98 protein-coding genes, 1 tRNA gene, 3 rRNA genes and 5 pseudogenes (1 of these 107 cut by a window edge) are annotated in these 115,343 nt (G+C 34.6%); 26 read left to right on the top strand and 81 right to left on the bottom strand.

Translation table 11 applies throughout. The annotated features are described in order from the left end of the window. From trpS to rnt, 22 genes are all read right to left on the bottom strand, one after another. Window positions 1-557, bottom strand: the 5' portion of a protein-coding gene (trpS, locus tag KGI96_RS01095; RefSeq protein ID WP_211599210.1) for a tryptophan--tRNA ligase. 478 nt of this gene lie to the left of the window's left edge; the window shows 557 of its 1,035 coding nt (coding positions 1-557); its start codon is at window positions 555-557; its stop codon lies beyond the left edge, outside the window. A gap of 38 nt (window positions 558-595) precedes the next feature. Next, complete coding sequence (locus KGI96_RS01090) at window positions 596-1,264, bottom strand: phosphoglycolate phosphatase (protein WP_211599211.1); 669 nt, start codon at window positions 1,262-1,264, stop codon at window positions 596-598. Between the two features lie 149 nt (window positions 1,265-1,413). Continuing rightward, window positions 1,414-2,169: a DUF3800 domain-containing protein gene (locus KGI96_RS01085; RefSeq protein ID WP_213156582.1), complete on the bottom strand. Its 756-nt coding sequence runs from the start codon at window positions 2,167-2,169 to the stop codon at window positions 1,414-1,416. A gap of 712 nt (window positions 2,170-2,881) precedes the next feature. Beyond that, on the bottom strand, window positions 2,882-3,199 hold the full coding sequence (locus KGI96_RS01080; protein WP_211599212.1) for a nucleotidyltransferase domain-containing protein: 318 nt from the start codon (window positions 3,197-3,199) through the stop codon (window positions 2,882-2,884). After that, complete coding sequence (locus KGI96_RS01075; RefSeq protein WP_211599213.1) at window positions 3,199-3,603, bottom strand: nucleotidyltransferase substrate binding protein; 405 nt, start codon at window positions 3,601-3,603, stop codon at window positions 3,199-3,201. The genes KGI96_RS01080 and KGI96_RS01075 overlap by 1 nt, the downstream gene beginning before the upstream one ends. Window positions 3,604-3,991: 388 nt before the next feature. Continuing rightward, on the bottom strand, window positions 3,992-4,867 hold the full coding sequence (locus KGI96_RS01070) for a DNA adenine methylase (protein WP_211599214.1): 876 nt from the start codon (window positions 4,865-4,867) through the stop codon (window positions 3,992-3,994). Between the two features lie 3 nt (window positions 4,868-4,870). Further along, the gene (locus tag KGI96_RS01065; RefSeq protein WP_211599215.1) at window positions 4,871-6,445 is read right to left on the bottom strand and encodes an ATP-dependent nuclease; all 1,575 of its coding nucleotides are present in this window, start codon (window positions 6,443-6,445) and stop codon (window positions 4,871-4,873) included. After that, on the bottom strand, window positions 6,442-7,758 hold the full coding sequence (locus KGI96_RS01060; RefSeq protein ID WP_211599216.1) for a hypothetical protein: 1,317 nt from the start codon (window positions 7,756-7,758) through the stop codon (window positions 6,442-6,444). The genes KGI96_RS01065 and KGI96_RS01060 overlap by 4 nt, the downstream gene beginning before the upstream one ends. A gap of 91 nt (window positions 7,759-7,849) precedes the next feature. After that, window positions 7,850-8,062 (bottom strand): ORF6N domain-containing protein, encoded by a 213-nt coding sequence (locus KGI96_RS11225; RefSeq protein WP_370685835.1) that lies wholly within the window; start codon window positions 8,060-8,062, stop codon window positions 7,850-7,852. 107 nt (window positions 8,063-8,169) lie between these two features. Then, the gene (locus KGI96_RS01055; RefSeq protein ID WP_211599217.1) at window positions 8,170-8,475 is read right to left on the bottom strand and encodes a nucleotidyltransferase family protein; all 306 of its coding nucleotides are present in this window, start codon (window positions 8,473-8,475) and stop codon (window positions 8,170-8,172) included. Continuing rightward, a complete protein-coding gene (locus KGI96_RS01050) occupies window positions 8,453-8,893 on the bottom strand; it encodes a nucleotidyltransferase substrate binding protein (RefSeq protein ID WP_211599218.1) in 441 nt (146 codons plus the stop codon). Before KGI96_RS01050 ends, KGI96_RS01055 begins: the two co-directional genes overlap by 23 nt. Before the next feature lie 4 nt (window positions 8,894-8,897). After that, complete coding sequence (locus tag KGI96_RS01045; protein ID WP_229577189.1) at window positions 8,898-10,058, bottom strand: exopolysaccharide biosynthesis polyprenyl glycosylphosphotransferase; 1,161 nt, start codon at window positions 10,056-10,058, stop codon at window positions 8,898-8,900. Window positions 10,059-10,157: 99 nt separating this feature from the next. After that, entirely contained in the window at window positions 10,158-10,982 is an 825-nt protein-coding gene (locus KGI96_RS01040; protein WP_211599219.1) for a glycosyltransferase, read from the bottom strand. A 5-nt stretch (window positions 10,983-10,987) separates the two neighbouring features. After that, window positions 10,988-12,112 carry a hypothetical protein gene (locus KGI96_RS01035; RefSeq protein WP_211599220.1) on the bottom strand — a complete coding sequence of 375 codons (1,125 nt, stop codon included), beginning with the start codon at window positions 12,110-12,112 and terminating at the stop codon, window positions 10,988-10,990. 2 nt (window positions 12,113-12,114) lie between these two features. Further along, entirely contained in the window at window positions 12,115-13,176 is a 1,062-nt protein-coding gene (locus KGI96_RS01030; protein ID WP_267873274.1) for a glycosyltransferase family 2 protein, read from the bottom strand. 2 nt (window positions 13,177-13,178) lie between these two features. Next, a complete protein-coding gene (locus KGI96_RS01025; RefSeq protein ID WP_211599222.1) occupies window positions 13,179-14,150 on the bottom strand; it encodes a glycosyltransferase family 52 in 972 nt (323 codons plus the stop codon). Next, window positions 14,147-15,358, bottom strand: coding sequence for an oligosaccharide flippase family protein (locus tag KGI96_RS01020; protein ID WP_211599223.1), 1,212 nt, complete (start codon window positions 15,356-15,358; stop codon window positions 14,147-14,149). Before KGI96_RS01020 ends, KGI96_RS01025 begins: the two co-directional genes overlap by 4 nt. Before the next feature lie 5 nt (window positions 15,359-15,363). Beyond that, on the bottom strand, window positions 15,364-16,026 hold the full coding sequence (locus KGI96_RS01015; RefSeq protein ID WP_211599224.1) for an acylneuraminate cytidylyltransferase family protein: 663 nt from the start codon (window positions 16,024-16,026) through the stop codon (window positions 15,364-15,366). Between the two features lie 18 nt (window positions 16,027-16,044). Then, the gene (rfbB, locus tag KGI96_RS01010; protein WP_211599225.1) at window positions 16,045-17,076 is read right to left on the bottom strand and encodes a dTDP-glucose 4,6-dehydratase; all 1,032 of its coding nucleotides are present in this window, start codon (window positions 17,074-17,076) and stop codon (window positions 16,045-16,047) included. A 65-nt stretch (window positions 17,077-17,141) separates the two neighbouring features. Continuing rightward, window positions 17,142-17,450, bottom strand: coding sequence for a hypothetical protein (locus KGI96_RS01005; protein ID WP_211599226.1), 309 nt, complete (start codon window positions 17,448-17,450; stop codon window positions 17,142-17,144). 83 nt (window positions 17,451-17,533) lie between these two features. Next, window positions 17,534-18,295 carry a hypothetical protein gene (locus tag KGI96_RS01000; protein WP_211599227.1) on the bottom strand — a complete coding sequence of 254 codons (762 nt, stop codon included), beginning with the start codon at window positions 18,293-18,295 and terminating at the stop codon, window positions 17,534-17,536. A gap of 157 nt (window positions 18,296-18,452) precedes the next feature. Then, window positions 18,453-19,127 carry a ribonuclease T gene (gene rnt, locus KGI96_RS00995; RefSeq protein ID WP_211599228.1) on the bottom strand — a complete coding sequence of 225 codons (675 nt, stop codon included), beginning with the start codon at window positions 19,125-19,127 and terminating at the stop codon, window positions 18,453-18,455. A gap of 200 nt (window positions 19,128-19,327) precedes the next feature. Here rnt and lepA point away from each other — a divergent pair, with 200 nt between their 5' ends. The 3 genes from lepA to hemA all read left to right on the top strand — a co-directional run bounded on the left by lepA (window position 19,328) and on the right by hemA (window position 23,165). Further along, window positions 19,328-21,121 (top strand): translation elongation factor 4, encoded by a 1,794-nt coding sequence (gene lepA, locus KGI96_RS00990; RefSeq protein WP_213156581.1) that lies wholly within the window; start codon window positions 19,328-19,330, stop codon window positions 21,119-21,121. Between the two features lie 191 nt (window positions 21,122-21,312). Then, complete coding sequence (locus KGI96_RS00985; protein WP_211599229.1) at window positions 21,313-21,756, top strand: NfeD family protein; 444 nt, start codon at window positions 21,313-21,315, stop codon at window positions 21,754-21,756. Between the two features lie 95 nt (window positions 21,757-21,851). Beyond that, the gene (hemA, locus tag KGI96_RS00980) at window positions 21,852-23,165 is read left to right on the top strand and encodes a glutamyl-tRNA reductase (protein ID WP_211599230.1); all 1,314 of its coding nucleotides are present in this window, start codon (window positions 21,852-21,854) and stop codon (window positions 23,163-23,165) included. Between the two features lie 92 nt (window positions 23,166-23,257). On the opposite strand, the gene KGI96_RS00975 is transcribed toward hemA, so the two are convergent. Then, a complete protein-coding gene (locus tag KGI96_RS00975) occupies window positions 23,258-24,640 on the bottom strand; it encodes a Na+/H+ antiporter family protein (RefSeq protein WP_211599231.1) in 1,383 nt (460 codons plus the stop codon). Window positions 24,641-24,806: 166 nt separating this feature from the next. Here KGI96_RS00975 and KGI96_RS00970 point away from each other — a divergent pair, with 166 nt between their 5' ends. Next, complete coding sequence (locus tag KGI96_RS00970) at window positions 24,807-25,913, top strand: ISAs1 family transposase (RefSeq protein WP_213156511.1); 1,107 nt, start codon at window positions 24,807-24,809, stop codon at window positions 25,911-25,913. A 226-nt stretch (window positions 25,914-26,139) separates the two neighbouring features. Here KGI96_RS00970 and KGI96_RS00965 read toward each other — a convergent pair whose 3' ends face one another. From KGI96_RS00965 to proB, 5 genes and pseudogenes are all read right to left on the bottom strand, one after another. Beyond that, a complete protein-coding gene (locus tag KGI96_RS00965) occupies window positions 26,140-26,676 on the bottom strand; it encodes a PM1805 family lipoprotein (RefSeq protein WP_211599385.1) in 537 nt (178 codons plus the stop codon). A gap of 60 nt (window positions 26,677-26,736) precedes the next feature. Next, window positions 26,737-27,951, bottom strand: coding sequence for an FAD-dependent monooxygenase (locus tag KGI96_RS00960; RefSeq protein ID WP_211599386.1), 1,215 nt, complete (start codon window positions 27,949-27,951; stop codon window positions 26,737-26,739). Between the two features lie 86 nt (window positions 27,952-28,037). Next, the gene (locus tag KGI96_RS00955) at window positions 28,038-28,820 is read right to left on the bottom strand and encodes an MOSC domain-containing protein (protein ID WP_211599387.1); all 783 of its coding nucleotides are present in this window, start codon (window positions 28,818-28,820) and stop codon (window positions 28,038-28,040) included. Window positions 28,821-28,905: 85 nt separating this feature from the next. Beyond that, a pseudogene (proA, locus tag KGI96_RS00950) lies at window positions 28,906-30,168 on the bottom strand (glutamate-5-semialdehyde dehydrogenase). Window positions 30,169-30,181: 13 nt separating this feature from the next. Further along, window positions 30,182-31,294: a glutamate 5-kinase gene (gene proB, locus KGI96_RS00945; protein WP_211599388.1), complete on the bottom strand. Its 1,113-nt coding sequence runs from the start codon at window positions 31,292-31,294 to the stop codon at window positions 30,182-30,184. Window positions 31,295-31,884: 590 nt separating this feature from the next. Between proB and glyA the strand changes: the two genes are divergently transcribed. Then, the gene (gene glyA / locus KGI96_RS00940) at window positions 31,885-33,147 is read left to right on the top strand and encodes a serine hydroxymethyltransferase (protein ID WP_211599389.1); all 1,263 of its coding nucleotides are present in this window, start codon (window positions 31,885-31,887) and stop codon (window positions 33,145-33,147) included. A 65-nt stretch (window positions 33,148-33,212) separates the two neighbouring features. Here glyA and thrS read toward each other — a convergent pair whose 3' ends face one another. Further along, window positions 33,213-35,144, bottom strand: coding sequence for a threonine--tRNA ligase (gene thrS / locus KGI96_RS00935; RefSeq protein WP_211599390.1), 1,932 nt, complete (start codon window positions 35,142-35,144; stop codon window positions 33,213-33,215). Between the two features lie 208 nt (window positions 35,145-35,352). On the opposite strand from thrS, the gene KGI96_RS00930 reads away from it, so the two are divergent. After that, entirely contained in the window at window positions 35,353-35,622 is a 270-nt protein-coding gene (locus KGI96_RS00930) for a GrxA family glutaredoxin (protein ID WP_211599391.1), read from the top strand. 56 nt (window positions 35,623-35,678) lie between these two features. On the opposite strand, the gene KGI96_RS00925 is transcribed toward KGI96_RS00930, so the two are convergent. The 23 genes from KGI96_RS00925 to ybfE all read right to left on the bottom strand — a co-directional run bounded on the left by KGI96_RS00925 (window position 35,679) and on the right by ybfE (window position 60,182). Continuing rightward, on the bottom strand, window positions 35,679-36,206 hold the full coding sequence (locus KGI96_RS00925; RefSeq protein WP_211599392.1) for a DUF1523 family protein: 528 nt from the start codon (window positions 36,204-36,206) through the stop codon (window positions 35,679-35,681). A 32-nt stretch (window positions 36,207-36,238) separates the two neighbouring features. Next, a complete protein-coding gene (locus KGI96_RS00920) occupies window positions 36,239-37,021 on the bottom strand; it encodes a TatD family hydrolase (protein ID WP_211599393.1) in 783 nt (260 codons plus the stop codon). A gap of 208 nt (window positions 37,022-37,229) precedes the next feature. Beyond that, window positions 37,230-37,345: ribosomal RNA gene (rrf, locus tag KGI96_RS00915) — 5S ribosomal RNA — on the bottom strand. 161 nt (window positions 37,346-37,506) lie between these two features. Continuing rightward, a 23S ribosomal RNA gene (locus tag KGI96_RS00910) occupies window positions 37,507-40,520 on the bottom strand. 266 nt (window positions 40,521-40,786) lie between these two features. After that, window positions 40,787-40,862 (bottom strand) — tRNA-Glu (locus KGI96_RS00905). A gap of 86 nt (window positions 40,863-40,948) precedes the next feature. Further along, window positions 40,949-42,489 (bottom strand): 16S ribosomal RNA (locus KGI96_RS00900). The 16S, 23S and 5S rRNA genes sit together here with 1 tRNA gene alongside, the layout of an rRNA operon. Before the next feature lie 372 nt (window positions 42,490-42,861). Further along, complete coding sequence (gene ribF / locus KGI96_RS00895; RefSeq protein WP_211597768.1) at window positions 42,862-43,839, bottom strand: bifunctional riboflavin kinase/FAD synthetase; 978 nt, start codon at window positions 43,837-43,839, stop codon at window positions 42,862-42,864. 12 nt (window positions 43,840-43,851) lie between these two features. Continuing rightward, complete coding sequence (gene ruvX / locus KGI96_RS00890; RefSeq protein ID WP_115315608.1) at window positions 43,852-44,265, bottom strand: Holliday junction resolvase RuvX; 414 nt, start codon at window positions 44,263-44,265, stop codon at window positions 43,852-43,854. Continuing rightward, window positions 44,265-44,825: a YqgE/AlgH family protein gene (locus tag KGI96_RS00885; RefSeq protein WP_211597767.1), complete on the bottom strand. Its 561-nt coding sequence runs from the start codon at window positions 44,823-44,825 to the stop codon at window positions 44,265-44,267. Before KGI96_RS00885 ends, ruvX begins: the two co-directional genes overlap by 1 nt. Further along, on the bottom strand, window positions 44,822-45,559 hold the full coding sequence (gene rsmE, locus KGI96_RS00880) for a 16S rRNA (uracil(1498)-N(3))-methyltransferase (RefSeq protein ID WP_211597766.1): 738 nt from the start codon (window positions 45,557-45,559) through the stop codon (window positions 44,822-44,824). The genes KGI96_RS00885 and rsmE overlap by 4 nt, the downstream gene beginning before the upstream one ends. After that, window positions 45,556-46,956: an RNA/DNA-binding domain-containing protein gene (locus tag KGI96_RS00875; RefSeq protein WP_211597765.1), complete on the bottom strand. Its 1,401-nt coding sequence runs from the start codon at window positions 46,954-46,956 to the stop codon at window positions 45,556-45,558. Before KGI96_RS00875 ends, rsmE begins: the two co-directional genes overlap by 4 nt. Window positions 46,957-46,965: 9 nt before the next feature. After that, window positions 46,966-47,805, bottom strand: coding sequence for a GIY-YIG nuclease family protein (locus KGI96_RS00870; RefSeq protein WP_211597764.1), 840 nt, complete (start codon window positions 47,803-47,805; stop codon window positions 46,966-46,968). 14 nt (window positions 47,806-47,819) lie between these two features. Continuing rightward, the gene (locus KGI96_RS00865) at window positions 47,820-48,446 is read right to left on the bottom strand and encodes a DUF3841 domain-containing protein (RefSeq protein ID WP_211597763.1); all 627 of its coding nucleotides are present in this window, start codon (window positions 48,444-48,446) and stop codon (window positions 47,820-47,822) included. A gap of 164 nt (window positions 48,447-48,610) precedes the next feature. Beyond that, entirely contained in the window at window positions 48,611-49,642 is a 1,032-nt protein-coding gene (locus tag KGI96_RS00860) for a Kiwa anti-phage protein KwaB-like domain-containing protein (protein WP_211597762.1), read from the bottom strand. Beyond that, entirely contained in the window at window positions 49,639-50,250 is a 612-nt protein-coding gene (locus KGI96_RS00855; RefSeq protein ID WP_211597761.1) for a KwaA family protein, read from the bottom strand. Before KGI96_RS00855 ends, KGI96_RS00860 begins: the two co-directional genes overlap by 4 nt. A 285-nt stretch (window positions 50,251-50,535) precedes the next feature. Further along, entirely contained in the window at window positions 50,536-51,597 is a 1,062-nt protein-coding gene (locus KGI96_RS00850; protein WP_211597760.1) for a PDDEXK nuclease domain-containing protein, read from the bottom strand. A gap of 47 nt (window positions 51,598-51,644) precedes the next feature. Next, window positions 51,645-52,727 (bottom strand): phospho-N-acetylmuramoyl-pentapeptide-transferase, encoded by a 1,083-nt coding sequence (gene mraY / locus KGI96_RS00845; protein WP_211597759.1) that lies wholly within the window; start codon window positions 52,725-52,727, stop codon window positions 51,645-51,647. Next, window positions 52,721-54,133 (bottom strand): UDP-N-acetylmuramoyl-tripeptide--D-alanyl-D-alanine ligase, encoded by a 1,413-nt coding sequence (gene murF / locus KGI96_RS00840; protein ID WP_211597758.1) that lies wholly within the window; start codon window positions 54,131-54,133, stop codon window positions 52,721-52,723. The genes mraY and murF overlap by 7 nt, the downstream gene beginning before the upstream one ends. A gap of 44 nt (window positions 54,134-54,177) precedes the next feature. Then, on the bottom strand, window positions 54,178-56,028 hold the full coding sequence (locus KGI96_RS00835; protein WP_211597757.1) for an ABC transporter ATP-binding protein: 1,851 nt from the start codon (window positions 56,026-56,028) through the stop codon (window positions 54,178-54,180). Window positions 56,029-56,118: 90 nt separating this feature from the next. After that, window positions 56,119-58,764 carry a PqiB family protein gene (locus KGI96_RS00830; RefSeq protein ID WP_211597756.1) on the bottom strand — a complete coding sequence of 882 codons (2,646 nt, stop codon included), beginning with the start codon at window positions 58,762-58,764 and terminating at the stop codon, window positions 56,119-56,121. Window positions 58,765-58,869: 105 nt separating this feature from the next. After that, complete coding sequence (gene fur / locus KGI96_RS00825) at window positions 58,870-59,322, bottom strand: ferric iron uptake transcriptional regulator (protein WP_211597755.1); 453 nt, start codon at window positions 59,320-59,322, stop codon at window positions 58,870-58,872. Window positions 59,323-59,345: 23 nt separating this feature from the next. Continuing rightward, on the bottom strand, window positions 59,346-59,870 hold the full coding sequence (gene fldA, locus KGI96_RS00820) for a flavodoxin FldA (protein ID WP_211597754.1): 525 nt from the start codon (window positions 59,868-59,870) through the stop codon (window positions 59,346-59,348). 27 nt (window positions 59,871-59,897) lie between these two features. Next, window positions 59,898-60,182 carry a LexA regulated protein gene (ybfE, locus tag KGI96_RS00815; protein WP_211597753.1) on the bottom strand — a complete coding sequence of 95 codons (285 nt, stop codon included), beginning with the start codon at window positions 60,180-60,182 and terminating at the stop codon, window positions 59,898-59,900. 367 nt (window positions 60,183-60,549) lie between these two features. Between ybfE and KGI96_RS00810 the strand changes: the two genes are divergently transcribed. The 3 genes from KGI96_RS00810 to KGI96_RS00800 all read left to right on the top strand — a co-directional run bounded on the left by KGI96_RS00810 (window position 60,550) and on the right by KGI96_RS00800 (window position 65,793). Further along, window positions 60,550-65,019 (top strand): ESPR-type extended signal peptide-containing protein, encoded by a 4,470-nt coding sequence (locus KGI96_RS00810; protein WP_213156509.1) that lies wholly within the window; start codon window positions 60,550-60,552, stop codon window positions 65,017-65,019. 126 nt (window positions 65,020-65,145) lie between these two features. Next, complete coding sequence (locus KGI96_RS00805) at window positions 65,146-65,349, top strand: hypothetical protein (RefSeq protein WP_211597751.1); 204 nt, start codon at window positions 65,146-65,148, stop codon at window positions 65,347-65,349. A gap of 99 nt (window positions 65,350-65,448) precedes the next feature. Next, on the top strand, window positions 65,449-65,793 hold the full coding sequence (locus KGI96_RS00800) for a YadA C-terminal domain-containing protein (protein WP_211597750.1): 345 nt from the start codon (window positions 65,449-65,451) through the stop codon (window positions 65,791-65,793). A 194-nt stretch (window positions 65,794-65,987) separates the two neighbouring features. On the opposite strand, the gene KGI96_RS00795 is transcribed toward KGI96_RS00800, so the two are convergent. Together KGI96_RS00795 and KGI96_RS00790 are read right to left on the bottom strand one after the other, a co-directional pair. Then, window positions 65,988-66,716 (bottom strand): 3'-5' exonuclease, encoded by a 729-nt coding sequence (locus KGI96_RS00795; RefSeq protein ID WP_211597749.1) that lies wholly within the window; start codon window positions 66,714-66,716, stop codon window positions 65,988-65,990. Window positions 66,717-66,724: 8 nt separating this feature from the next. Further along, window positions 66,725-68,608 (bottom strand): DUF294 nucleotidyltransferase-like domain-containing protein, encoded by a 1,884-nt coding sequence (locus tag KGI96_RS00790; protein WP_211597748.1) that lies wholly within the window; start codon window positions 68,606-68,608, stop codon window positions 66,725-66,727. Window positions 68,609-68,814: 206 nt separating this feature from the next. Between KGI96_RS00790 and truA the strand changes: the two genes are divergently transcribed. Together truA and KGI96_RS00780 are read left to right on the top strand one after the other, a co-directional pair. Further along, window positions 68,815-69,594 (top strand): tRNA pseudouridine(38-40) synthase TruA, encoded by a 780-nt coding sequence (truA, locus tag KGI96_RS00785; RefSeq protein WP_211597747.1) that lies wholly within the window; start codon window positions 68,815-68,817, stop codon window positions 69,592-69,594. A gap of 59 nt (window positions 69,595-69,653) precedes the next feature. Further along, window positions 69,654-69,914, top strand: a pseudogene (locus KGI96_RS00780) (hypothetical protein); the annotation flags it as partial. Between the two features lie 69 nt (window positions 69,915-69,983). Here the strand turns inward: KGI96_RS00780 and iscX are convergent. The 11 genes and pseudogenes from iscX to hpf all read right to left on the bottom strand — a co-directional run bounded on the left by iscX (window position 69,984) and on the right by hpf (window position 77,404). Further along, on the bottom strand, window positions 69,984-70,187 hold the full coding sequence (gene iscX / locus KGI96_RS00775) for a Fe-S cluster assembly protein IscX (RefSeq protein WP_211597745.1): 204 nt from the start codon (window positions 70,185-70,187) through the stop codon (window positions 69,984-69,986). A gap of 9 nt (window positions 70,188-70,196) precedes the next feature. Further along, a complete protein-coding gene (gene fdx, locus KGI96_RS00770; protein ID WP_211597744.1) occupies window positions 70,197-70,538 on the bottom strand; it encodes an ISC system 2Fe-2S type ferredoxin in 342 nt (113 codons plus the stop codon). Between the two features lie 15 nt (window positions 70,539-70,553). Next, window positions 70,554-72,407 carry a Fe-S protein assembly chaperone HscA gene (gene hscA / locus KGI96_RS00765; RefSeq protein ID WP_211597743.1) on the bottom strand — a complete coding sequence of 618 codons (1,854 nt, stop codon included), beginning with the start codon at window positions 72,405-72,407 and terminating at the stop codon, window positions 70,554-70,556. 64 nt (window positions 72,408-72,471) lie between these two features. Beyond that, window positions 72,472-73,149 (bottom strand): annotated as a pseudogene (locus tag KGI96_RS00760) (DUF2625 family protein). Window positions 73,150-73,451: 302 nt separating this feature from the next. After that, complete coding sequence (locus KGI96_RS00755; RefSeq protein ID WP_213156507.1) at window positions 73,452-73,787, bottom strand: transposase; 336 nt, start codon at window positions 73,785-73,787, stop codon at window positions 73,452-73,454. Between the two features lie 54 nt (window positions 73,788-73,841). Beyond that, window positions 73,842-74,363, bottom strand: coding sequence for a Fe-S protein assembly co-chaperone HscB (hscB, locus tag KGI96_RS00750; protein WP_211597741.1), 522 nt, complete (start codon window positions 74,361-74,363; stop codon window positions 73,842-73,844). A gap of 14 nt (window positions 74,364-74,377) precedes the next feature. After that, on the bottom strand, window positions 74,378-74,701 hold the full coding sequence (gene iscA, locus KGI96_RS00745) for an iron-sulfur cluster assembly protein IscA (RefSeq protein ID WP_211597740.1): 324 nt from the start codon (window positions 74,699-74,701) through the stop codon (window positions 74,378-74,380). 118 nt (window positions 74,702-74,819) lie between these two features. After that, on the bottom strand, window positions 74,820-75,200 hold the full coding sequence (iscU, locus tag KGI96_RS00740) for a Fe-S cluster assembly scaffold IscU (protein WP_211597739.1): 381 nt from the start codon (window positions 75,198-75,200) through the stop codon (window positions 74,820-74,822). Window positions 75,201-75,230: 30 nt separating this feature from the next. After that, window positions 75,231-76,445 (bottom strand): IscS subfamily cysteine desulfurase, encoded by a 1,215-nt coding sequence (locus KGI96_RS00735; RefSeq protein WP_211597738.1) that lies wholly within the window; start codon window positions 76,443-76,445, stop codon window positions 75,231-75,233. Window positions 76,446-76,493: 48 nt separating this feature from the next. Continuing rightward, complete coding sequence (locus tag KGI96_RS00730; RefSeq protein ID WP_211597737.1) at window positions 76,494-76,910, bottom strand: Rrf2 family transcriptional regulator; 417 nt, start codon at window positions 76,908-76,910, stop codon at window positions 76,494-76,496. Between the two features lie 173 nt (window positions 76,911-77,083). Beyond that, window positions 77,084-77,404: a ribosome hibernation-promoting factor, HPF/YfiA family gene (hpf, locus tag KGI96_RS00725; protein ID WP_211597736.1), complete on the bottom strand. Its 321-nt coding sequence runs from the start codon at window positions 77,402-77,404 to the stop codon at window positions 77,084-77,086. Window positions 77,405-77,721: 317 nt separating this feature from the next. Here hpf and glgP point away from each other — a divergent pair, with 317 nt between their 5' ends. The 5 genes from glgP to fbpC all read left to right on the top strand — a co-directional run bounded on the left by glgP (window position 77,722) and on the right by fbpC (window position 85,694). Further along, window positions 77,722-80,121 (top strand): glycogen/starch/alpha-glucan family phosphorylase, encoded by a 2,400-nt coding sequence (gene glgP / locus KGI96_RS00720; protein ID WP_213156505.1) that lies wholly within the window; start codon window positions 77,722-77,724, stop codon window positions 80,119-80,121. 238 nt (window positions 80,122-80,359) lie between these two features. Continuing rightward, window positions 80,360-81,397, top strand: coding sequence for an ABC transporter substrate-binding protein (locus KGI96_RS00715; protein ID WP_211597734.1), 1,038 nt, complete (start codon window positions 80,360-80,362; stop codon window positions 81,395-81,397). A 15-nt stretch (window positions 81,398-81,412) separates the two neighbouring features. Continuing rightward, window positions 81,413-82,450 carry an ABC transporter substrate-binding protein gene (locus tag KGI96_RS00710; protein WP_211597733.1) on the top strand — a complete coding sequence of 346 codons (1,038 nt, stop codon included), beginning with the start codon at window positions 81,413-81,415 and terminating at the stop codon, window positions 82,448-82,450. Between the two features lie 87 nt (window positions 82,451-82,537). Then, window positions 82,538-84,619 carry an ABC transporter permease gene (locus tag KGI96_RS00705; protein ID WP_211597732.1) on the top strand — a complete coding sequence of 694 codons (2,082 nt, stop codon included), beginning with the start codon at window positions 82,538-82,540 and terminating at the stop codon, window positions 84,617-84,619. A 16-nt stretch (window positions 84,620-84,635) separates the two neighbouring features. After that, window positions 84,636-85,694 (top strand): ferric ABC transporter ATP-binding protein, encoded by a 1,059-nt coding sequence (gene fbpC, locus KGI96_RS00700; protein ID WP_211597731.1) that lies wholly within the window; start codon window positions 84,636-84,638, stop codon window positions 85,692-85,694. A 312-nt stretch (window positions 85,695-86,006) separates the two neighbouring features. Here the strand turns inward: fbpC and cysS are convergent, their stop codons facing one another. The 12 genes from cysS to KGI96_RS00640 form a co-directional block, all read right to left on the bottom strand. Then, the gene (gene cysS, locus KGI96_RS00695; RefSeq protein ID WP_211597730.1) at window positions 86,007-87,401 is read right to left on the bottom strand and encodes a cysteine--tRNA ligase; all 1,395 of its coding nucleotides are present in this window, start codon (window positions 87,399-87,401) and stop codon (window positions 86,007-86,009) included. 124 nt (window positions 87,402-87,525) lie between these two features. Next, the gene (gene truC / locus KGI96_RS00690; RefSeq protein WP_211597729.1) at window positions 87,526-88,239 is read right to left on the bottom strand and encodes a tRNA pseudouridine(65) synthase TruC; all 714 of its coding nucleotides are present in this window, start codon (window positions 88,237-88,239) and stop codon (window positions 87,526-87,528) included. After that, entirely contained in the window at window positions 88,239-88,550 is a 312-nt protein-coding gene (locus KGI96_RS00685; protein WP_211597728.1) for a YqcC family protein, read from the bottom strand. Before KGI96_RS00685 ends, truC begins: the two co-directional genes overlap by 1 nt. Before the next feature lie 94 nt (window positions 88,551-88,644). Then, window positions 88,645-89,640: a 23S rRNA pseudouridine(2605) synthase RluB gene (gene rluB, locus KGI96_RS00680; RefSeq protein WP_370685834.1), complete on the bottom strand. Its 996-nt coding sequence runs from the start codon at window positions 89,638-89,640 to the stop codon at window positions 88,645-88,647. Window positions 89,641-89,648: 8 nt separating this feature from the next. Continuing rightward, window positions 89,649-90,269 carry an L-threonylcarbamoyladenylate synthase gene (locus KGI96_RS00675; protein WP_211597726.1) on the bottom strand — a complete coding sequence of 207 codons (621 nt, stop codon included), beginning with the start codon at window positions 90,267-90,269 and terminating at the stop codon, window positions 89,649-89,651. Between the two features lie 17 nt (window positions 90,270-90,286). Beyond that, window positions 90,287-91,735, bottom strand: a complete 1,449-nt coding sequence (gene thiI / locus KGI96_RS00670) for a tRNA uracil 4-sulfurtransferase ThiI (RefSeq protein WP_211597725.1) — start codon at window positions 91,733-91,735, stop codon at window positions 90,287-90,289. Window positions 91,736-91,850: 115 nt separating this feature from the next. Beyond that, entirely contained in the window at window positions 91,851-92,804 is a 954-nt protein-coding gene (locus KGI96_RS00665) for an ABC transporter permease (RefSeq protein ID WP_090921299.1), read from the bottom strand. Window positions 92,805-92,868: 64 nt separating this feature from the next. Then, window positions 92,869-94,377: a sugar ABC transporter ATP-binding protein gene (locus tag KGI96_RS00660; RefSeq protein ID WP_211597724.1), complete on the bottom strand. Its 1,509-nt coding sequence runs from the start codon at window positions 94,375-94,377 to the stop codon at window positions 92,869-92,871. Window positions 94,378-94,445: 68 nt separating this feature from the next. Continuing rightward, window positions 94,446-95,381, bottom strand: coding sequence for a sugar ABC transporter substrate-binding protein (locus tag KGI96_RS00655; RefSeq protein WP_211597723.1), 936 nt, complete (start codon window positions 95,379-95,381; stop codon window positions 94,446-94,448). Window positions 95,382-95,458: 77 nt separating this feature from the next. Further along, window positions 95,459-96,394: a sugar ABC transporter substrate-binding protein gene (locus KGI96_RS00650; RefSeq protein WP_211597722.1), complete on the bottom strand. Its 936-nt coding sequence runs from the start codon at window positions 96,392-96,394 to the stop codon at window positions 95,459-95,461. Window positions 96,395-96,657: 263 nt separating this feature from the next. Next, on the bottom strand, window positions 96,658-97,488 hold the full coding sequence (locus KGI96_RS00645) for a MurR/RpiR family transcriptional regulator (RefSeq protein ID WP_211597721.1): 831 nt from the start codon (window positions 97,486-97,488) through the stop codon (window positions 96,658-96,660). A gap of 120 nt (window positions 97,489-97,608) precedes the next feature. Further along, entirely contained in the window at window positions 97,609-99,117 is a 1,509-nt protein-coding gene (locus KGI96_RS00640; protein WP_211597773.1) for a CoA-acylating methylmalonate-semialdehyde dehydrogenase, read from the bottom strand. 209 nt (window positions 99,118-99,326) lie between these two features. On the opposite strand from KGI96_RS00640, the pseudogene iolB reads away from it, so the two are divergent. Beyond that, window positions 99,327-100,167, top strand: a pseudogene (iolB, locus tag KGI96_RS00635) (5-deoxy-glucuronate isomerase). A 471-nt stretch (window positions 100,168-100,638) separates the two neighbouring features. On the opposite strand, the gene KGI96_RS00630 reads toward iolB, so the two are convergent. Continuing rightward, window positions 100,639-102,546: a bifunctional 5-dehydro-2-deoxygluconokinase/5-dehydro-2-deoxyphosphogluconate aldolase gene (locus KGI96_RS00630; RefSeq protein WP_211597772.1), complete on the bottom strand. Its 1,908-nt coding sequence runs from the start codon at window positions 102,544-102,546 to the stop codon at window positions 100,639-100,641. A gap of 229 nt (window positions 102,547-102,775) precedes the next feature. On the opposite strand from KGI96_RS00630, the gene iolD reads away from it, so the two are divergent. The 4 genes from iolD to KGI96_RS00610 all read left to right on the top strand — a co-directional run bounded on the left by iolD (window position 102,776) and on the right by KGI96_RS00610 (window position 107,974). Then, entirely contained in the window at window positions 102,776-104,716 is a 1,941-nt protein-coding gene (gene iolD / locus KGI96_RS00625; RefSeq protein ID WP_211597720.1) for a 3D-(3,5/4)-trihydroxycyclohexane-1,2-dione acylhydrolase (decyclizing), read from the top strand. 69 nt (window positions 104,717-104,785) lie between these two features. Then, window positions 104,786-105,682: a myo-inosose-2 dehydratase gene (gene iolE, locus KGI96_RS00620; RefSeq protein WP_211597719.1), complete on the top strand. Its 897-nt coding sequence runs from the start codon at window positions 104,786-104,788 to the stop codon at window positions 105,680-105,682. A gap of 38 nt (window positions 105,683-105,720) precedes the next feature. Then, entirely contained in the window at window positions 105,721-106,707 is a 987-nt protein-coding gene (gene iolG, locus KGI96_RS00615) for an inositol 2-dehydrogenase (RefSeq protein ID WP_211597718.1), read from the top strand. A gap of 136 nt (window positions 106,708-106,843) precedes the next feature. Beyond that, a complete protein-coding gene (locus KGI96_RS00610) occupies window positions 106,844-107,974 on the top strand; it encodes a Gfo/Idh/MocA family protein (protein ID WP_211597717.1) in 1,131 nt (376 codons plus the stop codon). 138 nt (window positions 107,975-108,112) lie between these two features. Here KGI96_RS00610 and KGI96_RS00605 read toward each other — a convergent pair whose 3' ends face one another. The 3 genes from KGI96_RS00605 to KGI96_RS00595 form a co-directional block, all read right to left on the bottom strand. Next, window positions 108,113-109,459, bottom strand: coding sequence for a PTS sugar transporter subunit IIC (locus tag KGI96_RS00605; protein ID WP_211597716.1), 1,347 nt, complete (start codon window positions 109,457-109,459; stop codon window positions 108,113-108,115). Between the two features lie 2 nt (window positions 109,460-109,461). Beyond that, complete coding sequence (locus KGI96_RS00600; protein ID WP_211597715.1) at window positions 109,462-110,790, bottom strand: alpha-L-fucosidase; 1,329 nt, start codon at window positions 110,788-110,790, stop codon at window positions 109,462-109,464. Between the two features lie 260 nt (window positions 110,791-111,050). Next, the gene (locus KGI96_RS00595; protein WP_211597714.1) at window positions 111,051-111,287 is read right to left on the bottom strand and encodes a hypothetical protein; all 237 of its coding nucleotides are present in this window, start codon (window positions 111,285-111,287) and stop codon (window positions 111,051-111,053) included. A gap of 430 nt (window positions 111,288-111,717) precedes the next feature. Between KGI96_RS00595 and sodC the strand changes: the two genes are divergently transcribed. From sodC to KGI96_RS00575, 5 genes and pseudogenes are all read left to right on the top strand, one after another. Next, on the top strand, window positions 111,718-112,281 hold the full coding sequence (sodC, locus tag KGI96_RS00590) for a superoxide dismutase [Cu-Zn] SodC (RefSeq protein ID WP_370685833.1): 564 nt from the start codon (window positions 111,718-111,720) through the stop codon (window positions 112,279-112,281). A 138-nt stretch (window positions 112,282-112,419) separates the two neighbouring features. Next, complete coding sequence (gene sbcB, locus KGI96_RS00585) at window positions 112,420-113,961, top strand: exodeoxyribonuclease I (RefSeq protein WP_211597712.1); 1,542 nt, start codon at window positions 112,420-112,422, stop codon at window positions 113,959-113,961. Between the two features lie 42 nt (window positions 113,962-114,003). Continuing rightward, window positions 114,004-114,549, top strand: coding sequence for a tetratricopeptide repeat protein (locus tag KGI96_RS00580; RefSeq protein ID WP_211597711.1), 546 nt, complete (start codon window positions 114,004-114,006; stop codon window positions 114,547-114,549). Window positions 114,550-114,573: 24 nt separating this feature from the next. Beyond that, window positions 114,574-114,738 (top strand): annotated as a pseudogene (locus KGI96_RS11170) (hypothetical protein); the annotation flags it as partial. Window positions 114,739-114,783: 45 nt separating this feature from the next. Next, complete coding sequence (locus KGI96_RS00575; RefSeq protein WP_267873288.1) at window positions 114,784-115,335, top strand: tetratricopeptide repeat protein; 552 nt, start codon at window positions 114,784-114,786, stop codon at window positions 115,333-115,335. Window positions 115,336-115,343: the final 8 nt, after the last annotated feature.

Raw genomic sequence — 115,343 nt, 5'->3', positions numbered from 1 at the left:
ACTTCAAAAATCCCTTTAGTGACATTACCCTCTGCATCTTTTTCACCATAAATCGCATTAAACCGCTCAGCAATATCACGGGTAATTTCTAAATGCTGACGCTGATCATCGCCTACAGGCACTTGATTTGCTTGATATAACAAAATATCTGATGCCATTAAAATAGGATAAGTAAACAACCCAACATTCACATTTTCTTCATAACGTGCGGATTTATCTTTAAATTGCGTCATTCGGTTCATTTCACCAAAGTAAGTGTAACAATTTAACGTCCAGGCTAATTGGGTATGCTCTGGCACGTGAGATTGAATAAAAATGGTGCTTTTTTCAGGATCGATCCCACAAGCAAGATAAAGTGCTAACACATCTAAGGTTGCTTTACGCAAGGCTTCTGGATCTTGGCGAACCGTAATCGCGTGTAGATCTACAATACAATATAGACAGTCATAGTCATCTTGCATTTTCACCCACTGACGTAACGCCCCCAAATAATTTCCTAATGTAAGCTCACCTGATGGTTGAACACCACTAAATACGACTGGTTTTTTTGTTGTCATTTTAATTTCCTATTTCTTCCTGTTAATTCTAGCTATGATTATACAATGTTTAAAATTTCTGCAAAGTCTTCACACACATAATCTGGCTTCGATTCACTAATTGGTATATTGTAATTGTAACCGTAAGTTAAGCCAACACTTTTACACCCAGCAGCTTTTGCCGCCAAAATATCATTTTTAGAATCCCCCACAAATAACACTTCATTTGGATAGCATCCAAATTTACCGAATAAATAAAACAATGGTGCTGGGTGTGGTTTAACTAAAGGTAGCGATTGTCCACCTAAGGTTTCTGAAAATAGATGATCTATTCCAAACGCCTTTAATACAGGTTGTACGTGCTTAGTTGGTTTATTGGTTACCACGGCTAAAATATAGCCTTTCTTATGCAAGGCTTCTAAGATAGATTTTACATTATCAAACAACACGCTTTTATTACACACATTTTCACCATAAAAATAATCAAAACGTTGTTTAAGTTGTGCGATTTGATCAGCATTAAATTGCTCAGCCTTGCCCGACCATTCTAAGCCTTTTTGAAATAACACATCCGCCCCTTTACCGATCCACGTAAGCACAGTATCCTCTGGTGCTGGAGGCAACCCTACTTCTGCAAAAGCAGAATTTAATGATAAGGTTAAATCTGGCAGACTATTCACTAATGTACCGTCTAAATCAAATCCGATAAGTTTAAATGTGTTGTTCATTTTGTTTATCCTTTTTATTTTTAATATAAATTTTAAAAAATATTGTCATTATTATCGCTTTTGCTATAATGAAGTCGTAAATGGATTGGGAGTTCCTAGTCGGCGTTATAGTCTTGGTGGTTTCATCGAGACTTTTCGCTTTTTTTATACTAAGGAAAATGCTTTAATCCCTTTTGATCAAACCCTTTACCCACATTTTCTCGTCCTCCAGAGCAATAAAACTTATTTTTCAAAATATCCATAGCTTGATTAGGCTGAGTTGAATCCAAAATATAGCGTCTTATTGGTCTTGCAACAAGATCAGCAAGTTGTAATCCAATTGAATTTGTTTGTTTAGAAGCTATTCTAACTCTAAAAGGTAATACTTGATTAAATTTATTTTCACCATTACAAATTCGCAAGAACTCAATTTCTAATGCTTGATCTTCTTTTTTACCCCTACTTTCCACCACAACAAAAGTAATTTTATCCTGCTGATTTTTCTCTTTCACAAACTCATAAAGTGTTTCTAAACAATGTTTTAATGAAAAGTGATAGGGGTGCATTTCTCGTTGCTGTTGCTGAATTTTATTCTTTTCTATCACACAAGATGCCAAAATAAAATTACTATTTTTCATTATTCCTGATAGAGAATTAAGAAAAATATTTTTTTCTTCCCTTGACTTAAACAATGTAAAATTGCCTTTTTCTTTACGAATGTCGTGTTCATGGAAAATAACAAGGTCATGTCCAAAATAATCAAACTTTAATTTTTGGATTGAAGTAACTACATTCTTTCTGTAATGATCTTTATAAAAAATACAAAATGCCAGAACAAAAATAGGATAATTTCCATCTATTGAACTCAGACTATGATCTCCACTCTCATCAACATACACAATAAAATCACTAAATTCATTCATAATTTACTCCATATTACTCAACTAAAACCAACTCTCACTAACACCTCTTCGTAACCTACTGACTCTAAAAAAATTTAAACAGTTTAAATCACAAACGAAATAAACATTACTCCATATATAAAAGAGTTTTTAAAAATGCACCTTTTTATGGGTAATCATTTAATCTTTTTCTAAGATACAGTAATTAATACTAAGAAGGATTTTTCCTAAAGTTGGAAGATATTATATACTAAATTAAATTGAAATCAGTACTGGACATTTACATAAATAGTTATTTGGTTCGTAGGGGTGGCATTAGCAAACGTTAGTTTACGTATATCCACCCGTTGCTTGATATAAAATAATCTAAAAGATAGCGGTCAAATAAAATGAATAATTTGCAAAATATGTTATCCCGTGCATTTGGGAGCATATACGTAAACTACGTTTACTAATACTCCCCGACAAAATCATAGTACTAATTTAAGTTTAATTTACTATATTTGCAAAAATTTGTGATCATCTTACCGCTATTAACTGGCTTTATAAATAAAAGAGTGGATTGACTGTTGAATATTTGGGAGCACTGAAACGATGGGGATTTATCAATATTATTAGATACTACTTAATTTATTTCTCTTGTTATTACTCTGTACCAAAACAAGCTTATTTTTATAACTTGTAATTGTTTCATAATCATTTTCCTTATTTGGATATTTACAACATGCTATTCTAATTAGACTCCCCTACTATAAAACAATACGCCTTTTTGCTCTATATGTTCTTTTAATAAAGGATTTTCTATATTATTTATATCTACAACATCGACCATATAAGGAATAGATATTTCTTCATTCAACGTACCATATAAGGCTGTAACAGTGTCAAAATTAATATTTTGACCTGAGATTGCTAAATCTATATCAGAACCTTTTTTGTAATTTCCTAATGCACGAGAACCAAAAATCCAAGCTTGTTCTATTTCAGGAAATAACTTAAGAGCATCACAAAGTAATACATAACTATGCTCATACAATCCAAACTGATTATTCATCAACGAAACTCTTTTAATTGAATATATAATTTTTCAATCTGTTCAAAATATTGATTAACAATACTTTCAAAAACTTGCTTAAAATAATCTTCATTATAAGTATGAGCCATTAGATTTCGTTTATCTAACATTGTGATCCATAATTCTCCATTATCTAATAAATTCATTTTAAAAGCCTGTTTAAGTACTTGACGAGGCGAAGTAGTAATTTCTCCTTCTGACTCCAAATAATCTTTTAGCGTTTTCCAAGCCAACTCAAAAGTATATTCAAATCGCTGAATTAAGCCTTCTTTTGAGAGATCGTCCAGTTCATCTGCTCGGCTTACTGCTTTTTGTAATTGTAAAAAGGCTTTCTCAAAATTTTCTAAGCGTTGTTTAAATCGTGTATTTTTCAGGTTTTCCATTTTATATCCTTGCCTTGAAATTTAGTGCATATCACTTTGTATAATAATAGGAATATTGTTAGTTAATTAATACTCAATCAAATTTATAACAAACTTCCATACTATAATCGATATTTCTTCTTAATTATTTTCTCAGCTGTAAAAATTACTTTTCTAAATTCATTAGCATAACGAAGTTGTCGATTTTTTTCTAGAACATTTATGAAAGCTACTCCATAATTTTTTGTGTTTTTAATCTTTTTTCCTTTTGGAAAGGTCCATCGTCTTCCAGACATTTTCACCAATAACCTTGATTCTATTCTTTTCTATTTTATAAATAAAAGCTACTGATTTTTGGATAACTCTGATATAACAAAATACAAATAGTATAAATATTTTTATATGAGTCTTAAATATATTTTTGTATTGGATCTAAATCTATTTTTACAATTTTATTACTAAAAAATAAGATTTCTTTTCCTTTTCTCGATTTATTAATTGAATGAGTTAAAGTAAATTCTACTTTCTTTTCTACCCAACTATATAGTTCGTTGATTCTTTCAGTATTATCATAAGAAATAATCCAATAACAATCATCTATATTCTTTATTTCATCTGCAACTTTAACATGGTCAATATCTAAGTAAGAATTTAAATATAGTCCTGGACCATGTACATAGTATGGAGGATCAAAATAAAAAATATAATTTGAGGTATTTTCTTGTTTATTAACTTTCTTTATTAACTCAATTGCATCTAAATTTTCTAATATAATACGCTCCCTAAATTGTGCTATTAATCTAATCCTTTTTATTAAATCAATCTTATTAAAACGACAATCTATTTTATAATTACCCTTTTGTTCAAGCCCACCAATAACCCCAGCATTTATAATACCAGAACGATTAGTTCTATTTAGAAAAAAAGTCGAGAAACCTAATTCTAAAACTTGTTTCTTAGCACTGAGTGATATCTGATCTTTTTTCTTTTGAACATCTTTTGCTTTATTCCAGTTTGAAATAGTAATATCTGTTTTCTCAATTAAATTACAAAAATCTTCAGTATAATGAACGACACAATACCAAAAAGCATAAATTGCTTTATCAAAATCATTAATAGTAATTTTTTTTACTCTATTTTGAAAAAGCAGATACAAAGCAACTGAAGCTCCCCCAGCATAAGGTTCTATGTAATGGCCATCAATATTATTATCAACACAAATTTTAGCAATAAATTCTGCTAATCTTTTTTTCCCGCCAGGATATCTTAAAGGAGAGTAAAACATATCCTAAAACCTTTTGAATAATTCATCAAATTCATTTAAGAAATTATCTACAATTTCTTTATTTCGCTTTTTCCAAGGATTTAATACTTTATTTGCATATTTACCCCATTTAGGTAAATGATAATTAAACCATTGTTTTGCTTTATCTCTCTCATTTTGTATTTCATCATTAGAATAATCTTGAAAACAATACTGTTTCGTAAAAGTTTCGTCTATATTTTTCCACAAGGAATCAGTATCAGATAAATCATATAAGAACTGTGCTATAATCTGCTCTGGAGAATGTTCACCGGGTAAACATACAATATTTTTTATCTTATCCCTTTTAATTTTTCTCAATTGTTTTTTTTCTACATCACCGTCTAGTACAATGATAGAATTTGGAAATTGAAAATAAGGTACTTTACTTGATAACTCAATTAAATTATTACAACCCAGTTTTACCTTACTATTAAAATTGAGTAGCCGTGTACGTTTATTTCCTAGTAAATATTTTACAAATAATACTCCTTCAGCATCCTCAGCAAACACCTCAACTTTATTTACTTCTGATATTTGATTTGTTAGAGACACCTTTAAATGGCTTTCTATAAACTTATAATCTGCATTATTATTGGCAATAATATTTTTATCTTGTCTTTGTAAATAAACTAAATTTATCTGTCCTTTCCTATTTATATCATTTTTCAATTTTGAAACTTCTTCTAAAAGAGTCAAAGAGTGTGTTGTAAAAATAATTTGAATATTAAATTTAGATGCAAAATTATTAAGTGCATTTAATAATTTTACTTGAGAGCCAGGATAAAATGTTGTATCAATTTCATCCACTGCTAAAATCCCACCTTTATAATTATCTTGATACTTATCTTTCAAACGCTTAAAAGAAAGTACTGCAAGTAATATTTTACCAATATTATCTTGTCCTGCAGAATTCAATTGCCAATCATAATATTTAGTATTTGCTGCTAAAGTTTGTTTATGTGGACTCTCCAAAGGAGTTGCATCAGTTATTTTATTATCATCTCCAACTAAAATTAAAATTTTATTATGCCACTTTTCATAAAACCTCTTTTCCTGATCTGTTAAAACAATAGATCTATCACTTTGTAATTGATTATCCTCTCCAATAGGTAAAAGTCTTTTTAAACTTAAATAAATAACGGGCAATTGAACATATCCAGAACCTTTTTTAGCATCTTTTTTACCCGTTTCCTTATTTACTTTCCATATGCGAAGAGATTTTTCTTTACCTTTTTCTATTCTTTCAATAGTTCCTGCTGTATAATCTGTACCATTATCAAAAAATAATGTCCATTGGTGATTACCTACTCTGTCAAATACTTCAGAAAATTTAAACTTTTCTGAAAAATCTGATCTAAAACTTTCGCCAGACAAGGGCTTTTCTCCATACATTGGATTATTTTTATCAGTAATAGTAAAAGGTTGCGTTAATAACCCCAACAATGTGGTTTTTTGAGTTCCATTCTGCCCTGCTATAACAGTTATTTGAGAACCTAACTTAAATTCTACTTTCTGAAACCCCCTAAACTTTTTAATAAATAGTTTGGTTATTTTCATAATGTATTATCCCTTTTGAAATAAAACTCCAATATATCTCCAACAATATAAGATAATTGTAATATATCTTGCTTAGATGTTGGTAGAGTTCCGTGAGCCCACTTACCTAATGGAGCTTCAAAATTAGTACCACTTTCTAACCAACCTTGACTGAGTGATAAAAAATTTAATTTTTCTATATCATTTAAGCATTTAAAATCCTTTTTTGCTACCGAAATAAAATCTTTCCACAACTGATCTTTATTCGCTTTTTCAGCATCCTTTTTAAAATATTCTCTTCCTGCTACATCTAGGATCAACCGTAAAGACATCCCAAAAACAGGTAATGTTTTAAACAAATTCTGATCATTATTTTTTACTTTATCATACAAACAACAAATACCTGAATATAAATCATTAATAGCACTACTCCTTAATACTAACGTTCTTCCAAATAAAATATCTCTTTTATGCGGATTCGAAACTGGCGTTTTTCTTGATATTTGTCTTACATAAGAGTTTTCATTTTTAGGATAATTACTTATATTTTGAGATTTTTTAGGATTAAACTCTTCTATTTTTATTGTTGTATTCTTTTCAAGAATACTTTTCAAAACACCTTTCTTACTAGGTCGATTATTTCTTGTTGAAACGATATTCTTAGCAATTAACTCCACAACTTTATTAAGTATATCATTTGATGTTTGTAAGTCATATGAAGAGAGTATCTGCCCTTTATTAATATAAAAACCGATACTCCTTAGATTCTCCTCACTAAAAACCTCATCTTTTACAAATCTCTGATTTAGCTTACTATTAGTACTTATAATCCCTGTATTTTCTTCAATAATTAAAAAATTACTTTTTGCTTTACCTCTATGCTTATATAGGAAATAATCCCTATCTAATGCTTTCCAAGTACCATTCTCAACATGTTTTCTTTCTATATTTATTAAAGCAGTATACTTATCACAAACATTACAAGGAATATTTTTCAATTCTTTAAGTTCTAAAGGTTCGTCTTCAAAGAAAAGTCCACCACCAAGTGATTGATACAATTCCTTATTCTGCAAGTATTTTAAAACAGCAATTCTTCTATTACCATCATAAACAATATACTTTCCATTATGCTCAACTACTGTTGGTAATTCACTAAAATCATAATACTTACCCATTTTATTCACTAATTTAGGCAATTCCCATTTTAGATTTTTATCTTCAACTGCTTTTTTAATAATCTCATAATCAGAAAAGGATGTATCTACAGGATCCCGAGGGTTTTCAGTCCATAGATATAGTTTATCAATAGGTATCGTAATAATTTGTTGTTTCATATTTTTATTATCCTTCAATAAATCAAATTAAGTAGTAAATATGAATTTTAGTGCTTTCCTAAACCTTAATTAATTTCAAGTGGCAAGGTTTTTAGGATTTTTGCAACTTTTCTCTATTGTTCAACAAATACACTTCATAAGTGTATTTACCATCCTCAGCTAAAACATCAGAACCAATAGAGGAATGTTTAAGAAAATGGAACCAGTAGAAATTTTTCACCAGTTCTTTTTTGTCTTCTTTTGAAATAATGATAACATAATCAGAGGGGAATTTATCAGGATTATTTTTAACCGCTTTATTAATATCTCGAATGTTTTGCTACACCATCATATGCAACATAACTATCTTTATTACTCAATTTTACTATAAAACAAGACTGCTTTCATTCTATATACTCTTGATAATAAATATTAAATAATCATTAACCGTTCATTTTTCCTTGCTATATTTTGTCGAAAACTCTCAGGAATGGCATACCAATCCATTACTTGGACAAGAATAGGAATATTAGACTCTTGCAATCTATTTTTAAAATTTACAAACATCTCACTGTCTATAGCACATTGCTTTTGAGAAATAATAACAAGATCGAGATCACTACCATCATGTGCATCGCCATTGACTCTACTACCAAAAGCTAAAATCTCACAGGGTTCAGTAATCGTATTACGAGCAATTTCTATAATTGCCTGTTTATGCTTGTTTTGTATTTTCACTTTCTATCACTGCAATTACTTTTTTTGTATCATCGATAAAATTTGGTATCATCACCAATGTCTTATTTGCAAAACTGACACCATAATCATGAGCAGTACTGTTTCGATTATCTCTATACTCCAACCACCTCTCAACTTCATCAGATGTTAATAAGCCGTGATTAGCCGCATAACGAAAAATATCTTTGAAATATAAAGTATCTACTGCTCTTGAACTATGAAAATACGGTTTTAGAACTTTTTTCATTAATTTTCCTACTTGTTCAAGCACAATTTCAAATTCCTTTACTGTGGCTGAACGGAAAATTTCATATTCAATATCTTCTTCATTATATTTCAAAAAACCTTGATATGCTTTTTCTAAAGCTTCATTGCAACGTTTTAAATAGGTTGTATCTATGTTTATAATTTTTGTCATATAATTACCTAGCCCCAAACCCCGTCAACATAGTTTGAATTGTTTTAAACAAAATTACTAAATCCATTGAGAATGAGAAGTTTTTAATATAGTAAAAATCGTGTTCTAATTTTATTCTCGTATCATCTGTATCAGCTGCATAACCTTGAACTACCTGAGCCCAACCAGAAATACCCGGTTTAACGATATAACGATAATTATAAAATGGAATCTCTTTATTAAATTCTTCTACAAATTTCTTCTGTTCTGGTCTTGGACCAATCAAACTCATCTCACCTTTTAACACATTGAAAAACTGTGGTAGTTCATCAATACGAGTTTTGCGAATAAATTTACCAATACGTGTTACACGCATATCATTTGCTTGTGCAAACTGAGAACCGTCCTTTTCTGAATCCTTACACATACTACGAAATTTATATACTGTAAAAGGAATTCCTCCTTGTCCTATTCTCTCCTGTAAAAAGAACATTCCACCACGACTCTCAATCATTATAAGTAATCCAGTAATAATCATCACAGGTAAAACAATTGGTAAACTACATAAAATTAGAGACGTTTCTAATATTCTTTTAATGGTTTGATAACTTTTAGAGGGCAATAATGCACCTAATTCATTTTCATACATATGATCAATCTTCACTCGACCAGTTAACCTCTCTAATAAACGACTACTGTGATAAACAGGAATATGCTTTAACGTACAATCAGCTAAAAACTGTTGCCATTCATCAGATAAATCAGCTCGCAAATCAGCCATTACGATACTCACATCTTGTTTTGTAAGCGGTTGGGTTTTCTCTAATTTTTTCCAAGTAACATAAGGTATTTTCGGTAATTCTGTTATTCTTCTCGTTGGTATATACGCAATAATTTTTTGTTTATTTATTCTATTTATATAATCAAATAAAATAAGTAAAGAAAGAGATACGATGCTAGAAAATATCAAATACCATACGGAATAATCAAATCTAAAAATAAATATGATTGCAGCAACTAAGACAAACCAAAACCCAAAAATAGGAACAATATAACGGAAAGTTAATATTCCTATATGAGAGGTAAAACGGCGAATACTCCAAAATGAAGATACGTACACAATTCCCATCATAATTACACTATTTATTGAGTTATTATTCCAACTATGCCAATTAGTTCCCCACATTAATATTGCTATAAGGTAAACAGAAATTGTTAGCCCAAATATAAATTGGATGAAAATATTTCTCAGTATTTTTGTTATTAGTTTTTTCATAGTTATTCTCTAATTACTTACTCTCAATATTTTTTCATAAATAAAAACTCGTAGTTCATTAGGCATAATCCTAACAGGAGTTCGAATTATACAATTTTTCAGAAACTCAAAGAATGATAAAAATCCTATTTTATAGAACTTATATTGTGATTTAATTTCACTAATAGCATATTTAAAGCCTCCACGACGTTTAAACATATCATTACCAGCTCGCATATATAAAATCGTATCAGGTAAATTGGCAACTATTGCTCCATTATGTATCATTCTTACCCAAAGAGCATAATCCTCATAAAGATGATCATCTTGATATCCCCCCACTTTTTCAACCGCACTTTTTCTATAAATCACTAACGGATGATTAAAAGGACTACGTTTTTTGGCAAATTTAACTATTTCATTATGAATTAAAGGTAATTTACGAGAAGATTTAATATTTCCTATCTCTTTTTCAAATTCATCCAATTGCCCACCTAAAATATCTGTTTTAGGATTTTCCTGTAAGAATTTAATTTGCTTTTCAAATCTATTTGGTGTACAAATATCATCTGAATCCATTCTTGCAATGAACTCGTAAGAACAATATTTTATGCCTTCATTTAATGCCTTTCCTAGCCCAATATTATTTTCAAGCGGTATGATTTTTAGAATATTTTGCAATTTTTCTTTCCATCCATCAATCGCTTGATACAATTCATCAGTTAACTCACCATCTTCAACCAAAACTATTTCACTTGGTTTTAAGCTCTGGTTATCCCAAACACTTTCCATTGCTTGATTAAAGTATTTAGAATTTTCCTTGTAGTATATTGAGATTAATACTGAAAATTTCATTATTGCTAACCTAACCTAACCTTGTAACAAAAAAAATAAAAGATAAAAACAAAAGAAAAATACACATCAAAAAATAAAGATAAAATACAAAATATAATCCACATTATACCCTCTTGAATTTTATATTTTTTAATCGATTCATATAAAAAGATATAAAATAATACAACAGCAAAAATACCATGATCAAAAAGAAATTGAAAATAAAAATTATGGAAAACCCTGTTCGAATACTCCAGACTTCTCCCCGAACCATGCCCCCAAAATAACGAGTCTACATTTTTTAAAATGTCAATATACCCCCCACTCATGGCTTCTAATCTAAATAAAATAGAATTTATTTTCAAAGAAATCACATTTTCTTTGTAATCAGTTAAAACAAAACCTCTACCTAAATTATTAATATAAAAATCAATTGCAACAACAGATATTATTACAAGCAAAAAAGGAAGATATTTAGAAAAAAATAATTTAAATTTTAAGTTATGAAAACATAAATAAATCATAAATGAACCTAGAATACTCCAAGATTGACTTAACAATATGAAAATGAAAAGAAATGCTTTCTCTTTATAATTGATAGTAGGAAGAAATGTGTACATTATAAAACAATATAGCGCAAAGTAATTTGAATCTTGCATTATGCCTGTAAATCTCGCAATCTGAAAATTACCATAATCCGTATAAAGTCCTATTAAATATCCTATTGGTAAAATTAATATATTAATACGGATAAATTGTCTAATAAAAATGAAAACCCCTACTTCTGAATCTCTTTTATTGAATTTAAAAGATGCTAAAAAAATAAAGAAAATCAATAAAAATTTTAAACTTTTACCTATCGCTTGTATTAAAATCCCGCCCAATATTAAATTAGAAAAAATTAACGGAATAGTTAATAACAAGATAAAGCATAGTAATATCAAACGTTTCTCTTGAAAAACAAGCTTATGTTCAAAAAAAGCAATAAATATTGCTATAAATAATAATATTATATCAATCCTATAATTGCTTAACACTGTACCAAAACAAATGAAGCTTATTAGTAAAAAAGAAAACGAAAAACTTAACTTATTGATATAACAACCTAACATTAAAAATAATAGGCAAAAAGAAATAATAATTTCTAACATGATTATTTTCTCATAAAGATGAATTTATGTATAAAAAATTTATGTATAAGATTGATAAATCTTATAATATATTTATTACCAAGAATTAAGCATAAACACTTTAAAAAAATAATGTTTTTCATTAAAGGAAATAATAGTCTCCAAAGTCCATTAGGATTAGGGTATCTTTTAGGTCTATCCTTAGGTAATAACATATACTTACTAGCAAAATCTAAATATTCTTTCTTTTTTTTATACAATAAAGTAGAATTTAAAATTGAATTCACTAACATACACTCAAAATAACTTAAATATTTTCTAACTTCCACAGAGTACTGATTTTTATTGTTAGATAAAAGGTATCTCTCTTTTGTTAAATTAATAATCTCAATCCAGCTTTTAATTGATTTTATATACCTTTTCTCATTTTTTGTTGAAGTAATACTACCGCTTCTTCCAGTTATATAATAATAAAGTCCCTCTTGTTGATTGTAATGCGAGCAACTTGAACAATTTTCTAGTAAATGTAAAATTGAATCATGATCTTCATGAATAATTCCTCTAATAAAAGAAATGTTATTATTTAACCAAATACTTCTTTTAGATATAAAACACCATGCAGAAAAATTGAGGTTGAAGTCTCTTATAAAGGACACGTTATCTACTCTATTTTGGGGTTTATTAATGAAATTATACAAATATTTTGATGAATTATTTACTTCATATATTGGAAAATCTATATAATCAATATCCTCATCAAAAGAAAACTTAAGTAAATTTCCTAAACAGTTTTCTTTTATATAATCATCACTATCAATAAACCAAATATATTTTCCATCTGCTTTATCTAGACCAAAATTTCTAGCATCACTTAACCCACCATTTTCTTTATGAAACACTCTGACATTCCTACTATTTTGACAAATTTCATCTGCAATGAGACCGCTATTATCAGTAGAACCATCATTAACTAAAATAATTTCATACTCATCATGAGAAACATCTTGATTCAATAATGATTTCACACAACGAGCCAAATACTCCTCAACATTATATATTGGAACTATAAACGACAATTTTTTCATAATTATATAATTTCTATCTTAATATTAAATTTTTCAAGAACATTATAGGCATTGTTCCATATCTCTGGTAATTCGTGGTGTCTCAACGATACAACTTCAATATTGGGTAAATTAATAACATTTAGAACTGCACCACTAAAGAAGGTATATATAATATATTTATTTCTAGGATTATTTTTTATTAATTTAATAATATAATCTTCAAATATTAACGAAGTATTAATATTTTTAATACCATCTACTTTATAATTTTCTCTTGGGTGTGGAAAAAAATAATCGGCTTTACAATATTTTAAAGCAAGCTTTATTAAGTTAATATTCTTTTTTATTATATTTTTATCTGAAATATTACTATTCTCAAAAATAGGCTGACCTAAAAATATTTTTACTATATTACTTGTTTCACCATTATTTTTTTTCCATACAGTATTTTCTGGCAATAAACTGATAAAACTTGTATTTATAATAATATTTGGTAAATCCTTATAAATGGTATAATGAATTTTTGAGAATTCTTTTATATTCTCTTTATAAAAACCACCAACTAAAATAGATAATATTATCCTTTTAAGGAAGCCATGCTCTCTTTTTGTGAAAAGGAAACTAGTATTATCTATGTTTGCTAAACCATCATCAAAAGTATTAATTTCTTTAAACCTTAAGGTACTCAATAAACCCAACAATGGTAAAAAATGAATATTTGCTAAAAATATTTTATTTATATTAGGTAAAATGATTCCCTTTAATTTGAATTTAATTATGAAAAAAAATATCAATAACTTATTATTAAAGGATGGTTGCTCAATAAATTCTAATTTTATACATTTTTCTTTTAATCTATTAGCATAATAATAATATTTTGAATTTTCCTTCTGACCTAAAACTATGGCATAAAATTTATCCTCAGAATGCAACTCTATAATTTTCTCAGCAATAAGCATTTGCAGAGGTGTCATACATATAATCAAATTCATTCTACTTCTTTTCTTACTTTTTTCGTTATTAAATAAAGCACTGGCAAAACACCCAAAGCCCCCACAATACTCGCATAAGGAATATATTTCACTTCTGTATTTATTAGAATTATTAAAGCAATCAAATAAAGTACCGTTGAAAAAACAGAACAAAATGCGATAAGTTTTGTTTTTCCATAAAAAAACAGATAATTTACCATAAATAGATAAGGAATTATAAATAATGTTGAAATGGTAAACAATGTAAAATAATATTTTACACCTATAAATTTATCTCCTAATACCCATAGAAATAGATCTTCTGGAATCAAACATAAGATAAAAAAAGCAAAAGGAATTATCAAAAAAGATATAAAAGTAAATTTATAGATATTTGTTAATGTTAATTTATTATTTTTTAACGCCTCAAAATAGTAAGGTATTACTGCCTTATTAACTGCTAAAACCAAAGTTGAAACAACAAGCGCCAAATTAGCTCCCATCGCATAAATACCTAATTCACCTTCAGAGTATTTATGATAAATAAAAAATCTATCTAACTGTCCTTTTATAAAAAAACTTCCATGATGAAAAATCAAAGGCAGACCAAACCCCATAAAATAATAAAAAGCAATTTTATATTGCTTAAAACTAAATTTTTTTACTATATTTATTTTATTTTTATATAAAATGTAGGCAAGGCAAAACACTATTATATTCCCTAGTAATATAGCTAAAAATCGTTTTTCAACGAGTTCAGTTTCATAAAGCTCAAACAATAATACTGTAACAATAACAGGTATTACTGCAAATAAAAATTGTACAATCGTATAGGATAATGCTTGCTTTTGACACTGTCTAACACTTAATTGAACACCCATAAAAATTTGGAATATAACAGCTAAACTAATATACATTAAAGCTTCTGAGTGTAATAACCAACAAATTATAAAAATAATACATCCCATAACTGTTGCATAAGCATAACCAGTATTCACCACTAAATTTATGGAACGCTTGCCGTAGACATAGAAATATCGAGCGACAGCCCCATCTTGGCTTAACCCTATAATAAGTGCGAATAATACCATATAAGTTTGATAATAAGATAACAACCCATAGCCTTCAACCCCTAGTTTTCCAGATAAATAAGGGATGAGCAAAAAAGGCATTAACTTACTTGCTATTTCACCTATTATATAAATAGCACTATCTTTTAAAATTTTCATTAATTTTAGTCTAACAACAACTCTGCAATTCTCAAATCCTTAATAGAATCAATATCAATTGAACGTTCTTCTGGCATTAAATAAAATCCTTGTGGTGCAGCAAAAAAACCATTTTCTTTTATAAGCGCTTCAATATCATTAATATAAATAGCTCCATTAGGACGATAAATTTTAGGAAGAGACTGACGAGGTGCTTCAAAATCAGAAACTTTAGTAATAGGAATAACTTTATTCCCATCTAAAGAAAACGATTTGTAAGGATGATGTTCACATTCACAAGCAGAGACTACTGATTTAAAAACACCAGTATTAAATAAACTCATTGCATTTTTAATATCTAACTCATTACGTAGTGGACTCGTTGGTTGTAAATGGGTAATGACCCCTGAGGTTAACTTTTTACAACGTAATATATGCGTTATAACACCTATGGTTTTCGTTCTATCTTCTGCTAGTTCAACTGGTCTTTTCATAGGTTTTGCACCATAACGCTCACCTTCAGCTAAAATTTCTTCCCCATCAGAAGATATAATAATTTCATCAAAACATTCACTTTTAACTGCCGCTAGGACTGCTCTTCCAACCAAAGAAATCCCACCAATTTTTTGAAGATTCTTGGCTTTTATTCCTTTAGAGCCAGCTCTTGCTGGAATTACTGCTATATTCATATTTTTCTCCAATGTTTATCACAAAATACTCTGTTTATTATTTTTTCTATTCTTTAAATACCACTCAACTGTCTTACGAATCCCTGTCTCAAAGGTCTCTTGTGGTTTCCATCCCAATTCTCGTTGAATTTTAGTTGCATCAATCGCATAACGCACATCATGTCCTGGTCTGTCTTTGACAAAAGTAATTAGATCAGCATATTTTTCCACGCCCTGCGGTTTTTGTGGTACTAGATCTTCTAAGATAGAGCAAATTGTTTTTACCACATCAATATTCGCTTTTTCGTTATGACCACCAATATTATAGGTTTCACCAACTTTTCCTTCGGTTACTACTATATACAATGCTCTTGCGTGATCTTCTACGAATAACCAATCTCTGATTTGTTGTCCATTACCATAAACAGGTAATGGCTTTCCATCAAGAGCATTTAAAATCATTAAAGGGATCAGTTTTTCAGGAAAATGGTAAGGACCATAGTTATTTGAGCAGTTGGTTACAATAACAGGTAAACCATAAGTACGGTACCAAGCACGAACTAAATGATCGCTTGATGCTTTTGATGCTGAATAAGGGCTACTTGGGGCATAAGGTGTGGTTTCTGTAAATAAATCATCTGTACCTTCCAAATCGCCATACACTTCATCCGTTGAAATGTGATGAAAACGGAAGTTTTGCTTTTTAGTCTCATCTAATTCTTGCCAATACTGACGAGCGACTTCTAACAGAGTGTAAGTACCCACAATATTTGTTTCTATAAAAGCAGAAGGTCCATCAATTGAACGATCTACGTGACTTTCAGCCGCTAAATGCATAACCAAATCAGGCTGATATTTTGCAAAAACTTGCTTCAATGTAACCGCATCACAAATATCAACTTGTTCAAAATGATATCTTTCGCTTTCAGATACACTATCAAGAGATTCTAAATTTCCTGCATAAGTTAATTTATCTACATTGATGACACTATCATCCGTACTCTCAATAATATGACGAATAACTGCTGATCCAATGAATCCTGCACCACCTGTTATTAATATTTTTTTCATTTTATTATCCTACTAATACGATTTTATATCTAAGTCTTTTAAATCTAAGAATACGTAAATTAAATCTAACATTGTAAATCTACAAATTCTTTCTTATAAAACTCTATATCCTGAGTTATTATTTCGTCATAAAAATTATTCAAATGTTTATTTTCTTCATCTAAACTAAATTTAGTTAAATTAGCTACAAAATGAGAGTAATCAAAATATTTTGGTTTACCAGAAGATTTATATACAACACAAAAAATAAATTTGTTATCTTTTGGTTTTTCAAAGTTTTTTAATAACTCTTTTAAAATTATTGTTCCTGATTTAAATTTAGATTTAATATTATCAACATTAATATTCTTAACTTTAGGATTTTTAAACTCCACAAAATAGAGAGAGCCTTTGTATTTCTTTTAAGTTTTCTTGTGTTCGATTTTTAACATTTTTTTGTAAGCATCTAACATTTAAACTAATTTTTTTCACCATTATCAATCAATTTATTTCTAATATACAAATAAATTGACTCTAAAATGTTCTTATAATACAAAATATCGTTTAACGCCTGAACCATTTCATAAGGTTCATCATCATATTGATGAGCGATCCTATTTCTTTTTTCTCTTAATGCAAGCCACTCATTCTTATCTTCTAAAAAATGTAATTTCTCTAACCGATTTAATATATCTAAAAAGGGAAGTGGTTCAATATTTGGTTCATAGATAGCTAAAATAGATTTAAATATTTTTTGTCCTAATGTGTCCTGTAATTTTGAAAAACGGTAGAGATATTGGTCAATATTTCGCACTTCATTTTTATTCAAAGTTGTATATTTACTTACACTTAAAGGAATAATATCCTTTATATCTTCATAAGCCTCATTTATTCTCAACAGGTGCTTGTCACATTCATTAAGGTATTTTCGTAATTTTATTTGTCCAATATCTAGTTCCATTCCTTTCATAGCCTCTCTCTCAATTACTCTATTTCTATCTGAAGCAATAATAAGATCAATTTTTTGCTCACCGATCTCATTTTGTAAAGCAATCAGAAATTTACTTTTTAAAGAAAAAGGATTTTCACTATTTTCTTCTGGGATTAAATATAAATCTATATCCCCCCCTTTTACCTGGTCATCTAAACGACTTCCAAAAAGAAAAATTTTACTTTCAAAACCAAAATATTTATTTTTTAGTGCGATAATACACTGTACTTCATTAAGCGTTAGCCTCATTCAAATTTTTACCTATTATGATACTTTTTATGTATTCTATTCCAAACTATTCTAATTCAAAATTACTACATTAGTTTGATTATACTACGGCGAACTAACATACAACAAGCTCTATTTTCAATCACATACTGCTTACAAAACACCACATTTATTTAACTTAACTCGTTTGTATCACTGGAAAACCACCTAACTCTTTAAATTTATTCACCATTTTACAAAACAATTCAGCGGTAATTTCAGTATCGTATAATGCACCGTGCGCTTGTTTGTTATCAAAAGGGATTTCAGCCATTTGGCAGGCTTTCACTAACACAGTTTGCCCATAAACAAAGCCTGCAAGAGTTGCGGTGTCAAACATTGCGAACGGATGGAAAGGATCACGTTTTGCACCAATACGTTTTACTGCTTGTTGCAGGAACTGTTGATCAAAAGTGGCATTATGTGCCACGATTATCGCTCGCTGACAACCTTGCTCTTTCATTGCTTTGCGTACCATTTTGAACATTTCGGGAATAGCGACAACCTCAGCGATTGCTCCACGATTTTCATCTTCTAAATTTATCCCATTTATTTTCAAAGACTCAGGGTTAATATTTGCACCTTCAAAAGGTTTGATGTGAAAATGGCATTTTTGATCAGCGATTAAATACCCTTTTTCATCCATTTTTACGGTAATTGCAGCCAACTCCAATAATGCGTCTGTTTGTGCATTCAAACCAGAGGTTTCCACATCAATCACTACAGGTAAATATCCTCTAAAGCGATTTTTTAATAAATTGTAATCTATTGTTTCTGTTTGTTTTTCTGATGGTTGTTCTGTTTTTTCTGACATTATTATTTGTGTTTAAATTAAAATTCAAACACATTATAGCAAATATTGTACAGAAAAAATTGCAAAAAATTTGTTAAATGTGACCGCTTTCCTTTTCAATTTATGTTGCTTTCAGGTAAAATTCATCGGTTATACTTTTATCAACTGATTTACAGGAAAATATTCCTTATAAAAAATAGAAACGGAAATATAAAATGGAAATGAAAAATATTCGTAACTTTTCGATTATTGCCCATATTGATCACGGCAAGTCGACACTTTCTGATCGCTTAATTCAAACTTGTGGTGGTTTAACAGAGCGTGAAATGGAATCTCAAGTGCTAGATTCAATGGATTTAGAACGTGAGCGTGGTATTACCATTAAAGCTCAAAGTGTTACCTTAAATTATAAAGCAAAAAATGGTGAAACTTATCAACTTAACTTTATTGATACTCCTGGACACGTGGATTTCTCTTATGAAGTATCTCGCTCACTGTCTGCCTGTGAAGGTGCATTATTAGTCGTAGATGCAGGGCAAGGCGTGGAAGCACAAACTTTGGCAAACTGTTACACTGCAATGGAAATGGATTTAGAGGTTGTTCCTGTTTTAAATAAAATTGACTTACCTGCTGCTGAACCTGAACGTGTCGCAGAAGAAATTGAAGATATTGTAGGTATTGAAGCGATTGAAGCTGTTCGTTGTTCTGCAAAAACAGGTCTGGGCATTGAGGATGTTTTAGAAGAAATCGTGACTAAAATGCCAGCACCAAAAGGTGATCAAGATGCAAAATTGCAAGCCTTAATTATTGATTCTTGGTTTGATAATTACTTAGGAATTGTATCATTGGTACGTATTAAAAATGGTACGTTACGTAAAAATGATAAAATCAAAATGATGAGTACAGGGATTAATTATAATATTGACCGCTTGGGCATTTTTACACCAAAAAAAACAGATACTGATGTACTACATTGTGGTGAAGTTGGCTGGGTTGTTTGTGGAATTAAGGATATTTTAGGAGCCCCTGTGGGTGATACCATTACCCATCAACACAATGCAGCAACGGATATTTTACCCGGTTTTCAAAAAGTCAAACCTCAGGTTTATGCGGGTTTATTCCCAATTAGCTCTGATGATTATGAATCATTCCGTGACGCATTGGGTAAACTAAGCTTAAATGATGCTTCATTATTATACGAACCAGAAACCTCTTCGGCTTTAGGCTTTGGCTTCCGTTGTGGTTTCCTTGGCTTATTGCATATGGAGATTATTCAGGAACGGTTAGAGCGTGAATATGATTTAGATTTAATTACCACTGCTCCAACTGTAGTTTATGAAGTAGCACTGAATAATGGTAATGTGGAATATGTAGATAGCCCTGCAAAATTACCACCATTAAATAATATTGCAGAAATTCGTGAGCCAATTGCTGAATGTCATATTCTTGTGCCACAGGAATATTTAGGTAACGTAATTACCCTTTGTATTGAGAAACGTGGTGTACAAACCAATATGGTTTATCACGGAAATCAAGTTGCGTTAACCTATGAAATTCCAATGGGTGAAGTGGTATTAGATTTCTTCGATAGGATTAAATCAACCTCACGTGGCTATGCTTCGTTAGATTATAACTTTAAACATTTCCAAGCTGATGATATGGTGCGTGTGGATGTAATGATTAATGGAGAACGTGTTGATGCTCTTGCTCTCATTATTCATAAAACTAATGCAGCTTTCCGTGGTCGTGAATTAGTTCAAAAAATGAAAGATTTTATTCCTCGTCAGCAATTTGACATTGCTATTCAGGCGGCGATTGGTAACCAAATTATTGCTCGTTCAACGGTTAAACAATTACGTAAAAACGTATTGGCAAAATGTTATGGTGGTGACGTCAGCCGTAAGAAGAAATTATTACAAAAGCAGAAAGATGGTAAAAAACGGATGAAATCTGTGGGTAATGTTGAATTACCACAAGAGGCATTCCTTGCCATCTTACACGTCGGTAAGGATTAGTTTTTAATCTAAAAATAAGCGGTGACATTTTGTTTGAAATTTGCAAATTTTGATTACGATGTCACCGCTATATTTTGTTTTTTCAGTGAGAAATAATTGATATTTCTTAGTAGATCGGTTATTTTTATCACAAAATATAGTATTGCATATTTTTATAAAATTGTGATATTTAGGAAATTAAGGAGAAATAAATGGAATGGTTTACTGCTTGGAATAGTTGGTTAATTGCGGGTTTTGTATTACTTATTTTAGAGGTGTTTTTATCTGGCGTATTCTTTATGTGGTGGGGTTTTGCCGCAATGATTATGGCAGGAATAGTCGCTGTTTTTAACATTTCCATTTCGTGGCAATTTGCAATTTTTGCTGTGTTAGCCTCTATTTTTAGTTTTCTTTGGTGGCGTTATCAACAAAGAAAAAATTTAGAACCCGATGAGGCTTCTTTTCTAAATCAGCGAGATCACGCAATGCTTGGTAAACAAGGGCGTGTGGTTGAAATTTTAGATAGTGGTGCTGTTCGTGCTAAATTTGCCGATACCACTTGGAAGGTTGAAGGTATGCAATTAAACGTCAATGATTTGGTTAAGGTGGTTGATGTGGAAGGAATAACGTTAAAAGTAGAAAAACTTTCTGACTAAAAAAACGACAAAGTTGCAACAAATTTCAGATTGTTTAAAATGTCTCTCTTGCCTCTCTGGTTTGAGAGATTTTTATTTTTTTATAGTGGGTTAAAATGACAATTCTTGTTGTGGGTATCAATCATAAAACTGCCTCAGTAAAATTACGTGAGAAAATTGCTTTTGTGGATGAGCATCTTGCTGTTGCTTTAACACAAATTTCACAACAAAAATTAGCAGAAAGTGCTGTTATTTTATCCACTTGTAATCGTACAGAAATTTATTTTCATCATTCAAAAATTCCTCCTCAGTCTAATAATCCTGCAAATATTCAATGGTGTAATCATTGTGTCACTTGGTTATCTAAATTTCATCATCTTGATCTAGTTGAATTACAGCAATCTATCTATTTTAAGCAAAACTTTGATGCTGCAGAACATTTAATGTCTGTTGCTTGTGGCTTAGACTCTCTGGTTTTAGGTGAACCTCAAATTTTAGGACAAGTGAAAAAAGCATATCAACAAAGTGAGCAATTTTATTTAACACAAAAAATGACTTTTTCAATTAAGTTATCTCGTTTATTTCAGAAAACATTTAGTACCGCAAAACGAGTTCGTTCAGAAACGGATATTGGTGGTAGTGCTGTTTCTGTTGCCTACGCCGCCTGTGGGTTAGCTCGTCAAATTTTTGATGATTTTTCAAAAATTCATTTTTTAATGGTGGGCGCGGGGGAAACCATTGAGTTAGTCTGTCGTTATCTTGTACAACATAATGCGAAAAATTTGATGGTTGCTAATCGTACAAAAGCACGAGCTGAACAGTTACAAGAAAAAATAGGTGAAATGGAAATTTTATCTTTAGATCAGTTACAAATAGGATTAAATAAAGCCGATATTGTGATTAGCTCAACAGGAGCCAGTGAGCCTCTTATTTCTAAGGAGATGATTACGCAGGCTCAACAATCTCGCTATTTTGCTCCTTTGTTATTAATTGATATTGCCGTTCCTTGTGATATTGAAGAGGGCGTTGATAAGTTAGAGGGTGTATATGCCTATAATGTGGATGATTTAGAGGCGATTATCAATCAAAATTTAGCCCAACGTCAACTTGCAGCAGAGCAAGCTAAAAATATTGTTTACCAAGAGTGTCGAGCTTTCTTTGAATGGCTAAAGCAATTGCAATCTAGGGATTTAATCAAATCTTATCGCCAAAATGCGGAACAAATACGTTTACAATTATTAGAAAAAGCACAATATTCTCTTGCCCAAGGGGAAGATCCTCAAAAAGTGTTGACTGAGCTAAGCTATAAATTAACTAATCAATTATTACATTGTCCAACCGCCACTTTGCAAGATATGGCAAAATCAGATAATGTGAAAGGGTTACAATGTTTTTCAAGGAATTTAAGGTTAGATAAACCTTGTAAATAAATGACAGATAATATAGAAATAAAAAAGCACCTATTTTGGTGCTTTTAATGTACTTAAAATTGGAACCCACTTTCTAGGTGTCATATTTTTACTTACAAAATCATCGCAGCAATCCAGCCAAATGCTAACAATGGAATATTAAAGTGTAAAAAGGTAGGAACCACAGAATCCCAAATATGGTCGTGTTTACCATCCGCATTTAGACCTGATGTTGGACCTAAGGTTGAATCTGATGCTGGAGAACCCGCATCACCAAGTGCCGCAGCAACGCCTACAATAGAAACAGTTGCGAGTGGAGAAAATCCAAAGGATAAACAAAGTGGCACATAAATGGACGCAATAATAGGTACTGTTGAGAAAGATGAACCAATCCCCATTGTAATGAAGAGACCCACTAACAACATTAAAAATGCGGCTAAGCCTTTGTTATCTGCTCCAATAGTATTACTTAATGCCGTCACTAACTCAGGAACACCACCGGTTGAATTTACAACATTGGCAAAGCCTGAGGCAGCAATCATCACAAATCCGATCATCGCCATTAAACGTAAACCTTGCTGGAAAATATCATTACTCTCTTTTAGTTTAAAGATACCGCCAAGTGCAAAAATAATTAAACCTGCAAGTCCGCCCATAATTGTTGAGCCGGTTATAAGTTGTACGGCACAAGTAATAACCATGGCGGTAATACTCACGCCAATATGGAAAGGTTTCACTCTTGCTACTCGCTCTTCAATACTTTCAGCGGTTGGTTCAGGAGCATCTTCTATATAAGTACGTGGTTTACGATAGCTTACAAAAAAGGCAAATAACAAACCTAAAATCATACCTAGAACAGGAATTAACATTGCTTTTGATACTTCTATTACAGAAGTGGTTATTCCCAAATCTGCTCCTGCCATATTAATATTCTTAACCAATACGCTTTGAATAAAGATTTGACCAAATCCAGCAGGAATTAACATATAAGTTGCTGTTAGACCAAAAGTTAATGCACAAGCCACTGCTCGACGATCCATTTTCAGTTGATTCATCACACTAAGTAATGGTGGCACAACAATTGGAATAAAGGCGATATGGATTGGGATAATATTTTGTGATGACATAGAAAATGCCACTAACACAAATAGTAGAATATATTTAAACCAAAATACTGAACGACCAGAAGGTTGCTTTCCAAAATGTTGAATGATTTTATAAGAAAGTAAATCTGTGACACCAGATTTAGAAAGTGCAACGGCAAAAGCACCTAAGACGGCATAATTCATTGCAGTTTCAGCACCTCCACCTAGACCACTAGAGAAACTACTGATAGTTTTAGATACGGCATCTGAAAACGCGATACCATCAACACCATAATTTCCGATAATACCGCAAATTAAGGCTGAAATAATAAGTGCAATTATTACATTTATTCGCAATAAGCTTAAAACAAGCAATGCAATAATTGAGATAACAACTTCATTTGATAACATTGTATTTGACCTCTTTTTTATTAGAATTAAATTAATACTGTAATGAAAAAATTACAATTGTCTAGTATTTTTTAAGCAACATTAAAAAATAAGCAGGGCAAGATCGCACTTTTCTTAAAAATATGATCTAATAGCACCTATTATTCAATAACAAATAGGTGTAAAAATGAATATATTATCAGCTTTTAAAGATTTGGAAGACCCTCGCAAAGATATAAACAAAAAACATGACTTCTTAGATGTTATTTTTCTTGTCGTAAGTGCGGTAATATCAGGTGCAGAAGGATGGAGTGAAATTCATCAGTTTGGTAAATTGAATATAAAATGGTTACGAAAATACCGAGATTTTAAAAATGGTATTCCTGTTGATGATACGATTGCTCGTATTGTAAGACGGATAAATCCTGAGAAATTAAATTATATTTTTATTAATTTTATCAATGAGATACGAAAGTCACAAGGTAAAGAGTGTATTGCAATAGATGGTAAAACATTAAAAAACAGTTCACATTTAGAGCCTCATAATGCGCTACATAGTATTACGGCTTGGAGCTGTTCAAGAGGATTAATTTTAGCTCAAAATAAGTCCAAAGGTAAGAAAAATGAGAATGAAAGCATTCTAGAAATGATAGATATTTTAGAGCTAAATCAAGCCGTCATTACGGTAGATGCGATGAATACGCAAAAGAAAATAGCGAAGAAAATCATAGAAAAGAAGAGTGATTATGTGATGCCATTGAAAAATAATCATAAGAAATTTAGAAACGAAATAGAAAGTTATTTTCATAAAGTAGTGCGAGAAAAATCAATAAAAATAGATAAATTTCAAGAAGTTAACTGTGAAAGAAGTCGAATAGATCAACGGTATTATTCAAAATTACCAATAAGTGATTGGCTTTTGGAATCTCAAGGTTGGACAGGAATTAAAAGCCTTATTCAAGTTCATAGGATAAGAGAAGACAATGGCAAGAAAAGTGAAGAAAAAGTATTTTATATCAGTAGCTTAGATGTTCCTTGCGAAGACTTTGCGAAATATATTAGGGGTCATTGGGAAGTTGAAAATAAAGCGCATTGGGTACTTGATGTTGTTTTTAAAGAAGATGATAGTACGATTTATTTGGGGGATGGCGTTGAAAATATGGCAATAATTAAGCGTTTAGGGCTTAATTTAGCACGACTACATCCAACTAAAAATAGTATGAAAAGCAAGCTGAAATCAGCTGGCTGGTCTGATGAAATGAGGTCTGAGCTTATTTTTGGTGTGTGTGATTAATTTATAGACAAAGTACGCGGTTGCCCTGAAAAAATAAGAAGTATTTAATTCTTAATTTTTTATTCTGCGAGTAATACCCGTGGTTTAAAGAGAGGAGATTTATCAATCGTTATTCAAATTAGTGAACATTAAGAAACTGTACTTTTTTAATACTTGAATTTAATATCGGAGTAAAAAAAGAGCAAATTTAAAAACTAAATTTGCTCTTTTTATCTAAACGGTTCTTTTACTTTTTATCATCTATTGATGTATCTTGAAGAAAACCAAATTTTACTGCTAATTTGGTTTGGATTGTTTGAAGAGCTTGAGCATTGGTAATTAATGAATTTTTTTCCATAATTAATGCGTTTTTCTCTTCCTCACTTTGAATCTGTTGTGCTTTTTTAGTAAAATCAATGGTTTGCTGTAATACAGATACCATCTTATCACGTAAGCCTTTTACTTCTGTATCTTGAAGATTAAGATTACTATATTTTTTTATTGTATCTTCAATTAAAACAAAGAACTTTCCAGAGGCTACATTAAGGGCTGCCTTATCTTTGTTTGCTGCCGCTTGCATAACTTCCTTCTGAACGGTCTCTAATGCAGGATTAAATGCTTGATCTAAATCCATCAGTTGTTTAAATTCTTCCTTTGGTTCAACAACAGAAACCATTACATCCTGTTTGGTATCATTTGAAGTTTTTGTACTATTTATTTTCTCACAGCCTATCAAAAAAATAGACAATAAAGCAATAAGACCAACTTTCTTAACATTATTCATTTAACATTCCTTAGTTAAAGTTAAAAATCAAATTAATCAATACGTAGATTGATTATCGCATTATATCTTAGAGATAGATGGTAGTCCAACAGCTTGTATTATTAATGTACTTTTTACTAAAGGTAATTGATTGGTTAAACTGAGCCCAACTCCTCGTAGCAATTTTTTAACGGGATTATCCCCTGAAAAAGTCTCTTTTAAAACGCCCATCGCACCTAAAAGTTTCACTGCTTCCACCTTTCTTTTTCTTTCATACTCTCGCAAATGACGATATTCACCAATATCTACATTTTTTTCTAAATTAGTTTTAATCTGGGTTGCCATTTCCATTGCATCAGCAAAACCTAAATTAACGCCAAGACCTGCCAGAGGATGAATAGTATGTGCTGCGTCACCTACTAACGCAATTCTATTTTGTGCAAAATCACGGCAATAACGAGCGGTAAGCGGGTAGATCCCTCTAGGATTTTGCAAATCTGTCACTAGTTCACACAAACCTAACTTATTATCAAATGCAATTGTTAAGGCTTTATTAAACGCTATAACATCACAGTTTAATAAGGTTTTGGCTTTTTCTGGAGGAAGTGACCATACAATAGAACAATGATATTCATCATTCAAAGGAAGAAAAGCAAGAATGCTATCAGGTGAGAAAATTTGCCACGCTTTTTGTTGGTGGGGTTGTTGTGTTTTTACATTACAAACTAAAGCAGTATGTTGATAATCTTTTGAAATTAAAGGCATATTCATTTGTGAACGAACCCAAGAATTTGCACCATCAGCACCAATCACCAATTTAGACGTCAACATTTCATTATTATCTAAAGTTAAAAATGCACCAGTTTCATTAATGGAGAGAGTTTGTGGTTGAGCTAAGATAATTTCTACATTTGGTTGCTTGCTCACTTGTTGCCACAATGCATTTTGAATATGCTGATTTTCAATAATAAAGCCGAGCTGCTCTAAACCCAAAGATTTAATTTCATTTGCGGTATTATCAAATTCAATTTTAGCAAAGCTGTCTTTTTCCCAAATGTGCATTTTAGAATAAGAGGATTTTTTATTCTCTGAAATAAACTGCCATACCCCTAATTTTTCTAGCATTGTCTGACTTGCAAAATTAATGGCACTGACTCGATGAGTCAATAAATTAGGATCAAAAAAAGGTGTGGAACGTTCAATAATCGTGATTTGACAATTCGTATTTTCTAACAATGCAGCTACTGCCAACCCCACCATTCCACCGCCAATAATGGTAATATCGGTACTTTTCATTACTTTATTCCTATCTAAATAAATTAGGTGTAGTTTAACAAGCAATAGCTTAAAGCGGAATAAATTTAGATCAATTATTTGCTATTTTATTCATATTGTATGCTGTCACCAACTTTTAGTATGCCTAATTTAGAACCATAACCACAAACGCCAAACATCGGCTTTTTATCAATAATCCGATATTGTTTAAGATAATGATCTACTGCCCTCTCTTTCTCTAGTGTTTGAGGATTAATACTTGGAATAGCACAGCGTTCACAAAGCTTTGTAATGGTTAATTCAATTTGTTTTGTATGTATTTTCTGCCAACTATCTTCTATAAAAGCAGTTAATTGTTCATCAGGTGTACTTTTGCCAATCACAATATTAGGACGAAAACGTTGTACATCAATGTGAAAATCAGCGAGTGACTGTTGAGCGTGTTCTAATGAAGATTCTGTTAATAAATGCACTGCTTGACCATCTTGAAAAAGAATATTCTTCCGTGTATTAAAAGTATCCTCTGGACGAGTGGCAAATAAACGAACAGGACGCCCAATAATCTCACTTAGGAAAATGGCAACATCATCGCCTTGATCAAATGCAGGCACGTCTCGTCGCCACACTGTTGTATTCACTTTGTTAATATATTGTTTTTCAAATATCACTGAACGATGGTTAAAATAAAGTTTAACTTTTGTTTGATCAACTAACTCCACGTCAATATGAGCCAAGATTTTGTCACTTCGTTGGGTAACAAATTTACCTGTTTCATCAACAATCATCATTTCACGATCATAACGCAAGCCACTTTTTAACAAATCAATGGAAGAGACTGAAATACCTTTACAAGATTTTATGGGATAAATCCATAATTGAGTAATAACCATATTTTCCTCATTTAATAAAAATTATTTTAGTGAGCGGTCACATTTTTTTAAAAATTTGTAAATAACAAAAACTATTTACTCACATTTAAGATCTGCTCACATAATCACTCGAACAGACCCATTTGTAAGTTGTCAAAGCATCTAACCCCATTGGTCCTCTCGCGTGCAGTTTTTGAGTGCTTACGGCGACTTCTTCCCCTAATCCAAATTGAGCACCATCAGTAAAACGTGTACTGGTATTCACATAAACACAAGCAGAGTCTACTTGACGAATAAATAAATCTGCTAATTGAGGGTTTTGAGTTAAAATTCCATCTGAGTGTTGACTCCCATATTCACGAATATGAGTAATCGCTTGTTCAAAATTTTCCACCACAACAATATTTAAATCAGTAGAAAGCCATTCTTGACGTAGTTTTTCATCATTGGTTGCTTGAATTTCAATCCCCGCTTTTTCTAATATTTTATAAGCGGTAGGATCGCAATGAAATTTTGCAAATTTTTGTTGTAATCGTACCGCTAGTTTTGGTAAAAATTGTTCTGCAATAGAATGTTGTACTAATAATGTTTCTAAGGTATTACAAGTACTTGGACGTTGTGTTTTTGCATTTTCAATAACAGGAATGGATTTTTCCAAATTTGCCGTTTCTTCTACAAATAAATGACAAACCCCGATACCTCCAATAATCACAGGGATGGTTGAATGCTGTTTACATAGTTCTTGTAATTTTGCCCCACCACGAGGGATTATCATATCCACATATTGATCAAGTTTAAGTAAATCTAGTACTAATTGGCGATCGGTATCAGTAATGAGTTGCACGGAGTTTTCAGGCAATTCTGCCTTTTTTAATGCCTTTTGAATGACCTCAACTAATACTATATTGGAATGCTGCGTTTCACTGCCACCACGTAAAATAACTGCATTTCCTGTTTTTAAACACAGTGTTGCAATATCAATTGTTACATTAGGTCGTGCTTCATAAATAGCACCCACTACGCCAAGTGGTACACAAACACGTTTGATTTCTAAACCACTGTCTAAGCGACCACTATCTAAAATTTGACCAACAGGATCAGCTAATGAAATTATATTGCGTACGTCATTAGCAATAGCAATTAAACGTTCTTCTGTCAGGAGCAAGCGGTCAATTAAGGCATCACTTAACCCATTTTGTTTGGCTTTTTGTATATCAAGCGTATTAGCTTTTAATATAGAAGCGGTATGATCTTCTAAACTTTTTGCAATAATCTCAAGAGCATTATTTTTTTGTTGCTGTGAAAATTGAGCAAGTTAAAAAGAAGCTTGTTTAGCTCGCTTTCCTATTTCAATCAGTTTTGTTGTCATTTTATATCCTCATTTATAGAAGTACCATATCGTTGCTATGAATAGCCACTGCACCATATTGATAACCTAAAATACTTTCAATATATTGTGATTTTTTACCTTTAATTAAATCCAGTGCTTCACTGTTATAACGCACCATACCTCTTGCAACAGGTTGGTCTTGTGTATTTTTTATTAAAACAACTTCACCTCGTGAAAATCGTCCATTAACAGAAATAAGGCCCGCGGGAAGCATAGATTTATGTTGTTTTAAAGCATTCTCTGCGCCATCATCAACTTGTAATGCCCCCATTATGGGAGCTGCAAATAACCACTGTTTACGGCTTTCAAGTAAATCATTTGCAACTGTAAATTTTGTCCCAATATCTATACCATTAGCCAAGTTAATAATCACATTTTTATCACTACCAGATGCAATAATGGTTTCAATCCCTGAACGAGTGGCAATATCCGCAGCCGTAATTTTAGTACTCATTCCTCCTGTCCCCAATCCTGATACACTTCCCCCCGCAATTGCTTTAATTTCATCCGTAATCTGATTTACCACAGATAATAATTTTGCATTTGGATTCGTTCGAGGATCACTATCAAATAACCCTTGTTGATCAGTTAAAAGATAAAGTTGTTCAGCTTGTGCAAGAATAGCAGTCAGCGCAGATAAATTATCATTATCTCCAATTTTAATTTCTGCCGTTGCAACTGCATCATTTTCATTAATAATTGGAATAATGTGGTTATCCAGCATTGCATTTAGAGTATCTCTTGCATTTAAAAAGCGTTCACGATCTTCTATGTCTGCACGACTTAATAAAACTTGTCCAATTTTTATATTATAAATATCAAATAATTTTTCCCAAGTTTGAATAAGTTGGCTCTGTCCAACTGCAGCAAGTAATTGCTTTGACGCAATAGTGGATGGGAGTTCAGGATTTCCTAGATAATGTCGCCCTGCTGCTATTGCTCCTGATGTAACAATGACTATTCTCACACCCTGTTTATGCAGTTCTGTACATTGACGAACAATCTCCAACATTTGAGGACGATTTAAGTTTAATGATCCTTGAGTTAAAACACTCGTACCAAATTTTATAACAATAGTTTTTGAAGAAATTTTTTTATATACCATCTAGTCCTCATTCAATAAAGTTAAAACTACTCTTTTCTCTTGGCTCATATTGTACACTATTACTGATATTTAGTGTGTCTAACTTAATACTATAACGTCAAACCTAAACAATAATTTTAAAAAATATTCATTGATTCTATATTTTAACTGTTTAAAATATAGATAGTATTTAATACTATATTGATCTTCTAATCTAATAAAAAAATAACCTAATTAGGGAGTAACCAAGTGAAAAAATTAATGTTTTTATTAATAGTAATCGGCGGATTTATGCTTACAGCTTGTGATAAAAAAGATGACTGTTTAGACGCTGGAAATAGCTATAACGAAACGACACAACAATGTGAGAAATAATTAAGTGACATCATCTTTATTCTAAATGAATGAAAATGATGTCAACTCTGGTATATTTTTGATTTAATATAACCGCTAAATAGTATATAAAATTTCTCTCTATGTGAAATAAGCCTACATAATCATCCCTTCAAACATCACTCTTTTTTTACTAGAAAAAACTACCCATCCAATTTAAAAATGCGTACAATAAGAGCTATATTGATCCTGCCCATCTTACTATAAAGGAGAACGAAATGTTAAGCCGAAATATGAATATTGCTGATTATGATCCTGTTTTATGGCAAGCTATTTTAGATGAAAATTGTCGTCAAGAAGAACACATCGAACTTATTGCTTCTGAAAACTATACCAGCCCACGCGTAATGGAAGCGCAAGGTTGCCAATTTACCAATAAATATGCCGAAGGCTATCCGGGTAAGCGTTATTATGGTGGTTGTGAATTTGCTGATATTGCGGAACAGCTTGCGATTGATCGAGCCAAAGCATTATTTGAGGCTGAATATGCCAATGTTCAACCTCATTCAGGTTCTCAAGCTAATGCTGCTGTCTATATGGCATTATTACAACCTGGTGATACGATTTTAGGAATGAGCCTTGATCACGGCGGACACTTAACTCACGGAGCAAAAGTGAGCTTCTCTGGTAAAATTTATAATGCTGTACAATATGGTATTACTGCTGATGGTGTGATGGATTATGAAGATATCCGTCATCAAGCTATTGAATGTAAACCAAAAATGATTGTAGCAGGTTTCTCTGCTTATTCTCAAATTGTTGATTGGGAAAAAATGCGTGAAATTGCCGATGAAGTGGGGGCTTACTTATTTGTCGATATGGCTCACGTTGCAGGATTAATTGCAGCAGGTGTTTATCCTAACCCTGTTCCTTATGCTCACGTGGTCACTACAACGACGCACAAAACCTTAGCTGGTCCTCGTGGTGGTTTAATTCTTTCAGGTTTAAAAGATGAAGAGTTACATAAAAAATTGAACTCTGCTGTATTCCCTGCCAATCAAGGTGGTCCATTAATTCACGTAATTGCAGCAAAAGCAGTTTGCTTTAAAGAAGCAATGGAAGATGATTTTAAAGTTTATCAAAAAGAAGTAGTAAAAAATGCTAAAGCAATGGTGAAAATCTTCCAGCAACGTGGTTATGACATTGTCTCAAACGGAACAGAAAACCATTTATTCTTAGTGAATTTAATCAAAAAAGGCATTACAGGAAAAGCAGCAGATGCCGCATTAGGCGCTGCAAATATTACTGTGAACAAAAACTCTGTTCCAAACGACCCACAAAGTCCATTTGTGACATCTGGTCTTCGTATTGGTACCCCTGCCGTCACCCGTAGAGGTTTTAAAGAACAAGATGTGGTTGAATTAGCGGGCTGGATTTGTGATGTGTTAGATGCTGTTGGTAAAGACAATGAGCAAGCAGTAATTGAGAGTACAAAACAAAAAGTATTAGCTATTTGTAAAAAATTACCTGTTTATGCTTAAACATCGTTAATAAAAAAGAGGTAGCCTATATAATATAAGCTACCTCTTTTTATTACGCTATATTTTTACTCTTCTTCAAATAATTTTAGATCTCGATGACGTACTTTTGTTTTCAACATTTGAACGAATTCGTCAACACCAATTGAACCTAAATCTTTCCCTTTACGAGTACGCACTGCGACTTTACCTTCAGCAATTTCTTTATCACCACACACCAGCATATAAGGTACACGGCGTAAGGTATGTTCACGAATTTTAAAACCAATTTTTTCGTTGCGTAAATCAGCTTTTACTCGTAAACCAGCGTCAGACAATTTCTTCACAACATCATTGACATAACCAGATTGGCTATCAGTAATATTTAATACTACCGCTTGCGTTGGAGCTAACCACGCAGGGAAAAAGCCTGCATACTCTTCGGTAATAATACCAATAAAACGCTCCAATGAACCTAAAATAGCACGGTGGATCATCACTGGTGTTTTACGATCATTATCTTCTGCTACATAAGACGCATTTAAGCGATTTGGTAAGGCAAAATCAAGTTGGATTGTTCCACATTGCCACTCACGATCTAAACAATCGTGCAAAGTAAATTCAATTTTAGGACCATAAAAAGCCCCTTCGCCTTCTTGAATTTCATACGCTAAACCATTCGCTTTTAATGCTGCAGCAAGCCCTGCTTCTGCACTGTCCCACATTTCATCACTACCGATACGGCTTTCAGGGCGTGTCGAAAGTTTTACTTCAATATCATTAAAACCAAAAGTACTGTAAATATCATAAACCATTTTAATACAACTGGTTACTTCACTTTCCACTTGATCTTCAGTACAGAAAATATGAGCATCATCTTGAGTAAAACCACGTACACGCATTAAGCCGTGCAATGAGCCTGATGGTTCATTACGATGACAAGATCCAAATTCAGCCATACGAAGTGGTAAATCACGGTAGGATTTTAAGCCTTGATTAAAAATTTGTACGTGACCGGGACAGTTCATTGGTTTCACACAATATTCACGGTTTTCTGATGAAGTAGTAAACATTAATTCACCATAATTTTGCCAGTGACCAGTACGTTCCCAAAGAACACGATCCATCATAAACGGACCTTTTACCTCTTGATAATCATACTCTTTTAATTTAGTACGCACAAAAGTTTCTAATTCACGGAAAATCGTCCAACCGTCATTATGCCAGAACACCATACCTGGTGCTTCTTCTTGCATATGGTATAAATCTAACGCTTTCCCAATTTTACGGTGATCACGCTTCGCCGCCTCTTCTAAGCGTTTTAAATAAGCATTTAATTGTTTTTTATCTCCCCACGCTGTCCCATAAATACGTTGTAACATTTTATTGTCACTGTTTCCACGCCAGTATGCTCCTGCCACTTTTTGTAATTTAAAGTGTTGGCAAAAACGCATATTCGGCACGTGAGGACCACGACACATATCAATATATTCTTGATGATGATACAACGCTGGCGTATCACATTTATCAATATTTTCGGTTAAAATTTCTAATTTATAAGATTCACCACGTGCATCAAAAGCATCATAAGCATCTTGCCAACTACCCACTTTTTTAATCACTTCATAATTTGTTTTAGCAAGCTCTAACATTCTTTTTTCAATTTTTTCTAAATCTTCAATGGTTAAAGAATGATCTAAATCTATATCATAGTAAAAACCATTATCGATCGTAGGGCCAATCGCCATTTTTGCATTTGGATACAGTTGCTTTATAGCGTGTCCTAAAAGATGAGCACAAGAGTGACGAATAATCTCTAAACCATCTTCATCTTTTACGGTAATAATTTCTAATTTACTGTCTTGTTCAATCATATCGCACGCATCAACACGGACACCATTTACACGACCAGCAATAGTCGCTTTAGCAAGACCTGAACCGATACTTTGAGCAACCTCCAAAACAGAAACTGCTTGTTCAAATTGACGTGTTGAGCCATCTGGCAAAGTAATAATTGGCATAATTTTTTTCCTTTACAGTGGTCGCCCATACAAAAGGCAACTTGTTATTAATAAAATAAAAAAGGCAGATTTCCCTCTGCCCCACAAATTCTTGCTTATTGTCACCTTTACAACAGGTAAATAAGCGGTAAGATTTTATCATAAATTTGCAAATTCTCAAATTAGATGCGATGATTTAGTTTTAATTGTATTTATAGGAAATGTACTTATGTTTATTGAAATTTACGGACGTTTAAACTGTCCTTATTGTACTCGTGCTATCGCACTAGCTAGAAAAATGAAAGTAACATTAGATGATGTTAATTTCAAATTTATTGATATGGAAACAAATAATATTTCAAAATCTGATTTAGAGCCAAAAGTGGGCAAACCTGTCAGAACGGTACCACAAATTTTTATTGATGATAAATATGTTGGTGGCTGTGCCGAATTTCAAACTTTAGTGAAACAAATGTTGAAAACAATTAATCTTAATTAGAAATGATAAAAATAGTCACCGTTTGAATTGTGACTATTTCTTGTTTGTTCTTTTAATTATTTTTCGCTATCAAACCAACCTCTTATCATTTGTACTGATACAAAGAAAGTAAGCAGCAACAATATATATAAAATATAACTAAATATTGGACGAGACACTTTTTCAGCTTCTGCTAATGGTTTAATGGAAATAATATTTCTAAATTCACTTAACATATTAATTCTCCAACCATAATATTTTACTTGTACAAGCTGTTTATCATTTGCATAAGCTTGTGCTTTAGCCTGTACATCAGCAGAATTAAATTTGAAGTAAAAAGGCAGTCCCCAACCCGTATCTTCATTACGATAAACCATAATTTTTTTGGTATCAGGATTTTCTGTAAAAATAAAATAGGCATCTCGAATTTGTCCATCAGCAGGATTTGATTTGCTAATTGGACCATCTTTATCGACACGTTTTGCTTCCATTCCCGTCACAATGGTTTCCTCATAACTAGGAAAAGCATAGTTTATACTACCGACTAACACAATATGTAAAGATAGTGTCACTAAAATAAAGAAATATTTAAATATTGTTCTCATAATTTATCCTCATTAAATATTAAAACAGGCGGTTAGATTTTAAATAATTTTTGCACATTTTCTGTGGTAATGCCAGCAAGTTCTGCTACTGAAATACCTTTTAATGTTGCAATGTACTCACAAACTTCTCGAACATAAGCAGGTTGATTAGGTTTTCCTCGATAAGGAATCGGGGCAAGATAGGGAGAATCCGTTTCAATAAGCAGACGATCTAGAGGTAATTTTCTCACTACATCTCGCAATTCTTCAGCATTTTTAAAGGTAATAATACCTGAAATTGAAATATAAAAGCCGATATCTAATGCTCGTTTTGCCATTGCATAATCTTCCGTAAAACAATGCAATACACCACCACATTTTTCAGCATAGTGATTCTCTAACAAACTCATTGTATCTTCACGTGCAGAACGAGTATGAATAATCAAGGGTTTTGATAACTGATTGGCAACATCAATATGTTGTTCAAAAATAGATAACTGTAAATGACGAGTTTCTGGTGTGTAATGATAGTCTAAGCCCGTTTCACCAATTGCCACCACTTTGGGATCACTAGCAAGTTGTATTAATCTTTGTATCTCGAAAGGTTCATCATCAATATTCAGGGGATGCATTCCACAAGATAACGACACATCATCACGATGAGAAGTTAAGGCTTTCATCTCTTCAAAATCACTCAATGTTGTGCATACTGAAATCACGTGTTGCACGCCACATTTTCTCGCATTTTCAAGTACCTCATCAACATCTTTATGACGAGTTTCATAATCTAGTGAATTTAAATGGCAGTGGGAGTCTATAATAAATACGTCACTCATATTCTTTTTTCTAATTTAATTTTAAATAATACTAAGAATTTTAGCACAATTATAATTGTTAAGATATGGATTATATAACTGCTTATTTTTAATAGTTTCGTAGTTAAAATTATTTAACAAAATTGATAAGATGTTGTTATTTCTCACTGCCTTTTAAATACAAAAAAGCCGTAACTATTTCTAGCTACGGCTCTTTCTTCTTATAAAACCCTGATGGTGTCCTACTCTCACATAGGGAGACCCTACACTACCATCGGCGTTACAACTTTTCACTTCTGAGTTCGGTATGGAATCAGGTGGTTCCGCTGCACTATGGCCATCAGGAATATTCTTTTCTGTTAATGTCACTTCTACATAACACTAACTCTATATTCTCTAAATTAAAAACAAGCTTCTACTTTAACTTTCTTAAACTTCAAACTCCAACCTTACAGTCTTCTGTCTTCCGTCCTCTGTCTTCTGAAACAAAAACACTTGAGTGTTGTATGGTTAAGTCTCTCGGGCAATTAGTACAGGTTAGCTCAACGTCTCACAACGCTTACACACCCTGCCTATCTACGTCTTAGTCTCAAACAACCCTTACAATCTTATAGATTGGGAGAACTCATCTCAAGGCTAGTTTCGTGCTTAGATGCTTTCAGCACTTATCTATTCCGCATGTAGCTACCCAGCAATGCTTCTGGCGAAACAACTGGAACACCAGTGATGCGTCCACTCCGGTCCTCTCGTACTAGGAGCAGCCCCTTTCAATTCTCCAACGCCCACGGCAGATAGGGACCGAACTGTCTCACGACGTTCTAAACCCAGCTCGCGTACCACTTTAAATGGCGAACAGCCATACCCTTGGGACCTACTTCAGCCCCAGGATGTGATGAGCCGACATCGAGGTGCCAAACACCGCCGTCGATATGAACTCTTGGGCGGTATCAGCCTGTTATCCCCGGAGTACCTTTTATCCGTTGAGCGATGGCCCTTCCATTCAGAACCACCGGATCACTATGACCTACTTTCGTACCTGCTCGACATGTCCGTCTCGCAGTCAAGCTTGCTTATACCATTGTACTAACCTCACGATGTCCGACCGTGATTAGCAAACCTTCGTACTCCTCCGTTACTCTTTGGGAGGAGACCGCCCCAGTCAAACTACCCACCAGACACTGTCCGAACACCCGTTTCGGGTGCTTCGTTAGAACATCAAACGTTAAAGGGTGGTATTTCAAGGTTGACTCCATAACAACTGGCGTTGCTACTTCTAAGTCTCCCACCTATCCTACACATTAAAATTCAAGGTTCAGTGTCAAGCTATAGTAAAGGTTCACGGGGTCTTTCCGTCTAGCCGCGGGTACACCGCATCTTCACGGCGATTTCAATTTCACTGAGTCTCGGGTGGAGACAGCCTGGCCATCATTATGCCATTCGTGCAGGTCGGAACTTACCCGACAAGGAATTTCGCTACCTTAGGACCGTTATAGTTACGGCCGCCGTTTACTGGGGCTTCTATCAGAAGCTTCTCTTTCGATTACATCATCAATTAACCTTCCAGCACCGGGCAGGCATCACACCCTATACGTCCACTTTCGTGTTTGCAGAGTGCTGTGTTTTTAATAAACAGTTGCAGCCAGCTGGTATCTTCGACCGGTTCAACCTTCACCCGTAAAGGGCTACAATCTACGCCGGCGCACCTTCTCCCGAAGTTACGGTGCTATTTTGCCTAGTTCCTTCACCCGAGTTCTCTCAAGCGCCTGAGTATTCTCTACCTGATCACCTGTGTCGGTTTACAGTACGATTTATAATAACCTATGCTTAGTGGCTTTTCCTGGAAGCGTGGTATCAGTTACTTCATCTCCTTAGAGATTCGTCATCACTTCTCGGTGTTATACAGAATTCCGGATTTGCCTAGAATTCCCACCTACCGGCTTAAACAGGGATATCCAATACCCTGATAACCTAACCTTCTCCGTCCCCACATCGCAGTTATTACAAGTACGGGAATATTAACCCGTTTCCCATCGACTACGCTTTTCAGCCTTGCCTTAGGGGTCGACTCACCCTGCCCCGATTAACGTTGGACAGGAAACCTTGATCTTCCGGCGAACGAGTTTTTCACTCGTTTTATCGTTACTTATGTCAGCATTCGCACTTCTGATACGTCCAGCAAACCTCTCGATTCACCTTCATCCGCTTACAGAACGCTCCCCTACCCAACAGGCGTATCACAAATATTCCTCAATCCTTACTTTATTCCAACTCGACGTATGGAACGCTTGGACGTCTTTCACTTCGTGAAAGCCGTCAATCGTAAATTATAAGGCGTATTTGTGATACGCCTGATGCCGCAGCTTCGGTGCTATATTTGAGCCCCGTTACATCTTCCGCGCAGGCCGACTCGACTAGTGAGCTATTACGCTTTCTTTAAATGGTGGCTGCTTCTAAGCCAACATCCTAGCTGTCTAAGCCTTCCCACTTCGTTTCCCACTTAATATAGACTTTGGGACCTTAGCTGGCGGTCTGGGTTGTTTCCCTCTTCACGACGAACGTTAGCACCCGCCGTGTGTCTCCTGAGTATCACTCTTTGGTATTCGGAGTTTGCATCGGGTTGGTAAGCCGGGATGGCCCCCTAGCCGAAACAGTGCTCTACCCCCAAAGGTGTCCGCTCAAGGCTCTACCTAAATAGATTTCGGGGAGAACCAGCTATCTCCCGGTTTGATTGGCCTTTCACCCCCAGCCACAAGTCATCCGCTAATTTTTCAACATTAGTCGGTTCGGTCCTCCAGTTAGTGTTACCCAACCTTCAACCTGCCCATGGCTAGATCACCGGGTTTCGGGTCTATACCTTGCAACTAAACGCCCAGTTAAGACTCGGTTTCCCTACGGCTCCCCTATTCGGTTAACCTTGCTACAAAATATAAGTCGCTGACCCATTATACAAAAGGTACGCAGTCACAACTCGAAGTTGCTCCTACTGCTTGTACGTACACGGTTTCAGGTTCTATTTCACTCCCCTCGCAGGGGTTCTTTTTACCTTTCCTTCACAGTACTTGTTCACTATCGGTCAATCAGGAGTATTTAGCCTTGGAGGATGGTCCCCCCATCTTCAAACAGGATATCACGTGTCCCGCCCTACTTATCGTTAGCTTAGTTCCACAATTGTATTTTCAGATACGGGATTATCACCCTCTTTGATTGAGTTTCCCAACTCATTCTCTTAATACTAATGCTAAAACTAACTGGCTCTTCCACTTTCGCTCGCCGCTACTCACAGAATCTCGGTTGATTTCTTTTCCTCGGGGTACTTAGATGTTTCAGTTCTCCCGGTTCGCTTCAATGACCTATGTATTCAGTCATTGATAATAGGTTCTTCACCTATTGGGTTTCCCCATTCGGAAATCTTGGAATTATCACGTTTCTTATCAACTCTTCCAAGCTTATCGCAGATTAGCACGTCCTTCTTCGCCTCTGATTGCCAAGGCATCCACCGTGTACGCTTAGTCACTTAACCATACAACCTCAAGTATTCTTAAAATAAATCAAAGAAAACCTAACGTTGTTACATTAAACAACTCAAGTTCGTATGTTGCTTTTGTTCAACATACTATTTTTTAGTTTCTTACTCAGACTTCTTCTCAAAAAACAGCCACTTTAACAAATTACAGTTTTAATTCCTGTCATCTGTCTTCCATACTCTGTCTTCTGAACTTGAAAGTCTTCAGTTTTCAGCTTGTTTCCAATTTTTTAAAGAACAATAAGATAATAAATATCTTTAAATGGCGTCCCCAGGGGGATTCGAACCCCCGTTACCGCCGTGAAAGGGCGATGTCCTAGGCCTCTAGACGATGGGGACAACATTTAGAGATACTCTTATCTCTCTTTTGTCTCTTATTTCTCTATCAAACAATCTGTGTGAGCACTCATTGTCGCTTATTCAGGTAAGGAGGTGATCCAACCGCAGGTTCCCCTACGGTTACCTTGTTACGACTTCACCCCAGTCATGAATCATACCGTGGTAAACGCCCTCCCGAAGGTTAAGCTATCTACTTCTGGTACAACCCACTCCCATGGTGTGACGGGCGGTGTGTACAAGGCCCGGGAACGTATTCACCGCGACATTCTGATTCGCGATTACTAGCGATTCCGACTTCATGGAGTCGAGTTGCAGACTCCAATCCGGACTTAGACGTACTTTCTGAGATTCGCTTACCATCGCTGGTTCGCCGCCCTCTGTATACGCCATTGTAGCACGTGTGTAGCCCTACTCGTAAGGGCCATGATGACTTGACGTCGTCCCCACCTTCCTCCAGTTTATCACTGGCAGTCTCCTTTGAGTTCTCAGCATTACCTGCTAGCAACAAAGGATAAGGGTTGCGCTCGTTGCGGGACTTAACCCAACATTTCACAACACGAGCTGACGACAGCCATGCAGCACCTGTCTCATAGTTCCCGAAGGCACAAGACTATCTCTAGTCTCTTCTATGGATGTCAAGAGTAGGTAAGGTTCTTCGCGTTGCATCGAATTAAACCACATGCTCCACCGCTTGTGCGGGCCCCCGTCAATTCATTTGAGTTTTAACCTTGCGGCCGTACTCCCCAGGCGGTCAATTTATCGCGTTAGCTACGGGCGCCAGGCTTAAAGCCCAACCCCCAAATTGACATCGTTTACAGCGTGGACTACCAGGGTATCTAATCCTGTTTGCTACCCACGCTTTCGCACCTCAGCGTCAGTCTCTCTCCAAGGGGCTGCCTTCGCCTTCGGTATTCCTCCACATCTCTACGCATTTCACCGCTACACGTGGAATTCTACCCCTCCCTAGAGGACTCTAGTCGCCCAGTCTCAAATGCAATTCCCAAGTTAAGCTCGGGGCTTTCACATCTGACTTAGACAACCGCCTGCGTGCCCTTTACGCCCAGTTATTCCGATTAACGCTCGCACCCTCCGTATTACCGCGGCTGCTGGCACGGAGTTAGCCGGTGCTTCTTCTGCGACTAACGTCAATGTTTGCACCTATTAGATACAAACCCTTCCTCATCGCTGAAAGAACTTTACAACCCGAAAGCCTTCTTCATTCACGCGGCATGGCTGCATCAGGGTTTCCCCCATTGTGCAATATTCCCCACTGCTGCCTCCCGTAGGAGTCTGGACCGTGTCTCAGTTCCAGTGTGGCTGGTCATCCTCTCAAACCAGCTAGAGATCGTCAGCTTGGTGAGCCTTTACCTCACCAACTACCTAATCTCACTTGGGCTCATCTCGTGGTATATGGTCCGAAGATCCCATACTTTAATCTTTCGATATTACGCGGTATTAGCTACAGTTTCCCGTAGTTATCCCCCTCCACAAGGCAGATTCCCAAGCATTACTCACCCGTCCGCCACTCGTCAGCAAGAAAGCAAGCTTTCTCCTGTTACCGTTCGACTTGCATGTGTTAAGCCTGCCGCCAGCGTTCAATCTGAGCCATGATCAAACTCTTCAATTAAAAGTTTAATCGCTCAATAAACTGACATAGAATTTTTATTAAATAAATTTTCAGTGACACTTATTAAGACTTCTTTATTTCAAATATTTTTTTCAAATAAGTCAATCAACAAGTGCCCACACAGATTGTCTGATAAATTGTTAAAGAGCAAAAAAACAACGACGCACCTAGCAAAATCTTTCACAACAGTGCGTCATTGTGTGTGGCGTATTATAGAGATTTTTAAAGGTGACGCAAGTACTTTTTGGAAAAATATTTAATTTTTTTGCTATCCGATGTTTTTTAATTCAATTTGAATGTTTTTTGTAAATTTTTATTAAAATGTGACCGCTTATTTTTGACAATAATCACAATAAAACGTATTAAATTACTCTATAATTTTAAATTTAATGAATCAAATATCTTTTTTACTTGCTTTACATCTTTCTGAATTTGTTTTTTAAGATTCCCGAAACTAGAAAATTTTACTTCTGAACGAATTTTTTTGAGAAAAATAACCTCCATACTTTTACCATAAATGGATTGGTTAAAATCAAAAATATGGACTTCTAATAATGCCGTTGTTCCATTGATTGTAGGGCGATTACCGACATTTGCAATGCCTTGTAATTGTTGCCCATTTAAGTTGACCTTAACGGCATACACACCGTGAATCGGTACAACAAAACGATCGAGCATTATATTTGCGGTGGGAAAATTGATGGTTCGCCCTAATTTTTTACCGTGAACCACTCGTCCACGAATGGAATAAGGCTTGCCGAGTAACTGCTCTGCAAGGTGCAAATTATCCTTATGTAACGCCTCACGGATAAGGGTACTGCTCACTCGTTGCTCTTCAAAACAGTTGCTCTGACTATCTTCAACAATAAAATTAAAGGTTTTACCTGCCTGTTGCAATGTCTCAAAATTACCCTGTCTTGCTTGACCAAAACGGAAATCATCGCCAATACTTAAATATTTTACCTTTAATTTTTCTACCAAAAGCTGTGAAATAAAATCTTGGGGCTGTAATGAGGCAAAATTTTCATTAAAACGTAAACAAAGGACAAAATCGATCTGTTGCTGTTTTAAATAATGCAATTTATCTCGCAAACGCATTAAACGAGCAGGGGCAGAAGCGGTAATATTTTGATCAGATTTTGCAAATTTTTGTGCAAAAAATTCACGTGGGTGGGGTTCAAATAACATCACAACGGAAGGTACATTTAACTGTTTGGCTTGTTGCTTTAAGCGTTGTAAAATATGTTGATGTCCGATATGCACACCGTCAAAATTACCAATAGTTAATACACAACCCTTTGATAATTCTAAATTTTTATTAAGATTATAAAGTCCTCGAATCAGTCGCATTTTTGTCTTCTTCTAATTATTTTCAAACCAACTTTCTAAAATCAAACACGCTGAAATAGAATCCACTTTGCCTTTGGTTAAGGCTTTATAACCGCCTCGTGCAAAAATTTCTTCTTTTGCGGCAACGGTGGTTAAGCGTTCATCTTGCAATTCAACGGGTAAATTGAAACGTCCATTTAAACGGTTCGCAAATTTTTTGGCACGTTGCGTTAAAGGTTGCTCTGTGCCGTCCATATTCAAAGGCAATCCAACCACTAATAAATCAGGTTTCCATTCTTTTAACACTTGTTCGATTTGTTGCCAATTTGGTATGCCGTCTTGGGCTTTGAATGCCGGTAAACCTTGTGCCGTGCCAGTAATACTCTGCCCTACCGCACAGCCAATACTTTTGGTGCCAAAATCAAAGGCGATGATTGTCTGCCCCATTATGCTCGCCCCGCTTTTGCTAAAATGCCCTCAATACCGAGTAAACCTTTCGCCTCGCTCCAACGATCCATATAACCTGTTTCAAACAAGATTTTTTCATCAGCCGGAGTCACAAGCCAATAATTTTTTGCAATTTCGTGTTCTAATTGCTCCGCTTGCCACGTTGCACAGCCTAAACAAACGAGAAAATGCTCAGGCGATTTCGGTGTACCGAGTACATCTAAAACATCGCCAGACGTCGTAAGGTAAATGTTCGGCGTGATTTCTTGGCTATTCATAAAATCTTGTTGCGTTTTGGTATGCAAAATAAAACCACGATCCGTTTTAACAGGTCCACCACTTAACACAATTTGATCTTTGGTATAATCACGTTGATTTGCCATCATAAAATCCATTTTAGCGAGTAATTCCATTACCGATAAATCCGTTGGTACGCTAACAACCAGCCCCATCGCACCTTCATCGGTATGCTCACAAAGATAAATTACGGTACGAGAAAAATAGTCATCGTCCATATCCGGTGTCGCAATTAAAAAATGATTTTTGAAATGTGTCGTCATTCGCTGAGATCCCCAAAGCAAAGTTGCAATGCGGTAATTGCAGCTAATGACGCGGTTTCCGTCCTTAGCACTCGCTTACCTAATAACACTTCGCTAAATCCTTGCTGTTCGGTCATCGCAATTTCGTCCGCCGACAAGCCCCCTTCCGAACCAATCAATAGACGAACTCCTTCTTTTGGCACGTTGGTTAATTGCTTAATGCCTTGCTTGGCACGAGGATGTAGATTTAATTTCAACATTTCATCTTGTTCTTGACACCAATCTGTCAGCTTCATTATCGGACGAATTTCAGGAATAGTGTTACGTCCACACTGCTCACAGGCTGCAATCACAATTTTTTGCCACTGCTGTAATTTCTTACCTTGACGATCGCTATCAAGTTTAACTCCACAACGCTCCGACCAAAGTGGTGTAATCACATTTACTCCTAATTCAACGGATTTTTGAATAGTAAATTCCATACGATCGCCACGAGAAATCACTTGCCCCAAATGGATCGGCAAATGAGATTCACGATTATCAAAAGTTTGCGATAAAATCTCAACCTCAACACGTTTTTTAGTGCTTCCCGTAATCACTGCCTCAAAAATATGGTTCGAGCCATCAAACAAAATCAGCTCCTGACCCACATTCATACGCAATACACGCCCAACGTGGTTCGCAGCGTCTTCACTCAAACTACATTCTTTTTTCCCTGCTAATGGTTCAGGGTGATAAATTCTTGGTTTTCTCATTTTTGTTTTATTTCTTCTAATTGTTTTTTCAATTTTATACCAAACTCTGTTAATCGGTATTTTTGTTTACTACTCTTTGGCTTATCTGGAATGGTTAATTCTATTAAACCTTTTTCTAATGCGGGTTGTAAAAATTCAGAACGAAAATATTCTCTATGGCTAATTTCTACAAATTGCATTATTTCAGAACGTGTATATTCTTGTTCTTGCATTACAGAAACAAGCTTTTCAACTTGCTCGGTAACTTGCTCGGTAACTTGCTCGGTAACTTGCTCGGTAACTTGCTCGGTAACTTGTGGGGTATCAATAACCTCTTCATCAAAAGGAAATGACATTCGCAAAAAATTATCCATAAATCTAAAACACGATTTATCATAAATTTCTAAAATTCGTGGGATCCCTGAACCTAATTGCTCTACAAGTTCAAGATCTTTGAAAACTCGCATTAGTTCTTTATTTCTTGGAATAGAAAGCCCTTCAAAAAAATCTTGTTCAGTTAAATTATTCGGTAATGAACCCGCAGATGTTACTGTAATTCTATCACTAAATATCTCAATTGTAGGTGCAATTTCCATTGTGTAATCATTATGAACCATTGCATTAATAATTGCCTCACGCAATGCGACTTCATTCCACAAACGATTTTCAATCCGTTCTTTAGCTGTAATCTTAGTTAATGTTTTATTCTCTAAATTCACTTTATCTAAAACACTTTTTGTCGCTTTTATCAATGAACAATAACCATATTCATTACTTTCTATCAAATCTACTTTAGTGGTACCTTTATATTTAGCTACTTTAATTGAAATATTATTTTCATCAGCCAACAAATATCCTGCATAATTTAACTCACCTTGTGGTGTTAGTAATTCTAAATTTTCAAGAAATTTTTTATTTAAATTCTTTTTCTTGGCTTGATAATAAATATGTAGTTGCTCAAAACTCAAATTTTGGCGATTAGATCGTATTTTACCGATAGAATTTTGTGTTCTAGATGAAAACAATTGATCTATTTGTTTTTGTTGCATCGGTTCACTGGCTGTACCCACACGTATAAAACAACCTTTTTCACTCATTCCATATTTTTTATGGTAATAAGGTTTTTCACTACCACTTGCAACAATGATCTTAATAATAGATTTTTGCTCTCTTTCTTCTGCCACAACATCAAACAATCCCATTGCCGATGGGCGAATATTATTTTTAATACGTTCTTTAATTTTAAGCATATCACCATCAATATCAGCAACACCAACCGTGCCCCCACTTTTATCAATACCGATATAAATAACCCCACCTTCTCTATAGTTTAAAAAAGCAATCACTTCTTTTTCTATATTAAGATCTTGGGTTAATTTTTCTTTATATTCTATGCGGTTTGTTTCTGTTGATTTCATAAATTCAGGTTATCTTCTATAAATCTCATCTAGGGTTTTACCCTCATTGTTTTTCCACTCAACCCAACCATTGCTACTAGCCCCGATACAAAAAGTTGCTGCTGCACTTGGGCTAGTGAAAGTATAATCTATTTTTAACGTCCATTCTTGTGCTGTTTTATCTACAATTTGATCAATTAACTGATGACGTTTTTCCAATAAATTTTTATTTTTAAATGCTGGTGTTTCTTTTTGAGAAATAATACTTCCCTTAATAACAGTAAAACCATTTTCATCATAAAAGCCTTTTGAACGACTATTTCTAGCGGTATAAAAATAATCAATATTTGCAATTTTTTGATTATGTTGTTCTGCCGTTTTAAAAAGTGGATAATTTAAAAATTCAGTAATAAATCTGACATCAATAAAAAAATCATTCAACGTATCTTTAACGTGGCGTTGCAGTTTAGGTTCTTTTGGATTTTGTTTATTTTCATTAAGGGTATAGGTACCATTTTCTTTGGCGTATTGCAAAGCCAAATATTCCAAATACAAAACTTCTGCTTTATTAAGAATAGTTTGACTAATAAAAACAAGGGCTTTATTCCAAAAATCTTTTTTCTGATTATGATCAATAACACGAGAAAGAAAATCATCAGTTTGCCCAATATAGGCTTGTGGTTCAGCAGTATCACTCTCTCCAATTAAAATATACAAACTCGGAGAGCCTACTAACTCTTCAATTTCTTGGGCTTTTTTCAATTCTGCTCGTGGTATCACAAAACCCATAATGGTTTTATTGCTGATTTGTACGCTCTGAATACCTTTAGGTGTATCTTCCAAAAAGTGTGTGATTATTGTTTTGCCCATTTTTTGTTCCATATTTATCTAGCAGTAAACTCCTCAACTTTAATAATTTCACTTAGATATAAACTCCAAAAAGTGGCTTGAATACTTTTCTCGTTAAAAGATTTTAACGAATATTCCTGATAATAATCCATATCAAAAATTTTTTGCCAACTGTCTTCGACTTTCTTTCGTATTTCTGCTGGATACTTTTCTTTATCAACAAAATTTACTTGATGCTTTTCTAATAAAGACCAAAAATAATTATCGTCTGTTTCTGTATCTGATATATACCAATAATTCAATACATAATGCCACAATTCAAAATCTGAAAATAAAACTTTATCTTTTGCTTTCTTAAACTCAATTCTAACCGCTTTTGTACCCTTAGATAATAATCCAGAATGCCGCAAATCAGGTTTCTTTTTATTAGAATTCTCATAATGATACCACGCCCAAATAGGGATTATATTCTCTAATGGCTTGGGATTTATTCGCTCTTCCATTTGTACCATTAACCAATCATAAGCATTTCTAAAATTAGGATAATTATCCATATATAATTCAGATAAATGCGGCTTTGCAAATATAATTTTATTTTTCAATAAAGATTCATACCATTCTATTGGTTGAAGTGTCCACAGTGTTACAAAATCACCATTCATTAGTTCTTTTATATTTCTTAAAATTCTCAGGTTGTTCTAAACGCGGTAAGATTTTTTATTAAAATTTACAAAACACATCGAATATTAACATGTCATCATTTTTGTGTGAAAAATTCTATTATTATTTATTCTAATTCGGTTTTTGTAATTTTTTTCATATTGGTTTAGTTAGCCTTTCGCACTGTTAATTGTTTACCAGAATATGTTCCATATGATTTTCCTGATATTTCCCCTGTTTTATAAAAATCAGATAGAATTTTTAAGACATTTTCAATATCCTTATTATTTATTATTTGTATTTGATTATTTTCAATTTTTATCTCTATTCCATATTTTTCAGCAACTTCTTTGGCTTTATTTATATCAATATCTTTATGATTACCTATCTTACGAATTCGAACTAATTTTTTGTGAATTGCAGGTGTTTTTTCTATCTCTTCTTTAACTAACTCTAATCCTTTGATTACCCCTGAATCCTCTAATTCTTTAACTACAACTTTAGATTCTTCTTTATATTCTTCTTGTAAGCCTATAATTTGCTCAAAATATCCTTTATGTAGAATATAAAATTCACCATCGTAATATAAACAATCTATCTGTTTATCCAAGTTTATAGTTTCCCCTTTCAATATTTCTAGTTTTTTACTCTTGGTATTGAAATGAGTTCTTATTATTTTAGATAATGCTTTCACGTTTTCTTTTTCATCAATAGCAACCTTACTTGGTTGAACTTTTCTAAATGCATAAACAACTTTTTTATTAGAGGGCTCTATATTCTCAAAACCTATACAATATGCCCATATTTCTTCATTAGAAACAATAAGTTCTTCAATACTTGATATTCTTGATAGCTCACTTTTATTATCTAGTTGATTATTTACAACATCAGAAAATGATAATACTTTATTTTTCATTGAGTAAGACATAATACATTGAGTATCATCAGAAATAACATCATACTCTGTCATTTCATAACCTTTTTTAAGAACATAAGAAATTTTTTCTTGTGATAACTCATGCAAATGCTCTCTGATCTCACTATCAATATCTATTTGATAAGTTTTAAATAGATATTTATCTAGCATTTTACTAGATTTTTTAACATCCTTTTTTAGATATCTAGTAATAAATAAAAGCTTAATATCTTTTGTCTTAGTACTTTCAATTTCATCAAACAATTCTACTAATTTATTCATCTATTTTTCCTTAATTGTGCAAAAAACAACTTATACCCAATTTGATATATTTTTATTATATCTTCTTCTAATAACTCTTTTTCTCTACTAATAATTAAACCATTCCTAACTTTTCCACTAGGTAGTATATATTCCAAAGAAAAAATAGAAAACTTAAAACTTAGTAGAGGGTTTATCAAAAGTAAGCTAGAGTTAGTGTAAATTTTATATGTAATCCACATTAAACAGATAAACGCCATTAACTCATACCAATCATTAAAATCTTGAAATAAAAAAGGTACTATATAGGTTGCTATATATCCTATAGATTCACTATTTTTATTATCAATACTGCTGACAAGAACATTATCCCCGTTATCCATTGTTCTTTCAATATTCTTAAATAGAAAGTAAACACCAATTATTCCTATAAAACATATAGCAATTAAAATTGTTGAAAAAAGAAAATTATTACAAAAAGTAACTATACTACTGTAAGATAGTCCTCCCCAATTTAAGTAAATACTATTTACTTTTATTTGCTTTATAGAAATCAATACAAATAAAGGTGTATATGATGTAATAAATAAAACAAACTTTGCTGATTGATGTAAATTATTTACTCGCATAATTTCCCCATCGCTATCAACAACTATTTTAATTTTACCAATTGTTGATTTTGTTTTGTATTAAAATTAACTATATTATCAATATGTAATCATTTTTATGTAGATTTAATATTCTCAGATTATTTCAAAATGCTACTGTTATACTTAAAACAGCAGAACCCAAATCTAGTGCATAAAATCTAACCTTATTAAAGGATAAAATAAATAATGTCCAATATAGTCTTGCTTTAACCCCGTATAAAATATTGTATCTACTGACCAAGTTTATTCCGTATTTGTACAGCTTTAGTTTAGTTGTTCATTAAGCTCCGCCTCTATCTGCTCAATACTAGGAATTGCTGACTGATAATCTTTCGGCAATACATCAATAAGGTCATATTTACTCACACCAAGTGGCTTATTAATATCTTTAAGGGCATATTCCACAATAATATCTTTTTTTGATTTACAAATTAAAATACCGATTGTTGCATTGTCTTGTTCGGTTTTGAGTTCATTGTCTATCGCTGTGGTATAAAAACTTAATTTCCCTGCAAATTCTGGCTTAAAATCTACTGCTTTAAGCTCAATAACTACATAACAACGCAACTTTAAATGATAAAACAGCAGGTCTATTCTAAATTCTTCGCCACCTACATTTAATTTATATTGCTTACCCACAAAGGCAAAACCATTGCCAAGTTCGAGTAAAAATTTAGTGATATTCTCACACAAAGCGGCTTCTAATTCTTTCTCTTGATAATTATCGGTAATAGTAAGAAAATCAAAATTGTAGGGATCTTTGGTAATCTGTTTTGCTAAATCAGACTGTATCGGTGGTAGCGTTGTATCAAAATTCGTAATCGCCTTGCCTGAACGCTGATACAAATTACTTTCTATTTGATGAATGAGAACTGCTCGACTAATGCCATTCTCCAAAGTGTTGGTTACATAAAACAAAGCCTCATCACTGTTTTTACACTTTTGAATAATAGCAATATTATGCCCCCAAGGGATTTGAGTTAATTGCGAAACAACTTGTTTCCCAATTTCATTATCTAATTTGGCAACAAGTTGTTGCCAAAATTCAACCCATTGTTTTATCGCCCTTAAATTACGATATGAAAAACCTTTTACATCAGGAAATTCTGCTGATAAATCTTTACTTAATTGCTCTAAAAAACCACTTCCCCAAGCAAAATCTTTTTGTTTTTGAATTATATCCTTGCCCATTTGCCAATAAAATTCAAGCAAGGTTGTGTTTACTTTAATATGTGCTTTTATTTGGGCTTTATGAAAATCTTGCTTTAAATCTTGTAACCAAATTTTATATTGGGTATTTACAACATTATTATTTTTCGTATCCATTATTCATTCTCCCTTATAAAAGCATAATCAATAAATTTTCAAACAACCTATCTCAACTTCAACGTCACTAACCCCACCAATACCAACATCAGCGTAATAATCCAAAATCGCATAATTACACGTGGTTCTGGCCAGCCTTTTAGTTCGAAGTGGTGATGAATAGGTGCCATTCTGAAAATGCGTTTTCCACGTAATTTAAATGACCCAACTTGTAAAAGAACAGAAAGGGTTTCTACGACAAACACACCGCCCATAATAACAAGTAACAATTCTTGGCGAACTAAAATGGCGATAACGCCCAATGCTCCGCCTAATGAAAGTGAGCCGACATCTCCCATAAAGACTAATGCGGGGTAGGTGTTGTACCATAGGAAACCAAGTCCTGCTCCGACAATGGCGGTACAAACAACCGCTAATTCACCACTAAATTTGATAAATGGAATGTGTAAGTATTGTGCGAAGTTGATATTCCCTGTCGCCCACGCAATCAAGCCAAATGCGGCTGCAACCATAATAGTTGGGACGATGGCTAGACCGTCTAAACCGTCGGTTAGATTTACTGCATTACTCGTACCCACAATCACAAAATAGCCTAAAACGATGTAGAAAATCCCTAACTGTGGCATAAATTCTTTAAAGAATGGTACGACTAATTGTGTTGCGGCAGTGTCTTTGCCGATAGCGTACATACCAAAAATAGCGACTAATGCGATGACTGAAAGCCAAAAATATTTCCAGCGAGCGATTAAGCCGTCAGTGCTTTGACGTGTGATTTTCCAGTAATCGTCCACAAAACCAACTACGCCATAACCAAAGAGAACGAACATCACAAACCACACATAAGGGTTGGCTAAATTTGCCCATAACAAGGTGCTTACGCCAATCGCAAACAGAATGATAATTCCACCCATTGTCGGTGTACCACGTTTTTTATAGTGGCTTTCTGGCCCTTCATTACGTACTTCTTGCCCAAATTTTAAGATTTGTAAACGACGAATAACTTTTGGTCCAATCCATAAACCAATCCCCATTGCGGTTAATAACGCCATAATGGCACGAAATGTGATGTATGAAACCACGTGAAAAGCGGTGTTATATTGCACTAAATATTCTGCAAGCCAAACTAACATTGTTTATCCTTATTCTTTAATTGTTCAACTAAAAGAGCGATAAGCTCTTCCATTTTTTGACTACGAGAGCCTTTTGCCAATAATACAAGCGGTTGCTTTTGTTGTGATTTTTGCAAAATTATTGGCATTAAAAAGTCACAAATTGTTTGTTTTTCAGTAAAATGATGAGCAGGGTTATTGCTAATTACTGCACTCTCTTTACCAAATGAAACCACTAAATCAAGCTTTGCCTCTTTCACAAAATCAGCGACTTGTTGGTGACATTGTTTACTTTCACTGCCTAATTCACCCATATCCGCCACGGCTAAAATCCTAAATGCAGGATAATTTTTTAATACTGAAATAGCAGATTTTAATGAACCCACATTGGCATTATAAGTATCATCAATCAATAATAAATTTTCATTTATTTCAATAGGATACAAACGCCCTTTTACTTTTGAATGTTGTTCAAGCCCTGATTTGATAGCCTTTAAATCTGCCCCAACAGCCATTGCTAAAGAGGCAGCAGCTAATGCATTGCTAATATTATGTTCGCCCAAATAAGATGAATGAATTTCAATTTCGCCTTGTGGTGTGCCTAAAATAAAATTTGCACCACTTAAGGTTAATTGAATATTTTTTGCATAAAAATCTGCTGACTGATCATTAGCTGAGAAAGTTTGTGTCTTTCTATTTATGATCCTTTGTTGCCATAGATTTCGCCATTGTGGATAATCTAAATTAACAATCGCAGTGCCATCATCTGCTAAACCTTGATAAATTTCACTTTTTGCTTCTGCAACACCTTCAAGGGAACCAAATCCCTCTAAATGAGCCGCTGTTACATTATTAATTAAACAGGCATCTGGTTTCACCAAATCAACAGTATAAGCAATTTCACCTAAATGATTAGCCCCCAATTCAACGATAGCAAATTTATGCTTTTCATTTAAACGTAACAAGGTTAAAGGCACACCTAAATCGTTATTTAAATTACCAAAGGTAAACAAAACTTCATCAGAACAAGCGGTCACATTTTGCAAAATTTTTGCAACCATTTCTTTAACCGTTGTTTTACCAGATGATCCAGTAATCGCTACTGTTTTAGGATTAATTTTTGCTTTTAACCACTTCCCTAACTTTCCTAATGCCAAAGCAGTATCCTCAACGATCAGTTGAGGAACATTCACGTCCATTTCTCGCTCAACCACAACGGCTACACAACCCTGTTTAACAGCTTGTGATAAATAGTTATGTGCATCAAAATTTTCACCTTTTAATGCAAAAAATAGTCCCTTTGCAATCGCTTGACGAGTATCAGTACTTATATTCTCAATAAAAAGGTTGTCCACACTAATATTTTTATCACCCACTAAACGAGCGGCTAAAATATTAGCAATTGTGTTTAAATTTAATTTAATCATTGTTTTTTTGATATTGTCCGACTTTATATTTAATATTTTATTATTTATTCTATTTTTCCATCATCTGCTAAAAAACCACCACTTTGATGATCCCACAGTTTGGCATAGACACCTTTTTTAGCCAATAATTCATTATGAGTGCCTTGCTCTATAATTTTTCCTTGATCCAGTACAATTAAACGATCCATTGCCATAATGGTCGATAAACGATGAGCAATCGCTAACACGGTTTTACCTTCCATTAATTCGGCTAAATTCTCTTGAATAGCTGCTTCAACTTCAGAATCTAAAGCACTGGTTGCCTCATCCAATAATAAAATTGGTGCGTCTTTTAACATTACCCGAGCAATTGCAATTCGCTGACGTTGTCCTCCTGATAACTTAACACCACGTTCTCCAACATAAGTATCATAACCCGTTCTGCCTTTGGCATCACTCAGTGTAGCAATAAACTCATCAGCAGCGGCTTTTTGTGCTGCTTTTTCCATTTCTTGTTCCGTAGCCTCTGGTCGTCCATAAAGTAAATTTTCTTTCACTGAACGATGTAATAATGAGGTATCTTGAGTTACTAAACCAATTTGTGATCGTAAACTATCTTGAGTTACATCATAAATATTTTGACCATCAATTTTGATATCTCCATTTTGAATATCATAAAAACGTAATAATAGATTAGTGAGTGTCGACTTACCTGCACCACTTCGCCCAACTATTCCTACTTTTTCGCTCGCTTTAATATGCAGATTAAAATCTTGTAATAGTGGATTTTCTTTATCATAAGCAAAGTCAATATGTTCAAAGGTAATCTCACCCTTAAATACTTTAAGTTCTGTGGCATTTTCTTTATCTTTAATAAAATGAGGTTTTGAAATGGTGTTCATTCCATCTTGAACTGTCCCTAAATTTTCAAATAAACGAGCCGCTTCCCACATAATCCATTGTGATAATCCTTTAATACGTAACGCCAATGCCGTTGCTGTTGCAATAGCTCCAGCTGTCACAAAGCCATTATACCAAAGCACTAACCCCATTGTTGCCGTTGAAACCACGAGCCACATACTATTGATATAATGCAATGCCTCAATTGAAGTGACTAAACGCATTTGTTTATGTACGGTTAGCATAAATTCCTGCATTGAGGTTTTTACATATTTTGCTTCTCTTTGACCGTGCGAAAACAATTTTACTGTTGCAATATTGGCATAAGTGTCTGTTATACGACCAGTCATTAAACTTCGTGCATCTGATTGCTCTTGAGAGGCTTTTCCCAACTTAGGAATAAAATTTCGCATAATGAGAAGCAGTCCAACTAGCCATACGCCAAAAGGCAGTAAAAACCAACTATCAAACTGAACTAAAATAATACTGGAAGTAATCAAATAAACAGAAATTTGAACAATCACGCCTGAAAGCGTAATCACAGAATCACGTACGGCTAAGGCAGTTTGCATTACTTTGGCTGAAACACGACCTGCAAACTCATCTTGATAAAATCCCATACTTTGCCCAAGCATTAAACGATGAAAATTCCATCGTAAACGCATTGGAAATACGCCTTGCAAAGTTTGAAAACGTAAACTCGCATTAAAGAAAGTAAACAAAAATCCTAAACAAACCACAAATAACATAAATAAAATCGATGTTTTTTTAGTCTGCCATACTTGGGAAGGAGAAAGGGTGCTGACCCAATCGACTAAGTTACCAATAAATTGAAACAACAATCCTTCTGTGACACCAATCCCCGCCGTCATTAGCATCATTAAAAAAATATAAATCCGCATACCCTTAGTGGCATCAAAGATAAAAGGTACTAACCCCGACTTTGGTGTTATAGGATCATTTTTAGGATAAGGTTCAATACGATTTTCAAACCACTCAAATAATTGCTTTATCATTGAATACCCTTATAGCGGTATGATTTTTGTAATAATTTGCAAATTTTCATTCTCATCTGACCGCTTGTTGCTCTCCTAATTTTACAAATGTTAATATGCACCTTGATTCCACTCTGCCGCACCTTTAGGTGGGTTAGGTTGTAGAATAAAATGCTGATTAGCTTTAGCTTTTGAACTCACTATTTTACCTGATGGCGTAGAAAATGAAATACCGCCATTCATTAATTGGGACATTGTACCAGAACTAATGGTTGCTCCATTTAATCCTACGTTCATTGTGTAGCCAGAAGATTCCCAGAACTGACTATTTTTACGCACTAAATGACGATATTTATAACTAATTCGTACATATAAAAAGACACGATCCCCTAATTCACTTAATTTTACACGATCAACAATCCCCACTTGTAAGCCTCTATAAAATACAGGCGTATCTACACTCAAACCATTGGCATTACTGGTTTCTAATACAATAGGGAAGCCACCTTGATATTCTGTTTTAGTGACATCATTATCCACTAAGGTAAACCAAGTTTTACGTTTTCCCGTACCTGCATTAACATCAATATAATTTTGTAGTACTGCATCTAAATGCTTAAATCCTGAACTATTAATTTGTGGAGAGATCGCCTTAAATACACTGCCTGATCGTGCCACAATCCCATAATATTTACTCTTAATGGAAGCGGTCACTTTAATACGTTTTTTTGCATTTTCTAATTTTAAGGTTTTAATGTGACCAATGGTTAATCCCATATATTTAATTGGCATACCTTCACTTAATTTAGCGGCATCTTTGGTAATTAAGGTAATACAAGAATTTCCAGCAAAAACTTTATCATAATTTTCATAAAGGGTATTACTTTGCTTACCTCCTTTATTATCAAAACTAATTGCTCCCTTTAAAGTTCTCATAAGAGGGGCTGCTTGAATATTTATTCCTTTTGTTGAAATATCAATCGCTGTGGCAGGCTCAATCCAAAAGCGACTTTTATTAGTAAATAAATGACGATATTTAGGTATGATAAATAATGCTATTTCAAATTGCTCTGCTTTTGGTGTAATATCCAACACTTCACCGACTTGAAAATCATTATAAAGTATTACCGAACCTTTATTTATTCCTGATACTTTTTTGGCAGACAATACCTTTGTTACACGCTTTTGTGTATCAATAATCCCTTGTTGTGCATTTTCTCTATTTTCATAAAGAGGATAAGAATCAAGAGGCTTACCTTTTGGTTCTTCAACTAACATTCTAATCCCCCCCTTTAACCATTCTGTTGGTGAAGCGGATTTAAACTGCACGCCATCCATATTAGCAGAGAGATCAAAATGAGAAATAGAGACAAACTGACTGTTTTTAGCAATAAAACGACGATATTCTGGATAAATCATTACCTTAAAACTGACATTTTTCAAGGTGACATTTCGTTCTAAAATTTCACCAATTTGAATATCGTTATAGTAAATACCTTGCCCTTTGTCTACTCCATAAGATTGCGAAGCAACTAAGGTTAAACCCAACACATCTGGACGGCTTAATAAATAATCAGCTTCTTTTTGAATGCTAAATGTATTTAATTCCTCACCCTCACCCACTTTTACAACATCAAAAAAATTGCCTCTCACTAATTCATTTAATTTTGTTATCTGTTGTTTATTTAAACCAAACTGAGGTTCTTTTAATAAAATAGTGGTTCCTGAACGTAATAAGTGTGTATAGTTTGGATTAAGTAATAATTTACCCTTTAATACTTTTTGTTCCATACTAGTATCAATAGGATCTAATTCAGCTAACACCCCAATTTTCGTATTTTGGTAAAAGAGTGCCGTTTCATTAACTTTAACAGAAGAATGAAGAGGCAATAGAACATCCACTTCAATCCCTCTGTTTGCTGCTTTTAAATTTTTATACAAAGTATAATGCTGGTTTTGAACAGCTTGTTGCGTATCATCCTTAGGAGAATCAAAGGCAATTGCACCTTGAACAACAGATTGAATACTATCTATTGCAATAGATACCCCTGATAAATCTAATGTTGCATTAATACCACTAATATTCCAAAAATGGCTATTTTTCTTCACCAAGTTGGCATATTTTTTCTTTATCATTACATCAATCTCAACTTGTTGTTGATCTTCAGTAAAACGATAACTTAAAATACTTCCAACCGGTACTTTTTTAAAATAAACATTTGATCCGATAGAAATAGAGCCTAAATCATCAGAAACTAGCTTAATCAATAAATCTCCTGCCGTAACAGGAGCAACAGGAGGTTCTAATTCCGCAATAAATTCATCTGCCTCATCTCCTGTTCCAGGTAAAAGCGTAATATAATTTCCTGATACAATAGAATCTAATCCAGAAACACCCGCTAAAGAAACAGAAGGTTGAACTAACCAAAACTTAGTATCTTCACGTAATAATGATGATGCTTCAGGTGTAATTTCAGCAATCACATCAACATTTTTCAAATCTTCAGAAAAACTGACTTTCTTTACCAATCCAATTTGCAATCCTTGATACCTAATTGGTGTTTTCTTTGCTGTAATACCTGCACCATCGGTGAAATGAAGAGTGATAATTTCGCCTCTTTCTTTCAAAATCTGAAAAAATAATAATGCACCAATAATAAAGGCAATAACAGGGAGTAACCAAAATATCGAAATTTTACGAGGAGGACGAACTTTGGCTGTTTCAACTTGAGGAATAGAGGTTGTATTTTCTGACATAAATGGGTACCAAATAAAACAATAGAAGCGGTACGATCTTGTAATTTGTTTACAAAATCTCACCGCTTATGCTCAAATAATTAAGTATAAAGAGAATAAAAAATACTATTTTTCTTTATTATCACAATGACTTAGATCACTGCAAGTTCCATAAAGATAAAGACTATGTTTTTCAAGTTCAATACCGTGTTTTTGACTAATTTCTCTTTGACGACGCTCAATCTCGTCATCTTTAAATTCAAACACCTTACCACAATCTTTACAAATAATATGATCGTGTTGATGATCATAATTCAACTCAAAAACGGCTTTATTAGAATCAAAACTATGACGAGTTAAGATACCGACCTCTTCAAATTGATTTAACACTCGGTACACGGTCGCTAAACCAACCTCAGATTTATGTTCTAAGAGAAGTTTATAAATGTCTTCTGCTGCAAAATGTTGCATATTTTCACGAGAATCTTGCATTAATGCAAGAATAGTTAATCGTGGTTCTGTAATTTTCAGACCCACTTTTTTCAGTAGCTCTTTATTTTGTTCAGATTGTTCCGACATTTTATGCTCCTTATTTATAATCATTAAGCTAATGATGAAAGACACATTTCATCATTTAATTGTTCACACCATTTCTGTACTCGTTGTTCTGTTAATTCTGGTTGACGATCTTCATCAATACATAATCCAACAAAGGTATTTTCATCCACTAATGCTTGAGAAACTTCAAAATTATAACCTTCTGTTGACCAATGCCCAACAATAACACCGCCATTTTGTTCAACAACATCACGCACCGTGCCCATCGCATCACAAAAATATTCCGCATAATCTTCTTGATCGCCACAACCAAAAATACCAATGATTTTTCCTGAGAAATCAATTTCCTGTAAAGTTGGCATAAAGTCATCCCAATCCGCTTGAGACTCACCATAATACCAAGTTGGAATACCAATTAATAAGAAATCATAGGCTTCTATATCTTCCTTAGTACTTTTTGCAATGTCGTGTACTGCAATAAGATTTGCACCTAATTGCCCTTGAATCATTTTTGATACGGCTTCAGTATTACCCGTATCACTACCGTAAAATAAACCAACAACTGCCATTTTATTTCCTATCTTTTTTGTTAACTTTTAATCAATCGATTGTTTATTAATGTAATCATCTAAAATTCTTTGAATGAGCTGACTACGAGTTATATTTTGCTCGTTTGAGCATTTTTCTAATGCTAAAACAAGATCAGAATGTAGCTTTAATTCCACTCGCTTTAGACCACACGAGCGATCTCTTCTTAACTGATTACGTTTATTAATCCTTATTTGCTGCTCTCGACTTAACAAACTACGACGAGGACGCCCCACTTTAGGAGATGATGCAAATAAGTCTAACGTGATACAATCTACATCTTGTTTTGCCATTATACCATAATACTACTTAACTATTCTCATTTACAAATGAAAATGAGAATATTATAAACAATTTTTAAATATACCATATTCTTTATTTATTGAAAATAAAGCATTACAATTTTGTACATCCCTTTGCGTTGTGGCAGCCCTGCAAAATTGTGTAAAAAAGATATATTAATTGTAGACTATTAAAGCACTTAATGTTATTTTAACAAAAATCATACAAAAACTGCGTTGTTTGTATGATTTTTTTGTCGAATAATTATTACAATTATTACAATTATTACAATTATTACAATTATTACAATTATTACAATTATTACAATTATTACAATTATTACGGTTGATTGTAAAATATAGAGGTTCCATCATTACTATGAATAAAACATATAAAATTATTTATTGCACAACAAGACAAACATGGATAGCAGTATCAGAATTGGCTAAGGGTTATAGCAAAGGAAGTAGTCATTGTACTCAAGTAGATAGTAAAACGCTTCATACCTCATTAAAAATACTTTCAGTCGCCATAATGTTGGCAATTAGTGGGAAAGTAATAGCGGCTACGACGGGAACAACTCTGGAAAACGCTTCAACAGACGAAAGTAATGGGATAGCAATAGGTTCTAAAACAGGTGGTACTTTAGCAGAGGCTAAGGGGCCAGGAAGTATTGCTATCGGTTCAGATGCAAAAGCTAAACAGAAAAGTACTATGGCTATTGGTTTAGAAGCAATAGCTGAAGAAGAGTTAGCTTTTGCTATTGGTTGGAAAGCTAAGGCGGATAAAAAGCAAAGTTTGGCAATTGGTTCTAAAGAGACATGGGCAAAAGGGGAGCAAGCAATTGCCATTGGTGGAGACACTTACGCAATGGGTGATTCTTCTATTGCTATCGGGGGGGATGATTTAAATGGTGTTGCCAGAAAAAATTATAATGGATCGTTATGGAACGACTCACTTGGTAATTTTGATAAATGGAACAGTACTGACGTCGCAAAGAAATATAAACAAAAAACGGGGAAATGGTTAGTTGACCCTACAAATAGGAATACCTTATATATTAAAACAACATCACAAGGTGCAGGAACGATTGCAGTAGGTGTTCAATCTTATGCTGGTGGTGATTTGGCAAGTGCGTTAGGAACACGTGCTAGAGCGGGTGGTTTTGCGGCTACTGCTTTTGGTATTGGTTCCGAGGCAACAAAAGATAATTCTGTTGCCTTAGGTGCAGGTTCTATCACTTCTTTGGCTGATCCAACAGTCAGAAAATCTGATGGTACTTTGAAATTTAAAAATATTGTGATAAACAATCCTGGTGGAACAACAACATCATTAACAGCTGACCAAGCGAAAACAGAAGATGAAAAATATTATAGTGCGATACGTACACCAAGTGCTAAAGTTGGAAAATTAGATAGTTCAGGAAATTTTATTCCTGGTCAATTTATTGAATACACTGGTTTTGCTGGTGGTAAGTCTATGGGAGAGGGTGATCAGGTTTCAGTAGGTGCTAGAAATTATGAACGCCAAATTAAGCATGTTGCAGCAGGGCAAATTACCCCTGAATCAACGGATGCCGTTAATGGTAGTCAATTATTTGCTATTACTAATAGTTTGCAAAATCAAACTCAAAAACCAATTACCTTTAAAGCAGATACTAATTCGGATACAGGGACTGATGGAAGCCAACAAAAATTAGGTAGTGAGTTTTCTATTTTAACTAATGAAGCTTTAACTGATACTAATTATGTAGGGGATAACCTAACTACTGAAGTAAAAGATGGAAAAGTGTTGATTGGTATGAAGAAAGCACCAGATTTTCAGTCTATTAAACTAACAGATGGTACAAATGAAACTAATTTAACTACTACAACAGATGGCTTAAATGTAGGTGGTGATAAAATTACTAATGTTGCAGATGGTACAATTGATGACACAAGTAAGGATGTGGTTAATGGTAGCCAATTATTTGATACCAATAACCAAGTTGCAGGTAATACTGCTGCTTTAGGTGGTGGAGCCTCTTACAACTCTGCTACAAATACCTATACTAAACCGACTTATAACACAGTTAATGCGGCAGGTACCAATGTTGGAACTGCAGCAGATAATGTAGGCAGTGCCTTAACTAATCTTAATAACTATATAAATAGTGGTTTTAATGTACAAGAGCGTGGTACAACTAAAGGAACAGTAACACCAACAGAAAGTATTAATTTTGTTAATGGTACTTTAACCACAGCTAGAGTAATTGCTGAAGCCAATGGTGTGACCAATATTACTTTTGATGTAGATGCTCAAAGTATCGCACAAACTGCCCAATTACCCGTGGTTTATACTAAAGAAGATGGCACAAAAGTATATAAAAAACCAAATGGTAAATTTAGTGAAAATGCTGATTTATCAGGAGCAGAAATTGACTCAGCAGACGTTATTGCTTCAATGCAAAATGCTGATGGCACAACCAATAATCCAAGTACTTTAGCTAATGTTAAGAGTACGATTGGACATAATAATGGTGAAGGTGCTATCAATCAAGCTGACGCTAAAGCAGTAACAAATAATTTGCTGACTAAAACTGACGGTTTAAGTACTGCATCTACAGTCGGTGATTTACAAGCACTCGCACAAGCAGGACTTGATTTTGCAGGCGATGATGGTACGGCAATCCATAAAGCATTAGGTCAAAAACTTGAGATTATCGGTGGAGCAACAACAGCGGATTTAACCGACAATAATATTGGCGTTAATGAAGATGCTGGTAAGTTAAAAGTACAATTATCGAAAAATCTAAAAGGTTTATCAAGTACACAATTTGTGAATAATGGTGGTACGGAGACGATTAAAATAGATGGAAATACTCGAAAAATCACTGGATTATTAGACACAATTGCAACGCCAACAAATCCAAAAGTAGGCACGGCTCCAACGGGTAATCAAAGTGGTATTGTTGCTACAGTAAAAGATATTTTAAATACTGGCTGGAATTTACAAGTTGGTGGTAATGCTAAGGATTTTGTTCAAGCTTATGATACGGTAAACTTTGAAAATGGTACGGGAACAACAGTTGAAGTAAATACAACGCCTGATGGTAAAAAATCAACCATTAAAGTGAATTTGGATGCTCAAGGATTAACAGAAAAAGCTCAATTACCCGTGGTTTATACTAAAGAAGATGGCACAAAAGTATATAAAAAACCAAATGGTAAATTTAGTGAAAATGCTGATTTATCAGGAGCAGAAATTGACTCAGCAGACGTTATTGCTTCAATGCAAAATGCTGATGGCACAACCAATAATCCAAGTACTTTAGCTAATGTTAAGAGTACGATTGGACATAATAATGGTGAAGGTGCTATCAATCAAGCTGACGCTAAAGCAGTAACAAATAATTTGCTGACTAAAACTGACGGTTTAAGTACTGCATCTACAGTCGGTGATTTACAAGCACTCGCACAAGCAGGACTTGATTTTGCAGGCGATGATGGTACGGCAATCCATAAAGCATTAGGTCAAAAACTTGAGATTATCGGTGGAGCAACAACAGCGGATTTAACCGACAATAATATTGGCGTTAATGAAGATGCTGGTAAGTTAAAAGTACAATTATCGAAAAATCTAAAAGGTTTATCAAGTACACAATTTGTGAATAATGGTGGTACGGAGACGATTAAAATAGATGGAAATACTCGAAAAATCACTGGATTATTAGACACAATTGCAACGCCAACAAATCCAAAAGTAGGCACGGCTCCAACGGGTAATCAAAGTGGTATTGTTGCTACAGTAAAAGATATTTTAAATACTGGCTGGAATTTACAAGTTGGTGGTAATGCTAAGGATTTTGTTCAAGCTTATGATACGGTAAACTTTAAAGGTAAAAATGGTATTACTGTAGAGTATAAACCTGATAATGGCATAAATAATATTGAAATCGGTTTAACGGCTGGTACGATTAATAACAATGCTACGACAGGAGCTGCAACAGGGAATACGGGTTTTGTAACAGGTACTCAAGTTGCAACTGCGATTAATAATGCTGGTCATACGGTACAAACGACCAATACCAATAATGTTGTGACAGGAAATACTGGAAGTAGTTTAATCAAAAATGGTCAGGCACTAACGGTTGAAGCAGGTAAAAATTTAAGTGCATCAATGGATAGTAATGGAACATTAAAGGTTTCTACTAAAGAGAAAGTTCAGTTTACTGAAGTTACGATAGGTAATACAACTAATAATACTGTTCTAACCTCAACAAATAAAGGTTTAGATGTTGGTGGTGATAGAATTACCAATATAAAAAGTGGTTTAGATGGTAGAAATATTCTTGATATTAAGAAAGAAGGTACTCGTGCGGCACAATGGAGTAATGCTGCTACAATTGGTGATTTGGCTACTGTGCAAGGTAATGTAAATACCAATGTTACTAATATTAGCAATATTAATAAAATTGTTGGTGGTACTGATGCTGATGGTAATGCAACCAATGCAAAGGGTGATGAAATAACAGATACTGACGGTAATCCAATTAAAAATACGGTTGCTTTAACAACCTATGACGCTGATGGACAAACAACAGTTGTTAATAATAGTACTATCTCTGCAATCAATAATATGAATGAACAAGGTATTAAATTCTTCCATACCCACGATGGTAAAACCAAAGGTAAAGGAACTTCTCAAAATCCTATAGATTCTGTGGCATCTGGTAAGTATTCAACGGGGATTGGGTATCAAGCTAAAGCAAAAGGTGAAAATGCCATTGCTTTTGGTAAAGGCTCTCAAGCGACAGCCAAAGATTCAATCGCTGTAGGTACTGGTAATATTGTTGATGCGAAGCATTAAGGTGCATTTGGTGACCCAAGTTATATTACTGAGACTGGTATCAATGGAAGTGCAGTAGAAGGAAGTTATTCTATTGGTAATGATAATGTTATTAATAGCTCAAATACATTTGTATTGGGTAATAATGTGAATAACAGTGGAGAGAAAGATGCTGGAGACAAACCTATCGCTAAAGATGGAGGTTCTGTTGAAAACTCTGTTTATTTAGGGAATAAAACTACTGCCACTAAAGGTAATAAAGTGGGTACGAAAAATCTTACTGCTACGAAAGGTAAAAAAGTGACGAGAGGAAAAACGACTACTGCTGGAGATAAAGGCACGGTTAAATAAGCAACTGTAGGTGGCATTACTTATGGTGGATTTGCTGGTGCAACAGCGAATGGTGTTGTTTCTGTCGGAGCTGCAGGAGATGAAAGACGTATCCAAAATGTGGCAGCGGGTGAAATTTCTAAGACTTCAACAGATGCGATTAACGGAAGTCAACTTCATTCAACTAATGCTGAGGTTGCAAAAATTTCTCAGAAATTAGGTGACTTAAAAGGAACGATGAGTGCAGGTATTGCAGGGGCTTATGCAGCAGCAGCATTAGCTCAACCTCACGATCCAGGAGCGAGTAGTGTTGGGGTTGGAGTAGGTAACTTTAGAGGAGAGTCAGCATTATCTATTGGTGTTTCTACTATTTCAGATAATGGACGTTGGATATTGAAAGGACTCGTCACTCATGATACTCAAAGTCATACTGGTGCCGCTGCAAGTGTGAATTATCAATGGTAAAAAATTATCCTTAGGCGTATTTTGTAAATACGCTTAGGATAGAAATTTAGTATTGATGAGATACGCTAGTTAAAAAAATAACCCCAAATGTTGTGTTCAACTTTTGGGGTTATTTGTGTTAGCGGTGACATTTTTTGTAAAATTTACAATTCAATTTAGTATATATCGACAGGGATGCTCTTCTATATAAGAAACTATTGCCAAAGCTCTTTAACAGGGGTGTTTTCACAAAAATGATAACTAATTTGAGCTTGTAATAATTCTGCCGTAGCAATAGCATCAGTTAAAGCATTATGGGCAGAATATGCAGGTAACCCATAGCGAGTACGACTATTAGCAAGTCGAACAGAAGGTATTTTTTTTCCCAACAAACGATCAATAAGTGATCTTTTTTCATATTGAATATTGCCTTCAATCTGCATTGTATCAACAACTGGAAATAGAATTCCTTCATTAATTCTCACCATTAAAGCAGAATTAAAAAACTGACGTTCAATTGGACGGTAATGCACTACCACAATTTTATTGGCAAGAATAGTTAACAAATCATCTAGTACTTTGTGTAAATCAGGAGCATTAAAAATATCACTGTGGGTAATACCGTGAATAACCACAGATTGTTCTTCTAATTCTTGTTTTGGACGAACAATCCAATGCCTTGCTTGATTACAATAAATACGCTTTAAATCAAAAGGAATTAAACCAATACTGACAATATCATCAACCGTGGCATCTAACCCGGTTGTTTCAAAATCAAGGGCAACAAATTCTATGTCACTTAGTGGTGTATCTCCATTAATAATACCCGCTTGATAAAACTGTTTTAATAACGGATTTTTTGATTGTTCCGCCTGCTGTTGATAAAAATCTTGCCAATCCGCCGGAAGCTGATCATCATGAATAATGAGATTTTTTATTGTCATTGAATACCCTAATATTTACGTCTTGGTGGATAGCGGAATTTAATAAATTTTTGTGCATTACTTAATACTAAAAATGCGTCTTTTAAATTACGACGTTCAAAATCTGACATTGCCTCAGGTTCAATATTATTATCAGGCTCTTGCTCTTCTAAAATATCATTAGCCTGATGACGAATACGAACAATAGACAATAATTCTAACGCATCTTGTAAATCACGTCCTTGATTACGAGGTAAAATCCTCTCTTCAATAATATTTTCCAAACGTTCAAAAGAATTTTTAGCAAGAGAACCGATAGATAGTGCGTGAACACGAATTAAATCAACAAGAGGAGCTGTACCACGGCGTTTTAAGTTAATGGATTTATGATGACGACCATCATCTTCCATCACGAAATTTTTAAAGAAACCAAGTGGTGGTGTACGTAATCCTGCAGTATGAGCTAATGCGGCAAGGAAAACATTATTACGTCTGGCTCGTTGAACAACAAAACTATAAAGCTGATCCGCCCATTTAGTACGCCCATAAACGCCATCGAGATCAAAGAAGATAGAACTATGTAATAATTTAGTTGGATCTGGATTATCAATCCAATCTACAAAAGTTTCTTTCCATTGTGAAAGGGTTTTACGCCATTCTGGATTTGTTGCCATTATATCTCCAGTACAATAAGTATAACCACAAGCATTTAAACCATCACAAATGAACTGGCAAAGTTGTTCAAAATAATCATTATGTAATGTTGGATCATAGCTTTCATCAAGAATCAGTGCATTATCCTGATCTGTTACAATCAGTTGTTCATCACGTGCCATAGAACCAAGTGCTAATAAACAATAGGGAACAGGTGGTTCGCCTAACTTTTCTTCGGCAAGTTCTGCTAAACGCTGTTTAAAACTACGCCCAATCACTGCCATCGCACTCCCTACCATATGCGAATTTGCCTCTTCTTGTACCATACGAACAAAACAATCTTTTACTTGTTCAGCAATCACCGCTAAATCTTCAACATTATTTTGTTGGAAAATACTATTTACAATTAATAAGCTATTTTGGGATTCATAACGCAATAAATCACTATTTGCCAAAATACCAATGGCTTCTCCTTTATACATAATAGGCAAATGGTTAATGTTATAACGCAACATTGTCATCATCGCCTCATACAGATAAGCATTGGCATCTAAACAATACAAACTCGGTGACATTACTTCACTAATCGCAGTAGTCGGGTCAATATTTTCTGCCAATACTCGAGTGCACAAGTCCCTGTCTGTAATAATCCCCATAAAAGGATCTGTATTTTCTTCTTCATTTAAATTTGTTGTAAGTAAATCTGCAATTAAAACAGCTGAAACATTTTCCTCTTTCATACACATTGCCGTGTCTGTAATAGAAGTATTTTGATCAACAATAACAGCAGGGCGGGTAATTAAGGTTTTCACCTTTGATTGAATAAGATTATTTTCACTTGCTTGCACAACTTGACGTAACCGCTGAGTTTCCTCCACTTCCATAAAATCAGCAAACACCTCGTAGTCATTACAAAAACGATGAAAAAGTACAGCAGGAATACAATAAGTTAAGGTATCTTCAACTGCAGTAGTAGGGAAACGTACCTTATTGCCCATAAATAGCCCCATCTGTCCAAAAAGTTGCCCCTCAGACATACGGTTATAAAGTTTACCATTACGGCGATAGATCTCCACTACTCCACTACGAATAACATACAAAGAATCAATCTCTTCACCATAAGTTAAAATGGGGGTTTCTGCACGAAAATAACGAATTTCTATATTTTGTACTAATTCATTAAGCGCATCATCTGGCAATTCATCAAAAGGTGCTGATTGAATTAAAAAGTTTTTTATTTCAAGTAGTTCAATTTCCATAGTTTTTTTCTTAATTGGGTAATGAATAAGCTATAGTATAACTGATATTTTCATCGTGAAACCATTTTTAGATAAAATTTAATCTTATTTGAAAGTTTGTAGATTAAAGATAGCGGGGACATTTTGTTAAAAAATTGCAAAAATATCAAAAAATCATACCGCTTGTAGTACAATATCTTTTATTGTTAATAATTTAATAAATTCAAATGAAAATTGCATTAGGTATTGAGTATGACGGAAGTCGTTATTTTGGTTGGCAGAAGCAACAATCTGTTATCAGTGTTCAAGAACAATTAGAAAAAGCATTATCTATTATTGCCAACTCTCCAATTGAGGTATTTTGTGCAGGACGTACTGACTCTGGAGTTCACAGTACAGGACAAGTAGTGCATTTTGAAACAGATGTGAATCGTCCTTTAAAAAGCTGGTGTTTTGGAACGAATGCTCACCTACCTGATGATATTTCTGTTAAATGGTCTATTGACGTTGAACCCGATTTTCACGCTCGTTTTAGTGCTACAGCTCGCCGTTATCGTTATATTATCTATAATAATAACCTTCGCTCTGCAATCCTGCCAAAAGGGATATCCCATTATAATGTTCCACTTGATCATCAAAAAATGCACCAAGCGGGACAATTTCTGTTGGGTGAAAATGATTTTAGCTCATTTCGTGCCGCACAGTGTCAGTCAAATAGCCCAAATCGTAATATTCATCATTTAACTGTCACTCGTAGTGGACAATTTGTAATTATTGATATCCAAGCAAATGCTTTTGTACATCATATGGTCAGAAATATTGTGGGGAGTTTAATTGAAGTAGGTTGTGAAAATCAAGAACCTGAATGGATCAAATGGTTACTTGAACAAAAAGATCGACAATTAGCTGCTCCAACCGCAAAAGCAGCCGGGTTATATTTGGTTGATGTGCATTATCCAGAACAGTTTAATATCCCAAAAACGCCATTAGGTCCATTATTTTTATAAGTTTTTATTACGCAAACCTTTGCTATTTTGTATAACTATTTCAATATGTTACAAATGTCTTTATAATGATCTCCTATTTTTTATTAAGAGAATTAAAAATGAACTATATTGAAATTTTAGGCTATGCGGCAATGATTACCGTGTCTTGCTCTTTCTTACTTAAAGATGTGACTAAATTACGTTTTGTTAATACTATTGGGTGTATTTTATTTATGATTTATGGGTTACTACTTAAATCTTACCCAGTGGTAGGCTTAAACATTTTTGTTGCCTGCATTAATAGTTATTATATATTTAAAGAATTAAAAGCTAAAAAATAATTCTTTGTAATCACAGGAGACAGGGTATCGTTATACCCCGTCTCAATACTGAATATTGAATTTACAAATTTACTCATCATATTCATCAAGCCATTTTAATAAAATAGACTCTAGAATTTTCTCATTCGATTTTTGTGGATCATCATCAAAATCTTCTAATTCACAAATCCAACGGTGCATATCCGTGAAACGCACTGTTTTTGGATCTAAATCGGGATCTCGATCATAAAGCTCGATTGCGATGTCTTGTGTATCTTGCCAAGTTAATTTCATTACTCTTCCTTAGTGATCCGCTTCTTTGGCGTGGTTTAAGGTATATTTTGGAATTTCTACCACTAAATCTTCATCACCCACAATACATTGACAACCCAAACGGCTATCCATTTCCAAGCCCCACGCTTTATCAAGCATATCTTCTTCCAGATCGCTGGCTTCATTTAATGAATCAAAGCCTTCACGAATAATCAAGTGGCAAGTGGTACAAGCACAGGATTTTTCACAGGCGTGATCCACTTCAATATGTTTATCTAACATTAAATTGAGTAAGTTATCGCCCTCTTTTGCTTCAATTACATCACCCTCTGGGCAAAGATCTTCGTGGGGTAAAACGACTATTTTTGGCATTTTCTTTCCTTTATACTATTCAACTTCACTAACAGATTTTCCTGTTAATGCTTTATTCACAGACGCATTCATTCGTCGTGCCGCAAATTCTTGCGTGGCTAAATCGACTTTTTTAATTCCCTGAGCAATCAAACTACGATCTTCGCCTTTTTTAATTTCAATCAATTCGGCTAACACCTGTTCAATTTGATGAAATTCAGCTTCACTTAATAATTCCACACCGTCTGCTTTTAATGCGTTAATCACGCTTTCAATCACACGATCCGCCTCTACTCGCTGTTCTGCTAATTCACGAGCCGTAATATCTTGCTTAGCATTCTCAAAAGATGATTTGATCATTTGAGTGATTTCATCATCGCTTAATCCATAAGACGGTTTAATTTGAATAGACGCTTGCACTTTGGTGGATTTCTCCATTGCGGTTACACTTAATAAGCCATCAGCATCCACTTGATAAGTCACACGAATATGTGCTGCACCCGCCACCATCGGTGGAATGCCACGCAATGTAAAACGTCCTAATGAACGGCAATCGGCGACTAACTCACGTTCGCCTTGCACCACGTGAACCGTCATTGCAGTTTGTCCATCTTTAAAGGTGGTAAATTCTTGGGCTTTTGCCACAGGAATGGTGGTGTTGCGTGGAATGATTTTTTCCACCAATCCGCCCATTGTTTCAATACCCAGTGAAAGTGGTACAACATCAAGCAATAGCATATCCGAATCAGGTTTATTCCCAACCAAAATATCCGCTTGAATAGCCGCACCAAGTGCCACCACTTTATCTGGATCGATGGAAGTTAGCGGTGTTTTTCCAAAAAATTCGCCCACTTTTTCACGTACATAAGGCACACGGGTTGAACCGCCCACCATCACGACTTGTTGCACTTCATCATTAGAAATTTGAGCGTCTTTTAACGCACGACGACAGGTCATCAAAGAGCGTTTTACAAGCGGTTTAATTAGATCAGAAAATTGCAATTTTGATAATTCGCCTTGCCACGCTTTCCAACTAACCGTTACCGTTTCTTGCTCACTTAATGCAATTTTGATTTGGATTGCAAGGGTTAATAAATCACGTTGCTCGGTGTTATTCTTTGGTGCAATCTGCGATTGTTCTACGATCCAATTTGCAATCAAATGATCAAAATCATCACCCCCTAATGCGGTATCGCCCCCTGTTGCTAGCACTTCAAATACGCCACGAGATAGGCGTAAAATCGAAATATCAAAAGTACCACCGCCCAGATCGTAAACTGCAATCACACCTTCTTGAGTGCTATCCAAGCCATAAGCAATCGCTGCTGCTGTTGGTTCATTTAACAGACGTAATACATTTAAGCCTGCTAAACGAGCGGCGTCTTTGGTGCTTTGACGTTGTGCATCATCAAAATAGGCTGGCACAGTAATGACCACACCAGATAATTCGCCCGCTAAACGCTGTTCAGCAATATAATTAAGATGACTTAAAATATCACTTGAAATCTCAACAGGGCTTTTGTTGCCTTGACGAGTGCATAATAACGGCAAGCCATTCTCACTTTCTGTAAACTGATAAGGTAATTTTGGGTAACGTTGCTGAATATCACTCAGGCTACGCCCAATCAAACGTTTCACAGAAATCACCGTATTTTGCGGATCAACACTCGCTTGTGCAAAAGCCTCGTGTCCCACCGATTTCTGTTCATCAGCATAATGCACGATAGACGGAATTAACGCTCGCTCTTGTTCATCATTTAAAATGGTCGCTTGCCCACTGCGTACACTTGCCACCAACGAATTCGTTGTGCCTAAATCAATTCCCACCGCCAGCTTTGCTTGGTGTGGTTCAACACTTTGACCCGGTTCTGCAATTTGTAATAATGCCATTATTTTCTCTAATCTTTTCTATATTTAATTTTTACGGGCGTATACAATACACCCCTACAATTTTCTAGCTAACGGAATACGCTCCGCCAAATTTATCGTCTATTTTAAAGGTTGCTTGGTAATGACGTTCAATCGGCACCACCTGTGAATGACGTTGATTATCGGTTTTAACCGATAATTCAGGCGTAAAAATTAGTACTTGGTTACCACTTAATTCGCCCACTTGCTGTTGCCAATTATCCCAAAATAGCCCTTGATAAAAACTATCTAAATCTGCATTTAACGCCCAACCTAAAAATTCTGAATAGCCTAAATTTAAGTCTTTCCATTGTTCTGTTACTGGCGAATAATAATGAATTTTTCCTAATCCTCCATATAAACCGCCAGAATTTAATGCAAAATAACCACCAATAACATCATCAGCCACTAATAAATAACTCGGCTTTTCGCCTTATTCCGCAAAGGTTTTGCCATAATTCCATTCTGTTAAGCCACGATCCATTTTTTTTGATCCTGACCCCAACAAACGCAACCAGCCATTTTTAACTAAAATACCGCCTGTTTCAAAAATAACTGCCCCTAATGGAGTACCAATATTTAGTTGCAAGGTTAATAATTCCTGTGCTGCTCGCTCATCATCTTTTTCTAAAATTTCAAAACTATTTCTTGTCTGAGCAAACCACGTTTCTAAAATATCCCACGCAGGTTTTGGTACGTTAATTAGCTGTTCTAAATCTTGCATTTTAATCCCCAACTTCTAAATTAATTTTATATTTATTTTGGAGACAGGGCATGCCTGTCTCTACAGTACTATTATTCGTTTTTATAAATTAAGTTCATCATTAACCCAATTTTCTGGATTAGCTAGAATATAGTTTGTTATTTTCTCAAATGACTGTTCATTTCTAATAATATGCTCATAAAACCGTGATTGCCATGCAAACTCTAATCCTAAACGATTTGTATGTTTGGTGACAGCTGATTTATAGCTCCCAATAATTGATGAAAACGAATTTTTTCCAATATTTTGAAATCTATTTTTTCCTATCGTTTTTGTAGAGACAGGGCATGCCCTGTCTCCATCATTTCATCATCAATATATTCATTCTGTAAAATCAAAATTCCATGAATGTGATTTGGCATTATAATAAAATCACTTAACTCAATATTTTTATTATGATTTTTAATTTCACACCATAATACATCAGCGATAATTCCCATTGAAGAATAAATCATTTTCGAATCTTCAATTCTACCAAAATAATGAGCCTTATCCTTAGTGCAAATAGTAACAAAATAAGCCGCATTCATTCTATAATCCCAATCTTTTAATCGTATTGATTGAGTTTTATATAAATTTTTATATAATTCTTTTTGCATATTTTATCTACTTGGGAGACAGGGCATGCCCTGTCTCTACAGTTATTATTTTACTTACAACTCAAAAATAATCTCTTCTACTCGCTCGATTTCGACATTTAATTTTTTGATAAAACGTAATTTATCGCATAATGCTTTGGCGTGTTGCCATTGTTCGTTAGCTAAGGTTTCACTTAATTGATTTAAAATTTCTTTATTTTGTTGTTCAATTTCAGCTGTAAAAGCGGTTAGATTTTCTTCATTTTTTGCAATTTCGATCTGTTCTAAGGTTTCTCGCCACTGCATTTGTTGCATCAAAAATTCGATATCATTATTGCTTTTTTGTTCGATATTTTCTGCTTTTCCTGTGGCAATTTCGATGATCGCTTCAGCACGTAAAATCGGATCTTTTAGAGTTTGCAATGCGTCATTCAGTTGTGCTGATTTTTGCATTGCTTGGCGTTGTTCTTGTGCCGTACCCGTTGCAAAATTATCTGGGTGTAATGCTTTTTGTAAAGCAAGATAATTTGCGGATAATTTTGCATTATCGATCTCAAATTTGACCGCTAGATCAAAGAGTTCAAAAGGATTATTCATTATTATTTTATCCATTACACATAAAAACTTTCGCCACAACCACATTCGTCTTTTACATTTGGGTTGGTGTATTTAAATCCTTCATTTAAGCCTTCTTTGACATAATCAAGTTCCGTGCCTTCTAAATGAATTAGGCTTTTGGGATCAACAATAATTTTGATACCGTGCTGTTCAAACACCTGATCTTCTTCATTTAATTCATCAACAAATTCCAATACATAAGCTAAACCAGAACAACCTGATGTCTTAACACCTAAACGTAAACCAATACCCTTGCCTCGTTTTTCTAAAAATAATTGAACACGGTTTGCAGCTGCTTCCGTTAATGTAATTCCCATTGTTATTCCTTAAAATTCAAATTCTTAATCAATTTTAATTACCAACAAGCGGTAAGATTTTGTTAAAAATTTGCAAAATCCTACCGCTTTATTTTTATTTTTCATAACATTATGAAAATTAACGTTTTTTCTCTTTATAGTCAGAAATTGCTGCTTTGATCGCATCCTCTGCAAGAATTGAGCAATGCACTTTTACTGGTGGTAATTCAAGTTCTTGTGCAATATCACTGTTCTTGATAGATTGTGCTTCATCAAGGGATTTCCCTTTTACCCATTCAGTAATCAATGAGCTTGATGCAATCGCGCTGCCACAACCGTAAGTTTTGAATTTTGCATCTTCAATGATACCTTCATCGCTAACTTTAATTTGGAGTTGCATTACATCACCACAAGCAGGGGCACCCACCATTCCAGTCCCAACATGACTATCTTGTTTATCTAATATCCCTACGTTACGTGGGTTTTCATAATGATCGATCACTTTATCGCTATATGCCATTTTAATATCCTTTTTTATTTAAATTATTGATTAATGTGCAGACCATTCAATGGTACTTAAATCAATGCCTTCTTTGTACATATCCCAAAGTGGCGAAAGTTCACGCAATTTCACCACCGCTTTTTTAACCACTTCAATAGTATGATCTATTTCTTCTTCTGTTGTCCAACGTCCCAAAGAGAAACGAATTGAGCTATGGGCTAATTCATCATTACGTCCTAAAGCACGTAATACGTAAGAGGGCTCTAGACTTGCTGATGTACAGGCTGATCCTGATGACACCGCTAAATCACGCAATGACATCATCATTGATTCACCTTCCACAAAGTTAAAACTGATATTTAGCAACGAACCAATACCTTGTTCCATACAACCATTGATATACACTTCTTCCATATCTTTGAAACCGTTTAATAGGCGATTGCGTAATACAGTCAAACGTTCCATTTCTGTTGCCATTTCTAACTTAGCAATACGGTACGCTTCGCCCATTCCGACAATTTGGTGAACAGGTAATGTACCTGAACGCATTCCTCTTTCGTGTCCGCCACCGTGAATTAACGCTTCTAAACGAATACGTGGACGACGTCCTACATATAAACTACCGATGCCTTTTGGTCCGTATAATTTATGGCTTGAAAACGACATTAAATCGATATTCATTGCTTTCACATCAACGGGTAATTTCCCCACACCTTGTGTGCCATCAACGTGAAACACGATTTTCTTGCTACGGCAAATTTTACCCATTGTTTCAATATCTTGAATCACACCGATTTCATTATTCACTAACATAATCGAAACTAAAATCGTATCTTCACGAATTGCCGCTTCAAATTTAGCTAAATCAATCAAACCGTTGGTTTCTGGTTCTAAATAAGTGACTTCAAACCCTTCACGCTCTAATTGACGGCAAGTGTCTAACACCGCTTTATGCTCGGTTTTGCAAGTGATGATATGCTTACCTTTGGTTTGATAGAAATGTGCAGCCCCTTTAATTGCAAGATTATCAGATTCCGTCGCACCTGAGGTAAACACGATTTCACGTGAGTCTGCACCAATTAAATCGGCAATGTGATTACGAGCAATATCAACCGCTTCTTCGGCTTCCCAACCAAATTTATGCGAGCGAGAAGCAGGGTTACCAAAGATACCGTCCTTGGTCATATATTTCATCATTTCATCTGCAACACGCTGATCCATTGGTGTAGTTGCTGCATAATCCAAATAAATCGGTAATTTCATTTTTTCTCCTAATATAAAAGAGGGATAATCCACTTTTTTAATAAATTTCTAATCCTGACGAGCCAAATGCTCTGACACTAATTCTTCAATTGAAATAGTATAAAGAAAATCAGCAATCTGATCTTCCAAACGCTCCCAAAGTGAGTGCGTTAAACATCTTGATTCATTATTGCAATTTCCATTGCCTTTGCATTTGGTTACATCAAGATTTTCATTTACGGCATTTACCACCATTCCAACACTAATATCTGAAACCGCTTTATCTAATTTATAGCCGCCACCCGGTCCTCTCACACTAGATACAATGCCTTCTCTACGTAACTGTCCAAAAAGTTGTTCTAAATAAGATAATGAGATCGCTTGACGCTCTGAAATATCTGCCAAACTAACAGGCTTGGATTTTCCATAAAGTGCAATATCAAGTATTGCAGTAACGGCATAACGACCTCTTGATGTTAATTTCATAAAATGCCCTAACAATTTTTCTATAATTAAGGTGTAATTTTATATACCTGACTATTTTAGTCAAGTAATTTTATATCTATTAGAATGATAGGATTTGAATTATTAAATTGAAAGGTTTAATGAATAGAAAACCCACAATAGAATTGTGGGTTAAAATTATAATATAAAAATATTTATTCTACAGCTAAATTTAAACTACGATCTGTACGACGTGCTTCTGTTTTTGTTTTCTGTTTATTAAGTTGTACTTCTAACTTATGTTCAACCTCATTGATTGCTTTATAAAGATCTTCATTTTGAGCTTTTGCAAATAAATCCCCATTTGGTGTACCAATAGCCACCTCTACTTCATAATCTTTTGGTAATTTATGGATCATAAAATGAGGATTGATTAACTGAGTATGCCATTTTCTCAATTTTGCTAAGCGATCTTCGATATGGCTACGAATGGCTGGAGTGATATCCATTTGTTTACTTGAAATATTAATTGTCATAGTTGTTACCTCTTTAATGATGACCTTTTTAGGTCGTTTCAAGATAGTCCTAACTTAAGCCTTCTAGTTAAAAATATCAAGAGTAAAACGATAAAAAACTTTAAAAATTTGAAGTAGTTAACATTTTTGTATAATTACGTCCTATTATACTAGTTCAATTTTTTTAGCGATGAATATTATTATGAAACTTTTGAATTAGATAACTCTTAATCCCCCCTTATCATCCTTAAATAGTTTGAATAGGGGGGATTTTTATTACCTTAATATCCTAAATAATGTCATCAACTTTTTTATGATGGACTTTTTAGGAGATGATTATGTCTTTTCAGACGCAATTTAAAACATTATTTGAACAATCATTAGCACAATATTGCCAAACTCGTTATCTCACACCACAACAACTTTCAACAACACAGTGGTATCAACTTATTGCAAAGGTTAGCCAACAGGCAATTTTGCAAAAATCACAAACAAACACACCGCTTACCAATGTTCGCCACGTCAATTATTTATCAATGGAATTTCTGGTGGGTCGTTTACTGGGTAATAATTTGCAAAATCTTGAAGTTTATGATTTTATCACTCAACAAGTAAAACAATATGGCGTAGAACTCGTTGATATTTTAGAACAAGAAACCGATCCTGCATTAGGAAATGGCGGATTAGGACGTTTAGCCGCTTGTTATTTAGATTCAATGGCAAGTATTTGTCAACCAGCAACAGGCTATGGCTTACATTATCAATATGGTTTATTTAAACAATCTTTTTCAGAACAAGGTAAACAAAAAGAGCAAGGCGATGCGTGGGGACGTGATTTTTATCCCCAACAACAACACCGTTTAGATTTTACACAGCAAGTGGGCTTTGGTGGTAAAGTAAGCTTAATTTCGAATGATAAATATCAATGGCAACCAGAATGGTTCGTTAATGGCGAAGCCTTTGATTTACCTGTCGTAGGCTATAAAGGCATTCAACAACCCTTACGCTTATGGCAAGGATATAGCGAAAGTAGTTTTGACCTTACAAAATTTGATGCGGGAGAATATCTTTTCGCAGAAGAGAACGTGATTGATGCCTCAAAACTGAGCAAAGTGTTGTACCCAAATGATAACCATCAAAATGGTAAGGCGTTACGCCTAATGCAACAATATTTCCACTGTGCTTGCTCTGTGGCAGATATTATCAAACGCCATTTAGCACAAGGGCGTAAACTGGAACAGCTTGCTGAATATGAAGTCATTCAACTGAATGATACCCACCCAGCGATCGCTATTCCTGAATTAATGCGTATATTGTTAGATGATTATGATTTTTCGTGGCAACAAGCGTGGCAAATTTGTAGTCAAACTTTTGCCTATACTAACCATACCTTGCTACCAGAAGCATTAGAGCAGTGGGATCAAAATCTATTAGCAAGTTTATTACCACGTCATTTTATCATAATTGACCGTATCAATAACGAGTTATACCAGCAAGTGAAAGCCCATTTTAGTGATGAAGAATTTTCAGATGTATGGCAACAAACCGCAGTTCTTTTTGGCTATCGTGTCAGAATGGCAAATCTTTGTGTGGTCGGATCTTTTGCGGTTAACGGTGTCGCAAAAATTCACTCAGATTTAGTGGTTAGCGATCTTTTCCCTGCTTATGCTCGTTTATTTAAAGATCGTTTTTATAATATCACAAATGGAATTACGCCACGTCGCTGGATCCGTCAAGCCAATCCACAATTAAGTGCATTACTGGATAAACATATCAAAGGCGATTGGACAAAAGATTTATCCTTATTACAACAAATTGAAAAATTTGCAAAAAATGAAAAATTTCAGACCGCTTATACACAAATAAAACAAGCGAATAAGCAACGTTTAGCGGATAAAATCAAGCAAGAATTAGGCTTAGACGTGGATACAAATGCTATTTTTGATGTGCAAATTAAGCGTTTTCACGAATATAAACGCCAGCAACTTAATCTGTTAAATATCATTGCGACCTATCAAGAATTAAAGGCAAATCCAAATCAAGAATTCGTACCAAGAGTCTTTATTTTTGCAGGTAAAGCCGATCCGGGTTATTTTATGGCGAAACAAATCATTCACGCTATTAACTGTGTCGCTGATGTGCTCAATAACGATCCTGAAATGAAAGGTAAATTACAGGTTGTCTTCTTACCTGATTATCGAGTGAGCCTTGCAGAAATCATTATTCCTGCGGCTGATGTATCAGAACAGATTTCTCTTGCAGGAAAAGAAGCATCTGGAACAGGAAATATGAAATTAGCCTTAAATGGGGCGATCACCTTAGGTACATTAGACGGTGCCAATGTGGAAATTGCAGACTATGCAGGTAATGAAAATGTGGTTATTTTTGGGCATACGGTAGAGAGCATTAACCAAGTATTAAAAGACGGTTATGAGCCAATGGCATATTATCAAGAAGATAAAGTATTAGCTCAAGCTATAAATTCTCTTGCTAACGGCACATTCTCAAAAGGTGATACCACAACTTTTGAAGCCTTAGTGAAAGAGTTATTAACAAAGGATACTTTCTGTACATTAGCTGATTTTGCAAGCTATCGTCAAGCACAACAAAAAATTGCAAATTTCTATCAAAATCGTACCGCTTGGATTGAGGCAACAATTTTAAATACTGCAAGATTAGGGACTTTCAGTTCCGATCGCTCAATTACAGATTACCAAACTCAGATTTGGAAAAAATAATACCTTTCTCCTAAGAAAATACTTCTTATTCTTATTTTACTTTAAACAGTTCATCAGTTTAAGAAGTATTTTATTTTCTATAATTTTTGTGATGATAATCACATTTTTAAACAATTTTAGTTTAAATAAAAACAAAATGTGAGTAAAGTGAGCCATAGCATTTTATTTTATGTTCAATTGTTTTCGTTTTAGAAAATCAATTATCAAGTTCTTTACATATAAAAATGAGGTTCTCACAATGAAAAAATCCAAATTTCGATTACTCAAAACTGTTTCTGCAGTAGCATTAGGTTTAGCGATTTGCAACACCGTTGCAGCTAAAGGGCATTTAGTTATCTATTGTAGTGCAACAAATGCGATGTGTGAAAATGCAGCGAAAACATTTGGTAAAAAATATGGTGTCAAAACACAGTTTATCCGCAATGGTTCTGGTAGCACTTTTGCAAAAGTGAAAGCGGAAGCCAGTAATCCACAAGCTGATGTTTGGTATGGGGGTACTTTTGATCCTCAATCTCAAGCGGGCGAAGTCGGTTTATTAACACCTTATAAATCAAAAAATCTTGATCAAATTGTAGAGCGTTTCCGTGATCCAGGTAAGAAAAAAGGCAATTATACCTCTGCTATCTATATGGGTATTTTAGGTTTTGGTGTCAATACAGAACGTCTTGAAAAATTAGGAATTAAGCAAGTTCCACAATGTTGGAATGACTTATTAAAACCAGAATTTAAAGATGAAATTCAGGTTGCCGATCCACAAAGTTCTGGTACAGCCTATACTGCAATTGCGACTTTCGTTCAATTATGGGGTGAAGACAAAGCCTTTGATTATTTCAAAAAATTAGATCCAAATATTTCTCAATACACAAAATCAGGTGTTACTCCATCTCGTAATGCGGCACGTGGTGAAACAGCGGTCGGTATCGGTTTCTTACACGATTATATGCTAGAAAAAAGTAAAGGTGCGAAGTTAAAATTAGTTGTACCTTGTGAAGGAACGGGTTATGAGTTAGGTGGTATCAGTATTCTTAAAGGTGCAAGAAACTTGGATAATGCAAAATTATTTGTTGATTGGGCGTTATCAAAAGAAGGGCAAGAATCTGCGTGGCAAAAAGGTCAATCTTTACAAATCTTAACTAACACTACCGCAAAACAACACCCTGCAGCACCAAATCCTGATGAGCTTAAATTGATCAATTATGATTTTGAAAAATATGGTTCAAAAGATGAAAGAAAACGCTTAATTGACCGTTGGGTTGATGAAGTAAAAATGAAATAGTAAGTGGAGAAAAAAATGAAGAAATTTCAAACAAAATTAACCGCAGCAGGTTTATTAATTTCAGGACTTTTAGTCACTGATATGGCGATGGCGTCAGGACGATTAACCGTTTATTGCAGTGCAAGAAATACAGTGTGTGAACAACAAGTTAAAACATTCCAAGAAAAATTTGGTGTAAAAACCGCTTTTATTCGTAATAGCTCTGGAACAACACTTGCGAAACTTCAAGCAGAAAAAAACAACCCTCAAGGTGATGTTTGGTATGGTGGAACCTTTGATAGCCACTCACAAGCTGCTGAAATGGGATTATTACAACAATATAAATCTAAATATTTAGATGATGTGATCCCTGAATTTAAAGACCCAGGCAAGCTAAAAGGAAATTATAGCTCTGTCGTTTATATGGGAGTATTAGGTTTTGGTGTAAATACAGAACGTTTGAAAAAACTAGGAATTAAAAAAGTGCCGAAATGCTGGAAAGACTTAACCGATCCTCGCTTAAAAGGTGAAGTACAAGTTGCGGATGCACAAAGTTCTGGTACAGCATATACCGCAGTTGCTACTTTCGTACAACTTTGGGGTGAAGATGAAGCCTTTAAATATATGAAGAAATTACATAAAAACATTTCTCAATATACCAAATCAGGTACAGCACCATCAAAAAATATTGCTCGTAATGAAACCACCATTGGTATCGGTTTCTTACAAAACTACTCTTTTGAACGTGAAAAAGGTGCTCCTCTTGATGTCATCGTACCTTGTGAAGGAACGGGTTATGAATTGGGTGGCGTAAGCTTAATCAAAAATGCACGTAATGAGAAAAATGCGAAACTATTTATTGATTGGGTAATGTCAAAAGAATCACAAGAATCTTTATGGAGAGATACTGCAGATCATCACATTTTAACTAATGTGAAAGCAGAAGCTTCACCATTTGCATTAAAACCAAGTGAACTGAATTTAATTAATTATGATTTCAGCAAATATGGTTCTAAAGATCTTCGTGGTCGTTTAATTGATAAATGGTTAAATGAAGTAAAACTTGCTAAATAATAGCATTCATCTCGCCACTGTATTGTTACTTTAAGTGAATGAAATATGGTGGCGAAAATCCATTATTTATAATAAAAAAACAACATTATGAAAAAACAAACAACTTTATCATCAATAACAAGCAATAGCTTTTTTTGGATAGCTTTTGCTTTGGTTGCCTTTGTTTTCTTACCGACTTTTGCCTTATATTACGGCTTTACAGAATCTACTCAAGAAGAAGTATTTGAAGCAATGGGATGGTATGGTGAAAATGGTGGCATTGGATTTAATATTAGCTGGCTATGGTTTACTTCACTTTTTTCTGTGCCTTTAATTTCTCATTATCTTAAGCAGAAAGGTAAAGAAGCACAAGGAATGGGAGAATTATTTGCAATTATTGGTGTATTTGCCTTTGTCTTTATTTCAGCCATTATTGCAAAAATTAGCTTAGGATTTTCTATTTTAGTGCTGGTTTTAGTACTTATTGCTTTAGCAACTAACGCACTAGCAAAATTATCGGTTTTACAAGGTGATAAATTTATTATTGCTTCACTGTTAAGTATTGCTTTAATTATCTTTTTCTTTATTGTCTATCCGATAATTTCTATTTTTATCTCAATGTTCTATGATGGTACCGAGTTCGTACCCAGCCAAGTCATAGATACGATAAAACAACCTTATATTTTACGTATCATTACAAACTCATTAAGTGTTGCAGCGACAATCGGAGTATTAGCCACTTTCTTCGGCTTACTCTTTGCGTTATATACTACTCGTATTGCAAAACGTACTGCCTTTATCGGTAAACTCTTTTCTATTTTACCTATCGTTACCCCACCTTTTGTGGTGGCATTAGGGATTACCTTAATGCTTGGACGTTCAGGGTACGTAACAGAATTTTTAGTCGAATATTTTGGTTTTAGCAGTAACTGGTTATATGGTTTTGCAGGAATTGTAATTGCGCATACTCTCGCATTAACGCCATTATCCTTTATGATTTTAGAAGGGGCATTAAAATCTATCCACCCTTCTATCGAAGAAGCCTCTTACACAATGCGAGCCAATCGCTATAAGACGTTCTTCAATATTATCTTTCCTCTGTTAAAACCCGCATTAGCAAACTCTTTCTTAGTGGTTGCTATTCAGTCATTAGCAGACTTTAGTACCCCATTAGTATTAGGGGGAAGTTTCGATGTAATTTCATCACAAATTTATTTCTATATTGCAGGTTCGCAGTTAGATTACGCTTCAGCAAGTACTTTAGGGACATTATTGTTAATTTTCTCTTTAGGTATTTTTGTTATTCAATATATGTGGATCGGTAACCGCTCTTATGTAACAGTTTCAGGAAAATCTTATCGTGGCGAAGTACAAGATTTACCAAAAGCAATGAAATCTATGATTGTGTTTTTCTTAGGTTTTTGGACGCTTTTCAATGCAGTACTATACGGTAGTATTTTCTACGGAAGTTTCACTGTGAACTGGGGTGTTGACTATTCTTTAACACTTAAAAACTATGAATTATTATTTGGTAATGGCTTTGATAGTGGTGCATGTCCATCTTTAATTCAAACGTTCTTATTTGCAATTACTGCTGCACCTATTACCTCAATATTAGGATTACTACTTGCCTATATTACTGTGCGGCGAGAATTTAAAGGGAAGAAAACCTTAGAATTTTTAACCTTACTCTGTTTTGCCGTACCAGGTACGGTAGCTGGGGTGGCATATATCCTTGCCTTTAATAATGCACCAATTTATATTACGGGAACAGGAATAATCATTATTTTATCAATGGTCACTCGTAATATGCCAATCGGTATGCGTGCAGCGATTGCAGGGTTAGGACAACTCGATCAATCTCTAGATGAAGCGTCACTTTCACTAAAAGGTAGCTCATTTAAAACACTGCTCTATGTGGTATTACCACTCTTAAAACCTGCGTTACTGTCGTCATTAGTCACCAGCTTTGTGCGTGCAATGACCACCGTATCCGCAATTATTTTCTTAGTAACCGCAGATACTCGTGTGGCAACCTCTTATATTCTAAACCGTGTAGAAGACGGCGAATATGGTATTGCAATTGCCTATGGTTCAGTGTTAATTGTTGTGATGATGTCAATTATCTTATTCTTTGATTGGATTGTGGGCGATACTCGAATTGCCAAATCTAAGGCGAAAAAACAATAATATTTAGGAATAAATTATGAATAAAACAAATGATAAACAATTTTTAGTATTAAAAAATGTTACCAAAGCCTTTGGTAAAGCGGTGGTTATTGATGATCTAAATTTAGAAATTGAGCGTGGAACAATGACAACTTTACTCGGTCCATCTGGCTGTGGTAAGACAACAATTTTGCGTTTAGTTGCGGGATTAGAAACACCAACCTCTGGACAAATTTTTATTGATGGCGAAGACGTAACAAAAAGTTCTATCCAAACCCGTGATATTTGTATCGTATTCCAATCTTATGCACTTTTCCCACATATGTCTATTGCAGATAATGTGGGATATGGCTTAAAAATGCTGAATGTTCCACAAGAAGAGCGTAAGCAACGTATTGAAGAAGCATTGGAATTAGTTGATTTGGCAGGATTTGGTGATCGTTACGTAGATCAAATTTCAGGCGGACAGCAACAACGAGTCGCTTTAGCTCGTGCTTTAATCCTTAAGCCAAAAGTCTTGTTATTTGATGAACCACTAAGTAACCTTGATGCAAACTTACGCCGTAGTATGCGTGAAAGTATCCGTGAATTACAACAACGTTTAGGCATCACCTCACTATACGTTACCCACGATCAAACAGAAGCCTTTGCGGTATCAGATCAAGTTATCGTTATGCACAAAGGTAAAATAATGCAAAAAGGTACTGCTAAAGAGCTGTATTTACGTCCTAATTCATTATTCCTCGCAAACTTTATGGGCGAATCTAGTATGTTTAAAGCCCATTTAAACGGCAATGTGGTCTCTGTAAATGGTTATGATATTACCTTAGATGACGCTACTCAATTTAACGTGCCAGATGGCGAATGTTTAGTTTGTGTTCGTCCAGAAGCAGTATCTTTAAAAGCGGAAGGTACAGAAGCACAAAAATGCCAAATTAAAACTGCAATTTATATGGGAAATCACTGGGAAGTTGTCGCACTTTGGCACGGTGAAGAATTGCTTATTAATTTAAGTCAAGAAGATTTTGAAGATAGTATCACTGAAATATATTTACACTTCTCTGATACAGGTTTGTGTTTATTACCAAGAGAATAAAATCTAATCTAAATTAGTAAATCCCCTCTCCTAACTTCCTTTAAGAAATGGAGAGAGGGATTTAAAAAAACAACACTATTTCAAACAGTGTTAATGTCATCAAATCATAAATATTCTTCCAAATTTGTAAATTTAACTCACTAACTGACCGCTTGTTTGTTTTAGATCGGCTTTAGGTTTTGAATAAAATGTTGGTTTGTGATTTCATATAAGATCAATTATCCGTATTTTCGTAGAAACAAGGAATGCCTTGTCTAAAATTAATATTGTCAAAAAACAATCGACAGGGCATGCCCTGTCGCTACGGTGATATTATGCTTTACGCCACGTTGTACCATTTGCACCGTCTTCTAACACAATACCCATTGCAGTTAATTTATCACGGGCTTCATCGGCTTTTGCCCAGTCTTTGTTCGCTCGTGCGTCATTGCGTTGTTTGATTAAAGCCTCAATTTCTGCCACTTCATCATCGTTGCTATCGCCTTGTAAGAAGGTTTCAGGATCTTGTTCTAATAGCCCAAGTACGCCTGCTAACTCTTTTAATCTAACCGCTAAATAATTGGCTTGTTGTGGATTTTCTTTTTTCAATTTATTCAATTCACGCACCATCTCAAACAATACGGCTAAGGCTGCAGGTGTGTTGAAATCATCGTCCATTGCGGTTTTGAAATTTGCAATATAATGATCAAATCTAACCGCTTGTTCTTCTGATAAAGAAACAGCAAGATCACAACCACGCAATGCGGTGTATAAACGCTCTAAGGCGGTGCGAGCCAAATCTAAATTTTCTACGCTGTAATCAAGCAAGCTACGATAATGGGCGGTGAGGAAGAAATAGCGTAAACTTTCTGCATCATAGCGTTCTAACATTGTGCGAATGGTAAAGAAATTCCCCAGTGATTTTGACATTTTTTCTTTATCAATGGTGAGCATTCCAGTGTGCAACCAATAATTCACATAATCGCCACCGTTCGCACAGCAAGATTGTGCAATTTCATTTTCGTGGTGTGGGAACATTAAATCGGCACCGCCACCGTGAATATCAAACTGTTCGCCAAGTTCCTTGCTGTTCATTGCCGAACATTCAATATGCCAACCCGGGCGACCTTTGCCCCACGGAGAATCCCAACTTGGTTCATTTTCCTTAGACATTTTCCAAAGTACGAAGTCCATTGGGTTGCGTTTGATACTTTTGATTTCAACTCTTGTACCTGCTTGTAATTGCTCTAAATCTTGACGAGATAATGCTCCGTAATTTTTAAAACTTGGTACGCTAAACATAACATCGCCATCTTCTGACACATAAGCGTGTCCTTTGGCAATCAAACGCTCTACCATTTCGATAATTTCAGTAATATGTTGTGTGGCGCGTGGTTCAACATCAGGGCGTAAAATATTTAATGCATCAAAATCTTTGTGCATTTCTACGACCATTCTTTCCACTAATTCATCACAGGTTTCGTTATTTTCAAGGGAACGTTTGATGATTTTATCGTCCACATCGGTAATGTTACGTACATATTTCACATCATAGCCTAAATAACGTAAATAACGCACCGCCACATCAAAAGAAACAAAGGTTCTACCGTGTCCAAAATGACAAAGATCATAAACCGTTACACCGCAGACATAAATGCCAATTTTATTTGGGTTGATAGGTTTAAATTCTTCTTTTTCACGTTTTAAAGTGTTGTAAATTTTGAGCATAGTATCCTCTTGCTGGTTAGATAAATTATTAAAATAATATTTGGTACTAAGTATAACAAAATAAGCGGTAACATTTTGAGGATTTTTTGCAAATTTTATCACCCTTCATTTAAATTCTGGTTATTTACGTCCACCCAAAAAACTCAAATGCGTTTTGCCACTGTTGATCAAGCGGGGCGATAATTTCAATTTTTTGCAACGTTTTAGGATGTACAAAACTTAAAGAATGAGAATGTAAGAAAAGACGATGACAGCCACTGTTTTCTGAAAATGCCCTATTTTGATGTAGGTCACCATAACAGGTATCCCCAATAATAGGATGAAATAAATGTTTTAAATGACGTCTTAATTGATGTTTTCGCCCTGTTTTTGGAAATAATTTAACAAGAGAATAACGTGCGGTTTGATGCTTACCAGCAGGATAAAGCATTTCAATTTGTTTTAAGCTTTGATAGTCCGTTACCGCTTCTTGTGGCTCTTTAGGTTGTGAGAATTTATCTGCAATTTTATCTAATTGTACTTTAAGAGGATAATCAATTCTTCCTTCATCGTGAAGATAACCTCGTACCAGTGCCAAATAACTTTTTTGAACTTGATGTTGTTGAAATTGTTCACTCATTAAACGAGCCATTTCACTGTTTAATGCAAAAAGTAATACGCCAGATGTTGGACGATCTAAGCGATGAATAGGAAATACGTGTTGTCCGATTTGATCTCGTAAGGTTTGCATTGCAAACACCGTCTCGTGTTTATCTAACCAACTACGATGCACTAACATTCCTGCTGGTTTATTGATGGCGACAAGATCATTATCTTGATATAAAATATCTAATTCCATTAACGACTTAATTTCTTTTCAATATGTTGAATTGGCTCACATAGTTGAGTTAAATATTTTTCATTTTTCAGTGCTTCTTCCAAGTAAGGAGTAATTGAAAAATTAACAGGTAATTCTGCATTTGCATCAAGTAACGCATTCATTCTTGGAATAAAGATCCATTGTAACCACTGTGTTGCAGACAATGTTCCAATACAAAAAGGTTGATCGTTCGCTAAATCTTGTGGAGAAGGACTGATGCTTTCCCATAGATGATGTAATTGCATCGCAATTTGCAGTTCATTCAAATGTTGGCGAATTTGTGTTTTCATCTTTTTTACCTAATAAAACAAAAAAACAAGCGGTAACATTCTTTCAAAAATTTGCAAATTCTTTGAAGTAAGTGACCGCTTATTTATAACTTAATTATTTTCTATATTTCTGATGCTGTTTCACTGATTTTCTAATTTGGCGAATATTCGTTCTACGACGATTTTTAGTCACATCTATTTTTGATTCTGTTTCAGGTGGTAAGCCTACTAACTCACGTAAATAATTGACTTTTTGTAAATCCATTTCTTCCCAGCCGCCACGTGGTAAACCCTTTTGTAGTTTAATATTACCATAACGAATACGGATCAAACGGCTCACTTGAACCTCTTGAGATTCCCATAAACGGCGGACTTCTCTATTTCGCCCTTCCGTTAGTGTCACATCAAACCATTGGTTAATGCCTGCACCGCCTGTCGCTTTGATTTGTTTAAAGTTTGCCATTCCATCTTCAAGTTTAACGCCTTTACGTAAACGTTGTAACATTGCGTCATCCACATTTCCAAACACACGTACTGAGTACTCACGTTCCACTTCTTGACTTGGATGCATTAAACGATTAGCCAACTCACCGTCGGTAGTAAAGAGTAATAATCCTGAAGTATTAATATCTAAACGCCCAACCGCAATCCATCTTGAACCCGTTAAACGAGGTAAACGATCAAAAACCGTCGCACGACCTTCTGGATCAGAGCGAGTACAAAGTTCTCCTTCTGGTTTGTAATACATTAAAACTCGGCAAACTTCTTTTTCAGCATTTTTTAAGTAAACAATGTGACCATCCATTCGGATTTTTGTACCATTACTTAATTGAACTCGATCGCCTAACTGTGCGATTTTTCCATCGACACTGACTCGCCCCTGCTCAATCACTTTTTCTAATTCACGACGTGAACCTTTACCCGCTCTTGCTAAGATTTTTTGCAGTTTCTCTCCTTCTGCTGCCTTTTCTTTAGTCTTCTTCTCTAATGGTTTTTCTACTTTCTTCACTGCTGCTTTTGGTGCAGATCTAAGCGGTCGGTTTGCGGTCTTTTTTTGCAAATTTTTCATTTGTCTTTCCTTTTGGTTGTCGCTTTCACAAGCGTCGGTTATTAATTATTTTATGCTAAGAAAGGCGTTAAATCGCCCATTCCTTCACGAATAATCATTGGTGTATCGTCTGTTAAATCAATTACTGTCGTAGGGGTTTGTCCTAAATACCCTCCGTGAATAATCAATTCTACTCGACGTTCTAAATAATTTCTGATTTCATCAGGATCAGATTGAGTAACCTCTTCATCTGGTAACATTAGTGAACAAGATAAAATAGGCTCACCCAAGGTTTGTAATAAAGCCAATGCGATATTATTTTTAGGCACTCGAATACCTATAGTTTTACGCTTCGTCCATAAACGACGTGGTACTTCTTTGGTCGCAGGAAGAATAAAAGTGTAGGGATTTGGCACGTTATTTTTAATTAAACGATAGGAAACATTGGTCACTAACGCATAATTTGATAGCTCTGATAAATCACTGCAAACCAATGTAAAATTATGATTTTGAGGTAATTTACGAATTTCTACAATTTTATCTATCGCTCGCTTCTCTCCGATACCACAACCTAATGCATAGCCTGAATCTGTTGGATATACAATTACTCCACCTTGCTTAATAATTTCTACTGCCTGATTAATCAAACGTTGTTGTGGATTATCTGGATGGATATAAAAAAATTGACTCATTGGATTTCCTTTATTAATTAAATGATGAACACTTTCACATTCATAAAACCTTTCTCTTTTAAGTAAAGTGCCTGTAATTTACTCATCACTCCTCTACTACAATAAAGCAAATAGTTTTTAGACTGATCTAACTCACCAAACTGACTTGATAATTTATAAAAAGGTAAATGTTTCACTTCCACACCCTCCAATTCAAAAGCGACTTCATCCACTTCTTCAGGGCTACGAATATCTAAGACAATATCATTGTCACTAAATTCAGAAGTCGTTTCAACCGCCACAACTTCTTTTTCTGTTTGAGCTGCAATTTCTCGAATATCTAACACATCAGCATTTTCAACCGCTTGATTTAAAATTTCAAAATTAAAGTGATTTTCTTCTTCTAAAATTTTACTTTCAATGGCTTTTACGGTTGGATTTTTAGAAATCACCCCACAAAATTCTGGCATACTTTTGGCAATATCATCCGTACCAATTTGTTTTGCCATTGCGATAATTTGTTCTTTATCGTGGGTAATTAACGGACGTAATACTAAACGCTCGGAGGCTTTGTCAATTAAACGTAAATTGGTTAAGGTTTGGCTTGAAACTTGTCCTAAAGCTTCTCCAGTTACAATGGCTTCAATATTAAAATGCTCAGCAACTTTACTCGCGGCTCTCACCATCATACGTTTTAAAATCACGCCCATTTGACCATTTTCAACTTTTTCTAATATTTCGCCGACCACATCTTCAAAATTAACGGCAATAAAACGCACTTTATGAGACGTGCTATAACGGTTCCAAATATGATACGCCATTTGTTTTACACCGATTTCGTGTCCTGCTCCGCCCAAATTAAAGAAACAATAATGCACACGAGAACCACGTCTTAATAGCATATAACTTGAAACACCCGAATCAAAACCTCCTGAAATCAGAGAAAGCACATCTTCTTGGGTACCGATTGGATAGCCACCTAACCCTTGATAACGTTCTCTAATAAATAGCATTTTATCGTGGTCAATATCAACACGAACCGTCACATCTGGCTTGGTTAATTTTACTTTTGCCGATTCAATACGCTGATTTAATCCACCGCCAATATAACGCTCTAAATCAATCGAACGGAATTCGTGTTTGCCTTTGCGTTTTACTCGTACGCAAAAGGTTTTATTTTCTAGTTGATCCTTTACGGCTAAATAAGTTTGTTCAAAAATATCGTGCATATCGGTGAAAGGCGTTTCTTCCACTTCTAAAATATGATGGATACCAGGTGTGCGTTGCAATAAATCTAACACCAGCTGTTTTTTGGTTTTATCTTTAGTGCGTACTTCAATAAAATCCCAATTACGTACTACTGTGACAGTTTTATCGTATTTAATTAAGGTATTACGGATATTACTGGTTAAAATTTTGACAAAGCGTTTACGAACCGAATCACTTTTAATCATAATTTCAGGAAAAAGTTTAATGATAAATTTCATAATCTGTTGTTTGTGTTCTAATTGTTGTTCTATAAATAATAAAGCGGTGCGATCCTACCATAAATTTGCAAATTTAGGGAAAAATCGTACCGCTTAGATTTATAATAATCTTAAATTATGCTTTTTTACGACGTTTTAATGTATCAAGTAACACTGCTACAATAATAATTGCACCTTTAATAATTTGTTGCCAGTATGGATCAACTCCTAACATATTTAAGCCTTTATTTGTTGTACCAATAATCAATGCACCTACCACACACATTGGAATACTACCAACACCACCTGCTAAAGATACACCACCGATTACCGCTGCTGCAATCGCATCTAACTCCCAAGCTAAACCATAAGAAGGGTTACCTGCGTAGGTTCTGGCAGCAAGTAATGCTCCTGCTAAACCAGCTAATGCACCAGCAATAATATATACCCAAATTAATGTTCTTTTTGTATTAATACCACAAATCTTTGCTGCATTTAAGTTTCCTCCAATCGCATAAATATGACGACCAAAGGTTGAACGACTAAGTAGAATATGTGTGGCAATCACAATGACTAGATAAACAAGCACCAAACCAGGTAAACCAAAGAAATCAATATCCGCAATCCAAGTGAAAGATTCAGCAGAAGCATCAATTGGACGACCATCAGAATAGAGCTGTGCTGCCCCTCTTGCCATAGTCATCATACCTAATGTTGCAATAAAAGGAGGAATTGAACCATAGGCTGTTAATCCACCATTGATAAATCCAATAACAGCACCAACTAAAATAGATAAAGTAAATGCCATTAAAGCATAGGTTGGTGTATCAACCGATTCAACAACTGATGCCGCAACCACTGCGGTTAATGCGACTACAGATCCTGATGAAAGGTCAATCCCTGTTGTAATAATCGCTAAAGTTACCCCTATTGCAATAATACCAAACATTGATACCTGTTCGATAATACTAAAAATTGTTCTACTCGATAAGAATCCGTCAATAGACATAGATAAGGCTAAAAACAATAAAACAAGTATGAGTAGCATTCCATAAGTATTAATCACTTTTTTTAGATTTAGAGATGACATAATAAATACCTCTTTAGTTAATTTTATAAAATAATTTGTTTCAACTCTTGATACTTTTTTGAAATTAGCCCGATGCTAATTCAAGTACTCGCTCTTGAGTTAATTCATTACGTGGAATAATTCCCACTTGATGTCCTTCATGCATAACCATTACTCGATCACTCATCGCTAAAAGCTCTAGCATATCAGAAGTAATCATAATAATTGTTTTACCTTGTCTAGCTAACTCAACCATTAGCTTATAGAGTTCTGCTTTTGCTCCCACATCAATCCCTTTGGTTGGTTCATCAAGAATAAGAACATCTGGTTCTAAAATTAACCATCTTGCAAGTAATACTTTTTGTTGGTTACCTCCTGATAAATTATCTGTAACAACATCAACATTAGGGGCTTTAATTCTTAACTTATCTTTTTGTAAGTCTGCTATTTTGTTTGCTTTGGTTACTGAAAGTAAAAAATTCTCTAGATAAGGAGACATTTTAGGCATAATAATATTATCCGTAATACTTAAATTTAAGAATAATCCTGTTAATTTTCTATCTTCAGTAACAAAGCCAATTTTATGTTTCATTGCATCATTTGGTGTTCGAATATCAACTTTTTTACCATGAATATAAATTTCACCACTATCTGCTGGTTTATAGCCAAATAGCCCTTCTACTATTTCAGAACGTCCTGCTCCAACTAAACCTGCAATACCAAATATTTCACCTTTATATACTTTAAAATTAACATTTTGATAATGATCCTCACGGCAGAAATTTTTAATCTCTAATACAATTTCATCAGAAGGTTCCAATTCTTCTCGTTGGAACATTTCCGACATATCTCGACCAACCATCATTGAAATCAATTCATCTTTAGTTACATCTTTTACATCTTTCGTTCCTACATACTCACCATCTCGGATAACAGTAATTTCATCAGCAACCTTAAAAACTTCATCTAATTTATGTGAAATAAAAATAATAGCTATACCACGTTCACGTACGGTATTTATAATTTTATATAGCTGTTCAACTTCTCCTTCTGTTAAAGCAGTGGTTGGCTCATCCATAATAATAACTTTAGCATAGTTTGATACCGCTGTTGCGATAGCAACAAGCTGAGCTTTTGCGACAGATACGTCTGACATTTTTAATTTCACATCTAAAGGAATTCCCAAAGATTCTAAAATTTCATTTGCCTCATAATCCATTTTCTTCTGGTCTACAAAAAATCTACTTTTTGTCACCTCTCGACCTAAAAAGAGATTGTCAGAAATAGTCAAATTTGGTGCTGGTGAAATTTCTTGTGGTACCATTGTTAATCCGCGGTTGATCGCATCAATGGGGCGTTTAGGATCAAAAACCTTACCATCTAAAATCAACTCTCCACCTTCATCAGGGGTATAAATTCCATAAAGAATTTTCATTAAAGTTGATTTACCTGCGCCATTTTCTCCCATTAGTGCATGCACAGAACCTTTCTTAACTTTTAAATTAATCCGATCTAATGCTTTTACCCCAGGAAAAGTTTTAGAAACATTTCGCATTTCTAAAATATATGGAGATTCATTCAAATTATTATTCATTTATTACTCCTTTAAACTATTTAAGGAAAATTAACTGATGTAACTAAATAGGGTTATGCTGTTTATTTCTATTCTTTATATTTATGTAAATATTTTTCTTTTTTCTCTGGTGTCACCAGTTCAAAAGGAATCCAATTATATTGTGCTACTTTCTCTCCTTTTGCTGCTTTATAAGCAATTTCCGCACTTAATGAGCCTTGACCTGCTGCAGATTGATAAACCGTCGCATCTAATCCTTTTCCTAAATAAGCCAAAGCATCTGGTGTAGCATCAATACCAACAATTAATAAATCTTCATCTTTCAACCCCATCTTTCTAGCTGCAAGCAATGCACCAATTGCCATTTCATCATTGTTACTAAAAATAACATTAATATCTTTATGAGCAGCTAAAAGATTTTCAGTAATATCCATTGCTTTAGCTCTATCCCATTTAGCCTCTTGTTTTGTGATGATTTTTATTTCAGAATGCGGTTTTAAAACTTTTTGATTACCTTCTGTCCGTTGAATTTGAGCTTCCCAGCCTAGAGGCCCCATTAGAATAATAGCTTTTGCTGCTTTCCCATTAAGTTGTTTTAAAATAAATTCAGATTGCATTTCACCCGCTGTGATTTCTTCAGAACCAATAAAGCTCGTGACATATTTCATATCTTTTTCTTTTGGTTTACCATTTACGATAACCAAAGGTAATTTTGCTTTTTTTGCCTTTAATCCTACCGCTTTCACAATATTTTTATCTGTTGGCATTACAAGTAAAGCATCAACACCTGAGTCAATAAAATTCTCAATATCATTTAACATTCGAGCAGGATCCGAATTTGCATCGGCATATTTAAATCTGACATCATTATGTTCTTTATCAAAACGTTTCATTGCATCTTGTAAATAAGTTGGGTATTTATCAGACAAGCTATACATTGATACCCCAATAACTAATTCTTTTGCTTGAACCATCAAAGAAAAACAATAAATTCCTAAACCTAATATTAAACTTTTCTTAAACATCGCCTATTACTCCCAACCTATAATGATAACTATTTAGTAAGAGCAAGAGCTTTCACTCTTGCTCTATCCACTAAACTTTATTTTTTATATTTTGCTTGATATTCTGCTTTTTTATCTACTGTCACAAGCTCAAATGGTACCATTTTTAGTTTTGGTACTTCCTTACCTTGTGCGGCTAAATAAGCCATTTCAGCACCAGTTTGACCTTGACCTTGAGCAGATTGGAATACGGTTGCATCAAGCCCATCACCTAAATATTCCAATGCATCAGGAGTTGCATCCAAACCAACAATAATAATGTCATTGTCATTTACTTTAAGTTTACGACTTGCCAAAATTGCACCAATTGCCATTTCATCATTATTACTCACAATTACGTTAATATCTCTATGTGCAGCTAAAAGATTTTCTGTAATTTCTAAACCTTTTGCACGATCCCATTTACCTTCTTGTTCAGCAATAATTTTGATATTAGGATTTTTCTCAAAAATTTCTTTATTTCCTTGCGTTCTTTTGATCTGAGCATCTAGACCTAAAGGACCCATAAGAATAATACCTTTTGCATCTTTACCTTTTAGAGTATCTGCAATAAATTGACCTTGAAGACGTCCACCTTCAACTTCATCAGAACCTACATAACTTGTTACATATTTCATTGAATCTTCTAGTGGTTTACGATTTACAATTACTAATGGAATACCTGCTTTTTTGGCCTTACGACCAATCGCTTTAACAATCTCTGGATCTGTAGGAACAACCAATAATGCATCTACCCCTTGGTCAATAAATGTTTCAACATCATTTAATAAACGTGCTGCATCTGCATTTGCATCTGATAATCTGAATTCAACATCATCATGTTTTTTATCAAAATCACGAATGGCATCTTGTAAATAAGTTTGCCATTTATCTGAAAATGAAACCATTGGTGCACCAACAACAAGGTTTTTTGCCATTGCGACTTGAGAGCTTAATAATGCACCACACAATGTTGCTAATAATACTTTTTTCATAGGGTTATTCTCCTTACATAGAAAAATTAATAAAACATACAAACCAAATACAGGAATATACATTTCAATTAAAAACATTAAAAAATAAATGCTTCAGTTAAGATAATACTTTTAATTACTCTATAATCAACATTAAATGTTCAAAAATGTGAGATAGATCTTATTTTCTTGTTAGTTTTATAGAATAAAAGAAAAAATAGGTGTAATAAAAAATCCCATATGATATGGGATTTAGAAAAGATATATATTTTGACAATAGAATTTTAGCTAGATCTCTTTAAGCCTAAAGAAAGTGCTAATGTTTGAGTAAGAGTTATTGTGGCACACTGAGAACGAAAACCATGAACTTGTGCTTCTTTTACTACAAAAGAAACATCACTGAATGCTAAAATCGGACTGATTTGACTATCTGTAATAGCAATCTGTTTTATCCCTTTTTTAGCTGTTACATTCATTATTTCAATAGCTTCTTCAGCATAGGGAGAAAAACTAATGGCAACAACAACATCACCATCTTGTATTTGATTACATTGTTCATCAAACATTCCACCTAAACCATCAATAATAAAAGAACGACAATTTAAATGATGTAATGCATAATTTAAATAACAAGCCACACTAAAAGAGCGTTTCAGTCCCACAATAAAAATATTATTTGCTCCATCAAGAATATCAACAGCTTTATTTAATTGTTCTAATGAAGTGTGATGAGCAAGTTGATAAAGAGATTGTGTATTAGCTTTGGAATAAACGTTTAAAACATCTAGTGCAGTTTCTGTTTTTTCTTTGTCTTCGCTTTCAAGCTGACGATGAATACTCAAGCGTTCCGTATAATTTACAGTATAACCAACCATTCCTTCACGAAATACTTGTTTCATTTCGTTAAAACCCGAAAAGCCAAATGCGTTTGCGAAACGAATAAGTGTTGAAGGTGGTACGTTTGCTTTTTCAGCAATAACAGCAACGGTTTCAAAAACAATACTATTTTGGTTATCTAATACATACTCAGCTACTTGCTTTAAACGTTTACTTAATGTGTCATAACGTAATCTAATTTCATTTTGTAAGTTTATAAATTCTGATGATTCTTGCATTTTATTCCCCTGTTAAATAAGGGGGATTAGTTTACTACTATTCAAAAAATAATCAATGTTAAAATAATTAAGGGTAATAAAATCTACTTTTATTACCCTTATTAATATTTTAAGTTTTAGTTAGAGAGTAGGCATAGAAAATGCTGCATCTTCAATCACTTTTGGATTTGGCCAGCGACTTGTAACGGTTTTCATCTTCGTATAAAAACGCACACCATCTGGACCATATACATTTAATGCACCGTAAGCTGAATGTTTCCAACCACCAAAACAGTGGAATGCCATTGGTACAGGAATTGGCACGTTGATTCCCACCATTCCCGCTTGAACATCATAAGCAAATTCACGAGCTGCTCCACCGTCAGAAGTGAAAATTGCTGTTCCATTACCAAATGGATGATCATTGATCAAACGCATTGCATCTTTAAAGCCTCTTGCACGAACAATACCAAGTACAGGGCCAAAGATTTCTTCTTTATAGATTGTCATATCTTCTGTTACGTGGTCAAATAATGTTCCTCCAATGAAGAAGCCCTCTTCTGCACCTTGTGGTTTTTTACCACGACCATCAACTACCAGTGTTGCACCCTCTTCCACACCTTTATCAACATAGCCTGTTACATTATCTAAATGCTGTTTGGTAATCAACGGACCAAAATCCATCTCTTTTTCGCCATCTTTTGGAATACCAGGACCGTGACGAAGTGCTTCTACTTTTGGTTTTAATGCCGCAACTAATTTATCTGCTGTCGCATCATCAATAGTGACTGCGATAGGAAGAGCCATACAGCGTTCCCCAGCTGCACCATAAGCCGCACCTAATAACGCATTTGCTGTTGCTTCAATATCGGCATCTGGCATAACTAAACCGTGATTTTTTGCTGCCCCTAATGCTTGAACACGTTTACCAAATTCAGAACCAATTTTATGAACGTGAGCAGCTGCCGTAGTTGAACCAACAAAACTTACCGCTTTTACACGCTCTTCACGTAATAAAATCTCATTATCGTGACGATCACCGTGAACCACGTTAAATACGCCATCAGGTAAGCCTGCTTCTTTTAATAATTCAGCTAAACGGATAGATAAAGAAGGGTCTGTTTTTGCTGGTTTTAAAATAAAGGTATTACCGCAAGCTAATGCAACTGGGAACATCCACATTGGCACCATTGCTGGGAAGTTAAATGGTGTAATACCAACAGTCACCCCTAATGGTTGCATTGTTGAATGAATATCAATACCTCGTCCTGCTTGCTCTGAAAATTCACCTTTAAGTAAGTGAGGAATACCGCAAGCAAACTCAACCACTTCTAAACCACGAGTTAATTCGCCGATAGAATCCGAATAAACTTTACCGTGTTCTTCTGTGATTATACGTGCCAATGAATCAAAGTTCTCTTCTAAAAGAGTTTTGAATTTAAACATAATTCTTGCACGACGTAGTGGAGAGGTTTTAGCCCACGCAGGAAATGCAGCTTGTGCAACATCAACTGCTTCATTCACCTCCTCAGGTGTACTCATCATCACTTGACGAATTTGTTTACCTGTTGCAGGATTATAAATAGGCCAAGCCTTTGTACCTTTACTTGCAACTTGTTTACCGTTAATAAAATTATGAACAGTTTCCATCATTTACTCCTTAAATATAAAAAAATCTATTACAAATAGTTCGTGAGATAGATTAGAATAATAGAATAAATATTTCAATTCGTTTTTAACAAAAAATAGAATATTTATTCTATTTTGTGATCTTGATCTGATTTTTTACATCTAGTCATAGCACATATTTTTATTTGTTGTATTATTTTGTCCAAATAATATAAAGTGAGGAACGAAAAATGAGTTATTTACTTTCTAAATCTAAAAAAAATCATCCAGAAGCCAATGGACAAGTCCAAAAAATCACACCTGAAAGTGCGGGGTGGGAATATGTGGGTTTTGAAATGTTTCATCTAAAAGAAAAACAAACACTCTCTTTTGATACAGAAAATACCGAAGTTTGTTTTGTACTGATGGCAGGTAAAGCTACGTTAAGCGTAGGTGATGAAACCTTTGCAAAAATTGGTAATAGAACCACTCCTTTTGAACGTATTCCACCGTATTCTCTTGTATTCTCTTTATGTACCCCACAATCAAACCGTTGATATTCTTGCAGAAACAAACCTTGAACTCGCCGTTTGTCGAGCACCAAGTCAAGGTAACTTACCTGTTCGCCTAATCACACCCGAAGAGGTAGGCGTGGAACATCGAGGTTATGGTTATAACAAACGTCTTGTTCATAATATTTTACCTGAAACAGAACCAGCAGATAGCTTACTCGTGGTTGAAGTATTTACCGATGAAGGTAACACCAGCTCATACCCAAGTCATAAACACGATCAAAAAAATAGTGAAACAGAAACTTATTTAGAAGAAACCTACTATCACCGTTTTGATCCGCCACAAGGCTTTGCAATGCAACGTGTTTATACCGATGATCGTAGTCTTGATGAATGTATGGCAGTTTATGATGGCGATGTGGTGCAAGTACCAAAAGGCTACCACCCAATGGCAACCGTTGCAGGCTATAATAACTATTACTTAAATGTGATGGCAGGTCCTATTCGTAAATGGCGTTTCACTTGGGAAGCAGATCATTTATGGGTAAATAGCGAAGAATATGCGAATAAATTTAAGTAATTTTCTAACATTTAAAACCATTAAAAGCATTACGCCAATGTATCATCTATGCATTGGCGTAATTTATTTTTTATGCATATATTTCGTCAAGGCGTGCCTTGACGCTACAATGTTAAATATATTTGTAGAAACAGAGTATGCCCTGTTTTATTCTTCATAACGTAAAAAAATCGTCACGTAACAAGGGTAAGCGGTCTGATTTTTTCTGAAATTTGCAAATTTTGAATAAATTTATATTAAATTTCCCCAATTCCACATCATCAAAAACGTTGTGCCAATGTACGTATTGATGTTACATTTTTTATATTATGCGTATATTTCGTCAAGGCGTGCCTTGACGCTACAATGTTAAAATATATTTGTAGAAACAGGGCATGCCCTGTTTTATTCTTAATCATACAAAAAATAACCGCTTAGCAAATTGGTATCCCCAAAACACTAAGCGGTCATCATTTTTCTAAACTTTACAAATTAACGAGATTTCCAAAGTTTAATCAGGCGTTGATAACGTGCTGAAACTTCTTTCACTAGTTCATCATCGTTGATTTCATTTGCTAACCATTGTTTTGACGGTTGTCCGAAGATGGTTCTTCCTACCGCAAATCCTTTCACTAATGGGATATTTTTAGATGCTTCAAAAACAGCTTTAAATTCTTCTTCTGGGGCATCTAAACCTAAAATTAAGATACCACGACAATAACTGTCATTTTGCTCAATCACTTGACTAATCTCTTTCCAAGCCTGTTCTGATACACCTGGTAATTTCCACCAATCTGGTTTAATACCAATATCATAGAAATGTTGCAACATTTGTGCATAATATTGCTCTTGTTTTTCCATTTCAGTTGGAAGGATAATTTCAAGTAATAGTTCGTGACCAGTGCGACAACAGGCTTGATACACTTCTTTGAGTTTAGTATCTTGTGCGGTTTTCATTGCTTCATCATCGGTTGGATGATAGAAAGCTAAACATTTCACCACCTGTTCTAATGGCCAGCTCGCTAATTGCGTGCCAAGATCACCGTGTTCTAAACTTAATGGACGAGATGATGGCTCTTCAATCGGACGACCAATCCACCAATTTTTACCTGTAATTTCATTTAATGCCGCTTGCCCAAATGTGGTATCCGCTAGAATTCCCGCATTACCATTGCTTATACCCTCTTGTTGTGCGGTTTGTTCTGCGGCTTTAAGCAATAAAGTTTTTAATTTTGGAATACGTGTTGGCTCAACACCACATTCATTCGCCATATCAACCAACTGTTTACGATGATCGAATGCAAAAATACATAAATCGTCCCACTGTGTTTTACGAGTGGTTACTCGGTGTAAATGATTTAATTTTTCATCTAAATCAGGGCGTGGCACAGATTCTGCACGAGAGAGATAATCATCTAATTCTTCTTTGGTTGGCATTGCTGGGGCACAACCGTGACGAGAAACCACTAGTGCACCACACGCATTCGCATAACGACAACTTTGTTCCCAACCTTCGTTATTGATATAACCACGAATTAAACCTGACATAAAGGCATCGCCTGCCCCTAATACATTTAATACCGCAACTCTCACGCCATAAACGTTTAAACCACCATCAAGATCATCAGGAATATCTCCCTCAAATACCGAACAACCTAATGCTCCACGTTTACATACTAAGACCGCTTGGCTAAATTTACGTACATTTTTCAACGCTGTTAAAGTATCGGTTGAGCCACCCGCAATATGAAACTCTTCCTCTGTTCCAACTAAAACATCAAAATGATGTAACACATCTTGCAAAGACTTAGTCACTGCTTCTGAATCAATATAACGTGTTTCACCATCACCTAATGAAGTTAGTCCCCATAATACTGGACGGTAATCAATATCTAATAAACGTTTTACATTATTACGTCCTGCGTATTCTAAAGCAGTCAATACTGCTTCTCTCGTATTTGGGTGTGAAAGATGTGTACCTGTAATAGCGAGGGCTTTGGCAGAGGCAATATACTCTTCACTAAAGTCATCTTTAGTAATTGCCATATCTGCACAGTTATCACGATAGAAAATTAGAGGAAAAGTATCTTCATCTTTAATACCTAAAAGCACTAATGCTGTTAAACGATCTTTATCAGTAATTAAATAACTGGTATCTACGCCCACACTTTCTAATTCTTCTTTTAAAAAGCGTCCCATATGTTCATCACCAACACGAGCCAACATTGATGATTTCACACCTTGTATTGCTGTTCCATAAGCCACATTTCCTGATGAACCACCTAAATATTTAGAAAATGTCCTCATATTTTCTAAACGAGCACCAATTTGTTGTCCATATAAATCAACAGCCACACGACCTAAACAGATTAAGTCTAGTTTTTTTTCTGCACTTTTCATCATATCCTCACTTATTTATATTTAGAACTGATATAAGAATAAAACTAAATAGATTAAATTTCCACTAATTGAAACATATATTTCAAAAAAGTCACGCTATTAAATGTATATTTGAGAACAAGATCACAAAATGAAATAAAATTTCTAAAATCACATTGCATTGAAATGAATAAATTACTAGAATTTTGAAAAAATTATTTATTCTTTAACTCATAGGAGTGACATAGAGATGAAAACGACTAGACTTACAGTTGCACAAGCACTCATTAAATTTTTAGATAATCAATATATAGAAGTTGATGGTCAAGTAACAAAATTTGTTGAAGGTGTTTTTGGTATATTCGGTCACGGTAATGTATTAGGTTTAGGGCAAGCACTTGAACAAGACTGTGGTAATTTAATTGTTAGACAAGGACGCAACGAGCAAGGTATGGCACACGTTGCAATTGGTTTTGCAAAACAGCATAGTCGTAAGAAAATTTATGCTTGTACTTCTTCTGTTGGACCAGGTGCTGCCAATATGATTACCGCAGCGGCTACGGCAAGTGCAAACCGCATTCCTCTTTTATTACTTCCGGGTGATGTCTTTGCAACTCGTCAGCCAGATCCTGTTTTACAACAAATTGAGCAACCTTATGATTTAAGCATTAGCACTAATGATGCCTTTAAAGCGGTGAGCAAATATTGGGATAGAATTAACCGTCCTGAACAGCTAATGAGTGCGTGTATCAATGCAATGCGTGTATTAACTGATCCTGCGGAAACAGGGGCTGTGACTCTTGCATTACCACAAGATGTGCAAGCAGAAGCCTATGATTTCCCTGATTATTTCCTAGAAAAACGTATTCATCACATTGAACGTGTCACACCAACAGATTCAACCATAAAAATGGCAGTGAAACTGATTAAAAATAAGAAAAAACCATTGATTATTTGTGGCGGTGGCGTGCGTTATTCACAAGCGGCAGAAGAATTGAAACAATTTGCAAAAAGTTTCAATATTCCATTTGCTGAGACACAGGCTGGAAAAAGTGCCGTTGTGTCTGATTATCCTTTAAATGTCGGTGGTGTTGGCGAAACAGGTTGCTTATCCGCAAACTTACTTGCCAAAGAGGCTGATTTAATCATCGGTATTGGTACTCGCTATACGGACTTTACCACTTCATCAAAATGGATATTCCAAAACCCAGACGTTCAATTCTTAAATATTAACGTAGCACGTTTTGATGCTTACAAATTAGATGGCGTTCAAATTGTCGCAGATGCAAAAGCAACCCTTAGCAAATTAACCAAGTCATTAAAATACATTGGTTACGCAGCTCAATGGGGCGATCAAATCGCAGAGGCTAAACAACAATTTAAGCAAGAATTAGAACGTGTTCGTAATGTAACTTATACAGGCGAAGATTTTGTACCAGAGGTGAATGATCGTCTTGATCAAAAAGCCGTATTTGCTGAATTCCAAAAAATCACGCAATCTTGCTTAACTCAAAGTCGTGTATTAGGCATTATCAATGAACATTTAGGTAAAGATGATGTGATTGTGGGTGCAGCAGGAAGCTTACCGGGTGATTTACAACGTACTTGGCAATCCAAAGGCGAAGGTACTTATCATCTTGAATATGGCTATTCTTGTATGGGCTATGAAGTCAGTGCATCACTTGGTGTAAAAATTGCTCAACCTGAGCGTGAAGTTTATACCCTACTCGGCGATGGCTCTTATATGATGTTGCATTCTGAGTTAGTCACATCAATTCAGGAAAACAAAAAAATCAATGTAATCGTCTTTGACAATATGGCAAATGGCTGTATCAATAACTTACAAATCGGTAATGGAATGGACAGTTTCTGCACTGAATTCCGTTTCCGCAATGAAACATCAAATCAATTAAATGGTAGACTTGTTCCTGTTGATTTTGCAATGAATGGAGCGTCTTACGGCTGTAAAACTTATAAAGTGACCACAGAAGAAGAACTACATTTTGCATTAGAAGATGCCAAAAAACAAACTGTTTCAACATTAATTGATGTAAAAGTGTTACCAAAGACAATGGTTCACGGTTATGGCAGTTGGTGGCATGTTGGTGTTGCGGAAGTTTCTAATAAGGAAACCATTCAACAAGCATACCAAAATGCACAAAAACACATAAATGAAGCTCGTCGTTACTAATTTTTAACATTAAGCCAGCTCTTTCAGGGCTGGTTCAGAATTATTATCCATACACAAGGAGAAACTTGTATGAAAACTGAAAATATCAAATTGGGTATTGCACCTATTGGTTGGACAAACGATGATTTACCTGAATTAGGGGCTGAAAATACCTTTGAACAATGTGTCAGTGAAATGGCGTTGGCAGGTTTCACTGGTTGCGAAGTGGGAAATAAATATCCACGTGATATTGAGGTGTTAAAACACAAACTTGATGTTCGTGGTATCCAAATTTGTAATGCGTGGTTTAGTACATTCTTTGTTGACGGTAAAAAAGAAGAAACTATCGCAGAATTTATCAAACACCGTGATTTCTTACACGCAATGGGTGCAAAAGTAATCGGTTGTTCAGAGCAAAGCCGTAGTATTCAAGGTCAGAAAAAAGCCATTTTTAAAGAAAAAACCATTTTTACTGATGCTGAATGGGAATTACTTGCAGAGGGTTATAACGAATTAGCTAAACTTGCCGCAGAAAAAGGAATGAAAGTGAGCCTACACCACCATATGGGAACAGGTATTCAAACTCCTGAAGAAGTAGATCGCTATATGGAAATGACTAACGATGACGTTTATTTACTCTTTGATTCAGGACATATTTACTACTCAGAAGGCTCACAAAAAGCAATGCTAGATATGCTTGAAAAATACATCGATCGCATTTGCCACGTTCACTTAAAAGATGTGCGTGATGAAGTGGTTGCAAAAGTAAAAGAAAACGATCTTAGTTTCTTAGAAGGGGTTAAAAAAGGGACATTTACCGTTCCGGGTGACGGCGTAATTGATTTCAAACCTATTTTTGAAATTTTAGACAAACACGATTACAAAGGCTGGATGGTTGTGGAAGCAGAACAAGATCCTGCATTGGCAAATCCATTTGAATACGCAGTGAAAGGTCGTAAATATATCAAAGACGTTGCTGGAATTTAATCAAACATACAGATTTTTAATCATATCAAGGAGTTACTATGTATAATGTTGCTTTATTAGGTGCTGGTCGTATTGGGCTTGTACACGCAGTAAATATCGTAAACCACCCAGAAACCACCCTTTATTCTGTCGCCGATCCTTATGAACCAAATGCGAAAAAAATGGCAGAAAAATACGGTTGTAAAATTCAAACCATTGAAGAAGTAATGGCGGATCCAAATGTTCATGCGGTGCTTATCGCATCTGCAACAGACACCCACGCTGATTTAATTGAATTATCTGCAAGAGCAGGAAAAACCATTTTCTGTGAAAAACCTATCCATTTAGATATGGCTCGTGTTCAAGAGTGTTTAAAAGTGGTTGAAGAGTGCAACGTGCCACTATTCATCGGTTTTAACCGCCGTTACGACCCACAATTTAGACAAGTAAAAGAGCGTTTACAACAAGGTCAAATCGGTAAACCTGAATCACTCATTATCATCTCTCGTGATCCGTCACCACCACCAGCAGCTTATGTAAAAGTATCGGGTGGATTATTCCGCGATATGGCAATTCACGATTTTGATATGGCTCGTTTCATTATGGGCGAAGATCCAGTGTCTGTTTACGCAAGTGGTAGTTGCTTAGTCAATCCTGAAATTGGCGAGGCTGGGGATATCGATACTGCATTCGTTGTAATGCGTTTCCCATCAGGTGCAATGGCAACCATCTCTAATACACGTCGTAGTGGCTATGGTTACGACCAACGTCTTGAATTACACGGCGAAAAAGGTGTGTTAACGGCGAAAAATATCTATGAAGATAGCGTTGAACTTTGGACTGATGAAGGTTGCAAATACGCAAAACCTGAATTCTTCTTCTTACAACGTTATGATGCGGCTTACAAAGCAGAGTGGGAACACTTTGTTGATGTTTTAAATGGCAAAGCAACACCAGCCACAACCGGTTTTGACGGAATGCAAGCACTTCATCTAGCAGATAAAGCCCTTGAATCCCTTCAAACTGGTAAAGAAGTAAAACTGTAATTTCTATTACATAAAACGATAAATCCACATCATAAGCGGTCAATTATGGTGTGGGTTTTGCAAATTTATCGTTAAGATTTCTTATCTTCAATACTGCATTTCATAAAAATTTCCACGAAATTAAGAGGTAAATAAAATGAAAAAAGTTCGCGTCGGTTTAATTGGAACAGGTTATATCGGTCGTTGTCACGCCATTGCCTATGCCCAAGCATCAACCGTTTTTCCCTTAGAGGCTGAATTACAACTTGAATATTTAGCAGAAATCACCCCTGAATTAGCCGCACAAAAAGCCAAAGAATTTGGTTTCAATCGTTCAACAGGCAATTGGCAAGATGTTGTCAGTGATCCAAATGTTGATGTTGTTGATATCTGCACCCCTAACTTTTTGCACAAAGAAATTGCATTAGCGGCGATCGCAAACGGCAAACACGTTTATTCCGAAAAGCCTCTCGCCTTAAATGCAGAGGATGCAAAAATAATGTATGAGGCAGCTGAAAAAGCGGGCGTTAAAACCTTAGTAGGCTTTAATTACATTAAGAATCCAACCACACAATTAGCAAAAGAAATCATTGAAAAAGGCGAAATTGGTGAAGTGGTACATTTTTATGGTACCCATAATGAAGACTATCTTGCAAACCCAAATACCCCACTCGACTGGCACTGTGTAAAAGAAAAAGCAGGCTTAGGAACACTGGGTGATCTTGCTGCTCATATTATCCAAATGTCACAATATTTAGTCGGACAAGATATTAAATCGGTCATCGGCGATATGGAAACCGTCATTAAACAACGTCCTAATCCAAATAATCTTTCACAAATGTGCGATGTTGAAAATGAAGACCAAGCCACTGCAATGGTTCGCTTTGCAAATGGTTGTATGGGAACCATTGAAACCTCTCGCATTGCTTGTGGGCGTAAAATGGGATTAAGCTACGTCATTACAGGCACAAAAGGAACGATCAGCTATACCCAAGAGCGAATGGCAGAATTAAAACTTTACATTCACAGCGATGATCCTGCTCGTCAAGGTTTCAAAACAATCCTTACTGGACCACTCCACCCTGACTACAAACATTTCTGTGTGAGTGCAGGACACGGTATCGGCTTTAATGATCAGAAAACCGTTGAGATCAGAGATTTAGTCAACGGACTTGCTAATCCAACTGCAAAACTCTACCCTGATTTTGAAGAGGGCTTTAAAATCTCTCGTGTTTTAGACGCAATAGCCCTTTCAGCACAAGAAAAACGCTGGGTTGATATTGGTTAAATTTTTCTAGAAAATGTTTATCTCAAAAACAAAGGCTAATCTTTATGATTAGCCTTTCATTATTTCTCTCTTTAAGCGGTCAAATTTTAAATCAATTTTGCAAATTTTTACTAAAATATAACCGCTTGTAATTTAACATTATTGTATTGTTGCTTTCGCTTTTTCCACAATTTCTTTTTCTTTTACTAAGAAATCTGCGTCAATATTTTTCTCTCTTTCAATACAAGTTCTTTCATACACTTTAAAGAATGGATAGTAGATAATGACATCTAATACAATCAATGCCACACTTAATACTGGTGCCCAAATATCTCCACCTGATACTAAGTATGCCCCTATTGGTGCAGGCGTTGTCCAAGGTGCCATTAGGTAAACACGATGAATAAGATCAAAATCTAAAATTAGATAAGCAATAATCGCATTTGCCATTGGTGCAAAGATCAATGGGATAAAGAACATTGGGTTTACGACCATTGGAACACCATAAACAATTGGCTCACCGATTGAGAAGAATGATGGAACTAAACCAATTTTACCAATAGAACGTAAATGTGCTGATTTACTAAATACTAATAAAAATGCCAGTGCGATTACCCCACCTGATGCACCATGTACCACATAGAAATCCCAGAAGCTATTTGTCACAATGTATGGTAATGGTTCGCCTGCTTGTAATGCACTTAAGTTTGCTGCCATATTTTGTAATAAGAACGGTGTCCATAATTGCATTAACACAAGTGAACCGTTAATGCCTAAGAACCAAAGTAAATGGGTTGCAAATACGAATAAACAAATCGCTCCTAATGAGTCACTCACTTTAATCAATGGAGCCATAAAGTCCATAATAAGCTGTGGAATAGTGCTTCCTGTTGATGCTTCAATGTATAATGCAAAAGGATAAAGTGTGACTAACACCGCCAAAATAGGGATCACGATATTCAATGATTCCGCTACCGCTGTTGGCACTTCTTTTGGCAATCTAATGCGAATATGTAAATATTCTAGTAAGCGAGTCAATTCAACCGTGTAAATAGCAATGAAAATTGCAGAGAATAAGCCAATTCCACCAAAGAATTTAATATCCATATGTCCATTTTGTACGGGTGTTGCAACCAATAAAAATGCCATTACAGATAAAAATGCTGCTGGTAAAGGTTCTCTTTTATAGGCTTTTGCTAAGTTATAAGCAATACTTGCTGCTGTAAAAAGTGAAATAGCATTAAAAGACATTTGAAAGAATCGCCAGCCGTAATCACTCGCCCAGTGAGCAAAAGACCACCACGCTTGCCCAAAACTATTTGTGGTATTTTCATCAAATGGAGGGATCAATAAAATCATTATAAAGCTACCCACAATTAAGAATGGGAGTACCACAATAAAACCATCTCGAATCGCAGAAATATGTGGCTGATTTTCCATTCTTTTTGCTGCTGGAGCCACTTTATCATTCATAAAAGCAATAAAACGTTCAGATAGTGTAGCCATAACTATTTCTCCCCTTGTTTAATTTTAAATCCAAGAATATACCAATCTGTTTGATAATTATCGATATGTAATACTCGCCCATTTTGTGTATTTTCAACACTAAATTGTAATTCTGGATTTAATGCTTCCACCTCGCCAAATAATGCAAGTGGTAATTCATTTTTTCCTTCTTTCAAACCATCTAAGAAGACATATAAATCTTCTCCTACTTTGGTATGATAATAAGTTACATCTTGTTCTTTATGGGTTAAATGACGACTACATTTTGAACCATAAATTCCCTCACCATTGACTTTCAACCATTTTCCTAAGGCTAATAAACGCTCTGCTTGTTCTTTTGGGATTGTTCCGTCTGCTTTTGGTCCAATATTAAGTAATAAATTGCCGTTATCTGAAACTGTTTCAACCAATAATGTCACAAGCTCTTTTACTGACATTAAATGACTTTCATCTTCGACTTGGTTATAGCCAAAAGATAATCCCATTCCACGACACATTTCCCATTTTTTATCTCTGGAAGCTGTACCATATTTATATTCTTTAGAGGTAAAATCACACCACAGTTTATTCCAACGATCATCAACCACCCCATCTGCAACGGTATTATAATAATGTGCAAATAAATGCGGTAGCATATGTTCTCCCACTTTTGGCCAACCAATATCATTCCAAAGTACATCAGGTTTATAGAGGTCAATCAACTCAACCACTTGTTTATAAGCAAAATCTGCATATTCATAAGTTGGGCAAGCATTAGAGAAATTTTGACTTTCAGTAAAAATAGGATCAGAAGCATATTGCCAGTCAATAATACCAGAATAATACGCCCCCATTCGTAAACCTTTATTTCTTACTTCTTCGGTAAGTTCTCCCATAAGATCACGTTTTGGCCCATCTTGAGTACAGTTAAAATCAGTATATTTACTTGGATAGAGACAGAAACCATCGTGATGTTTAGTCGTTAAAACAACATATTTTGCCCCAGCTTGGGCAAATAATTCAGCCCACTCTTGTGGCTGCCATTTTTCAGCTTTCCACTGTGGAATAAATTGATCATAAGTAAAATCTTCACCATAGGTTTTAATATGGTGTTCATAGGTAGGACCTTTTTTAACATTGATAGAATTCGAATACCATTCTGCATAAGGATTATTACAGAACCATTCTTCATTTGCCTCAATTTCCCCTAATTGACAAGTCGGTGGAGCAAAAGCAGGAACAGAATAAATTCCCCAATGAATAAAAATACCAAATTTAGCATCTTCATACCATTCTGGTACTTGGTGAGTTCTAATAGAACTCCAATCAGCGTGATAACGTTTTTGTGCCATATTAAACTCCTATGAAATGAAATATATTATAAATACAATTCACAATATGAAACAATCATTCTATAAAATCAATGAAATCGAATTTTTAATCTAAATTTTGTGAAACTCATCACAAAATACGTTAAAAATAATTACTGAATTCATATATAGAAATGCCCGCTTATCCGAAAAATTGAATATATCGGTCATATAAATACAAAAATAATTTAAGATAAATAGAAAAAATTTTTGCTTCTTTAAGTCAAAATAGTTAAAAGCTCTTACTTGTGCATTCTAACTGACTTTTTTATTAGGAAAGCCTCAAATTTATTGGGTAAATCAATATTTGACTGTAAAAAACTATGCCCATTTACTGAAATAGCAGTCGCATACATTTCACGTCCCACTTTAGTTATCACATATTCAATGGTATTTTCTGCTATTAAAAAATATTCTAAAGGATAAGGAAAAAAGATATTAATGCCGTCAGCCTGAATTTTAACCCTTGTTTTATTCATTCTCGGAAGAAATAGCTTTGCATTTTAATTTCTCTTATGATCTCTTTTTATACTAAGCTAATTTAATATTAACTTCCAACATTTGCGAATTTAACTTACTCACTATCCGCTTATTTATTTTAAATATCTTACTAATAAAATATAACTAATCAAGAGTAATAAAAATAGCAGTTTGAAGGAAAGTTATACTCCTTAAAATTAGAAAATTAAACTAATTAACTAAATTCACTCAAAAAATATTTATTGCTTCGAAACAGTACTATTATTTCATAAATATGTTGCTCCATTTACAAAACATAGATAGTATCGCAAATTGATATTTACACCATCCTAGTGAATATCTCATCAAAGTAATATAAATATATATATATCTATTTACTTAAAAAACTCTTATTTTTTCAATCAAATTAAGGAAGATTTAATGAAAAAAATGTTAGCGACTGTACTTTCTTGTAGTGCTATTTTAAGTTTAGTCACACCCGCTTTTGCAAATTGTTGTGAAACAAATGGGCATACTGAAACGAATAAAAAAATTGAAGTAAAAATGGAATTATTAGACCTTGAAAAAGGAAATCAAAATATTGGTAAAATAACCATTACTGAATCAGAATACGGATTGGTATTCACACCTGAATTAAAAGGATTAACCGCAGGATTACACGGATTTCATATTCATCAAAACCCAAGTTGTGCATCAAAAGAAAAAAATGGCAAGTTAGTTGCTGGTCTAGGTGCAGGTGGTCATTGGGATCCTAAAAATGTTGGAAAACACGGTCAATTTTGGTCTGATGAAGCTCATTTAGGCGATTTACCCGCATTATCTGTAAATGAAAATGGAACAGCCCATAATTCTGTATTAGTACCTCGTTTAACTCAATTAGATGAAATTAAAGGACTTTCATTAATGATCCATAAGGGCGGTGACAATCATTCAGATCATCCTGCTCCATTAGGTGGCGGTGGTCCTCGAATGGCTTGTGGTATCATCGAATAGTTTTATTAAAACAATCAAAGCGTAACTTAAATTTATACTACGCTTTTTAAAACTCTCCCTCCCTAATATCATCAAGATTTTTTTACTCCCCCCAATTTGTGCTACAATTCCACAAAATCTTTTATCTTAATAATATTTATGAATAAACAGACCTTTTTTATTTACGACTACGAAAGTTTTGGAATTAATCCTGCCAGTGACCGCCCTGCTCAATTTGCGGGTATTCGTACTGATAGTGATTTTAATATCATCGGCAAACCAGTAATGTTTTATTGCAAGCAAACACCTGATTATTTACCTTCACCTGAAGCAGTAATGGTAACAGGTATTACACCTCAACACTGCAATAAAGAAGGGTTGATTGAACCTGAATTTAGTGAGCGTATTCATCAAGAATTTAGCCAGCCAAATACCTGTGTGATGGGCTATAACAATATTCGTTATGATGATGAAATGACACGTTATACTTTCTTTCGTAACTTTTTTGATCCTTATGAATATAGCTGGAAAAATGGTAATTCTCGTTGGGATTTACTTGATGTAGTACGATCCTGCTATGCGTTACGTCCTGATGGTATAAACTGGGCGTATGATGAGGAAGGTAATCCAAGTTTTAAATTAGAAAATTTAACTAAAGCCAATGGTATTGAGCATAGTGATGCCCACGATGCGATGGCAGACGTGTATGCAACCATTGAAATGGCAAAAATAATCAAACAAAAGCAACCCAAATTATTCCAATTTTTCTTTGAAAATCGTGGCAAAAAAGCCATTGAGAAGATGATTGATACGGGCGAAATGACACCATTAGTTCACGTTTCAGGAATGTTAGGTAACTATCGTGGTAACACTGCTTGGGTTGTGCCTATTGCTTGGCACCCAACCAATCAAAATGCCGTGATTGTGTGTGATTTAGCGGGTAATGTTGATGATTTACTTAGTGAAGAACCTCAGATTTTACAAGAACGACTTTATACGAAAAAAACATTATTAGAAGAACAAGGCTTGCATTCTGTTCCGTTAAAATTAGTACATATTAACAAATGCCCTATTATTGCACCTGCAAAAACTTTATTACCTGAAAATGCCGATCGTTTAGGGATCGATCGTAGCTACTGTTTAGAAAATTTAAAATGTTTAAAACAACATAAAAATTTAATTCGAGAGAAAGTAAGCGATATCTTCAGTGAAGAGCGAACCTTTGCAGAAGCGACCAATGTTGAACTTACGCTGTATGAATCCTTTTTCTCTAATGCAGATAAAAATAATATGGCAATTTTACGCACCCTTAAACCTGAAGAATTAGCCAATCACGGCTTAAAATTTAGCGATCCTCGTGTAGAAAAATTACTATTCAATTATCGTGCCAGACACTATCCTCACACACTCACTCGTAGCGAACAAATTCGTTGGCAAAAATATTGTGATCAACAAATTAATGAAAAGGCACAACAATTCAGTCAATCAATTAATGAGCTATTTAATCAATATCACGATGATGAAGAAAAGGTAAAATTATTAGAAGATCTGACCGCTTATGCTGAGCAAATTTCACAAATTCAGCCTGTCAGTTATACAAAAGAGAATAATACTGATTTAATTGAACAACTAAATAAAGTGGCAGAACAAAGTTGTGATAGGAAGGCTAAAATTGCAGCATTAAAAACATTAATACAGTAATTTTATTTTCAATCTATTAAAAACTTTAAAAAGGAATCAACAATGAAAAAACTAACTCTAGTCGTAACAACCCTTACAATGTTATTTTCTTCATTCTGCTATTCTCAAAATAGTACTGAACTCAAATCAAATGAATTTATGGCTATTTTAGAACTTGTACAACAAAATAATACAAAAGCCCAATTCGATCTTGGCAATATATATCTAAATGGAAAAGAAGGGATTAAAAAATCATATAGACAAGCTTTTCAATGGTTTCAAAAAGTTGCTGTAAAAAATGACTCTTATACACCTTATGCTCAATTTAATTTAGCGCTTATGTATTTGAATGGTATGGGAGTTAACCAATCAGATAAACAAGCAGTAACATGGTTTCAAGCTGCTGCTGAAAAAGGGATTGCTCAAGCACAATTTAACCTTGCTCGCATGTATTACATGGGTCAAGGAATAACAAAATCTAATATACAAGCGGTTAAGTGGTATACAAAAGCAGCAGAGCAAGGTATGCCTGAAGCACAAGCCTCTCTAGGAATTATGTATAGTAAAGGAGAAGGTGTTGAAAAGTCATATGCTAAATCAATTGAATAGTTAGAGAAAGCAGCCAATCAAAATTCAGCTCAAGCACAATATACGCTGGGTACCATAATGCTACAAAATGGAGAAGGTCAACTTGCTCATAAATGGTATCAAAAGGCTGCTGAAAAAGGGCATCCTGAAGCTCAATTAACCCTTGGTTTTATATATTATGATCTTGAACAGTACACTGATGCAATTAAATGGCTCAGAAAAGCAGCACATCAAAACTTAACAAATGCTCAATATATGCTTGCTATTATTTATGAAAAAGGAAGAGGTGTAGAACAATCAGATATACAAGCAGCTAAATGGTATACTAAAGCGGCTGAACAAGGTATGGCAGAAGCTCAAAATAATCTTGGTGCTATGTACAGAGATGGTAAAGGCGTAGAACAATCTGATTCTCAAGCTATAAAATGGTATCAAAAAGCTGCTGAACAAAATATCGCAGGGGCTCAATATAATCTAGGCTCACTATATGAAAACAAGAAATTATGGAAAAAAGCCATTAAATGGCATCTTAAAGCAGCCCAACAAGGTCTAATCCAATCTCAAAGATCTCTTGGTTTTATACATTACATAGAAAAATCATATACTGAATCATTCAAATGGTTTAAAAAAGTTGCTCAACAAGGAGATCCTCAAATTCAATATTTACTTGGTGAAATGTACTATAACGGAAGAGGAGTAAAAGTATCACAAAGTGATGCAATCAAATGGTTCAAAAAATCAGCAAAACAAGGATATGCGGATGCTCAAGAAGCATTAAGAAAGCTAAAGTTAAATACAGAAAATTAAATTTTTAT

Source organism: Phocoenobacter atlanticus subsp. cyclopteri, from assembly GCF_018343795.1.
In the GTDB taxonomy this organism is placed as follows: Bacteria; Pseudomonadota; Gammaproteobacteria; order Enterobacterales; family Pasteurellaceae; genus Phocoenobacter; species Phocoenobacter atlanticus.
This window is presented reverse-complemented; position numbering and strand designations above follow the sequence as displayed.

What these genes read in the sequence shown, in the direction of transcription:
- KGI96_RS01090 (WP_211599211.1), bottom strand. Translation starts at nt 1,264, where the DNA reads ATGAACAACACATTTAAACTTATCGGATTTGATTTAGACGGTACATTA.
- KGI96_RS01080 (WP_211599212.1), bottom strand. Translation starts at nt 3,199, where the DNA reads ATGAATAATCAGTTTGGATTGTATGAGCATAGTTATGTATTACTTTGT.
- KGI96_RS01075 (WP_211599213.1), bottom strand. Translation starts at nt 3,603, where the DNA reads ATGGAAAACCTGAAAAATACACGATTTAAACAACGCTTAGAAAATTTT.
- KGI96_RS01070 (WP_211599214.1), bottom strand. Translation starts at nt 4,867, where the DNA reads ATGTTTTACTCTCCTTTAAGATATCCTGGCGGGAAAAAAAGATTAGCA.
- KGI96_RS01065 (WP_211599215.1), bottom strand. Translation starts at nt 6,445, where the DNA reads ATGAAAATAACCAAACTATTTATTAAAAAGTTTAGGGGGTTTCAGAAA.
- KGI96_RS01060 (WP_211599216.1), bottom strand. Translation starts at nt 7,758, where the DNA reads ATGAAACAACAAATTATTACGATACCTATTGATAAACTATATCTATGG.
- KGI96_RS01050 (WP_211599218.1), bottom strand. Translation starts at nt 8,893, where the DNA reads ATGACAAAAATTATAAACATAGATACAACCTATTTAAAACGTTGCAAT.
- KGI96_RS01045 (WP_229577189.1), bottom strand. Translation starts at nt 10,058, where the DNA reads ATGTGGGGAACTAATTGGCATAGTTGGAATAATAACTCAATAAATAGT.
- KGI96_RS01040 (WP_211599219.1), bottom strand. Translation starts at nt 10,982, where the DNA reads ATGAAATTTTCAGTATTAATCTCAATATACTACAAGGAAAATTCTAAA.
- KGI96_RS01035 (WP_211599220.1), bottom strand. Translation starts at nt 12,112, where the DNA reads ATGTTAGAAATTATTATTTCTTTTTGCCTATTATTTTTAATGTTAGGT.
- KGI96_RS01030 (WP_267873274.1), bottom strand. Translation starts at nt 13,176, where the DNA reads ATGAAAAAATTGTCGTTTATAGTTCCAATATATAATGTTGAGGAGTAT.
- KGI96_RS01025 (WP_211599222.1), bottom strand. Translation starts at nt 14,150, where the DNA reads ATGAATTTGATTATATGTATGACACCTCTGCAAATGCTTATTGCTGAG.
- KGI96_RS01020 (WP_211599223.1), bottom strand. Translation starts at nt 15,358, where the DNA reads ATGAAAATTTTAAAAGATAGTGCTATTTATATAATAGGTGAAATAGCA.
- KGI96_RS01015 (WP_211599224.1), bottom strand. Translation starts at nt 16,026, where the DNA reads ATGAATATAGCAGTAATTCCAGCAAGAGCTGGCTCTAAAGGAATAAAA.
- rfbB (WP_211599225.1), bottom strand. Translation starts at nt 17,076, where the DNA reads ATGAAAAAAATATTAATAACAGGTGGTGCAGGATTCATTGGATCAGCA.
- KGI96_RS01000 (WP_211599227.1), bottom strand. Translation starts at nt 18,295, where the DNA reads ATGAGGCTAACGCTTAATGAAGTACAGTGTATTATCGCACTAAAAAAT.
- rnt (WP_211599228.1), bottom strand. Translation starts at nt 19,127, where the DNA reads ATGTCAGAAAAAACAGAACAACCATCAGAAAAACAAACAGAAACAATA.
- lepA (WP_213156581.1), top strand. Translation starts at nt 19,328, where the DNA reads ATGAAAAATATTCGTAACTTTTCGATTATTGCCCATATTGATCACGGC.
- KGI96_RS00985 (WP_211599229.1), top strand. Translation starts at nt 21,313, where the DNA reads ATGGAATGGTTTACTGCTTGGAATAGTTGGTTAATTGCGGGTTTTGTA.
- hemA (WP_211599230.1), top strand. Translation starts at nt 21,852, where the DNA reads ATGACAATTCTTGTTGTGGGTATCAATCATAAAACTGCCTCAGTAAAA.
- KGI96_RS00975 (WP_211599231.1), bottom strand. Translation starts at nt 24,640, where the DNA reads ATGTTATCAAATGAAGTTGTTATCTCAATTATTGCATTGCTTGTTTTA.
- KGI96_RS00970 (WP_213156511.1), top strand. Translation starts at nt 24,807, where the DNA reads ATGAATATATTATCAGCTTTTAAAGATTTGGAAGACCCTCGCAAAGAT.
- KGI96_RS00965 (WP_211599385.1), bottom strand. Translation starts at nt 26,676, where the DNA reads ATGAATAATGTTAAGAAAGTTGGTCTTATTGCTTTATTGTCTATTTTT.
- KGI96_RS00960 (WP_211599386.1), bottom strand. Translation starts at nt 27,951, where the DNA reads ATGAAAAGTACCGATATTACCATTATTGGCGGTGGAATGGTGGGGTTG.
- KGI96_RS00955 (WP_211599387.1), bottom strand. Translation starts at nt 28,820, where the DNA reads ATGGTTATTACTCAATTATGGATTTATCCCATAAAATCTTGTAAAGGT.
- proB (WP_211599388.1), bottom strand. Translation starts at nt 31,294, where the DNA reads ATGGTATATAAAAAAATTTCTTCAAAAACTATTGTTATAAAATTTGGT.
- glyA (WP_211599389.1), top strand. Translation starts at nt 31,885, where the DNA reads ATGTTAAGCCGAAATATGAATATTGCTGATTATGATCCTGTTTTATGG.
- thrS (WP_211599390.1), bottom strand. Translation starts at nt 35,144, where the DNA reads ATGCCAATTATTACTTTGCCAGATGGCTCAACACGTCAATTTGAACAA.
- KGI96_RS00930 (WP_211599391.1), top strand. Translation starts at nt 35,353, where the DNA reads ATGTTTATTGAAATTTACGGACGTTTAAACTGTCCTTATTGTACTCGT.
- KGI96_RS00925 (WP_211599392.1), bottom strand. Translation starts at nt 36,206, where the DNA reads ATGAGAACAATATTTAAATATTTCTTTATTTTAGTGACACTATCTTTA.
- KGI96_RS00920 (WP_211599393.1), bottom strand. Translation starts at nt 37,021, where the DNA reads ATGAGTGACGTATTTATTATAGACTCCCACTGCCATTTAAATTCACTA.
- ribF (WP_211597768.1), bottom strand. Translation starts at nt 43,839, where the DNA reads ATGCGACTGATTCGAGGACTTTATAATCTTAATAAAAATTTAGAATTA.
- ruvX (WP_115315608.1), bottom strand. Translation starts at nt 44,265, where the DNA reads ATGGGGCAGACAATCATCGCCTTTGATTTTGGCACCAAAAGTATTGGC.
- KGI96_RS00885 (WP_211597767.1), bottom strand. Translation starts at nt 44,825, where the DNA reads ATGACGACACATTTCAAAAATCATTTTTTAATTGCGACACCGGATATG.
- rsmE (WP_211597766.1), bottom strand. Translation starts at nt 45,559, where the DNA reads ATGAGAAAACCAAGAATTTATCACCCTGAACCATTAGCAGGGAAAAAA.
- KGI96_RS00875 (WP_211597765.1), bottom strand. Translation starts at nt 46,956, where the DNA reads ATGAAATCAACAGAAACAAACCGCATAGAATATAAAGAAAAATTAACC.
- KGI96_RS00870 (WP_211597764.1), bottom strand. Translation starts at nt 47,805, where the DNA reads ATGGGCAAAACAATAATCACACACTTTTTGGAAGATACACCTAAAGGT.
- KGI96_RS00865 (WP_211597763.1), bottom strand. Translation starts at nt 48,446, where the DNA reads ATGAATGGTGATTTTGTAACACTGTGGACACTTCAACCAATAGAATGG.
- KGI96_RS00860 (WP_211597762.1), bottom strand. Translation starts at nt 49,642, where the DNA reads ATGAATAAATTAGTAGAATTGTTTGATGAAATTGAAAGTACTAAGACA.
- KGI96_RS00855 (WP_211597761.1), bottom strand. Translation starts at nt 50,250, where the DNA reads ATGCGAGTAAATAATTTACATCAATCAGCAAAGTTTGTTTTATTTATT.
- KGI96_RS00850 (WP_211597760.1), bottom strand. Translation starts at nt 51,597, where the DNA reads ATGGATACGAAAAATAATAATGTTGTAAATACCCAATATAAAATTTGG.
- mraY (WP_211597759.1), bottom strand. Translation starts at nt 52,727, where the DNA reads ATGTTAGTTTGGCTTGCAGAATATTTAGTGCAATATAACACCGCTTTT.
- murF (WP_211597758.1), bottom strand. Translation starts at nt 54,133, where the DNA reads ATGATTAAATTAAATTTAAACACAATTGCTAATATTTTAGCCGCTCGT.
- KGI96_RS00835 (WP_211597757.1), bottom strand. Translation starts at nt 56,028, where the DNA reads ATGATAAAGCAATTATTTGAGTGGTTTGAAAATCGTATTGAACCTTAT.
- KGI96_RS00830 (WP_211597756.1), bottom strand. Translation starts at nt 58,764, where the DNA reads ATGTCAGAAAATACAACCTCTATTCCTCAAGTTGAAACAGCCAAAGTT.
- fur (WP_211597755.1), bottom strand. Translation starts at nt 59,322, where the DNA reads ATGTCGGAACAATCTGAACAAAATAAAGAGCTACTGAAAAAAGTGGGT.
- fldA (WP_211597754.1), bottom strand. Translation starts at nt 59,870, where the DNA reads ATGGCAGTTGTTGGTTTATTTTACGGTAGTGATACGGGTAATACTGAA.
- ybfE (WP_211597753.1), bottom strand. Translation starts at nt 60,182, where the DNA reads ATGGCAAAACAAGATGTAGATTGTATCACGTTAGACTTATTTGCATCA.
- KGI96_RS00810 (WP_213156509.1), top strand. Translation starts at nt 60,550, where the DNA reads ATGAATAAAACATATAAAATTATTTATTGCACAACAAGACAAACATGG.
- KGI96_RS00795 (WP_211597749.1), bottom strand. Translation starts at nt 66,716, where the DNA reads ATGACAATAAAAAATCTCATTATTCATGATGATCAGCTTCCGGCGGAT.
- KGI96_RS00790 (WP_211597748.1), bottom strand. Translation starts at nt 68,608, where the DNA reads ATGGAAATTGAACTACTTGAAATAAAAAACTTTTTAATTCAATCAGCA.
- truA (WP_211597747.1), top strand. Translation starts at nt 68,815, where the DNA reads ATGAAAATTGCATTAGGTATTGAGTATGACGGAAGTCGTTATTTTGGT.
- iscX (WP_211597745.1), bottom strand. Translation starts at nt 70,187, where the DNA reads ATGAAATTAACTTGGCAAGATACACAAGACATCGCAATCGAGCTTTAT.
- fdx (WP_211597744.1), bottom strand. Translation starts at nt 70,538, where the DNA reads ATGCCAAAAATAGTCGTTTTACCCCACGAAGATCTTTGCCCAGAGGGT.
- hscA (WP_211597743.1), bottom strand. Translation starts at nt 72,407, where the DNA reads ATGGCATTATTACAAATTGCAGAACCGGGTCAAAGTGTTGAACCACAC.
- KGI96_RS00755 (WP_213156507.1), bottom strand. Translation starts at nt 73,787, where the DNA reads ATGCAAAAAGAATTATATAAAAATTTATATAAAACTCAATCAATACGA.
- hscB (WP_211597741.1), bottom strand. Translation starts at nt 74,363, where the DNA reads ATGAATAATCCTTTTGAACTCTTTGATCTAGCGGTCAAATTTGAGATC.
- iscA (WP_211597740.1), bottom strand. Translation starts at nt 74,701, where the DNA reads ATGGGAATTACATTAACGGAAGCAGCTGCAAACCGTGTTCAATTATTT.
- iscU (WP_211597739.1), bottom strand. Translation starts at nt 75,200, where the DNA reads ATGGCATATAGCGATAAAGTGATCGATCATTATGAAAACCCACGTAAC.
- KGI96_RS00735 (WP_211597738.1), bottom strand. Translation starts at nt 76,445, where the DNA reads ATGAAATTACCGATTTATTTGGATTATGCAGCAACTACACCAATGGAT.
- KGI96_RS00730 (WP_211597737.1), bottom strand. Translation starts at nt 76,910, where the DNA reads ATGAAATTAACATCAAGAGGTCGTTATGCCGTTACTGCAATACTTGAT.
- hpf (WP_211597736.1), bottom strand. Translation starts at nt 77,404, where the DNA reads ATGACAATTAATATTTCAAGTAAACAAATGGATATCACTCCAGCCATT.
- glgP (WP_213156505.1), top strand. Translation starts at nt 77,722, where the DNA reads ATGTCTTTTCAGACGCAATTTAAAACATTATTTGAACAATCATTAGCA.
- KGI96_RS00715 (WP_211597734.1), top strand. Translation starts at nt 80,360, where the DNA reads ATGAAAAAATCCAAATTTCGATTACTCAAAACTGTTTCTGCAGTAGCA.
- KGI96_RS00710 (WP_211597733.1), top strand. Translation starts at nt 81,413, where the DNA reads ATGAAGAAATTTCAAACAAAATTAACCGCAGCAGGTTTATTAATTTCA.
- KGI96_RS00705 (WP_211597732.1), top strand. Translation starts at nt 82,538, where the DNA reads ATGAAAAAACAAACAACTTTATCATCAATAACAAGCAATAGCTTTTTT.
- fbpC (WP_211597731.1), top strand. Translation starts at nt 84,636, where the DNA reads ATGAATAAAACAAATGATAAACAATTTTTAGTATTAAAAAATGTTACC.
- cysS (WP_211597730.1), bottom strand. Translation starts at nt 87,401, where the DNA reads ATGCTCAAAATTTACAACACTTTAAAACGTGAAAAAGAAGAATTTAAA.
- truC (WP_211597729.1), bottom strand. Translation starts at nt 88,239, where the DNA reads ATGGAATTAGATATTTTATATCAAGATAATGATCTTGTCGCCATCAAT.
- KGI96_RS00685 (WP_211597728.1), bottom strand. Translation starts at nt 88,550, where the DNA reads ATGAAAACACAAATTCGCCAACATTTGAATGAACTGCAAATTGCGATG.
- KGI96_RS00675 (WP_211597726.1), bottom strand. Translation starts at nt 90,269, where the DNA reads ATGAGTCAATTTTTTTATATCCATCCAGATAATCCACAACAACGTTTG.
- thiI (WP_211597725.1), bottom strand. Translation starts at nt 91,735, where the DNA reads ATGAAATTTATCATTAAACTTTTTCCTGAAATTATGATTAAAAGTGAT.
- KGI96_RS00665 (WP_090921299.1), bottom strand. Translation starts at nt 92,804, where the DNA reads ATGTCATCTCTAAATCTAAAAAAAGTGATTAATACTTATGGAATGCTA.
- KGI96_RS00660 (WP_211597724.1), bottom strand. Translation starts at nt 94,377, where the DNA reads ATGAATAATAATTTGAATGAATCTCCATATATTTTAGAAATGCGAAAT.
- KGI96_RS00655 (WP_211597723.1), bottom strand. Translation starts at nt 95,381, where the DNA reads ATGTTTAAGAAAAGTTTAATATTAGGTTTAGGAATTTATTGTTTTTCT.
- KGI96_RS00650 (WP_211597722.1), bottom strand. Translation starts at nt 96,394, where the DNA reads ATGAAAAAAGTATTATTAGCAACATTGTGTGGTGCATTATTAAGCTCT.
- KGI96_RS00645 (WP_211597721.1), bottom strand. Translation starts at nt 97,488, where the DNA reads ATGCAAGAATCATCAGAATTTATAAACTTACAAAATGAAATTAGATTA.
- KGI96_RS00640 (WP_211597773.1), bottom strand. Translation starts at nt 99,117, where the DNA reads ATGGAAACTGTTCATAATTTTATTAACGGTAAACAAGTTGCAAGTAAA.
- KGI96_RS00630 (WP_211597772.1), bottom strand. Translation starts at nt 102,546, where the DNA reads ATGAAAAGTGCAGAAAAAAAACTAGACTTAATCTGTTTAGGTCGTGTG.
- iolD (WP_211597720.1), top strand. Translation starts at nt 102,776, where the DNA reads ATGAAAACGACTAGACTTACAGTTGCACAAGCACTCATTAAATTTTTA.
- iolE (WP_211597719.1), top strand. Translation starts at nt 104,786, where the DNA reads ATGAAAACTGAAAATATCAAATTGGGTATTGCACCTATTGGTTGGACA.
- iolG (WP_211597718.1), top strand. Translation starts at nt 105,721, where the DNA reads ATGTATAATGTTGCTTTATTAGGTGCTGGTCGTATTGGGCTTGTACAC.
- KGI96_RS00610 (WP_211597717.1), top strand. Translation starts at nt 106,844, where the DNA reads ATGAAAAAAGTTCGCGTCGGTTTAATTGGAACAGGTTATATCGGTCGT.
- KGI96_RS00605 (WP_211597716.1), bottom strand. Translation starts at nt 109,459, where the DNA reads ATGGCTACACTATCTGAACGTTTTATTGCTTTTATGAATGATAAAGTG.
- KGI96_RS00600 (WP_211597715.1), bottom strand. Translation starts at nt 110,790, where the DNA reads ATGGCACAAAAACGTTATCACGCTGATTGGAGTTCTATTAGAACTCAC.
- KGI96_RS00595 (WP_211597714.1), bottom strand. Translation starts at nt 111,287, where the DNA reads ATGAATAAAACAAGGGTTAAAATTCAGGCTGACGGCATTAATATCTTT.
- sodC (WP_370685833.1), top strand. Translation starts at nt 111,718, where the DNA reads ATGTTAGCGACTGTACTTTCTTGTAGTGCTATTTTAAGTTTAGTCACA.
- sbcB (WP_211597712.1), top strand. Translation starts at nt 112,420, where the DNA reads ATGAATAAACAGACCTTTTTTATTTACGACTACGAAAGTTTTGGAATT.
- KGI96_RS00580 (WP_211597711.1), top strand. Translation starts at nt 114,004, where the DNA reads ATGAAAAAACTAACTCTAGTCGTAACAACCCTTACAATGTTATTTTCT.
- KGI96_RS00575 (WP_267873288.1), top strand. Translation starts at nt 114,784, where the DNA reads ATGCTTGCTATTATTTATGAAAAAGGAAGAGGTGTAGAACAATCAGAT.